This window comes from Massilia sp. DJPM01 (assembly GCF_030348125.1).
Classification (GTDB): domain Bacteria; phylum Pseudomonadota; class Gammaproteobacteria; order Burkholderiales; family Burkholderiaceae_D; genus Telluria_A; species Telluria_A frigida.
In genome coordinates, this window is record NZ_JAQOZV010000014.1 from 1 (window position 1) to 115,343 (window position 115,343).

The 115,343-nt window shown below is 64.0% G+C and carries 87 protein-coding genes, 1 tRNA gene and 5 pseudogenes; 49 read left to right on the top strand and 44 right to left on the bottom strand.

Features of this window, described 5'->3' with window-relative positions:
- Positions 1-104 precede the first annotated feature (104 nt).
- Positions 105-614, top strand: coding sequence for a hypothetical protein (locus PO883_RS11320; protein ID WP_289309852.1), 510 nt, complete (start codon positions 105-107; stop codon positions 612-614).
- Here the strand turns inward: PO883_RS11320 and PO883_RS11325 are convergent.
- Complete coding sequence (locus PO883_RS11325) at positions 592-2,022, bottom strand: ATP-binding protein (RefSeq protein ID WP_289309853.1); 1,431 nt, start codon at positions 2,020-2,022, stop codon at positions 592-594. The genes PO883_RS11320 and PO883_RS11325 overlap by 23 nt on opposite strands.
- Position 2,023: 1 nt before the next feature.
- A complete protein-coding gene (locus PO883_RS11330; protein WP_167090550.1) occupies positions 2,024-2,710 on the bottom strand; it encodes a response regulator transcription factor in 687 nt (228 codons plus the stop codon).
- 138 nt (positions 2,711-2,848) lie between these two features.
- Between PO883_RS11330 and PO883_RS11335 the strand changes: the two genes are divergently transcribed.
- Genes PO883_RS11335 through PO883_RS11350 form a run of 4 tightly spaced genes read left to right on the top strand, consistent with a single transcriptional unit; the run spans position 2,849 to position 5,645 of the window.
- Positions 2,849-3,304 carry a Spy/CpxP family protein refolding chaperone gene (locus tag PO883_RS11335; RefSeq protein WP_289309854.1) on the top strand — a complete coding sequence of 152 codons (456 nt, stop codon included), beginning with the start codon at positions 2,849-2,851 and terminating at the stop codon, positions 3,302-3,304.
- Positions 3,305-3,321: 17 nt separating this feature from the next.
- Positions 3,322-3,915: a hypothetical protein gene (locus PO883_RS11340; RefSeq protein WP_289309855.1), complete on the top strand. Its 594-nt coding sequence runs from the start codon at positions 3,322-3,324 to the stop codon at positions 3,913-3,915.
- A gap of 22 nt (positions 3,916-3,937) precedes the next feature.
- A complete protein-coding gene (locus PO883_RS11345; RefSeq protein ID WP_289309856.1) occupies positions 3,938-4,795 on the top strand; it encodes an intradiol ring-cleavage dioxygenase in 858 nt (285 codons plus the stop codon).
- Positions 4,796-4,835: 40 nt separating this feature from the next.
- Positions 4,836-5,645: an alpha/beta fold hydrolase gene (locus tag PO883_RS11350; RefSeq protein ID WP_289309857.1), complete on the top strand. Its 810-nt coding sequence runs from the start codon at positions 4,836-4,838 to the stop codon at positions 5,643-5,645.
- A 57-nt stretch (positions 5,646-5,702) separates the two neighbouring features.
- Here PO883_RS11350 and PO883_RS11355 read toward each other — a convergent pair whose 3' ends face one another.
- Positions 5,703-6,368, bottom strand: coding sequence for a TetR/AcrR family transcriptional regulator (locus tag PO883_RS11355; RefSeq protein WP_289309858.1), 666 nt, complete (start codon positions 6,366-6,368; stop codon positions 5,703-5,705).
- A 109-nt stretch (positions 6,369-6,477) separates the two neighbouring features.
- On the opposite strand from PO883_RS11355, the gene PO883_RS11360 reads away from it, so the two are divergent.
- From PO883_RS11360 to dcd, 3 genes are all read left to right on the top strand, one after another.
- The gene (locus tag PO883_RS11360; protein ID WP_289309859.1) at positions 6,478-7,506 is read left to right on the top strand and encodes an SDR family oxidoreductase; all 1,029 of its coding nucleotides are present in this window, start codon (positions 6,478-6,480) and stop codon (positions 7,504-7,506) included.
- A gap of 400 nt (positions 7,507-7,906) precedes the next feature.
- On the top strand, positions 7,907-10,183 hold the full coding sequence (locus tag PO883_RS11365) for a diguanylate cyclase domain-containing protein (protein WP_289309860.1): 2,277 nt from the start codon (positions 7,907-7,909) through the stop codon (positions 10,181-10,183).
- Positions 10,184-10,470: 287 nt separating this feature from the next.
- Positions 10,471-11,040 (top strand): dCTP deaminase, encoded by a 570-nt coding sequence (gene dcd, locus PO883_RS11370; RefSeq protein WP_054267910.1) that lies wholly within the window; start codon positions 10,471-10,473, stop codon positions 11,038-11,040.
- Between the two features lie 18 nt (positions 11,041-11,058).
- Here the strand turns inward: dcd and PO883_RS11375 are convergent, their stop codons facing one another.
- Positions 11,059-12,375, bottom strand: coding sequence for a hypothetical protein (locus PO883_RS11375; RefSeq protein ID WP_289309861.1), 1,317 nt, complete (start codon positions 12,373-12,375; stop codon positions 11,059-11,061).
- Positions 12,376-12,524: 149 nt separating this feature from the next.
- Positions 12,525-14,777 (bottom strand): arginine/lysine/ornithine decarboxylase, encoded by a 2,253-nt coding sequence (locus tag PO883_RS11380; RefSeq protein WP_289309862.1) that lies wholly within the window; start codon positions 14,775-14,777, stop codon positions 12,525-12,527.
- On the opposite strand from PO883_RS11380, the gene PO883_RS11385 reads away from it, so the two are divergent.
- Complete coding sequence (locus PO883_RS11385) at positions 14,776-14,907, top strand: hypothetical protein (protein WP_289309863.1); 132 nt, start codon at positions 14,776-14,778, stop codon at positions 14,905-14,907. The genes PO883_RS11380 and PO883_RS11385 overlap by 2 nt on opposite strands.
- 72 nt (positions 14,908-14,979) lie before the next feature.
- Here the strand turns inward: PO883_RS11385 and PO883_RS11390 are convergent, their stop codons facing one another.
- Complete coding sequence (locus PO883_RS11390) at positions 14,980-15,594, bottom strand: DUF4337 domain-containing protein (RefSeq protein ID WP_289309864.1); 615 nt, start codon at positions 15,592-15,594, stop codon at positions 14,980-14,982.
- Between the two features lie 5 nt (positions 15,595-15,599).
- Positions 15,600-16,103 carry a dihydrofolate reductase gene (locus PO883_RS11395; RefSeq protein ID WP_289309865.1) on the bottom strand — a complete coding sequence of 168 codons (504 nt, stop codon included), beginning with the start codon at positions 16,101-16,103 and terminating at the stop codon, positions 15,600-15,602.
- A 371-nt stretch (positions 16,104-16,474) separates the two neighbouring features.
- Here PO883_RS11395 and carA point away from each other — a divergent pair, with 371 nt between their 5' ends.
- From carA to PO883_RS11410, 3 genes are read left to right on the top strand one after another with little or no spacing between them, the layout of a single operon-like run.
- The gene (carA, locus tag PO883_RS11400) at positions 16,475-17,632 is read left to right on the top strand and encodes a glutamine-hydrolyzing carbamoyl-phosphate synthase small subunit (protein WP_289309866.1); all 1,158 of its coding nucleotides are present in this window, start codon (positions 16,475-16,477) and stop codon (positions 17,630-17,632) included.
- The gene (gene carB, locus PO883_RS11405; protein ID WP_308605871.1) at positions 17,625-21,461 is read left to right on the top strand and encodes a carbamoyl-phosphate synthase large subunit; all 3,837 of its coding nucleotides are present in this window, start codon (positions 17,625-17,627) and stop codon (positions 21,459-21,461) included. The genes carA and carB overlap by 8 nt, the downstream gene beginning before the upstream one ends.
- A gap of 18 nt (positions 21,462-21,479) precedes the next feature.
- Positions 21,480-23,222 (top strand): methyl-accepting chemotaxis protein, encoded by a 1,743-nt coding sequence (locus PO883_RS11410; protein ID WP_289309867.1) that lies wholly within the window; start codon positions 21,480-21,482, stop codon positions 23,220-23,222.
- Positions 23,223-23,551: 329 nt separating this feature from the next.
- On the opposite strand, the gene thyA is transcribed toward PO883_RS11410, so the two are convergent.
- The 9 genes from thyA to wrbA all read right to left on the bottom strand — a co-directional run bounded on the left by thyA (position 23,552) and on the right by wrbA (position 34,080).
- Entirely contained in the window at positions 23,552-24,346 is a 795-nt protein-coding gene (gene thyA, locus PO883_RS11415) for a thymidylate synthase (RefSeq protein WP_289309868.1), read from the bottom strand.
- A 22-nt stretch (positions 24,347-24,368) separates the two neighbouring features.
- Entirely contained in the window at positions 24,369-25,457 is a 1,089-nt protein-coding gene (locus tag PO883_RS11420; RefSeq protein ID WP_289309869.1) for a low specificity L-threonine aldolase, read from the bottom strand.
- A 248-nt stretch (positions 25,458-25,705) separates the two neighbouring features.
- On the bottom strand, positions 25,706-27,541 hold the full coding sequence (locus PO883_RS11425; protein ID WP_289309870.1) for an ABC transporter transmembrane domain-containing protein: 1,836 nt from the start codon (positions 27,539-27,541) through the stop codon (positions 25,706-25,708).
- 25 nt (positions 27,542-27,566) lie between these two features.
- Entirely contained in the window at positions 27,567-28,637 is a 1,071-nt protein-coding gene (locus PO883_RS11430; protein WP_289309871.1) for a lipocalin-like domain-containing protein, read from the bottom strand.
- Positions 28,634-31,174, bottom strand: coding sequence for an FtsX-like permease family protein (locus PO883_RS11435; RefSeq protein WP_289309872.1), 2,541 nt, complete (start codon positions 31,172-31,174; stop codon positions 28,634-28,636). Before PO883_RS11435 ends, PO883_RS11430 begins: the two co-directional genes overlap by 4 nt.
- Positions 31,171-31,617 (bottom strand): DUF4124 domain-containing protein, encoded by a 447-nt coding sequence (locus PO883_RS11440; protein ID WP_289309873.1) that lies wholly within the window; start codon positions 31,615-31,617, stop codon positions 31,171-31,173. The genes PO883_RS11435 and PO883_RS11440 overlap by 4 nt, the downstream gene beginning before the upstream one ends.
- Positions 31,618-31,634: 17 nt before the next feature.
- Positions 31,635-33,059: an FAD-binding oxidoreductase gene (locus tag PO883_RS11445; RefSeq protein WP_289309874.1), complete on the bottom strand. Its 1,425-nt coding sequence runs from the start codon at positions 33,057-33,059 to the stop codon at positions 31,635-31,637.
- Positions 33,060-33,064: 5 nt separating this feature from the next.
- A complete protein-coding gene (locus PO883_RS11450) occupies positions 33,065-33,469 on the bottom strand; it encodes a DUF2069 domain-containing protein (RefSeq protein ID WP_289309875.1) in 405 nt (134 codons plus the stop codon).
- Positions 33,469-34,080, bottom strand: coding sequence for an NAD(P)H:quinone oxidoreductase (gene wrbA, locus PO883_RS11455; protein WP_289309876.1), 612 nt, complete (start codon positions 34,078-34,080; stop codon positions 33,469-33,471). The genes PO883_RS11450 and wrbA overlap by 1 nt, the downstream gene beginning before the upstream one ends.
- A gap of 118 nt (positions 34,081-34,198) precedes the next feature.
- Between wrbA and PO883_RS11460 the strand changes: the two genes are divergently transcribed.
- Positions 34,199-35,554: a YihY family inner membrane protein gene (locus tag PO883_RS11460; RefSeq protein ID WP_289309877.1), complete on the top strand. Its 1,356-nt coding sequence runs from the start codon at positions 34,199-34,201 to the stop codon at positions 35,552-35,554.
- Between the two features lie 63 nt (positions 35,555-35,617).
- Here PO883_RS11460 and PO883_RS11465 read toward each other — a convergent pair whose 3' ends face one another.
- The 4 genes from PO883_RS11465 to PO883_RS11480 are packed head-to-tail and all read right to left on the bottom strand — an operon-like array spanning position 35,618 to position 38,787.
- Positions 35,618-36,334, bottom strand: a complete 717-nt coding sequence (locus PO883_RS11465) for a PEP-CTERM sorting domain-containing protein (RefSeq protein WP_289309878.1) — start codon at positions 36,332-36,334, stop codon at positions 35,618-35,620.
- Positions 36,335-36,341: 7 nt separating this feature from the next.
- The gene (locus tag PO883_RS11470; protein WP_289309879.1) at positions 36,342-36,647 is read right to left on the bottom strand and encodes a DUF962 domain-containing protein; all 306 of its coding nucleotides are present in this window, start codon (positions 36,645-36,647) and stop codon (positions 36,342-36,344) included.
- Positions 36,648-36,665: 18 nt separating this feature from the next.
- On the bottom strand, positions 36,666-37,475 hold the full coding sequence (locus PO883_RS11475) for an alpha/beta fold hydrolase (RefSeq protein ID WP_289309880.1): 810 nt from the start codon (positions 37,473-37,475) through the stop codon (positions 36,666-36,668).
- A gap of 1 nt (position 37,476) precedes the next feature.
- A complete protein-coding gene (locus tag PO883_RS11480) occupies positions 37,477-38,787 on the bottom strand; it encodes an O-acetylhomoserine aminocarboxypropyltransferase (RefSeq protein WP_289309881.1) in 1,311 nt (436 codons plus the stop codon).
- 221 nt (positions 38,788-39,008) lie between these two features.
- On the opposite strand from PO883_RS11480, the gene PO883_RS11485 reads away from it, so the two are divergent.
- The 5 genes and pseudogenes from PO883_RS11485 to PO883_RS35085 form a co-directional block, all read left to right on the top strand.
- Positions 39,009-39,461 carry a CBS domain-containing protein gene (locus tag PO883_RS11485; protein ID WP_054267929.1) on the top strand — a complete coding sequence of 151 codons (453 nt, stop codon included), beginning with the start codon at positions 39,009-39,011 and terminating at the stop codon, positions 39,459-39,461.
- Between the two features lies 1 nt (position 39,462).
- The gene (locus PO883_RS11490) at positions 39,463-40,353 is read left to right on the top strand and encodes a PhzF family phenazine biosynthesis protein (RefSeq protein WP_289309882.1); all 891 of its coding nucleotides are present in this window, start codon (positions 39,463-39,465) and stop codon (positions 40,351-40,353) included.
- Between the two features lie 330 nt (positions 40,354-40,683).
- Positions 40,684-41,559: a PEP-CTERM sorting domain-containing protein gene (locus tag PO883_RS11495; RefSeq protein WP_289309883.1), complete on the top strand. Its 876-nt coding sequence runs from the start codon at positions 40,684-40,686 to the stop codon at positions 41,557-41,559.
- Positions 41,560-41,672: 113 nt separating this feature from the next.
- The gene (locus tag PO883_RS11500; RefSeq protein WP_289309884.1) at positions 41,673-42,197 is read left to right on the top strand and encodes a hypothetical protein; all 525 of its coding nucleotides are present in this window, start codon (positions 41,673-41,675) and stop codon (positions 42,195-42,197) included.
- A gap of 240 nt (positions 42,198-42,437) precedes the next feature.
- Positions 42,438-42,530, top strand: a pseudogene (locus PO883_RS35085) (PEPxxWA-CTERM sorting domain-containing protein); the annotation flags it as partial.
- 232 nt (positions 42,531-42,762) lie between these two features.
- Here PO883_RS35085 and PO883_RS11510 read toward each other — a convergent pair.
- From PO883_RS11510 to PO883_RS11520, 3 genes are all read right to left on the bottom strand, one after another.
- A complete protein-coding gene (locus PO883_RS11510) occupies positions 42,763-45,900 on the bottom strand; it encodes a ligand-binding sensor domain-containing diguanylate cyclase (protein WP_289309886.1) in 3,138 nt (1,045 codons plus the stop codon).
- 272 nt (positions 45,901-46,172) lie between these two features.
- The gene (locus tag PO883_RS11515) at positions 46,173-46,673 is read right to left on the bottom strand and encodes a YcxB family protein (protein WP_289309887.1); all 501 of its coding nucleotides are present in this window, start codon (positions 46,671-46,673) and stop codon (positions 46,173-46,175) included.
- The gene (locus PO883_RS11520; RefSeq protein WP_167090490.1) at positions 46,670-48,931 is read right to left on the bottom strand and encodes a bifunctional diguanylate cyclase/phosphodiesterase; all 2,262 of its coding nucleotides are present in this window, start codon (positions 48,929-48,931) and stop codon (positions 46,670-46,672) included. Before PO883_RS11520 ends, PO883_RS11515 begins: the two co-directional genes overlap by 4 nt.
- Before the next feature lie 307 nt (positions 48,932-49,238).
- On the opposite strand from PO883_RS11520, the gene aroC reads away from it, so the two are divergent.
- Both aroC and PO883_RS11530 read left to right on the top strand, forming a co-directional pair.
- Positions 49,239-50,333 (top strand): chorismate synthase, encoded by a 1,095-nt coding sequence (aroC, locus tag PO883_RS11525; RefSeq protein ID WP_289309888.1) that lies wholly within the window; start codon positions 49,239-49,241, stop codon positions 50,331-50,333.
- On the top strand, positions 50,326-51,504 hold the full coding sequence (locus PO883_RS11530; RefSeq protein ID WP_289309889.1) for an MFS transporter: 1,179 nt from the start codon (positions 50,326-50,328) through the stop codon (positions 51,502-51,504). The genes aroC and PO883_RS11530 overlap by 8 nt, the downstream gene beginning before the upstream one ends.
- Before the next feature lie 9 nt (positions 51,505-51,513).
- Here PO883_RS11530 and PO883_RS11535 read toward each other — a convergent pair whose 3' ends face one another.
- Both PO883_RS11535 and PO883_RS11540 read right to left on the bottom strand, forming a co-directional pair.
- Positions 51,514-53,034, bottom strand: a complete 1,521-nt coding sequence (locus tag PO883_RS11535; protein WP_289309890.1) for an HDOD domain-containing protein — start codon at positions 53,032-53,034, stop codon at positions 51,514-51,516.
- Complete coding sequence (locus PO883_RS11540; RefSeq protein WP_289309891.1) at positions 53,031-54,755, bottom strand: bifunctional diguanylate cyclase/phosphodiesterase; 1,725 nt, start codon at positions 54,753-54,755, stop codon at positions 53,031-53,033. The genes PO883_RS11535 and PO883_RS11540 overlap by 4 nt, the downstream gene beginning before the upstream one ends.
- Before the next feature lie 354 nt (positions 54,756-55,109).
- Between PO883_RS11540 and PO883_RS11545 the strand changes: the two genes are divergently transcribed.
- The 4 genes from PO883_RS11545 (at position 55,110) to PO883_RS11560 (ending at position 58,455) form a co-directional block, all read left to right on the top strand.
- Positions 55,110-56,789 carry an isovaleryl-CoA dehydrogenase gene (locus tag PO883_RS11545; protein ID WP_289309892.1) on the top strand — a complete coding sequence of 560 codons (1,680 nt, stop codon included), beginning with the start codon at positions 55,110-55,112 and terminating at the stop codon, positions 56,787-56,789.
- 88 nt (positions 56,790-56,877) lie between these two features.
- Positions 56,878-57,528 (top strand): uracil phosphoribosyltransferase, encoded by a 651-nt coding sequence (gene upp, locus PO883_RS11550; protein WP_167090484.1) that lies wholly within the window; start codon positions 56,878-56,880, stop codon positions 57,526-57,528.
- A 10-nt stretch (positions 57,529-57,538) separates the two neighbouring features.
- Positions 57,539-57,910, top strand: coding sequence for an Hpt domain-containing protein (locus PO883_RS11555; RefSeq protein ID WP_289309893.1), 372 nt, complete (start codon positions 57,539-57,541; stop codon positions 57,908-57,910).
- 341 nt (positions 57,911-58,251) lie between these two features.
- Positions 58,252-58,455 carry a cold-shock protein gene (locus PO883_RS11560; protein WP_010398811.1) on the top strand — a complete coding sequence of 68 codons (204 nt, stop codon included), beginning with the start codon at positions 58,252-58,254 and terminating at the stop codon, positions 58,453-58,455.
- Positions 58,456-58,546: 91 nt separating this feature from the next.
- Here PO883_RS11560 and PO883_RS11565 read toward each other — a convergent pair whose 3' ends face one another.
- Positions 58,547-59,449: a LysR family transcriptional regulator gene (locus PO883_RS11565; RefSeq protein ID WP_289309894.1), complete on the bottom strand. Its 903-nt coding sequence runs from the start codon at positions 59,447-59,449 to the stop codon at positions 58,547-58,549.
- A gap of 131 nt (positions 59,450-59,580) precedes the next feature.
- Here PO883_RS11565 and aceB point away from each other — a divergent pair, with 131 nt between their 5' ends.
- A complete protein-coding gene (gene aceB / locus PO883_RS11570; RefSeq protein ID WP_289309895.1) occupies positions 59,581-61,170 on the top strand; it encodes a malate synthase A in 1,590 nt (529 codons plus the stop codon).
- Between the two features lie 37 nt (positions 61,171-61,207).
- Here the strand turns inward: aceB and PO883_RS11575 are convergent, their stop codons facing one another.
- From PO883_RS11575 to gloB, 4 genes are all read right to left on the bottom strand, one after another.
- A complete protein-coding gene (locus tag PO883_RS11575) occupies positions 61,208-65,644 on the bottom strand; it encodes an EAL domain-containing protein (protein ID WP_289309896.1) in 4,437 nt (1,478 codons plus the stop codon).
- A gap of 4 nt (positions 65,645-65,648) precedes the next feature.
- Positions 65,649-66,755, bottom strand: a complete 1,107-nt coding sequence (locus PO883_RS11580) for an ABC transporter substrate-binding protein (RefSeq protein WP_289309897.1) — start codon at positions 66,753-66,755, stop codon at positions 65,649-65,651.
- A gap of 131 nt (positions 66,756-66,886) precedes the next feature.
- A complete protein-coding gene (locus tag PO883_RS11585; RefSeq protein WP_289309898.1) occupies positions 66,887-67,894 on the bottom strand; it encodes an ABC transporter substrate binding protein in 1,008 nt (335 codons plus the stop codon).
- A gap of 184 nt (positions 67,895-68,078) precedes the next feature.
- Entirely contained in the window at positions 68,079-68,879 is an 801-nt protein-coding gene (gene gloB, locus PO883_RS11590; protein ID WP_289309899.1) for a hydroxyacylglutathione hydrolase, read from the bottom strand.
- Between the two features lie 27 nt (positions 68,880-68,906).
- Here gloB and PO883_RS11595 point away from each other — a divergent pair, with 27 nt between their 5' ends.
- The 6 genes and pseudogenes from PO883_RS11595 to PO883_RS11620 all read left to right on the top strand — a co-directional run bounded on the left by PO883_RS11595 (position 68,907) and on the right by PO883_RS11620 (position 73,222).
- Entirely contained in the window at positions 68,907-69,680 is a 774-nt protein-coding gene (locus PO883_RS11595) for a class I SAM-dependent methyltransferase (protein ID WP_289309900.1), read from the top strand.
- 26 nt (positions 69,681-69,706) lie between these two features.
- Positions 69,707-70,144 (top strand): ribonuclease HI, encoded by a 438-nt coding sequence (gene rnhA, locus PO883_RS11600; protein WP_167090466.1) that lies wholly within the window; start codon positions 69,707-69,709, stop codon positions 70,142-70,144.
- Positions 70,145-70,200: 56 nt separating this feature from the next.
- Positions 70,201-70,905, top strand: coding sequence for a DNA polymerase III subunit epsilon (gene dnaQ / locus PO883_RS11605; RefSeq protein ID WP_167090464.1), 705 nt, complete (start codon positions 70,201-70,203; stop codon positions 70,903-70,905).
- A gap of 37 nt (positions 70,906-70,942) precedes the next feature.
- A tRNA-Val gene (locus tag PO883_RS11610) sits at positions 70,943-71,017 on the top strand.
- 626 nt (positions 71,018-71,643) lie between these two features.
- Positions 71,644-71,877: an AlpA family transcriptional regulator gene (locus PO883_RS11615; RefSeq protein WP_289309901.1), complete on the top strand. Its 234-nt coding sequence runs from the start codon at positions 71,644-71,646 to the stop codon at positions 71,875-71,877.
- A 189-nt stretch (positions 71,878-72,066) separates the two neighbouring features.
- Positions 72,067-73,222: pseudogene (locus PO883_RS11620) on the top strand (IS3 family transposase).
- A gap of 42 nt (positions 73,223-73,264) precedes the next feature.
- Here the strand turns inward: PO883_RS11620 and PO883_RS11625 are convergent.
- From PO883_RS11625 to PO883_RS11645, 5 genes are read right to left on the bottom strand one after another with little or no spacing between them, the layout of a single operon-like run.
- Positions 73,265-74,542 (bottom strand): phenylacetate--CoA ligase family protein, encoded by a 1,278-nt coding sequence (locus tag PO883_RS11625; RefSeq protein WP_289309902.1) that lies wholly within the window; start codon positions 74,540-74,542, stop codon positions 73,265-73,267.
- Positions 74,542-77,073 (bottom strand): acyl-CoA reductase, encoded by a 2,532-nt coding sequence (locus PO883_RS11630; protein ID WP_289309903.1) that lies wholly within the window; start codon positions 77,071-77,073, stop codon positions 74,542-74,544. Before PO883_RS11630 ends, PO883_RS11625 begins: the two co-directional genes overlap by 1 nt.
- Positions 77,074-77,075: 2 nt before the next feature.
- Positions 77,076-78,236 (bottom strand): acyl-protein synthase, encoded by a 1,161-nt coding sequence (locus PO883_RS11635; RefSeq protein ID WP_289309904.1) that lies wholly within the window; start codon positions 78,234-78,236, stop codon positions 77,076-77,078.
- A complete protein-coding gene (locus PO883_RS11640; RefSeq protein ID WP_289309905.1) occupies positions 78,233-79,447 on the bottom strand; it encodes an MFS transporter in 1,215 nt (404 codons plus the stop codon). The genes PO883_RS11635 and PO883_RS11640 overlap by 4 nt, the downstream gene beginning before the upstream one ends.
- Before the next feature lie 10 nt (positions 79,448-79,457).
- Positions 79,458-80,618, bottom strand: a complete 1,161-nt coding sequence (locus PO883_RS11645) for a GNAT family N-acetyltransferase (RefSeq protein ID WP_289309906.1) — start codon at positions 80,616-80,618, stop codon at positions 79,458-79,460.
- Positions 80,619-81,172: 554 nt separating this feature from the next.
- Between PO883_RS11645 and PO883_RS11650 the strand changes: the two are divergent.
- A pseudogene (locus PO883_RS11650) lies at positions 81,173-81,416 on the top strand (hypothetical protein); the annotation flags it as partial.
- Positions 81,417-82,289: 873 nt separating this feature from the next.
- Here PO883_RS11650 and PO883_RS11655 read toward each other — a convergent pair.
- Complete coding sequence (locus tag PO883_RS11655; protein WP_289309907.1) at positions 82,290-82,847, bottom strand: hypothetical protein; 558 nt, start codon at positions 82,845-82,847, stop codon at positions 82,290-82,292.
- 233 nt (positions 82,848-83,080) lie between these two features.
- Between PO883_RS11655 and PO883_RS11660 the strand changes: the two genes are divergently transcribed.
- The 4 genes from PO883_RS11660 (at position 83,081) to PO883_RS11675 (ending at position 88,009) form a co-directional block, all read left to right on the top strand.
- A complete protein-coding gene (locus tag PO883_RS11660; protein ID WP_289309908.1) occupies positions 83,081-86,113 on the top strand; it encodes a beta-propeller domain-containing protein in 3,033 nt (1,010 codons plus the stop codon).
- A gap of 121 nt (positions 86,114-86,234) precedes the next feature.
- Positions 86,235-86,495 (top strand): hypothetical protein, encoded by a 261-nt coding sequence (locus PO883_RS11665; protein WP_289309909.1) that lies wholly within the window; start codon positions 86,235-86,237, stop codon positions 86,493-86,495.
- A 355-nt stretch (positions 86,496-86,850) separates the two neighbouring features.
- Complete coding sequence (locus PO883_RS11670) at positions 86,851-87,426, top strand: SMI1/KNR4 family protein (RefSeq protein ID WP_289309910.1); 576 nt, start codon at positions 86,851-86,853, stop codon at positions 87,424-87,426.
- 82 nt (positions 87,427-87,508) lie between these two features.
- Positions 87,509-88,009: a hypothetical protein gene (locus tag PO883_RS11675; RefSeq protein WP_289309911.1), complete on the top strand. Its 501-nt coding sequence runs from the start codon at positions 87,509-87,511 to the stop codon at positions 88,007-88,009.
- 119 nt (positions 88,010-88,128) lie between these two features.
- On the opposite strand, the gene PO883_RS11680 is transcribed toward PO883_RS11675, so the two are convergent.
- Together PO883_RS11680 and PO883_RS11685 are read right to left on the bottom strand one after the other, a co-directional pair.
- The gene (locus tag PO883_RS11680) at positions 88,129-88,599 is read right to left on the bottom strand and encodes a hypothetical protein (RefSeq protein ID WP_289309912.1); all 471 of its coding nucleotides are present in this window, start codon (positions 88,597-88,599) and stop codon (positions 88,129-88,131) included.
- A 92-nt stretch (positions 88,600-88,691) separates the two neighbouring features.
- Entirely contained in the window at positions 88,692-89,954 is a 1,263-nt protein-coding gene (locus tag PO883_RS11685; RefSeq protein WP_289309913.1) for a phosphatidylserine decarboxylase family protein, read from the bottom strand.
- 512 nt (positions 89,955-90,466) lie between these two features.
- Here PO883_RS11685 and PO883_RS11690 point away from each other — a divergent pair.
- From PO883_RS11690 to PO883_RS11715, 6 genes are read left to right on the top strand one after another with little or no spacing between them, the layout of a single operon-like run.
- On the top strand, positions 90,467-95,992 hold the full coding sequence (locus PO883_RS11690) for a hypothetical protein (RefSeq protein ID WP_289309914.1): 5,526 nt from the start codon (positions 90,467-90,469) through the stop codon (positions 95,990-95,992).
- The gene (locus PO883_RS11695) at positions 95,992-97,818 is read left to right on the top strand and encodes a YncE family protein (protein WP_289309915.1); all 1,827 of its coding nucleotides are present in this window, start codon (positions 95,992-95,994) and stop codon (positions 97,816-97,818) included. The genes PO883_RS11690 and PO883_RS11695 overlap by 1 nt, the downstream gene beginning before the upstream one ends.
- 37 nt (positions 97,819-97,855) lie before the next feature.
- Positions 97,856-101,575: a LodA/GoxA family CTQ-dependent oxidase gene (locus PO883_RS11700; RefSeq protein WP_289309916.1), complete on the top strand. Its 3,720-nt coding sequence runs from the start codon at positions 97,856-97,858 to the stop codon at positions 101,573-101,575.
- The gene (locus PO883_RS11705; RefSeq protein ID WP_289309948.1) at positions 101,575-102,660 is read left to right on the top strand and encodes an NAD(P)/FAD-dependent oxidoreductase; all 1,086 of its coding nucleotides are present in this window, start codon (positions 101,575-101,577) and stop codon (positions 102,658-102,660) included. Before PO883_RS11700 ends, PO883_RS11705 begins: the two co-directional genes overlap by 1 nt.
- Positions 102,657-103,697: an SCO family protein gene (locus PO883_RS11710; RefSeq protein ID WP_289309917.1), complete on the top strand. Its 1,041-nt coding sequence runs from the start codon at positions 102,657-102,659 to the stop codon at positions 103,695-103,697. Before PO883_RS11705 ends, PO883_RS11710 begins: the two co-directional genes overlap by 4 nt.
- Positions 103,694-104,923 carry a hypothetical protein gene (locus PO883_RS11715; protein WP_289309918.1) on the top strand — a complete coding sequence of 410 codons (1,230 nt, stop codon included), beginning with the start codon at positions 103,694-103,696 and terminating at the stop codon, positions 104,921-104,923. The genes PO883_RS11710 and PO883_RS11715 overlap by 4 nt, the downstream gene beginning before the upstream one ends.
- Positions 104,924-105,154: 231 nt before the next feature.
- On the opposite strand, the gene PO883_RS11720 is transcribed toward PO883_RS11715, so the two are convergent.
- The 4 genes from PO883_RS11720 to PO883_RS11735 form a co-directional block, all read right to left on the bottom strand.
- A complete protein-coding gene (locus PO883_RS11720; RefSeq protein ID WP_289309919.1) occupies positions 105,155-105,973 on the bottom strand; it encodes a TatD family hydrolase in 819 nt (272 codons plus the stop codon).
- A gap of 62 nt (positions 105,974-106,035) precedes the next feature.
- On the bottom strand, positions 106,036-106,854 hold the full coding sequence (locus tag PO883_RS11725) for an SDR family oxidoreductase (RefSeq protein WP_289309920.1): 819 nt from the start codon (positions 106,852-106,854) through the stop codon (positions 106,036-106,038).
- A 40-nt stretch (positions 106,855-106,894) separates the two neighbouring features.
- The gene (locus PO883_RS11730; RefSeq protein WP_289309921.1) at positions 106,895-107,467 is read right to left on the bottom strand and encodes a TetR/AcrR family transcriptional regulator; all 573 of its coding nucleotides are present in this window, start codon (positions 107,465-107,467) and stop codon (positions 106,895-106,897) included.
- 113 nt (positions 107,468-107,580) lie between these two features.
- The gene (locus tag PO883_RS11735) at positions 107,581-107,802 is read right to left on the bottom strand and encodes a hypothetical protein (protein ID WP_289309922.1); all 222 of its coding nucleotides are present in this window, start codon (positions 107,800-107,802) and stop codon (positions 107,581-107,583) included.
- A 28-nt stretch (positions 107,803-107,830) separates the two neighbouring features.
- On the opposite strand from PO883_RS11735, the gene PO883_RS11740 reads away from it, so the two are divergent.
- From PO883_RS11740 to PO883_RS11760, 5 genes are all read left to right on the top strand, one after another.
- Entirely contained in the window at positions 107,831-109,243 is a 1,413-nt protein-coding gene (locus PO883_RS11740; RefSeq protein ID WP_289309923.1) for a hypothetical protein, read from the top strand.
- A 102-nt stretch (positions 109,244-109,345) separates the two neighbouring features.
- Entirely contained in the window at positions 109,346-109,582 is a 237-nt protein-coding gene (locus PO883_RS11745; protein WP_289309924.1) for a hypothetical protein, read from the top strand.
- A 130-nt stretch (positions 109,583-109,712) separates the two neighbouring features.
- The gene (gene eat, locus PO883_RS11750; protein ID WP_289309925.1) at positions 109,713-111,086 is read left to right on the top strand and encodes an ethanolamine permease; all 1,374 of its coding nucleotides are present in this window, start codon (positions 109,713-109,715) and stop codon (positions 111,084-111,086) included.
- Between the two features lie 63 nt (positions 111,087-111,149).
- Entirely contained in the window at positions 111,150-111,737 is a 588-nt protein-coding gene (locus tag PO883_RS11755) for a hypothetical protein (protein WP_289309926.1), read from the top strand.
- Positions 111,727-112,743 carry a nucleotidyl transferase AbiEii/AbiGii toxin family protein gene (locus tag PO883_RS11760; protein WP_289309927.1) on the top strand — a complete coding sequence of 339 codons (1,017 nt, stop codon included), beginning with the start codon at positions 111,727-111,729 and terminating at the stop codon, positions 112,741-112,743. Before PO883_RS11755 ends, PO883_RS11760 begins: the two co-directional genes overlap by 11 nt.
- Positions 112,744-113,224: 481 nt before the next feature.
- Here the strand turns inward: PO883_RS11760 and PO883_RS35090 are convergent.
- Together PO883_RS35090 and PO883_RS35095 are read right to left on the bottom strand one after the other, a co-directional pair.
- Positions 113,225-113,626: pseudogene (locus PO883_RS35090) on the bottom strand (hypothetical protein); the annotation flags it as partial.
- Positions 113,569-113,856, bottom strand: a pseudogene (locus PO883_RS35095) (TonB-dependent receptor domain-containing protein); the annotation flags it as partial. The pseudogenes PO883_RS35090 and PO883_RS35095, both read right to left, overlap by 58 nt.
- Before the next feature lie 2 nt (positions 113,857-113,858).
- On the opposite strand from PO883_RS35095, the gene PO883_RS11770 reads away from it, so the two are divergent.
- Together PO883_RS11770 and PO883_RS11775 are read left to right on the top strand one after the other, a co-directional pair.
- Positions 113,859-114,281: a hypothetical protein gene (locus PO883_RS11770; RefSeq protein WP_289309929.1), complete on the top strand. Its 423-nt coding sequence runs from the start codon at positions 113,859-113,861 to the stop codon at positions 114,279-114,281.
- 63 nt (positions 114,282-114,344) lie between these two features.
- The gene (locus tag PO883_RS11775) at positions 114,345-115,163 is read left to right on the top strand and encodes an alpha/beta hydrolase (protein ID WP_289309930.1); all 819 of its coding nucleotides are present in this window, start codon (positions 114,345-114,347) and stop codon (positions 115,161-115,163) included.
- Positions 115,164-115,343 lie beyond the last annotated feature (180 nt).

A 115,343-nucleotide genomic window follows, 5' to 3' on the forward strand; every position in this document is an offset into this window, starting at 1 on the left:
CGCTAAAATGGTGCACGTCATCCTTTGGCAGGAAGAGTGGAGAATGTTACAGCATTGTTTTCATCCGGATGACATCAGTAGCGGCGAGTCATGAAAGGGAGTCAATGAATACGGTCGATCTGTATGCGGACATCGTACCTGGTGAGCGTGCTGCAGGCTTTCTACTGGGAGCGCACCTGACGCACGTGCGCTCCATCTTTGCGCGTGTACTCCGTTGGAACGGCACGCTCGGCCCGCTGCGCGAGGCGGTTGCGCGATGCGACGATTGGCTGCAGGCGCCAGCCCTGTCCGGCAACGGCGAACGTTCGGGCCAGTCGTTCTATTACCAGCGCGGCGCGGTGGAACTCCATTTCGACGGGCACGGCACGCTGGTGACCATCGCCATGTTTGGTGGCTATCGTGGCACCCTGTTCGGAAAAATTCGCGTCGGTGATGAACTGTCCAACGTAACCGACTTCTGCGACCTGTTCTTCGACGAAGACGAAGACATGCACTACCCGACAGGCAGCGCCATGACGGGATTGGCCTTCGGCGCCGAATTTGAGCCGCTGGAAAAGGCGCCATCGCAGCGCATCTTCGGAATCTACATTTTCAGCCAGCCAGCGGCAGCATGATCTCAACGCGCAGTCCGCCGCCTTCGCGGTTGCTGGCCCTGATCGTGCCGCGATGGGCGTCGATCACGCGCTGCGCAATCGCCAGCCCCAGTCCATGGCCATCGACGTTGTTGCTGGCCGCATGCGAGCGGAAGAAGGGCTGGAAGATCGCCGTCAGGTCTTGCTGCGCCACGCCCGGCCCGCGGTCGCACACCGATAAGTGCAGGCGGTCGGCGTCGGCACCGATGCCGATCTCGATCAGGCCACCTTCGCTACTGTGCTTGATGGCGTTGCGGATGACGTTCTCGATCGCGCTCCACAGCAGGTCCGGCGCGCCCCGCACGGTCACGATCGCCTGCCCCGACAGCACGATGCGGCGGCCGCACTGCTCGGCCTCGAAGCGCGCATCGGCCACGATGTCGTCGAGCAGGTCCATGAACGAAATATCTTCGTAGCGCGGCAGTGCGCTCGACACTTCCAGGCGCGATAAGGTCAGCAGCTCGCCGACCAGCTTATCCATCCGCACGCTCTCGCGCTCGATGCGTTCGAGCGAGGAGGCGATCTTGTCGGGCTGCTGGTGCGCCAGGCCGATGGCCGCCTGCAAGCGCGCCAGCGGCGAGCGCAGTTCGTGCGAGACATCGTGCAGCAGGCGGCGCTGGCCATCCATCAGGGTGCGCAGCTGGGCGCTCATGCGGTCGAAATCGCGTCCCAGGTCGTTCAACTCGTCGCCGCGCACGCCCGTGACTTCCGCAAAACGGGGCGACAGGTCGCCGGCGGCGGCCGCCTCGAACGCGCCGCGCAGGGCCCGGATCTGGCGCGAAAAATACCACGCCAGCAGGGCCGCGAACAACAGGCTGGCCAGCGTCGCGCCGGCCATCGTGATGTAGGGCAGCAGGTGGCGGTTCGGTGGCGGGCCACCCTGGTCGCCCGGCGCTCCGGGACGCGGGCCGGCGCCGAAACCGTCCGGCGGAACCCGGCGGCCGTCAGGCGGCCCGCCGCCCGGACCGCGCTGATCGAGCCAGCGCACGAACACCAGGAAGCGCGCTCCGTCCGGCGCGGTCAGGGTACGCACCACATTGTGGCGTGCCGGGTGCGCCAGCATGCGTTCGGCCTGGGCGCGCAATGCGGGCGTGACGGTCCGGCCCAGCATCTCGTGGCCGTTCGCGTCGATGACAAACATGCTGTGGCGCGTGCTGCCGCCCACCAGTTCGCGCAGCGCCGCGCTGCCGCCGAATTTGAGCGTGGCGGCCGCGCTGTCGATCATGAATTCGGCCGATGGCGCGGTATCGATGCCGGTCGCGCGCGGCGAGTCGATGGCCGCCTGCGCGCGCGCCTGGTCGCGCAGCCAGAACACGGTGCCAATGCCGACGGTGGCCGCCAGCTGCGCCAGCAGGATCGACAAGAAGAACTTCCAGAACAGGCGGCCCATGCTAGTCGCGAATGAGCTGGTAACCGAGGCGGTACACGGTTTGCAGGCAGGAGCGGCCGTCGGCCAGGGTGCCCAGCTTGTGCCGCAGGCTGCTCAGGTGGACGTCGATATTGCGGTCGAAGCGCGCCATCGGCCGGCCCAGGCCCTGTTCCGACAGGTCGTTCTTGCTGACCGGCCGGCCCGCGTTGCGCGCCAGGACTTCGAGCAGGTTGAATTCGGTGCTGGTCAGTTCGAGCGCCGCGCCATCCCAGCTGGCGCGGCGCTGCGCCGGCTGCATCGACAGCTTGCCGACGCTGATGGTGATGCCTTCGCCATCGCCGCGCGGCGCGTTGGTGCGGCGCAGGATGGCGCGGATGCGGGCGGTCAGCTCGCGCGGGGTGCAGGGTTTGGTCACGTAGTCGTCCGCGCCCAGTTCCAGCCCGAGAATGCGGTCGGTATCGTCGCCGCGGCCGGTCAGCATGAGGACCGGCAGCTGACTGTGCGCGCGGATGCGGCGCAGCGTTTCCAGGCCGTTCATATGCGGCATCATCACGTCAAGCACCGCGATGGCGCTGCGTCCGGACAGCGCCTCGCGCGCGCCGGCCTCGCCGTCATGCGCGCAGCTGACGCGAAATCCTTCCTGCTCCAGGTATTCGCGGAACATGCCGACCAGTTCAACGTCGTCATCGATGAGTAGCACTTGGTTCATGCATCCATCATAGCAAATCGGACCACCCTGGTTGGGCGCCGGGCCGGTGCCTTTACGCGCTTTTACATGTCCCTAACACCGCTTTACATCTCACCCTCGCACAATGGAGTCCTTCGTAACGCACTGACAGGAACCGCCATGAAAAACATACAACAACGCGTACTCGCCATCTTGTTAAGCAGCGCCTGCCTTGGCGCCGTTGCCGCGCCGGGGGAGGGCGGCATGCCGCCGCCGGGACCGAGGCCGGATATGGGCGCGCACGGCCCACACGCACGCGGTCCGGCGTTCGGACACGGGGTCGACCTCACGGACGCCCAGGAAGACAAGGTCTTCGCCATCATGCATGCGCAGGAACCGAAGCGCCGCGAGCACACGCGCACCTTGCACAATTCCCAAGAGGCGCTGCGCGCTCTCGGTAATGCGGAGCAGTTCGACGACGCCAGGGCGAGCTCCCTGGCGCAGGCCGCCGGCAATGCGCTGGCCGCACTGGCCTTGCTCGAGGCCCGCACCGACGCCCAGGTGCGCGCCGTGCTCACGCCGGAGCAGCGCAAGCAGTCCGCCGACAATCGTCCGCGCCACCAGCCACGTCCCTGATCTTCCAGGAGAACAGCATGTCCACCAGCGCCATTGGGGCATTCAGCCCGACCGCCACTAGCCCGGCCAGCCAGTACCGCAGCACGCCCACCGGCGCCGCCGCCAAACCGGCGGCCGCTGCCCCGCCCGACGGCAAGGCCTTTGTCAGCGCCATCGCCAGCGCCTTGCAGGAGATCGGCGTGGCCGATGCCGATACGGCCGACAGCAGCGCGAGCGCCGGCCCGGCCAGCGCGCTGGGCGACTTCTTGACTGAATTGATGGAATCGCTGCAGTCGGCCGGCGGCAAGGGCGGCAAGGGCGGCAAAGGTCCGCAAGGGCCGCCTCCCGGTGGCGGCGGACCGCCGCCCGGAGGCGGAGGAGGGGGCATGCAGTCCGACCTGGCGTCGCTGGCCGGCAGCCTGACCACGCAGGCCGGCAGCGACACCGGCACCGACGACAGCCACACCACCGGCAGCACCGCCAGGCTGGAATCCTCGTTCGGCAAGCTGCTCGGCGCCCTTGGCCTGGACAGCGCGGACTCGTCGACCAAGCTGGGCCAGTTCCTGCAAACGCTGGCCACCAAACTCGATGCCACGGGACCCGCCGGCAACCTGATTAACACCACCGCCTGATTCGGCACACAAGGACAACACCATGGAACATCACGACCACAGCCTGGCCCAGGACATGCAAACCATGCTGGACATGACCATCAGCCGGCGCCAGTCGCTGCGCTGGATGTTCGCATCGGCGGCGGCCTTGCCGCTGGCTGCCTGCGGCGGCGGGGACGACGCCGAAGGCAGCACCGTGACCACCACCGCGGCCGCCGATACCGGCACCACGCCCGCCACCGGCAGCAGCGCTTCCTGCGCCGTGATCCCGGACGAGACGGGCGGCCCGTATCCCGGCGACGGCACCAACAGCAGCGTCGGCGGCGTGGCCAATGCGCTGATCCTGGCCGGCATCGTGCGGCCCGATATCCGCGCCAGCATCGCCGGCGCCAGCGGTGTCGCCGCCGGCGTGCCGCTGACGATCAAGCTGCAAATGGTGAACGTGAAATCAAGCTGCGCCTCGCTGGCCGGGGCCACCGTCTACCTGTGGCACTGCGACCGCGAAGGGCGCTATTCGATGTACACCAGCGGCGTCACCGCCGAAAACTACCTGCGCGGCGTGCAGGAAGCCGACGCCAGCGGCATGGTCATCTTCACCACCATCTTCCCGGGCTGCTACGCGGGCCGCATGCCGCACGTGCACTTCGAGGTCTATCCGAGCCTGGCCAAGAGCACCAGCGCGGCCAACCGCATCAAGACTTCGCAGTTCGGCTTTCCCACTTCGATGCTGGCCGACACCTACGCCGCCACCGGCTACAGCGCCAGCGTGCGCAACCTGGCCAACATCAGCTACGCCACCGACAACGTATTTAGCGACGGCAGCGCGCTGCAAATCGCCAGCGTGAGCGGCAGCGCGAGCCTGGGCTACGTCGCCACGCTGACAGTAGGGGTTTCCCTCTAATCCTGCATAAGCGGCCCCGGAATCGTCTTACAATCGAAAAATGACAACACCGATCCTGCATTTTTCACACGGCAACAGCTTCCCGGCCGGTAGCTACCGCAAGTTCTTCGACCAGCTGCGCCCGGACTACGACATCCGCGCGGTCGACATGTACGGCCACGATCCGGACTACCCGGTCAGCGATGGCTGGCCCAAGCTGGTCGAGCACCTGATCGCCACGCTGGAGAGCTACGGCACGCCGGCCATTTTGGTCGGTCATTCGCTGGGCGGGATGCTGAGCATGATGGCGGCCAAGGAGCGCCCGGACCTGGTGCGCTGCGTGGTCATGCTCGATTCGCCCGTGGTGGCGGGCTGGCGCGCCATGCTCTGGCGGCTGGTGAAAGTGAACCAGAACTGGAGCGACTATCTGTCGCCGGCCCGCCTGTCGCGCCGGCGCCGCACGGTGTGGCCCAGCGTGCAGGCGGCCTACGAGCACTTTGTCTCCAAGCCGGTGTTCGCGGCCTGGGCGCCCGGCGTGCTGCACGATTATCTGGAACATGGCCTCGAACCGCATCCGGACGGCGTACAGCTGCGCTTCTCGCGCGACGTGGAAACCGATATTTACCGCGGCTTGCCGCACCACCTGGGCAGCGTGATGGGCAAGGCTTACCCGGTGCCGATCGGCTTCATCGCCGGCACCGAATCGGTGGAGCTGCGCCAGGCCGGCCTGGACGCCACGCGCAAGCTGGTGGGCGATAATTTCGTCGACATCCCCGGCGGCGGGCATCTGTTTCCGATGGAGTCGCCCGAGCTGGCGGGGCGCCTGACGCGCGAGATGATCGCCAGGCTGCTCCCGCAGCGCCAGGTTTAGCGATTCCCCGGCGCGGCAACGCCGCGCTCAGAGCCTGTCCCGCTTGATCCCTTCGGCCTATGCCGGCAACGCCGGCTGCGGATCAGCGCCAGGCGCCGTATCCAGCAAGCCGGCGCTGGCGATCAGTCCGCGCAGAAACACCAGGATCAAGCGTCCTGACGGATCGGGCCGCCCCGCCACTCTTTGCAGTGCCAGGCCATGTGTCAGCGCAATGAAGGCCGCCGCGAGCTCCTCCGGTTCGGCCGGCGGCGTGCGTCCGAGTGTGGCGAATAGTTTGCCGACCACGCGGCCCAGCCCGGCCCGGTGCGCATCCCACACCGTCTGGTACTCGAGCGCGAAGGTCGGGCTACGATTGGCATGCAGCTGCAGTTCGATCGACAGCGTGCACCAGTCGGCATCGTTGTTGAGCGTGGCGGCCCAGGACTCCAGCCCGCCCAATATCTGTTCCGGCGTCCGTCCGCCGCTGTCGACGGCGTTGGAAAGTTGCGCGGCTTCGGCCTCCATATGCCCCCGCAGCAACTCCAAAAGAACCTCCTCCTTGCTGGCAAAGTTCGAGTAGAAGGCCCCCTGCGAATACCCCGCCCAATCCGCAATATCGCGGATCGACGTGCCTCCATAGCCGTTCGTGACAAATAGCTGCTGCGCGGTGTCGATCAGACGCGCGCGTGTCTGGGCCTGGCTTTCCTCGCGGGACAGGCGTTTTCGTGGTGTGGTTTGACTCATGCCCATTAAGATATCACACGAACTCTGGATAGGGGCTGAGATATTCCTTGACACCCCTGGGGTGGCTCCGGCAAACTAAATATCAATCGAACTTTGAAATTCATATGATATGAAAATAGACCCGCAACTGAAGTCCGCGTTCGTCACCGGCGCGACTGGCCTCCTCGGCAACAATCTCGTGCGCGAGCTGATCGGGCGCGGCTTTGCCGTCAAGGCGCTGGTTCGCTCGCTGTACAAGGGCCGGCAACAATTCGGGGGACTGGAAGGCGTCGAGCTGGTGTTGGGCGACATGGCGGACGTGTCCGCCTTCGCCGATCAGCTGCGAGGATGCGATGTCGTGTTTCACACGGCAGCCTTCTTCCGCGACAACTACAAGGGCGGCAGCCACTGGAAGGAACTCAAGCGCATCAATGTCGATGGGACCCGGTCGCTCATCGAACAGGCTTACGGCGCCGGCATCCGGCGCTTTGTCCAAACCTCATCGATTGCCGTGCTCAATGGCGAACCAGGCGCACCCATCGACGAATCCTGCCTGCGCGAGCTGGACGATGCGGACGACTATTACCGCAGCAAGATATTGGCCGATCAAGCCGTGCTGCACTTTCTGGCAGGCCACCCGGACATGCACGCCAGCATGGTTCTGCCCGGATGGATGTGGGGACCGGCGGACATCGGTCCCACCTCGTCGGGACAATTTGTCAACGATGTGGTTCTCGGCAAATTGCCGGGGCTGGTGCCAGGCAGTTTTTCCGTGGTCGACGCGCGCGACGTGGCGCAGGCACATATCGCGGCGGCGCTGCACGGGCAACGCGGAGAACGTTACCTGGCGGCGGGCCGCCACATGACAATGCGGCAACTGGTGCCCTTGTTGGGCAAGATCGCCGGCGTCAAGACACCCATGCGCAATCTGCCTTTACCCCTCTTGTACGTCCTGGCGGCGGCGCAGGAACTCTACGCGCGCATCAGCGGCAAGCCCATCCTGCTCGGTCTGGCCACAGTGCGCTTGATGGTCAAGGAAGCCGGACGTACCCACTTCAACCACGCCAAGAGCGAGCGCGAACTCGCACTGAAGTTCAGGCCGCTTGAACAAACCATGACGGATACCGTCGCCTGGTATCGCAGCCATGGCTGGTTTTGACGCGAACGCTTCCCGCGCGACGGCCGTGATGCGATTGTGGCCGTGATGTCTGCCGGTTCACGCTTCACCTCGATGGCCGCCCTGGCCGTCTTCCCAGTCTGGCCAGCTTGAATGCGGTAAGTGCTGCCCGGCGTTCCTGGCCGCCATCGCGCACCAATGCAAGCTGAACGTGTTGTATTTGTGCTGACCCTGTCGGGAATATTCCTTGTGCATTGCCTCGATGAAAAAAGGAGGCTGCTAAGATCAGGACATCATCGCCCTCAAGCCGTATCGCCCGGCAAGGGCGGGCGCGGTCCCTCGCGCCGGATTCGCCAGCAAACTGGCAGGGGAAAGAATGGTTTTGCTCTTGGAACACATTAAAATGGCACTTGGCCGCCACGCGCTGCCGGCTGGTGTGTTCGTGATCGGCCTGGCGCTCTCCGCTTATGCCTACGTGGAGCGCGCGCAACGCAGTGAAGCGGAACAGCTCAGCGAATTGCAGGAAGTTGCAAAGAACTACGCCTCGCTGTTGCGGCACCGGCTTGACCTGTACGTGAGCGCAAGCCGGGCGCTGGCGGCCTTTCTCAGCGCCTCGAACGATGTCCAGCCCGCAGAATTCGACCACTATATCAGTGCCAGCCGGATGTTTGAAAAGTTGCCGGGGATCAGTTCGTTCGGCTACCTGCCCAAGGTGCCTGCCGCACAGGCCGATCGCTTCGAGGCCGCGGCGAGCCTGCACTTTCCGCGCTACCGCATCCTCAATCGGCGCGCTGGTATCGATGCCTACTTTCCTCTGCTGTATGGCCAGCATGGCGGCGACCCGGCCCGTGCCGGCCGGCTGCGCGGCTTCGATTTTTCGGCGGTTCCCGAACGCCGCGCCGCAATGCGGGAGGCCGAGGCACGCGATGAACCGGTCGCCACCCGGCTCCACATGGCGCTGCGCGATGCGGGCAACCGTCCTGTGGTGCTGATATTCGCTCCGGTACGGGCATCCCGGCCAGGCGCCGCAACAGCCACGGCACAGCGCGACAATCTGAGCGGCTTCGTATTTTCAGCGCTGTATGTGAACCACTTGTTTCTGAACTTCGACGATGGGCACCTGGCCCGGCACTTCGACCTCGACGTGTTCCAGGATAGCGTTGCAGCCAACAATATTGTATTCGACGCCGACCAGCGGCCGCAGGCCCTGGCGGCGAAACCGGACCAACTGCTGGCGCACCGCGCCGAAGTGCAGTTCGCCTACCGCACATGGCTGGTCCATTTTTATGCGAAACAGGCCGACCTGGGACCCAAGTCCAGGCGCGCGGGAGCGCAGGTGTTCGCTATCGGACTCTTGCTTGCCTTGATCGCGGGCTATGCCACGGCGGCCTGGCCACGCTATCTGTCACGCAAGCGCGCGATTGTCGACTTCAGGGAACGGTTTGGCGGTTTTTTCGCCCACCATCCGTTCGCAGTCTATGCACTCGACCCTCAGCGCCGATTCATCCAGGTCAACCAGCAGATGGCCAAGGAACTCGGGGTGAGCGGCGCAGCGCTGATCGGCACCACGGACGACAGGTTTATCGCAGCCGGGCAGCGCGACGCGGCGGCGCGGCATTTCGACGAAGTCCTCGCCGGACATGCTGTTGCTTACACCTCCCAAATCACTGCCGCCAACGGGCGCAGCTCGGACCTCTCGATCGTCATGATACCGATGAACGTGGCCGATAAGCTCAGCCATGTGCTGGTGTTCGCCGAAAATATCACCGACCGCAAACAAGCCGAGATGGCGCTCTACGAATCCAGGCAAATGTTGCAGCTCATACTAGACAATATTCCGCAAAACGTCTTCTGGAAAAACATCGACAGTCAATATCAGGGAGGTAACCGCTCATTGCTGGAGGTGGCCGGCCTGCAAAGCATCGATCAGCTGCTCGGCAAGACGGATGCGGACTTGCGCTGGCGCGATCAGGCGGCGCATTTCCATCAGGTCGACCGCGAGGTGATGCGCTCAGGGGTGGCACGCATGCGCATGCAGGCCACCGACGTCCGCTCGGATGGCACGGAATGCTGGATCGAAACCAGCAAAATTCCCTTGAAAGACGGCCAAGGCAAGGTGGTCGGTGTTCTTGCTGTCACCGAGGACATTACAGCGCGCAAATACATGGAGCAGGAGCTGTTCCGGCGCGCGAACTTCGACAGTCTGACCGGACTGCCGAACCGGGGATACTTCCAGAGCCAGCTGGAGGAGGCGGTCAAGCGGGCACAGCGCCGCAATGGCCTGGCGCTGCTGTACTTCGACATCGACCGCTTCAAGCAGATCAACGATACCTACGGGCACGACGTGGGAGACCAGGTGATTCGCATGTATGCCCAGCGCGTCCGCGCGATGCTGCGCGAGTCCGATTTCATGGCGCGGCTCGGTGGCGACGAATTCGTCCTGATCGCGGAAGGAATGAATGAGGAGCAAGATGGCGCGGTACTTGCGCACAAACTGGTCGAGGCGATGGTGCCGGCTTTCGACATCGGCGGCATCACGCTGCAAGTGAGCAGCAGTATCGGGGTCGCCTGTTTTGAAGCCGGCATGACACCGGACCTGCTGCTCAAGGCGGCCGACCAGGCGATGTACGATGCCAAGCGTGCGGGCAGGAATTGCTTCCGGCTAGCTGCGGGCGGGCCGCCATCCGGACGCGCCGGCGCCGGCGGCCACCCCGCATGAAGGCGATGCCGCGCCGATCGGCTCATCGGCAGGCAGGAGGCGGCTCACTTCGGCGGCGTGCCGTCCCGGCAGGGCGGGCGGAAACGGCGGACGCCAGCGCAAAAACAGGCCGCCAATCGCCGCCGGCAAAGGCTTTTCGCGTAAAATCGCGGGAATTTCTTTTTTCGCCGCACCGGATCGGCAAGCCTCGCGCCGGTCGGCTCCGAAGCGAGCGCGGCCCAGGTGGCGGAGAGAGCGTCATTGACACGGCGTTCTATTGACCTATTCTCTATTTTGGAATCACACGCATGAGCATTAAATCCGACAAATGGATCCGCAAAATGGCCGCGGAAACGGGCATGATCGAGCCTTTCGAGCCGGGCCAGGTCAAGGAACGCGATGGCCAGCGCATCGTTTCATACGGCACGTCGAGCTACGGTTACGACATCCGCTGCGCCGATGAATTCAAGCTGTTCACCAACATCAATACCACCATCGTCGACCCGAAGAATTTTGACGAGAACAATTTCGTCGATGTCTCGGGCAAGGGCTTTTGCATCATTCCGCCCAATTCCTTCGCGCTGGCGCGCACCGTGGAGTACTTCCGCATCCCGCGCAATGTGCTGACCATCTGCCTGGGCAAATCGACCTACGCCCGCTGCGGCATTATCGTCAACGTCACCCCGTTCGAGCCGGAATGGGAAGGTTTCGTCACGCTGGAGTTTTCCAACACTACGCCGCTGCCGGCAAAGATCTATGCCAACGAAGGCGTGGCCCAGGTGCTGTTCTTCGAATCGGACGAAGTGTGCGAAGTGTCGTACAAGGACCGTGGCGGCAAGTATCAGGGGCAGGTCGGGGTCACGCTTCCCAAGGCCTGATGGGGCCACGGCCGGGTTTCAGTAGCCGGCCTTGAGTAATAGATGGATCAGGTAACTCACGCTGGCCTTGCTCAAGGCCAGCACCGGCGCCGAGCGGATGGTTTCTTCAACGCGCGATCCGGGGTCGTCCGACACCATGGCGAAGCTGCCGTTCTTCTGTGATTCGATGACCACCACGCCGGCCGGGTGCCGGTAGCGGGTGAGCGGGTGGGCCGCCGCGACCCAGAGCGTGCGCGCGTCGTCGAGCCCGAAAAAGGGCTTCAAGGTGGGCAGGTCCGCGCCGTAGTTACTCTGCGCGCCGTGATGCGGCACCATCTTCGTACACGACAGCGCAAGCTCCGAGCGGTAGTACAATGCCAGCTCGTCGAGCAATGCCTGATTGCGAAAACCGATGTCGCCCAGCCCCAGCCAACCGGCGCGGCGGGTCCCGTCGCGGGCCGGATAGTCGGCATGATGTCCTATGGTGCACCCCACGTTGAATCGGCTGTCGGCGTTCTGGCCCGAGGTACGCGGGCCGGAGTACAGGCACAGCGATACCTCGTTATAGTCTACGAATACGCGCCCGCCATCCTTGGACAGGGTTGCATAGGCTATCCCCAGGAGCTTTTTGACCGGAGGTCCGCTCGCGGCGGCGCCATCGCCGGCCTGCGCCGGCTTTCCGAGTATCGAAAACAGTTTGCTCAGGATCTTTGCCGTATCGCGAGTATTTACTGTCTTTCCGCTGACCGTTTTTGCTACGCGTTCCATGATCTCCCTGAGCTCCGCAAATTCGACCTTATCGAACAGGGCGTTGACAAGCTTTGCATGGTTCGTTTCGCGCGAGTAGAAGCGAAACATCCAGTCCGCCTCCTTGACGTGGTAGGTGGCGTTGAGCGCGTTCGGATCCGGCGTGAACCGTTCGAGCAAATTATCCGGTCCGTCGCCGTCGCCGTCGGATTGATCGGACAGAGTGCGCAGTACGCGCAGCGATGCGAGTGCATCTGTTATCTCCGCCTGACTGCGCCCGTCCAGCACGTAGCAGCACAACAGCCAGACCAGTAGCTCGTTGTCCAGACGGTGCGGCAGGAACACGCGCTTGAACGTGTAGCGCTCGGCGACCAGCAGTGCCACGCCATTGCAGTGGTCCATGTCGAAACTTGAAATGACAAGCCAGTCGAATTTTTTTTTGTCGTCGCTTCGATGCAGGCCCGCCAGCACGGCGCGAATCGCGTCCAGATTGTTCGATCCGCAATCGTAGATGTAGCGGAACGGCTTGCCCGCCACCCGCATATCCGCCATATGAAAGCCGCCCTGGCCGACCGGGTGCTGGACGCGCCTGACGAGGATCTCGTGCATGAAAACTCTCCCATGGATGGACTTGCGATGGCTGCCAGCTTGCCACGGCGCGCCCCTGCGAATACTCCTCAATTGTCACGCGGGCGGCCGTGCGCCCCAAAAAAAAGGAACCCGAAGGTTCCTTTCATGCGTAGCGCATGGATTGGCGATTACTGGCGTACGCAATCGACGAAATAGCCGCGCTTGCCATCGACTTCGCGCTTGACCAGGCCGTGCACGTCGGTCTCGAAGCCGGGGAAGCGCTCGTTGAAGTCGCGCGCGAAGCGCAGGTAGTCGACGATGGTCTTGTTGAAGCGCTCGCCCGGGATCAGCAGCGGAATGCCCGGCGGGTAAGGCGTCAGCAAGATCGCCGTGATGCGGCCTTCCAGCTCCTCGATGGCCACGCGCTCGATCTCGCGGTGCGCCATCTTGGCAAAGGCGTCGGACGGCTTCATCGCCGGGATCATGTCGGACAGGTACATCTCGGTGGTCAGGCGCGCCACGTCGTAAGTCTTGTAGAAGTCGTGGATCTGCCGGCACAGGTCGCGCAGGCCCATCGCTTCGTAGCGCGGGTTGGCCGCCGCGAACTCCGGCAGGATGCGCCACATCGGCTGGTTCTTGTCGTAGTCGTCCTTGAACTGCTGCAGCGCCGTGACCAGCGTATTCCAGCGGCCCTTGGTGATCCCGATGGTGAACATGATGAAGAACGAGTACAGCCCGCACTTCTCGATGATCACGCCGTGTTCGGCCAGGTACTTGGTGACGATCGAGGCCGGAATGCCGGACTCGCCGAACACGCCGTCGAGCGTCAGGCCCGGGGTGACCACGGTGGCCTTGATCGGATCGAGCATGTTGAAGCCCGGGGCCAGATTGCCGAAACCGTGCCAGTCGTCCTCGGCGCGGATCATCCAGTCGTCCTGGGTGCCGATGCCTTCTTCCGAGAAGGTGTCCGGGCCCCACACCTGGAACCACCAGTCGCTGCCGAATTCGGCGTCGACCTTTTTCATGGCGCGGCGGAAGTCGAGCGCTTCGAAAATGGATTCCTCGACCAGCGCGGTGCCGCCCGGCGCTTCCATCATGGCCGCGGCCACGTCGCACGAGGCGATGATCGAATACTGCGGCGAGGTCGAGGTGTGCATCAGGTAAGCCTCGTTGAAGGCATCCTGGTCCAGCTTGACCGTTTCCGATTCGCGCACCAGCACTTGCGAGGCCTGCGACAGGCCGGCCAGCAATTTGTGGGTCGACTGGGTCGAGAAGATCATCGACTCCTTGGCGCGCGGACGGTCCTTGCCGATCGCGTGCATGTTCTTGTAGAAGTCGTGGAAGGTCGCATGCGGCAGCCACGCTTCGTCGAAGTGCAGGGTGTCGATCTTGCCGTCCAACATTTCGCGCAGGGTCTCGACGTTGTACACCACGCCGTCGTAGGTCGACTGGGTGATGGTCAGGATGCGCGGCTTCTTGTTGACGGCTTCGCGCGCGAACGGATTGGCTTCGATCTTGCGGGCGATCGATTCGGGCGTGAACTCTTCGAGCGGGATCGGGCCGATGATGCCGAGGTGGTTCCGGGTCGGCATCAGGAACACGGGAATCGCACCGCACATGATGATCGAGTGCAGGATCGACTTGTGGCAGTTACGGTCCACCACGACGATGTCGCCGGGGGCGACCGTGGAGTGCCACACCATCTTGTTCGAGGTCGAGGTGCCGTTGGTGACGAAGTAGCAGTGGTCGGCATTGAAGATGCGCGCCGCGTTGCGTTCCGACTTGGCGACCGGGCCGGTGTGGTCGAGCAGCTGGCCGAGTTCTTCGACGGCGTTGCAGACGTCGGCGCGCAGCATGTTCTCGCCGAAGAACTGGTGGAACATCTGGCCGATCGGCGACTTCAGGAAGGCCACGCCGCCCGAGTGGCCGGGGCAGTGCCAGGAGTACGAACCGTCGTTGGCGTAGTTGACCAGCGCGCGGAAAAACGGCGGCGCCAGGCCGTCCAGGTAGGACTTGGCTTCGCGGATGATGTGGCGCGCCACGAATTCGGGCGTGTCCTCGAACATGTGGATGAAGCCGTGCAGCTCGCGCAGGATATCGTTCGGGATGTGGCGCGAGGTGCGCGTTTCGCCGTAGATGTAGATCGGGATGTCCGAGTTCTTGTGGCGGATTTCCTTGACGAACGCGCGCAGCGCGATCAGGGCCGAATCGGTGTCTTCGATCGAGCCGGAGCCGAATTCTTCGTCATCGATCGACAGCACGAAGGCCGACGCGCGCGACTGCTGCTGCGCGAACTGCGACAGGTCGCCGTAGCTGGTGACGCCGAGTACCTCCATGCCCTCTTTTTCCATCGCCTCGGCGAGCGCGCGGATGCCGAGGCCGGAAGTGTTCTCGGAACGAAAATCCTCGTCGATGATGACGATTGGGAAACGAAATTTCATGGACAGCTCCAAAGCGAAGCGCCGTGAGGATGTCCACGCCTGTGCGGGACGCCGCTCACGGCACCGGTCAAAAAAAGAAGAAGCGGATTTTCGCAGAAATGGCGGCAATCCGGTGAAAAACTTTTGCTAGATTAACTACAAGCGGACCGTAGTGTCGCACAACAGGCGCGCGCGTGCGGCGCGCGCGCCAAACACTGTCTTTTTAGTGGGCCGCGACCGCGCCGGCGCCCATCAGCGCACCGATCGGATCGACGTGCAGCCAGGCGAACACGCCGAGCAAAATGCCGACCGCCGCGACCGCGTAGGCGCCGATCATCAGCCACTTCTTACGCGTCAGCAGGGTGATCGCCGCCAGCGAAATGGCGATCTGTTCGGCCGTGGTGGCCAGCGCCCACTGGTGGTGCTGGTGCATCTTGGCGTCGGACTGGTGGTTCCAGTCGTCGGCCTTGGCGTCGAGCGCTTCGGCATCCTTGCGGATGTCGTCTTTTTCAAGCTTGTAGCGCGCCACGTCGGCCTTGTATTTTTCCGGGTCGACGCCGGGCAATACCATCGCCAGTTCGGCCAGGTTCTGCTTGTTCGACTTGGCCTGGTAGTAGTTCCAGCTGTTGGCGGCCTTGGTCTTTTCGATCGCGGCGTTATTCTTGAACAGCGCCGCATCGTTCTGGGTGGCGCCGCCCTGGTAGCCGAACATGGCGCCGACCGTGGCCAGCACCGCCGTCATCACCGCGATATTGTTGGAGAAGGTGTCGCTGCCGTGGGCGGCGTGTTCGAGCGCGTGGTCGTGCGGTCCGTGTACGTGAAAACCGTGTCCTGACATGGGAATTAACTCGCTTTACTATAAGTGACGAAGGCGTAATCGAAGCCATTGCTGGCCGAATGGTGTGGTTCGCGCGCGGTCTCGGTCCATGCGGCCGGGTCGAGCGGTGGGAAAAAGGCATCGCAGGCGAAGCTGTGCGCGATCTCGGTGACGATCACCTGCTGCGCCAGCTCCAGCGTCTGTGCATAAATCTGGGCCCCGCCGATGACGAAGGCCGAAGCGTCTCCAGCGCCATCGCCGCCTTGCACCAGCGCCAGCGCCTGCGGCACCGAAGCTGCCCGTTCCACGCCCGCGTGGCACCAGTCCGGATTGCTGGTAATGACGATATTGCGCCGGTTCGGCAGGGGGCGGCCGATCGACTCGAAGGTCTTGCGGCCCATGATGACCGGGTGGCCGGTGGTCAGGCGCTTGAAGTGCGCCAGGTCTTCCGGCAGGCGCCAGGGCAGGGTGTTGTCGATGCCGATGCCGCGCGCGGCGTCCATCGCAACAATGAGTGAGAGTGTTGTCATAAGGCCTCGGTGTTTCCAAACAAATCAGAAGGTGCTCATTATCATGCAAATCGGCGACTTCGCGAGATTTTGATCTGTCGAAAGCCCTGTTGAGCCGTTGCTTCGCCCCGATGTTTCAAAGTGAAAAGTCACAAACTCTCACACCCTCGTTTTGTTGTAAAGCATTAATTACAAAGGGGAAATTGGCAAATTAAAAATTAAGTGTTGGGATAAAACGTCACACACTAATTTCTGTATGGCAACTGCGTTCCTGTGCTGTATCGTATTCCAACACTCGCCGCAACATGGATGGATAGCGCAGGTTTTTCTTGTCAGATTGCAAGACGATGACTGCCGGGACCGGGCAGCGGGTGCCCTATTTTGGAGATCAGATGAAGCACCCACTCAGTAACAGCAACGGGGCCCGCCCGCGCGCCACGCTGGCATTACAGGACGGCACGCTATTCGAAGGCAGCGCCATCGGCACCACCGGCCACACCAGCGGTGAAGTCGTATTCAATACCGCCATGACCGGCTACCAGGAAGTGCTGACCGATCCGAGCTACACGCGCCAGATCGTCACGCTCACCTATCCCCATATCGGCAACACCGGCATCAACAGCGAAGACGGCGAATCGGCGCGCGTGCAGGCCGCCGGCCTGATTATCCGCGACCTGCCTTTGCTGGCCTCGAATTTCCGCTCCACCCAAAGCCTGTCCGACTACCTGGTGCAGCAGGGCGTGGTGGCGATTGCCGACATCGATACCCGCAAGCTGACCCGCCTGCTGCGCGAAAAAGGGGCGCAGAACGGCGCCATCGTGGTCGGCGGCGAGCCGGGCCAGGCGCTGGCCCTGGCGCGCGCCTTCCCCGGCCTGGAAGGCATGGACCTGGCGCGCGTCGTCTCGACCAGCGCCCCCTACGAATGGACCGAAGGCCTGTGGCAGCTGGGCGCCGGCTGCGCCCCGCATCCGGCCCCGCAGCTGCACGTGGTGGCCTACGATTACGGCGTCAAGACCAATATCCTGCGCATGCTGGCCGGACGCGGCTGCCGCGTCACCGTGCTGCCCGCGCAATCGAGCGCGCAAGAGGCGCTGGCGCTGGCCCCGGACGGCATCTTCCTGTCCAACGGCCCGGGCGATCCGCAAGCCTGCGACTACGCCATCGAGGCCGCGCGCACCCTGATCGACAGCGGCACGCCCGTCTTCGGCATCTGCCTCGGGCACCAGATCATGGCGCTCGCCTCGGGCGCGCACACGGTCAAGATGAAGTTCGGCCACCGCGGCGCCAACCACCCGGTGCAGGACCTGGCCAGCGGCAAGGTCGCCATCACCTCCCAGAACCACGGTTTCGCGGTCGATGCGGCCAGCTTGCCGGCCAACTGCCGCGTCACCCATGTGTCGCTGTTCGACGGCACGCTGCAAGGCTTCGAGCGCCTCGACAAGCCCGCTTTCTGCTTCCAGGGCCATCCCGAAGCCTCACCCGGCCCGCACGACCTGGCCGTACTGTTCGACAAATTCGTTACCATGATGGAAAGCCGTAAACATGCCTAAGCGTTCAGACATCCGTAGCATCCTGATTATCGGCGCCGGCCCGATCGTGATCGGCCAGGCTTGCGAATTCGATTATTCCGGGGCCCAGGCCTGCAAGGCGCTGCGCGAGGAAGGCTACAAGGTCATCCTCGTCAACAGCAACCCGGCCACCATCATGACCGACCCCGAAATGGCCGATGCCACTTACATCGAGCCGATCGCCTGGGAAGTGGTGGCGCGCATCATCGCCAAGGAGCGTCCCGACGCCATCCTGCCGACCATGGGCGGGCAGACCGCGCTCAATTGCGCGCTCGACCTGCACCGCCACGGCGTGCTGGCCGAATTCGGCGTCGAACTGATCGGCGCCACGCCGGAAGCGATCGACAAGGCCGAGGACCGCGCCAAGTTCAAGGCCGCCATGACCAGCATCGGCCTGGCCTCGGCCCGCTCGGGCGTGGCCCACAGCATGGCCGAAGCGTGGGAAGCGCAAGGTCCGCTCGGTTTTCCGGTGGTGATCCGGCCCTCGTTTACGATGGGCGGCAGCGGCGGCGGCATCGCCTACGACGCGGCGCAATTCCACACCATCTGCCAGCGCGGGCTGGAACTGTCGCCCACCAGCGAGCTGCTGATCGAAGAGTCGCTGCTCGGGTGGAAAGAGTTCGAGATGGAAGTCGTGCGCGACAAGCGCGATAACTGCATCATCGTCTGCTCCATCGAAAACCTCGACCCGATGGGCGTGCACACGGGCGACTCGATCACCGTGGCGCCGGCGCAAACGCTGACCGACAAGGAATACCAGATCATGCGCAACGCCTCGCTGGCGGTGCTGCGCGAAGTGGGCGTCGACACCGGCGGCTCGAACGTGCAGTTCGCGGTCAACCCGGCGGACGGACGCATGATCGTCATCGAAATGAACCCGCGCGTCTCGCGCTCGTCGGCGCTGGCCTCCAAGGCGACCGGCTTTCCGATTGCGCGCGTGGCCGCCAAGCTGGCGGTCGGCTTCACCCTCGACGAACTGCGCAACGAGATCACCGGCGGCGCCATGCCGGCCTCGTTCGAGCCGTCGATCGATTACGTGGTCACCAAGATCCCGCGCTTCGCCTTTGAAAAATTCGCCGGCGCGGACGAGCACCTGACCACCCAGATGAAATCGGTGGGCGAGGTGATGGCGATCGGACGCACCTTCCAGGAATCGTTCCAGAAAGCCTTGCGCGGGCTCGACATCGGCGTCGACGGCGTGCGCCGCGACGGCATGCGGACCGGGCGCGCCGTGATCGAAGAGGAGTTGAGCAAGCCGGGCCCGGACCGCATCTGGTACGTCGGCGAAGCCTTCGCCCAGGGCTTCACCCAGGATGAGGTGCACGCGTGCAGCGCCATCGATCCCTGGTTCCTGGCGCAGATCCACGACCTGGTCGAGGTCGAGCAGTGGCTCGAACAGCAATCCCTGGCCACGCTCGACAAGCCGCTCATGTACCGCCTCAAGCAGCAGGGTTTCGGCGACCGCCGCCTGGCGGCGCTGCTGGGCGCCACCGAACAGGCGGTGCGCACGGCGCGCCACGCGCTCGGCGTGCGCCCCGTGTACAAGCGGGTCGACACCTGCGCGGCCGAATTTTCGACCAGCACCGCCTACCTGTACTCCACCTACGATGAAGAATGCGAAGCGGCGCCTAGTACGCGCAGCAAAATGATGGTGCTCGGCGGCGGCCCGAACCGCATCGGCCAGGGCATCGAATTCGATTACTGCTGCGTGCACGCGGCGATGGCCCTGCGCGCCGATGGCTATGAAACCATCATGGTCAACTGCAATCCCGAAACCGTCTCGACCGACTTCGACACCTCCGACCGCCTGTATTTCGAGCCGGTGACGCTGGAAGACGTGCTCGAAATCGTCGCCCTCGAAAAGCCGGCCGGCGTGATCGTGCAGTATGGCGGCCAGACCCCGCTGAAGCTGGCGCTGGCGCTGGAAGCGGCCGGCGTGCCGATCATCGGCACCTCGCCCGACATGATCGACGCCGCCGAAGACCGCGAACGCTTCCAGCAATTCCTGCAAAAGCTGGACCTGCGCCAGCCGCAGAACCGCACCGCGCGCACCGAGGTCGACGCGGTGCGCCTGGCCGGCGAAATCGGCTACCCGCTGGTGGTGCGTCCCTCGTATGTACTGGGCGGGCGCGCCATGGAAATCGTGCACGAGCAGGCCGACCTGGAACGCTACATGCGCGAAGCGGTCACCGTCTCGCACGATTCGCCGGTGCTGCTGGACCGCTTCCTGAATGACGCCATCGAGATCGACGTCGACTGCGTGTGCGACGGCGTGCGCACCCTGATCGGCGGCGTGATGGAACATATCGAGCAGGCCGGCATCCACTCGGGCGACTCGGCCTGCTCGCTGCCGCCGCATTCGCTGAGCGCGGCCACGGTGGCCGAGATCAAGCGCCAGACCTCGCGCATGGCGCTGGAACTGAACGTGGTCGGCCTGATGAACGTGCAGTTCGCGGTCCAGCAAAAGCGGGTCGACGGGCGCGTGCACGACGTGGTCTACGTGCTCGAAGTGAACCCGCGCGCCTCGCGCACCGTGCCGTTCGTGTCCAAGGCCACCGGACTGCAACTGGCGAAAATCGCCGCGCGCTGCATGGCCGGCCAGTCTTTGGCGAGCCAGGGCATGCTTGAAGAAGCGGTGGCGCCGTGCTTCAGCGTCAAGGAAGCGGTGTTCCCGTTCGCGAAATTCCCCGGCGTGGACACCATACTCAGTCCGGAAATGCGCTCGACCGGCGAAGTGATGGGGGTTGGCCCGACCTTCGGCGAAGCCTTCTTCAAGGCCCAGCTGGGCGCCTCGGTCAAGGTGCCGCGCGCCGGCCTGGTATACCTGCGCGTCAAGCGCGGCGACCAGGCGCGCGCGGTGGTGCTGGCGCGCCAGCTGCTCGGCGCCGGCTTCACCCTGGGCGCCAGCCTGGTGACGGCCACCGTCATCCGCGCCGCCGACCTGGAGGTGGAGGATATCGACGATGCCGTCATCCTGGATCGCCTGGCCGCGCGCCAGATCGCCATGATGGTCCTGACGGTCGATGAAAAACGCAGCGCCGTGGTGGCCTCGCGGCCGCTGCGGGTGGCGGCGCTGGCGGCCGGCACAGTAGTGTGCACCACCATCGCCGGCGCCGAATGCATGTTCGAAGCGGCCCGCCACGCCGACAGCTACGGACTGGCGTCGCTGCAGGAACTGCACGCCAAGCACCCCGAGGCCGCACCGGCGCCGCCCGCGCGCGCGCTGCCCAGCGCCGCCGACCTGGCGGCGGCGTCCACCGTCCTGCCCGAGCGGCGCGCCCGTTCGCGCGAACGCACGGCCGGCGGCACGCCGCTCAAGCTGTTCATCCGCCAGCCGTTCACCGAGTCGGACGCCGAGCAGCAGCGCCTGATTGGCGACATCATGGACCTGATCGACAGCGCCAACGGCATGCCGCACCCGTTCGACTACCTGACCGGCACCCGCGCCGAAAGCGCGGACACCTTCAAGAAGTCGTTCGAGCGCGATTACCACCTGCCGTTCACGCCCAAGAACTTCCGCGACCACCGTCTCGGACTGCTCGACCATGCCGATGCGGTGGTCAACATCCGGGTCGGCATGAGCGAAAGCAGCGCCTTCGAGCTGGGCTACCACATCTTCAAGGGCCGCTGCACGCCGGTACTGTTCCTGGTATGGAAGCACGCACCGATCAAGACCACCCTGATCCGCGAGCTGCAAGACCTGTGCGACGTGACGTATCTCGAATTCGAGCACGTCGACGAACTGCGCAAGGGCATTCACGCATTTTTCAGCACCATCCGGCACGGCGCAAGCACGACCACCACTTCGTAGTCACACAAGGAGGAACGCATGTTCGATAACATGAAAATCAGGACCCTGGTGATGGGAGTCCTCGGCTTCCTGATCGTGCTGATGGTTACCATCGGCGCGATGGGGATCTACAGCGGACGACATTCGGTCGGGCTGGTACGCGACATCACCGTCGAAGACCAGCGCAACACCAATGTACAATCGGCCATCCGGCTCGAAATGGAACTCAATCGCAGCCAGATCCTGCAAGCGCTCCAGCACAATCCGGTGCTGAGCTGGGCGCAGCTGCACGACCACCCGCTGACGGTCCACTTCGACCAGATCGACGCGATCGCGGGGCGCACCGCCAAGCGCTGGGAAGAGTACATCGCCGGGGTCAGGTCGCCCGAGGAAAAGCGCCTGGCGCAGGAGTGGTATGCCAAGAGCGACGGACTGGGGATCGAGAACGTGCGCGCGGCGGCGGCCTTCATCAAGGCCGAGAAATGGGACGACGCCGAGATGGTCCTGATCAAGAAGATCAACCCGGGCTACCGCATCGGCGACGCCACCCTGGCCACGCTCAAGGAACTGGCCGACAAACGCGTCAAGGCCGATGACGAGATGGTCAATTCCAGCTTGGCGCGCATCGCGTACGGCATGATGGGCATCCTGGTGGTCGGCGTGGTGCTGGGCATGGCGGTGGGCTGGACCCTGGTCAAGGCCATTTCGGCGCCGCTGCAGGAAGCCATGCAGATCGCCGTGCGCGTCGCCGACGGCGACCTGACCGGACAGATTGTCTCGCACGGGCGCAACGAGATCGGCGCCTTGCTGGGCGCGATGGCCAAGATGAAATCGAACCTGGCCGACATCGTCTCGGAGGTACGCAGCAGCACCGACACCATTTCCAGCGCATCGAGCGAAATCGCGGCCGGCAATACCGACCTGTCGGACCGCACCAGCTCCCAGGCCAGTTCGCTGGAGCAGACCGCCGCCTCGATGGAAGAACTGACCTCCACCGTGCGCCAGAACGCCGACAATGCGCGCCAGGCCAACGTGCTGGCGATGTCGGCGTCGGAAGTGGCCAGCAAGGGCGGGCTGGTGGTGGCGCAGGTGGTCGAGACCATGGGCTCGATCAATGCCTCGTCGAAGAAGATCGTCGACATCATCGCCGTCATCGACGGCATTGCGTTCCAGACCAATATTTTGGCGCTCAACGCCGCCGTCGAAGCGGCGCGCGCCGGCGAACAGGGGCGCGGCTTTGCGGTGGTGGCATCCGAAGTACGCAACCTGGCGCAGCGTTCGGCCGGCGCCGCCAAGGAAATCAAGGAACTGATTGGCGATTCGGTCGAAAAAGTCGACAGCGGCGCCAAGCTGGTCGACCAGGCCGGCCTGACGATGCAGGAAATCGTCACCAGCATCCATCGCGTGACCGACATCATGGGCGAAATCACCACCGCCAGCGCCGAGCAGACGGCCGGCATCGACCAGATCAACGAAGCGGTCGGGCAGATGGACTCGATCACCCAGCAAAACGTGGCGCTGGTCGAGGAAGCGGCGGCCGCCGCCGGACTGCTGCAAGAGCAGGCTGGTACGCTGACCCAGGTGGTCAGCGTGTTCAAGCTCGATGGCAGCCGTGCAGCGGCAGCGCCAGCGCGCATGGCGCCGCCGCGCAGGGCCGCACCGGTAGCGCCGCGCCTGGCGGGCAAGAGCGCGCCGGTCGTCAAGAAAGCCGCCGCGCCCAAGCCGGCCCCGCAAAAGCGCGCCGCTACCACGGCCGCCGAATCGGATTGGGAAGAGTTCTGAGCGGACCCGCAGGGCCACGGCGGCGTCAGCGCCGCTGTGGCCCTGCGCGCCGGTATCATGATGCCGGCCATATTGTATGTGGACTATTGCACGAGCTTGTCGCGGTGCCTGGCATAAGCGACGGCAGCGTCCTGGCATTCGACTGTCCCCACGACCGCCTGTATGCGGGCGCGGCAAGCACTGTCCAGGTGCTGGAGCGGGCCAGCAAGCAGGGTGAGGATGGCCAGGCCGCGCCGCAGTCGGTCAACGCCGCTTACCTCGCGGTGATCAGCGCTTTCGCCTTCCGAGATAAAGGGCGGGGCTTGCGCAATGGCAGGCGCCGCCTCGATTCACACCGCGACCGGCGCCTTGATGGACGCGTGCGATTCGTAGCCGACCACCTCGAAGTCCTCGAACTTGTAGTCGAACAGCGAGTCCGGCTTGCGCTTGATGACCAGGCGCGGCAGCGCGAACGGCGCGCGCGACAGCTGCAGGTCGACCTGCTCCATGTGGTTCGAATACAGGTGGCAGTCGCCGCCGGTCCACACGAAGTCGCCCACTTCCAGGCCGGCTTGCTGCGCCAGCATGTGGGTCAGGATCGCGTACGAGGCGATATTGAACGGCACCCCCAGGAAGATATCGGCGCTGCGCTGGTACAGCTGGCACGACAGCTTGCCGTCGGCGACATAAAACTGGAACAGGGCATGGCACGGCGGCAGCTTCATGTTCGCAATGTCCGCCACGTTCCAGGCCGAGACGATCATGCGGCGCGAGTCGGGCGTGTTCCTGATCTGGTCGAGCACCTGGCTGATCTGGTCGATGTGCTCCCCGCTTGGGGTGGGCCAGCTGCGCCACTGATAGCCGTAGATGGGACCCAGGTCGCCATTGGCGTCGGCCCAGTCGTCCCAGATGCTCACGCCATTGTCCTTGAGGTAGCCGATGTTGGTGGACCCCGCGAGGAACCAGATCAGCTCATGGATAATGGATTTGAGGTGCACCTTCTTGGTCGTCACCAGCGGAAAACCGTCTTGCAGGTTGAAGCGCATCTGATGGCCGAAGACGGAGCGGGTACCGGTGCCGGTGCGGTCGGTTTTTTCGGTGCCATGGTCTTTCACATGGCGCATGAAGTCGAGGTATTGGCGCATCGCTAAAACTCCTGATTATAACTCACTGGCCGGCCAGGCCCCTGGCCAGCAGCTCGATGCTGTCGCGCACGCGCTGGTCGGGCAGGCCGGCCAGGTTCTCGCCCACGTACAGCTCCACGATGCTGGTATCGGCCAGGGCGCCCGGCGCGGCGCGGCCGAACAGCCACACCTGGTGGTCGTGCGCGACGCGGTTGCGGATCTCGATGGCGCGTTCGCGGCTCACCGGCAGGTGCAGATGCAGCATGTTGGCCTGCGGGCGGGCCGGATTGACGCGGATGGCCGGATAATCGCGCAGCACCTCGTACAGCCACTCGGTGCGGCGGAAATAGTGCGGCATGGCGGCGATGCGGGCGTCGAACTGCATCGCCGCCGACACCACGTAGGGCGAGCGGTGGATCACATTGCCGCCCTGGCGGCGGAACCACTCGGCCGCGCGCTCGACGAAGGAACGGCTGCCGGCCAGCATGGCGCCACCCAGGCCGCCGATGCCCTTGTAAAGCGACACGTAGACCGAATCGAAGCCGGCGGCGATCTCGCGCGGCGTGCGCTTGTAGCCGGCGGCGGCCTCCCACAGGCGGGCGCCATCCATGTGCAGGTGCGCATTGCGGGTGCGGCAATGGGCCTTGATCGCATCGAGCTGTTCCCAGCTTGGATTCTGGCCGCCGATCTCGCGCATCGGGACCTCGATGGCGACCGCGCCCAGTTTATCGGGTAGGGCGCGCAAGTCGGCTGCCGTCCACGGGCGATGGCGTTCACCCGCCACTAGTGCGTGGAAGTGGCCGAGCAGCTGGTAGTTCGATTTCTCGTGGACCAGGATGTGGGAGGTCGGATGGAGCGCCACGAGGGTGCTGGCGCGGTCCTCGCAAGCCAGGCGCAGCGCCGTGACCTGGGCCATGGTCCCGCTGATGCAGAACACGGCCGCCTCGAAGCCGAGCAGGGTGGCGATTTTCTCCTCGAACTGCTCGACCAGCGCGCCGTTGCCGTAGACATCATGCGCGACATGATTATCCTCGCACCACGCGGCCATGGCCCGGAACGTCTCGGCCGGCGTACGCGCCCGATGGCCCGGCAGCACCGTATGGCAGTGTTGAAACAACTCGGCATCCGTCAAAACACACTCCTTCGGCAACTAATTCCCCAACCGGGGTCTGACCTCTGACTCGAAATTTTGCAAAATCGCGAACAGGCCCGCTTTGCAAAGATGTTCTTTAAATACTGTTCAGTCCTCGCATGGCGTTCAAACCCCGTGTTTGGGCGCTTTTCTCCGTCAGAGTATTGCGTCGGTAAAAAGTTTCGAATCAGAGGTCAGACCCCGGTTAGGAAAAGTTTCGAATCAGAGGTCAGACCCCGGTTTGGGGGTCAGGCGGCTTCGTGGGCGATGTGGATGTTGTGGAACTGCAGGGCGGCGAGGTTGGCGTAGATGCCGCCCAGCGCCACCAGCGAGGCATGGGTGCCGGTTTCGACGATCCGCCCGTCTTCCATGACGATGATGCGGTCGGCCCGCTGCACCGTCGCCAGGCGGTGCGCGATGATGACCGTGGTGCGTCCGACCATCGCCGCTTCCAGCGCACTCTGGACCAGCCGCTCCGATTCGGCATCGAGGGCACTGGTCGCTTCGTCGAGCAGCAGCAGCGGCGGGTTTTTCAGCAGCGCGCGCGCAATCGCGATCCGTTGGCGCTGGCCGCCCGACAGCCTTACCCCACGCTCGCCCAGGAACGATTTGTACCCCTGCGGCAGGCGTTCGATGAATTCGTGCGCGGCCGCCATGCGCGCGGCCGCGATCACTTCGGCGTCGGTGGCGCCGGCACGCCCGTAGCGGATGTTTTCCATGGCGTCGGCCGAGAAAATCACCGTGTCCTGCGGGACGATGCCGATCGCGTCGCGCAGGGCGTGCAGGTCGAGCCGCTTGATGTCTACGCCGTCGAGCGTGATGGTGCCGCTTTGCGGGTCGTAAAAGCGCAGGAACAGCTGGAACAGGGTGGTCTTGCCGGCACCCGACGGGCCGACCACGGCCACCGTTTCACCCGGCGCGATCGATAGCGTCAGGTGCCCCAGCGCCGCCGTTTCTGGCCGCGACGGATACGAGAAGGTGACGTCGTTCAGGGCCAGCGCGGCGCCGGTGGCGGTGCGCGCAGGCAGGGCGACCGGCTTGGCCGGGTTCTGGATCGAGGATTGTACCGACAGCAGTTCGAGCAGGCGTTCGGTGGCGCCGGCGGCGCGCTGGGCTTCGCCCATCACTTCGGACAATGCACCGATCGAGCCGGCCACGATCGAGGCGTACAGAATGAACTGGCCAAGGTCGCCGCCCGTCATCGTCCCTTGCAGGACGGCGTGGGCGCCCAGCCACAGCACGAACACGATGGTGCCGAACACCAGCACGATGGCGATCAATGTGAGCAGCGCGCGCGCGCGGATGCGCCGCATCGCGGTCTGGAAGGCGCCTTCGACCGATTTGCCGAAGCGCGCCGCTTCGATTTTTTCGTGCGTGAAGGCTTGCACCGTCGGCATGGCGTTGAGGATTTCACCGGCCATGGCGGAGGCGTCGGCGATGCGGTCCTGCGAGTCGCGCGAGAGCTTGCGCACGCGCCGTCCGAACAGCACGATCGGCACCACCACCAGCACCAGCAGCCCCAGGATGATGGCGGAGAGCTTGACGCTGGTTACGAACAGCATCACCAGGCCGCCCAGGAACAGCAGTACGTTACGCAGCGCCATCGAGATGCTGGTGCCGACCACCGCCTGGATCAATGTGGTGTCGGTGGTGATGCGCGAGAGGACTTCGCCGGTCTGGGTGGTCTCGAAAAATTCGGGACTCTGCTCGACCACGTGCTTGTACACGGCACTGCGGATGTCGGCGGTGACGCGCTCGCCCAGCCACGATACGGTCAGAAAGCGCGCGGCGGTGGCCACGGCCAGCACCGAGGCCACGCCGAACAGGGCGAGGAAGGTGGCGTCGACATGGCGGATGCTCTTGGGGCCGGCCGAGGCGCCGAAGCCCAGGTCGATCATCTGCTTGAAGGCGGCCGGAATCGCCAGCGTGGCGCAGGCGGCGACCACCAGCGCGATGCCGGCCATCAGGAACTGGCGCCGGTAGGGGCGCAGGAACGGGAACAGGCCCTTGAATGCGGCGAGACTGCCTTTGCGGTTCGTGTCGGACGAGTTGCTGGGGGAACTGCTGGTGGAGCTGTTGGTCATCGTGTCAGTGCTTCAGTGTTCGTTTTTAAAGTTTCATCGCACGGTCGTAACCGGTCATTTCAAGGTAGCCCTGGCCGGCTTGCACCCCATCGCGCCTGACCGTGACCGCGCCTTCCCAATATACGGCGCCGGTCGAGCGCCGCGAGTCGAGCTCCTGGTCTTGCTGCAGGGGGGTGATCTGCCAGTTGGTGGCGCCCGTGGTTATTTGCGTCGCCACCGGGTAGACGGCATTCGTGCGCGGCGACCTCCAGTGGGCCTGCGGCGTAAATACCACGTCGCCGGGGGCATATTGCGTCACTTTGCCGGCCGCGTCGCGCAGTGTCGCGTGCGCCCATAGTTTACCACCTTGTTTGCTGCGGATCTGGAAAGCCATCAGCGCCGAGCCGTCAGCGAGATTGGCGCCGACCCAATCCCAGCCCTGGGTGTCGGGCGGCAGCGCTTCGGTGGACCATTCGTGATCGAGCCAGGCGCTCCCTTCGACCGCGCGCGCGGCGCCGCCGCCGGCAGCGGCCATGCCGCGTACCTTGAGCTGCGGTTCGCTGTAGTAGTAGCTGGCGTGCCGGCCTTGCGCACTCTTGGGCGAGTAGCCTTGCTCGCCCTGCGCCAGCACCGGCTGGGTCGGCGCCAGGGTCAGGTTCAGGGTCAGATGCGGCGAGACGATGCTCACCTGGTAGCTGCCGTCGGCCGCGCGCAGCATGCGCCAGTCGTCCAGCTTGAGGTCGGTGGTGCCGGTCTTGGCGTGCGCCAGGCCGAAGCCTTCGCGCACGGTGCGCTGGTCGTGCACCAGTTTGCCGAGCGCGGGGTCGGACAGGGCGGCGTGGCCGATCACCAGCTGCTTGGGTGCGAACGCGCTCGGATTGGCGCGGTCATGCCCGGTGGCGCTGCGGAAGAAGGTGACCTGGAACCCCAGCGGCTTGCCGTCGCCGGTCTTGAGCCAGCCGGTGACGTACCACCATTCGGTGCGGTAGTCGGGATGGGCGCCGTAGTCCGCCGGGAAGGCGAGCGCGCGCCCGGGCGCGACAAGCCCGAACACCGGCGGCGCCGCCTGGCAGGTGTGCGCCGCCGCCAGCAGCAGCGCGAAAATGAATCGTTTCACCAGTCCTCCCTGACTGCTCGAATAGGTCCGCCCGACAGGGCGAAGCGCCCCGACACCAGCGCGGTGACGACAGAGGCCACCAGCAGCACGGCAGCCACGCTGCCCACCAGCGTCCATGGCACATGCAGCTGCATCGACCAGTGGAACGATTGCGGGTTGACCACGTAGACCAGGATCGTGCTGATGATGAAGCCAAGACCGAAGCCGCAGGCCACGCCCAGCGCGGTCAGCGCCCCGCCTTCGAGGGCCAGGATGCGCAGCACCTGCCCGCGCGTGACGCCCACGTGGCGCAGCATGCCGAATTCCTTGGCGCGCGCCAAGGTCTGGGCCGAAAAAGTGGCGGCCACGCCGGCCAGGCCGATGGCGATGGCGATCGCTTCGAGCACGTAGGTGACGGCGAAGCTGCGGTCGAAAATGGTCATGCTGAGCGCGCGGATGTCGCCCGGCTTGGCGAAATCGAGGGTGCGCCCGAAGGGCAGGGCGCGGATCTGCTGTTCCAGGCGGTCGGCGGTGGCGCCTTTGGCGACCCACATCGCGACATCGTTGACGTGCATGTCGCCGGTCAGGGCGCGGTAGTCGGACAGGCGCATCTGCACCGAGCCGGCCTGGGTGGCGTAGTCGCGCCACACGCCGGCCACGAAAAAGTCGCGCAGCCGGCCGCCAAGGGGCATGCGCAGCACGCCGCCGGCCTTGACGCCATACAGGTCGACCATCGCTTCGGATACCCAGACCGGCACCGCGCCGTTGGGCAGCGGGGCCGTCGCGCCACGGATCAGGATCGTGCGCGACGGGTCGGCGGCGTCGATGGTGCGCGCCATCAGCAGCACGTCGGGCCGGGCCGGGTCGAGCGACACCTGGCGCGAACGCAGGAAATCGACGCGCGCGGCGCCCGGCAGCGCGCGCAGGGCGGCCTGTTCGGGCGGACCCAGCCCGCCGGCGCTACCGCCGCTGGCGATGCGCACATACAGGTCGGCCGGCAGCAGCTGCACCAGCCAGTCGTCGAGCGAGACGCGAAAGCTGGAGACCATGATCGCCATCGCCACCATCAGGCTGAAGCTCGATAGCACGCCGCCCAGGGCGATGGCGGCCTGGCCGGAGGCGTTGGCCAGGCGCGCCATGGTCAGGGCCAGCACCGGATGGCGCACATGGCGGCGCATCGCCACGCGGTTGACCAGGCCGAAAAGGGAGGCGGCCAGGCGCGGCATCAGGCCGATGCCGCCGATCAGCAGCAGGCCGATGGCGGCGTAACCGAACAGCGGCAGCTCGAACACGGGTGGCGCGAACGCCATGGCGCCGGCCAGCACGATGCACAGCACCGATGGCCAGATGCGCGCCAGGCGCGCCAGCGCGACTTCGTCGGTGCCCGATTTGAGGGCCACGGCGGGCGCCGCGCGCGCAGCTTCGAAGGCGGGCGCCATGCAGCCGAGCAGGGCGACGCCCAGGCCCAGGGCAAAGAAAACCACGGCGGCCACGGGGGTGAACTGCACCGCCGGACGCGCGCCGGTAAAGTAGCCGGCGCCCAGGTCGCCGCCAAAAAAGTGCAGGGCGGTGGCGGCCAGCGCGTAGCCGGCACCGATGCCGGCCAGCGCGCCGATGACACCCAGGCTGGCGCCTTCGAGCATCACCTGGCGCAGCAGCTGGCCGCGTTCGACGCCAAGCACGCGCAGCAGCGCGAACTGGCTGCGGCGCCGGATCACGGACAGTGCCTGGGTCGAAAACACCAGGAAGGCGCCGGTGAACAGGGCCACCAGGGCTAGTACCGTGAGGTTGACGCGGTAGGCGCGGCTCATGCCCTGGTTGCGGCTTTCGGCGTCGTCGTCGTTGGGCTGGCCGACATTGAAACGGCCGGGGAAATCGCGTTCGAGTTCGCGCGCCAGCGCGCGCTCGAAGTTGCCGCGGTCGATGCCGTCGCGCAGGCGCAGGTCGATGCGGGAAAGCGTGCCGACCTTGTCGAAGCGCCACTGGGCCGCGCCGATATCCATCACGCCGATGCGCTGGCCGGGGCGCGCCTGCTGCAGGCCGCCGGCCACGCGCAGGGTGAAGTCGCGCGTGCCAGAACGCAGCTGCACGCTGCCGCCGCGCTGCGTCTTGAGCCAGCTCATGGCCGCCGGCGACAGGAACACGGCGTCGTCGGCCAGCACGTCGGCCATGTTCTCGCCATCGGTGGCGCCGAGCAGGCCGGGCGAAACGAAACCGGCGCGAAAGGCGTCCAGGCCGATGATCTTGAGATTGCCCTGGGCGCCGGGCACGCCGGCGTTCAGGGTCAGGATGGGCGAGGCCACCGCCACCGAAGGGTGCCCGGCCAGGCGCGGATAAATCGTTTCGTCGAAACCGCCTTCACGTGCCGATACCTGGATGTCGGCCTGGCCCGACAGGCTCTTGACGGCCGCCGAGAATTCGTTGAAGGCGGAGGCGTTGATCAGGTGGATGGCAAACCCCATGGCCACGCCGACCGCAATCGCCGCCACCGCCAGCAGGGCCCGCACCGGGTGCGCGCGCCACTCGCCCAGCAGCAGCCAGCGTGACAGGGTCTTCATCGGCGGCACGCGGCGTCGCGCGCCCGGGCCGTGTTCAGTGCGCGCTGCTCGCGCTCGGCTTTGCCCATGCCGCCGGCCTTGGCGGCTTCGGCGGCCAGCCGCTGTTGTTCCTTCGACTGTTGCTGCTGCGCGCTGGCGCACGTCGCTTGCCGCGCGGCGGCGGCCCGGTTGGCGCGGGCGTCGGCGCGGGCCACCTGCGCCTGCCTGGCATCGCGCGTGGCGCGTTCTTTTTGCAAGCGGGCCAGCAAGTCCTTCTGGCGCTGCGCTTCGCGGGCCGCGTTTGGATCGGGCGCGGGCGCCGCGTCGAGCTGGGTGCTGTTGCCGCTGGCGCAGGGCTGGTCGGCGTAGATGACCTTGCCGCCAGTGCTGCATTTATAGATGGGGCCGGCATGCGCGGCGCCGCCCAGGGCGCACAGCGCCAGGATGTACAGGGGATGCAGCATGATTGCTCGCTCCGGATTCACAGGATTTTTCCAGGGTTCATAATGCCCAGCGGGTCGAGCGCCGCTTTGATGGCACGCATCATGTTCAGTTCCACATCCGATTTATATCGCTTGAGTTCGTCTCGTTTGAGGGCGCCAATGCCATGCTCGGCCGACATCGAGCCGGCGTACGCCGCCACGCTGTCGTGCACGATGCGGTTGAGCGCGTCCTGATGCGCCAGGAAATCCTCGTGCGGGGTGCCTGGCGGCGGCGCCACGTTGTAGTGCAGGTTGCCGTCGCCCACATGGCCGAAGCAGACCAGCTGGCAGCCGGGATAGGCCGCCAGCACTTTGGCGTCGGTGCTGTCGATGAAGTCGGCGATGCAGGACACCGGCAGGGCGATGTCGTGCTTGATGTTCTTGCCGGCCGCCGCCTGCGCCAGCGGAATATGTTCGCGCAGTTGCCACAGGGCCAGCGACTGGGCCACCGAGGTGGCGACCACGGCGTCGTCGGCGATGTCCTGGGCGATGGCGTCGGCAATGGTGTCTTCCAGCAGGCCAACGGCATGCTGTTCCGATTCGCTGCTCGACAGTTCCAGCAGCACGTACTGGGCGTGGCGCGTCACGAACGGCTGCGCCAGGCTGGGGAAATGGGTGGCCACCAGGCGCAGGCAAAAGTCGGACATCAGCTCGAAGCCGGTCAGGCTGGCGCCGCAGCGGTCCTGGGCCAGGCTCAACAGGTCGAGCGCCTGGCGCGGCGCGGCAATCGCGACCAGCGCCGTGATCGAGGCCTTCGGTTGCGGGAACAGGCGCAGCACGGCGCCGGTGATCACGCCCAAGGTACCTTCGGCGCCGATGAACAGGTCGCGCAGGTCGTAGCCGGTATTGTCCTTGCGCAGGGCGCGCAAGCCGTTCCAGAGTTCGCCCTGGGCGGTGACCACTTCCAGGCCCAGGCATAGCTCGCGCGTGTTGCCGTAGCGCAGCACGGCGGTGCCGCCGGCATTGGTCGACAGGTTGCCGCCGATGCTGCAACTACCTTCGGCCGCCAGCGACAGGGGAAACAGGCAGCCGGCGGCGGCCGCCGCTTCCTGGATGGTTTGCAGGATGCAGCCGGCGTCGACCGTGATGGTGCGGTTGACCGGGTCGAGCGCGCGCACCCGGTTCAGGCGCGCCAGCGAGAGCACCACGGCGCTGCCGCTGGCGTCGGGCACGCTGCCCAGCACCAAGCCGGTCTTGCCGCCCTGCGGCACCAGCGGCACGCGGTGCGCGGCGCAGGCTTGCACCAGTTGCGCCACCTGGCCCGGGTCGGCCGGACGCAGCACCGCCAGCGCGCGCCCGGTGAAGCGGGCGCGCCAGTCGGTCAGGAAGGGCGCCATGTCGGCCTCGCTGGTGAGCACGTGGGCCGCGCCGGCGATGGCGCGGCAGCGCTCCAGGAAGCCGCTGCCCGGCGCTGTACTGTTCAAGGGGTTCACTTCGTCGATTTGGTGCAGTTCACCTTCTCCAGCAATTCCTTGGCCATCTTTTTCGCGGCCTTTTTATAGGGGCGCAGGTACAGCAGCGCGCAGGCGAAATAGACGAACACGAGCACGATTTCGCCGAGCGCCATCATGCGCGATTCCGGCAGCTTGTCGCTCCAGGCGCGCACCACGCCTTCGGTGAAGTACAGCAAAATCACCATCGAAGACCATTGCAAGGTGTAAATATCGCGCTTGATCACGCCGCCCAGGGGAATCAGCAGGGGCAGGGCCTTGAGCGCCAGGATCCAGCTGCCCGGGCGCAGGGGCGCGACCACGATTTCCCAGGCCAGCAGCCAGGCGATCAGCACCGCCAGGCTGGCGATGGCGCCGATGTGAAAGTACTTGGGCGGCTGCATCAGGAAGCTCCGTGCAGGCGGGCGGCGGTTTCCGCCAGGCGGCGGCCCATGGCGATGGCGAGCCGTTTTTCATCCTCGCTGACCGCTTTGTTGCCGTCGACCCCGGCCCAATGCGTGGGGCCGTAGGGCGTGCCGCCGCTGGTGGTGGTCATCAATTCCGGATTGCTGTAAGGCAAGCCCATGATCATCATGCCGTGGTGCAAGAGCGGGATCATCATCGACAGCAGGGTCGATTCCTGGCCGCCGTGCAGGCTGCCGGTGGAGGTGAACACGACCGCCGGCTTGCCCGACAGGGTGCCGGCCAGCCATTCGGCGGCGGTACCGTCCAGAAAATATTTCAGGCTTGACGCCATGTTGCCGAAGCGCGTGGGCGAGCCCAGCGCGAGGCCGGCGCACTCGGCCAGGTCCTGCGCTTCCACATAGGGGGCGCCGGCCGGCGGGATGGCCGGTTCGGTGGCCTCGGCTACGGTGGAGATGGCGGGCACCGTGCGCAGGCGCGCATCGACCCCGGGGACGCTTTCGATACCTTGGGCAATCAGTTCGGCCAGCTTGCGCGTGGCGCCATGGCGCGAGTAGTACAAAACGAGAATAATCGGATTGGTTTGGTTCATCGTTGGTATTATAGGGCGCTTTACAGGGTTACATCGGCGCAGCCGGCGCGTTTTTCACGCGTTTTCACGATACATGCTTTCAAAAACCGTCCATTCGATTTCCCGATCCACCAGCGAAATGATCAATAGCAGCGTCGATATGGTGCGTGGCCTGACCTGGAGCGAAGCGCGCGACTTGCTGCGCTTCGCCCGGCGCCGCCTCAACGAAGAGAAATTGCCGCAGGTGGCAGGCAGCCTCACGTTCACCACCACGCTCGCGCTGGTGCCGCTGCTGACCATCGTGCTGGCCATTTTCACGACATTTCCCGTGTTCAGCAACTTCCGGGTGGCACTGGAAGCGTATTTCGTCCAGACTTTGATGCCGAAGGCCATCGCCAACACCATCAGCGGCAACCTGACCCAGTTCGCCAGCAAGGCCAAGAGCCTGTCGGCGGTCGGCGCGGTGGCGCTGGTGTTGACCTCGGCGGCGATGATGAACATGATCGAGCGCGCCTTCAACCAGATCTGGCGCGTGCGCGAAGTGCGTCCGATCGGCCAGCGCGTGACCATTTACTGGGCCCTGGTCACGCTCGGCCCGCTGCTGTTCGGGCTGTCGCTGACGGCGACCTCGCAACTGTTCATGGCCACCAGCGCGCTGGCCAGCAATCTGCCGTTTTTGAGTACCCTGTTCTACACGGCGGCCTCGGTCGGGCTGACCACCGGCGCCTACACGCTGCTGTACATGACGGTGCCGAACCGCTTCGTCGACTGGCGCGACGCGGTCTGGGGCGGGCTGGTGGCGGCGGTCGCCTTCGAGGTCGCCAAGCGCCTGTTCGCCATGTTCGTCAGCCGCTTTCCGACTTACGCCATCATTTACGGCGCGCTGGCGGCGCTGCCGCTGTTCTTGCTGTGGATTTACGTGTCGTGGATGATCACCCTGGTCGGCGCCTTGCTGACCGCGGCGCTGCCGATCGTCAAGTACGAACGCTGGTGGTATGAGCCGGTGCCGGGCGGCGCCTTCGTCGACGCCATGGCCATCCTCAAGGTGCTGCACGGCCGCGCCCAGGTGAGCGATACGGCGCTGGTGTCTTCCGCCGCGATCCGCGCGCATACGCGCATCGGCTACGATGAAATGACCACCTTGCTCGAACAGATGCTGGCGGTGGGCTGGGTCGGGCGGGTGCAGGCGAACGTGACCACCCGTTCGCGCTGGGGCAAGCGCGCCATCGAAAGCGCCGAGAACTGGGTCTTGCTGGTCAATGTGGACAAGCTGCGGCTGGCCGATGTGTACCGTTTGTTCGTGTTCGGGCGCACCGCGATCGACGCGGCCGTGGCCATCGACCTCGACAAGGATACCGAGCTCGACAAGAACTCGCCGATGACGCTCGACGGCAGCGCGCTGGCGCGCCAGGTGGAGTGCGCGGTGGAGGATGGTTTACATCAAACCCTGGCGCAGCATTTTGCCGCGCCGCTGGCGCCCGCGGCGCGCGCCTGAAAGACAGCGCCGGGCGCCAGACTTGCCGGCACGGTGCTGAACTTCAGGCGCCGTGTGCATCGATCAGATGGCGTTGGCAATGGCTGGCGTTGCCCGCTTTGCACGGCGGCGCATCGCGCCAACGGCCAGCAAGCCAATACCCAGCATCAGGTAGCTGTGCGGTTCGGGCACTGCCGTGATCGCGAACTTGGTGTCGGCGGTCATCGTATAGATGGTGTAAGAGCCCTCGCCAAGATCAAAGAAATGGCCCCAGAAGCCGTAGTCGGGTGTCACGGCAATACTATCGGAAATGCTGCCGCCATCGTACGGAGGGGAGCCATTTCCCATCTGTTGTCTGTAGCGGTACCAGAGAGTCAATGCGCCTTTGGGATCGTAATTGAACTCCGACAACGTACAGCTAATCGACGCATTTTCTCCACAGTGCTGTACCGCCGGAAATTTGTAGGTGAACGATTTCACTTCTGGCAAAGTGAATACGCCATCCCCGTTCAGATCATCGACGATAAACTTGCCTCCAGTGCTGGCGTTGGCATCCCAGACCCCGTACAAGCTTGCTCCGGTGTAGCTGAACTCGTAAGCCTGCTCAGCGGCCTGGCTGTTCAGTGCGCTTAGTGCAAGCAGGCAGGCGGCGATTCTCCTCAACATGGATATTTTCCTAAGTTTGTTACAATAATATTGTAGTCTACACAGCAAAAAACGCGGAATCAACCTACAAATTTTCAACTTTTTATCGCCGTGGCCGAACGGGAATTCACAGGTGGAGTGCTGGACGTTGACCATGCCCGCACTACCAGCTCAGCTTCCCCGCCAACATCTGCCAGTACATCACCCAATCGCCCATGAACGAATACAGCGGCCGTGCAAACGAGGCTGGCCGGTTCTTTTCATAGAAAAAATGCCCGATCCAGGCGCCGCCATAACCCGACACGAGCGCCGCCAGGATCCACCACGGATTCATGCTGTCCACATACTGCACCAGCGCCGCGAGCGCCGACGAGCTGCCGATAAAATGCGCCCGCCGGCACAGCACGGTCGCGTGCTGCGTCAGGTAGTAAGGATAAAACTCGGCGAAGCTGGCGTGGCGGGTCGGCATGCGGCTCTCCTGGCGGATTTACGCGGGCGTGGTGGCGAACTCGAACAGCGCGTCCAGCACCGCGTCGGGCTGCTCGGCCATCAGCTGGTGGCCGGCATCGACCTGGACGACTTTGCCGTGGGCGATGGCGCCCGTCAGCAGTTTTGTCGAGCGCGGCGGCGTCATCATGTCCTTGCTGCCGAAGATGAACAGGGTAGGGCAGCGCACCGTCTCCGCCGCGGCCTGGCCGTTGGCGTAGGCATTGCAGGCGTAAAAGTCGGTGTAGAACAGCTGGTCCGGATTGATGACCGACATGCGCTGCATCAGCCGCCGCGCGCCGCCCATGGTGTAAAACCCCGGTCCGGGACACGATGGCTTTTGCGCCATCGACGAGTGCGAGAAAATATTGACCATGTCGATCGCAGCCTGCTCGTTGTTCTTGGCCGTATCGAGCAGCGCGTCGGACACCTTCATCGGATAAGTGGTGCCGAGCAGCGCCAGATGGCTCACGCGCGCGGGCGCCTGGAACGCAGCCTCCAGCGCGATCAGGGAGCCCATGCTGTGGCCCGCCAATACGGCGCGTTCGACGCCCACGGCATCGAGCACCGCCAGCAGCCAGGCCGCCATTTCTTCCACGCTGTGCAGGGCCGCGCCCTTGCTGCGCCCGTGGCCGGGCAAGTCCACCGCCAGCACGTTGAAGCCGTGGTGCGCGAAATAGCGCGACTGCAAGGCCCATACCGAATGGTCGTTCTGGGCACCGTGGATGAAGACGATGGTCGGCTGGGCCGCGTTGTAGGCCTTGCCGCCGGTGTAGCAATAGGCGTCGAAACCGGGAAGGGTGCAGATCATGTCAGGCTCCCTTCTGCGACAGTTTCAGGCCGCGCGCCAGGTCTTCGATCAGGTCATCGACGTTCTCCAGCCCGATCGATAGGCGCATCGTGCCTTCCTTGATGCCGGACGCCGCCAGTTGTTCGGTCGGTACGCGGAAGTGGGTGGTCGATGCCGGATGGATCACCAGCGACTTGGCGTCGCCCACGTTGGCCAGGTGCGAGAAGATCTTGAGCGCGTCCACAAAGCGCCGCCCGGCGGCGCGGTCGCCTTTGAGGCTGAACGAGAACACCGCGCCGCAGCCCTTGGGCAGCAGGCGCTTGGCCAGTTCATGATCGGGATGCGATTCCAGTTCCGGATACGACACCGACTCCACCGCCGGATTGGACAGCAGGAATTCGACCACCTTGCGCGTGTTGGCCACGTGGCGGTCCATGCGCAGGCTGAGCGTCTCGATCCCTTGCAGCACGGCGAAGGCATTGTGGGGGCTCATCACCGCGCCGAAATCGCGCAAGCCCTCGCGCCGCGCGCGCAGCGAAAAAGGCGCCACGGTCGATTCCTCGGCGAACACCATGCCGTGAAAGCCCTCGTACGGCTCGCACAATTCGGCGAAGCGCCCGGTCTTGTCGTAGGCGGCTTGCCAGTCGAAGGTGCCGCCGTCGACCAGCAGGCCGCCGATGGCGGTGCCGTGCCCGCACAGGAACTTGGTGGCCGAGTGGAAGACCAGGTCGGCGCCATGGTCGAACGGGCGCAGCAGGTAAGGCGTGGTGAAGGTCGAATCCATCATCAGCGGCAGATGGTGGTCGTGCGCGATGGCCGAGACGGTGGCGATATCGAGCACGTCCAGCCCCGGATTGCCCAGCGTTTCGGCGAACAGCACCTTGGTGTTGGGACGGATCGCGGCGCGCCAGGCGTCGGCGTCGCGCGGGTCCACGAAGGTGGTCTCGATGCCGAAACGCTTGAGCGTGTAGGCCAGCAGGTTTTGCGAGCCGCCGTACAGCGCGCGCGAGGCGACGATATGCGAACCGGCGCCGGCGATCGTCACCAGCCCCAGATGCATGGCGGCCTGGCCGCTGGCGGTGGCGATGCCGGCCACGCCGCCTTCGAGCGCGGCGATGCGTTCTTCGAGCACCGCGTTGGTCGGGTTCGAGATGCGCGAGTACACGTGGCCGGCGCGTTCCATATTGAACAGCGACGCCGCGTGGTCCGAGTCCTTGAACGCGAACGAGGAAGTGAAATAGACAGGCGTGGCGCGGGCGCCGGTGGCCGGGTCGGGCGCAGCGCCGGCGTGCAGCGACAGGGTGTCGAAGCCGGGGTATTGAGGTCCGCTCATGGTGGGCTCATCAGTTAGAAAAAGGATGGGCCGAATCGTAGCACGCATGCGTTGCACAAAAGCGTGGTTTGCTCGCTAAAATGGTGCAATGAGCAATCGGGCGCTTTCTTCAGTGGCCTGATTATTCGCAATGCTGGATTTTTTGCCAAGCTTACGCTACAGTCGGAGCTAGGGCTTATAAAAGACATCCACTTATAACCTCACAAGACAAGGCGGCCACCATGAAAGTCTCAGAAATCCTTCAAGTGAAGGGTAACATCCTGTACACAGCAACGCCCGAGATGCTGCTCGTGGACGCGGTCAACACCATGGCCGAAAAGGACATCGGTTCGCTGGTGGTCATGGAGTTCGGCGACCTGGTCGGCATGCTGACCTTCCGCGAAGTCATCAAGGTGCTGCACAAGAACGGCGGCTCGGTCGGCGCGGGCACGGTGCGCAAGCACATGGACGATCATCCGATCACCGTCACCCCGGACACCGAGGTCAACGAAGTACGCCGCATGATGCTCGAAAAGCACGCGCGCTACCTGCCGGTGATGAACGCGAAAACCCTGCTCGGCGTCATTTCGTTCTACGACGTCGCGCGCGCCGTGCTCGAAGCGCAGAGCTTCGAGAACCGCATGCTCAAGGCCTACATCCGCGACTGGCCGGCCGAAGCCGTTCAGGAAGACTGATTTGGGCTTGGCCCCGGGCGCGGCGCGCCGCTTCAAGCAGGTGGACGTGTTCACCAAGGTCGCGTTCAAGGGCAATCCACTGGCCGTCGTGCTCGATGCCGACGGCCTGTCCGACGCCGACATGCAAGCCATGGCGCGCTGGACCAACCTGTCCGAAACCACCTTCGTACTGACCGCGCGCGATGCGCAGGCCGACTACCGCGTCCGCATCTTCTCTCCCGATACCGAGTTTCCCTTCGCCGGCCATCCCACTTTGGGCACGGCGCACGCCCTGCTCGAAGCGGGCCTGGTGCCGCGCCGCGCCGGCACCTTGGTGCAGGAGTGCGGGGTGGGCCTGGTGCCGATCGAGATCGGCGCCGATGGCACCTTGGCGTTTCGCGCGCCGGCGGCCACCCTGGCGCCGCTCGAGCATCAGCACCAGCCCTTGCTGGCGCGGGTCTTGCCAGGCGCCGTGCCCGATGCGGTGTGCACGCCGCTCGTCGTCACCATGGGCATCGCGTGGCTGGTCGTGCGTTTGGCGAGCGCGCAAGCCTGTCTCGATGCGCGCATCGACGGCGCCGCGTTGCAGGAAATGACCCGCCTGGGCGTGACCGGCGTGGCGATCTACGGCCCGCATGACGCCGACGGGCCGGCCGATTACGAGGTCAGGGCGCTGTTTACCAAGCACGGATCGCTGGTCGAAGACCCGGTTACCGGCAGTGCCAATGCCTGCATCGCGCGCGTGCTGCAGGCGCAGGGCTTTCCCGACGGCGGCGAGACCAGCCGCGCTTATAGTGCGCGCCAGGGCACCTGTTTGCAATGCGACGGCCGCATCGCGGTCACCTACGTCGATGGCGAACCGTGGATCGGCGGCCAGTCGATCACGGTGATCGATGGCGCCGTGCGCGCGTAAGTGATACGGAGTCGCTACCCCGCTTGTTCGTACGGCGGGCATGGCTGGCTCCGCGATGGCCTCTGCAATCGGCCCCATCGCCTGGTGTATGAACATCCTGCGCGGGGCGGCCGAACTCCTGATTTTCGCCGGACTGCCGGTATCTCGCCATCACCGCGAGCGACGACACCCGCCGGGACAGTGCCAGCGCTGCGGGCATCTTCCAGTCTGGCACCGCAACTAAGCCGGAAGTCGGGAAGTGTGAAAAATTTGTAACAGACCATCGCACGCGCGACAGGCACTGGTATATTCCGGTGTTCGATAATCTTGTCATTAATTTAAGGTTAATCCATGAACAAATTCGCCGCAGGTGTGGTGATAGCGGCCACGCTGGCGTCACCGCTATTGGCCCACGCACAGGTTCGCGCTGAAGGTAGCCTGACCAATTTCTCGTACACCTTGATCGACTTGCTGCCCAACGATGGCATTGCCCCGTCGCTCAGCATCGTCACGCCCCAGGGTAATGCCGGTCGCGCCTCGGTGTCCGGCTCGCTCAGGCAGTTCGACACCGTTGAGCCATGGTTTGACGACGACCGTAGCCAATCCACAGCGCTTTATAACCGCGGCCTCAACGTTAGCCTCGCCACGCCTGTCGGCACGGCAAGGGGGAGCTTGACGGGTACTGATTTTCATTCATTGCAATTGCACACCGTGGCGTCGACGACCAGCACCCCTGCTGCTAGCCGCATGGCGGCTGGCAAAATCGGTTTGAATATCACCGAGTTTGTGCTCTCGCCGGGTACGCGGGTGTCGTTTTTCGCAGACTTCACCGGAAGCGCCTCGGTCACGCTGCCAGAAGGCGAGGTACATCAGGCATATCAGGACTATGCAGAAATCAAGGCTCAGGGGTCTTTAAATGCCAATATACAAAACCGGCCGGGCGAGTATGTATATGTATCAAATTTCACCAACTTGGAAGCATGGAACGGCCTTCCAGGTGAAAGCCCTGCCAGTGAGCGCTTCTCGCTGACGCTCGACAACCAATCGGCGTTTTCAGCCGATCTGAGACTGCAGTACGACTTGCACGCGACTGTGCAGGCCATGAAGGCCAGGGAGGTGCCGCCAACCCCTGTGCCTGAGCCGGCCACCACGGCCATGCTGGTTGCCGGACTGGCCCTGGTCGCCGGTGCCGTCCGTCGCCGACGCAAGGTCCGGGGCAAAGACTGATTGCCATGCGGCGCCGCGATGGGCGCGTCCTGACGCTGGACGCGCCTGCCCGAGTCCTGCACTGGCTTGCCGCATTCCGTGTAAAACACGCTCATTATTCACCCAGGATTTTTATGAACACCATTGTTAACACGCTGGCATTGGCCGCAGCGCTCGCCGTCCCGTTGTCCGCCAGCGCGCAAGTGAGCGCACAAGGCACATTGACCAATTTTTCGTATGCGCTGGTCGACCTGCTGCCCAACGACGGCATCGCGCCTTCGCTCTCGATCGTCAAACCGCAGTTTACCAGCTACCCTGGCACGCGGGCGGACGGCGATATCATCGAGACCGGACTACGTGCCACGCGCAACATGAGCCGGGACAGGACGAGCGCGCTGTATAGCCGCGATCTCGATGCCAGCATGTCCGTCCCCCAGGGCAGCGTGGTCTCGACCATCAGCGGACGACATTTCCAGGACCTGGCCTTGCATGCGGCCGCATCGACCACGGGCAGTGTCGGCTATAACCGGTCGGCGACCGCGTCGAATTTCATGTACATCGAAGAATTCGTCCTCTCGCCTGGTACGCAGATCACGTTCTTTGCCGACGCGAGTGGCAGTGTGGCAACGTCACTGCCACGTACAAATGTGCTGAGGTAAAATTCAACCCTCAAGGCCAGCATGGGCTTTGAAAGCGCCTGGCCCGACTGGTACCCGACTACGACGACGCACTTCGAGTTGACTGCGCCGACCTGGAGTAGCGACCCGAATTTGCCGTTCTCGCAGTCGGCAAGCGAGCGTTTGTCGATCATGTTCGAGAACACCAAATCGACCACGCAGAACCTGAAGCTGTCGATCAGCTTGTGGGCCCAAGCCGAATCGCGCGATACGACGCCATCGACCAGCCCGGTGCCGGAACCGGCAACCTACGGGATGCTCCTTGGTGGTTTGGCGCTGGTCGCTGGCGCGGCGCGCCGCAAGCGGGTTCGCTGAGCCGATGTGGCATGCCGGCGCGTGCCTGCATCGTTCCATGGGCCGGCCGCCAAGGCCGGGCCCATGTCATGGCAGGTATTGCGCCGGCGCCGCGTGCAAGGGCGGTGCCGGCCCGGGCAGCGTTCAGTGCGCCGCCGTTGCCATTTTCTGCCTTGTGAAGTTCTGACAGAGCGCCAGCGCTGTGACGGTCCTCGCGGCCGCCGTCCCCTTGTGCAGGGGGATGTCGAGGTGCTCAGCCCGGGTCGTTCGACTCGGCCAGCGCCGCCTGCGCGGGTGTGAGCTGGTCGCTTGAACTGATCAGGGTCGCGCGGCTGGTATCGAGCATCGCCTGCGCGCCCAGGTGCAGTTTTTCGATCAGCTCCCGGTTGTCCGCATTGGGCTTGGGCCGCAGCGCGCTCCAGCCGTTGCGGCCATTTGCCTTGACCCAGTACAGCGCGGCGTCGGCCAGTTCCACCAGGTGTTCCCAGCTCACGCCCTTGGCGTCGTCCAGATACAGGCCGCTCTCGGCCAGCCCCACCGAACAGGTGAGCGATACCTCGATGCCGTCGCCCAGGTCGAACACATGGTTGGCGACCGCGCGCCGGATACGCTCGCCCAGCACCGGTACGAACTGGCGCGTGCTGGGCCGGCACACCAGCAGGAATTCTTCGCCGCCCCAGCGCACGATGTAGTCGCCCACCCGCACCTGGGCGCGCAGCACGTCCGACACCTGCTGCAGCACCCGGTCGCCCGCCTTGTGGCCGTAGGTGTCGTTGATGCGCTTGAAGTGGTCGATGTCGACCAGCGCGAACAGCAGCGTGTTCTCGCTCGACCCGGTGCGCTTGTTTTCGCGCTCGTAGAAGGCCAGGTCGGCCGGGATCTGGTTGCTCAGGTAGCGCCGGTTGTGCAGCCCCGTGAGCGGATCGGTCTGGCTGGCCAGTTCGAGCGCGCGGTTGGCCACGTGCAGCTGCTCGGTGCGCTCGGCCACCTGCTGCTCCAGCGCGGCGCGCTGTCTTTCATGCGCACTGCGCTGCAGGCGGAAACCGGCGTACACGGTGCCGCCCAAACAGGCCAGCAGCAGGCCGTAAAACCAGCTGGTCTCGTAGAAATGCGGCGCGATGATAAAGTCCAGGCGCGCCGGCAGCTTGCTCCAGACGTCGGCGTTGTTGCTGGCCTTGACCTCGAAACTGTAGGAGCCGGCCGGCAGGTTGGTGTAGTTGACCGCGCGCGGCGCGCCCGCCTGCAGTTCGCGCCAGTCCTTGTCGTAGCCATGCAGGCGGTAGCGCAGCACCACGCTGGCCGGGTCCTGGAAGCTCAGGGCGGTGAACTCGAAGGCCAGGTCGCGCGCATCTTCGCGGACGCGCAGGGCGCCGCCCTGGCCCTGGCGGATGTCGCGCCAGGTGTCGAGCACGCGCACCCGTTCGATCACGGCCGTCGGCGGCGTCATGTTCCTGGTCAGGCCCATGGTGTCGAGCGTGACCACGCCATCGCGGCTGGGCAGCCACAGCGTGCCCGCCGGGTCCATGAAGCCCTTGGAAGTGCCGGCGCCGTTGCAGCAGAAACCCTGTTCGCCGCTGCGCCGGTCGCCGCGCTCGTTGAGGATCATTTCGCCGGCGGCGGTCCTGGCCTGGCCGTTCTGGACCCGGCGCATGTCGGCCAGCGGGGCGCGCAGGATGCCGCGCAGGCCGGCCGACCACAGGTAGCCGGCCGCATCTTCCACGAGGAAGAAGGGCGCGTTCGGCGGAAAACCCTCGGCGGCGCCGAACTTGTGCCAGCGGCGGCCGTTGAACAGGTAGATTTCCTCGGTCAGCGTGCCGAGCACGAGCGCGCCGTCTTTCAGCTCGGTGATGGCGGTAATGTCCATTCCGGGCTGTAAGCCGCTGTCCTGGCCGATCTGCACCATGCGCTCGCCGCGCAGTTCGTACAAGCCGTCCTGGGTGGTCACCAGAATGCGCCCGTCCTTGAGTTCGCGCACCTGGCGCGCGCGCACGTCGCGCAGGCCCTCGTCCTTGCCGTATTTGGTCAGCGCGGCGCCGGCCAGGCGGAATACGCCCTCGCTGGTCGGAAACCAGATGACGCCGGCGTGATCGCGCACGATGCCGTTGATTTGCGCGGCGGCCATCGGCGCGAACAGGGCGGGCGTTTCGACTTTGCCGTCGCGCCACAGCGCCAGCCCGCGCCGCGTGCCGATCCAGATGCGGTCGGCGTCGGCCAGCAGGTTGTAGGCATGCGGATGCGGCAGCTGGCTGCCCGACAGCACCTGGCGGAAGCGCCCGTCGCTGTACACGCTCAAGCCGTCGCGGGTGCCGACCCAGGTGCGCCCGTCCGGCGCGCGCGCCAGCGACCAGACGATCGGTTCGGTCAAGCCTTCCGCCGCGGCCAGGCGCCGGGTCGAGCCGTTCCACAGGCGCACCAGGCCCTGCCACTGGCTGCCCAGCCACAGGTTGCGCTCGCGGTCTTCAAAGGCGCTCAGCACGCCCTTGAAGGCGGCCGGGTTCTGGTCGGAGATGATTTCGGTAGTCTTGCCGTCGCGGATGCGCGCCATGCCGGCGTTGCTGGCAACCCACAGGTTGCGGTCGCTGTCCTGATACAGCATGGTGGTCGGCGAATTTTGCAAGATGGGTTCGGTGCCCGCCGCTTCCAGCACGCCGCCGCTGCGCGCAAACAGGCCGACGCTGGTGCCGGCCCAGATTTTGCCTTGCGCCTCGGCCAGCCGCGTGACCACACCATGGCGCAGGCCGGCCGGCAGCGGAATCCGTTCGGTCTGTTTGCCGCTGCTGTGAAAGATGCCGCCGGTGCCGCCGATCCAGATCCCGTCGGCGCTCTTGAGCAGGGCGGTGGCCGGCGCCGGGCTGCCGGGACGATGTACCAGCTTGCCGCCCTCGTAATCGAACACGCCGCTGGTGGTGGCCACCAGCAGCCGGCCCTGGTCTTCGGCCATGGCGTAGATGTCGAGCATGGGAAACTGGGTCGCATCGGCCGCGGGGATGGCGCGGAACACGCCGTTTTCGTAGACGGTCAGGCCCTTGTAGGTGCCGATCCAGACGCGCCCGGCGCTGTCGGCCATCAGGCTGCGGATCCAGACACCGGCCATGCCAGGCTGGTTCTCGGGCGAATAGGTGGTGAAGCGCACGCCGTCGAAGCGCGCCAGGCCATTCTGGGTGGCGACCCAGATGTAACCCTGCTGATCCTGGGTGATGGCTTGCACGCTGATCTGCGGCAAGCCGTTCTGGATCGACCAGCTGGTGCGCACGAAGTGGTGGAAGGCTTTGTCGGGGTCAAGCGCCAACGCCGGCCCGCTCAGGGCGAGACAGGCCAGCCAGAGCAGCGCGCAGCAGCGCCAGGCGCGCCGCGCCAGGCTTGGGCTGCAGCGCGACGTGTCGATCCTCATGCATTCATTCAAGTTGGCGCCCCATCCAGTGCACAGCATGGGATCGATATTACGTGAACGCAGGCGCGCACGGGACGTTTACAGATGACGGAATGGGTGCTGTTGCCGACGTGCAACGATTGCTTGCTACTAGGATACTTCGGGGTGCTCGCGCACACCTTCACCGTCGCCCCCGCGCAGGCGGGGGCCCAAGTTCGTACCGAAGCCAGTGGCATATCTAAATACTTGGGCTCCCGCCTGCGCGGGGGCGACGGTCGGGGGAGCGTGTGCGCTCAGGCCGCCGTTTTCAGCGTCCTGGCCTGCTGCCAGAACGCCTGGAACGCCTCGCCACTGCTAAATGCGCGGCGCGGCAGCAAAAACACGGTATTTCCCTTCAGCCGGAACAGGATATATCCCGACAGCCGGCCCACCGAAGCGACCGCGGCCCACGGCTGCATGCTGTCCTGCTTGCCCGCGCGCAGCTCCAGCCCGGCGTCGGTAAGCGCATAGTGGTGCCGTCCCAGCATGGGGTGGCCGGCATCGAGCTTGAGCAGCATGGTCGCGATATTGATCGTCAGGGCCGACAGCCCCCCGCCCAGCGCGCCCCCGAGCGCCGCCACCGCCGCCACGCCCAGCGAGTACAGATTGCCCGGCGTGCGCGTGACCAGCACCAGCACAAAGATCGCCAGCGCCAGCACGCCCATGAAAATCCAGTTGCCCTTGAGGCGAGGAATCATCGCCAGCGACACCAGGAACACATCGCGTTTGGTGATATCGACCGTCACCTGCATCATGCAGGGCGCGGCAGGGCTTCGTCGTTGAGCCACTCGTACAGCGCCGTGGTGGCCATCGGACGGGCGAACAGGAAACCCTGCGCCAGCGGGCAGCCGAGCGACTGCAGGATTTCGGCCTGGCGCTCATCCTCGACCCCTTCGGCGATCACCGACAAGCCCAGGTTGCGCCCGAGCTGGATGACCATTTCGGCAATGCTGCTGCCGCGCGCCGAATGGGTGATTTCGGTGACGAAGGCGCGGTCGATCTTGAGCCGGTCCACCTGCAAGCGCTGCAAATACGAGAGCGATGAAAAACCGGTCCCGAAGTCGTCGATCGCGATCGATACGCCGGTGTGCTTGATCTGGGCCAGCATCTTGATCAGCAGGTCCGGCTCTTCCATCGCCATCGATTCGGTGATTTCGAGTTCGACAAATTCCGGCGGCGCCCCGGTTTCTTCCAGCGCCGAGCGCAGCATGTCGAGGAAGTAGGGATGGCGGAACTGCACCTGCGAGACGTTGACCGACATGGTGAACTGGCGGTGCCCCGCTTCGCGCAGGCGCACCAGTTCATGGCAGGCGCTGCGCAGCACCCATTCGCCGATATCGATGATCAGGCCCGAATACTCGGCGATCGGAATGAAGCGGTCCGGCGAAATATAGGTGCCGTCGGCAGTCTGCCAGCGCAGCAGCGCCTCGGCGCCCACCGGGCAGCGCGCCACCAGGTCCATCTGCGGCTGGTAGACGACGAACAGTTCGCCCTTGGCAAAGCCGGTGCGCAGCGCGTGCATCATGCGCACCCGTTCGCGGATTTCGACGCCCATGCTGCGCGAAAAATAGAAGTGGCCGGCGCGCTGCTGGCTCTTGGCGCGCTTCAAGGCGATGTCGGCATCCTTGAGCGCATCGGCGCCGCTGCCGTCGTGTTCCGACAGCCGCACCAGGCCCAGGGTGGCCGACAGCTGCACATCCTGGCCGTCGATCGAGAAGGGGGTCTCGAACAGCTCCAGGATGCGCACCGGATTGACCGCCTCGGCATCGCCCAGCACGCTGAAAATATCGCCGCCGATGCGCGCCACCGTCAATTGCTGGCCAAGGCGCTGCTGCAGGCGGGTGGCCACGGCGACCAGCAGCATGTCGCCGAACTGGTGGCCGAGCGCGTCGTTGGTTTCGGCGAAGTGGTCGAGATCGACCAGCGACAGGGTGGCGTCGTTGCGCGCCGGTCCGGCCATGGTGGCGTCCAGGATTTCGACCAGGCGGGTGCGGTTGGGCAGCTTGGACAGCTGGTCGTAGAAGGCGGCGTTGTGCAGATGCGTCACCAGTTCGACGTTATCGAGGCCGACGGCGACATTGCTGCAAAAGACTTCGAGCAGGCGCTGGTCGATCTCGCCGAGCACGCGGCCGGGGGCCAGGTAGGCGACGAAATCGCGGCTCGATTTGCCGGCGAAGAACAGGGTGACGATGCTTGGTTCGTAGATGTTGCGGCGCTGGGCCAGGGTGCGTTCCATGGCCGTGGCGACGGCGGCATCTTCGACTGCGGTCAGCTTGCCGGTGCCAAGCCGGCGGTAGGCGCCAGCGGTGGCGATGATGTGCAGCTCGCGGCAACGCCCGTCCGGGCACTCCTGCACGCACAGCACGCCGTTCGGCTCCACGTCCAGGATCTCGGCGATCTGGGCCAGCACGCCGGCGGCGAAGTTTTGCACGCCGTGCAGCGCCATCAGCTCGGTGCTGGCGCGTACCACCAGGTCCAGGCCGCGCCGGTTGGCGCTGATCGCGCGGATTTGCTGGTACGAGCGGATTGCCGCCGTCACCGTCGTAAACAGCTTGATGCGGGTCAGTTCGGACTTGGTCTTGTAGTCGTTGATATCGAAATCGCGGATGGCGTCGATTTCGGGCGCATAGCCGGGCTGCCCGGTGCGCAGGATGATGCGCACGTCGGCCAGCTTGAGCGTTTCGCGGATGTAGCGCACCAGGTGCAGGCCGGCGTCGTCCTGTTCCATCACCACGTCGAGCAGGATGACGGCGATGTCGTGCTCGTGCTTGAGCATTTCGCGCGCCTGGCCGGCCGAGTAGGCGTGCACGAATTCGAGCGGCCGCTGCTGCATGTCCAGGTTGCCGAGCGCGAAGGTGGTGGTCGAGTGCACGTCTTCGTCATCGTCGATGATCATCACGCGCCAAACGCCGTTCCCACCCCCGGCTGCCGGTAGCGCGGGATGTTCCTCCAAAAATACCAGATCGTCGTGGTCGTCCTCAAGGTCGTCCAAGGGCGTGCTCGATGGGGGCATGTGTCGCTTCTCCAGGCGTTTCTCGGTAAAGACGCGTCGCCAGTCTACGTCCAATAGTTACAGTAACGCATATTCATGCAGATAGGGCGACACAGATTGCGGAACTGCCACTGATTTCCAACAGCATGCCACGAATTCGGCCTCCTGTATGAATTAACCATGAGAAAAAGAAATTGCACAATGGATCGGGTGAATTGGCAGAATGTTCAGCCGCCTGGCAAGCTCGGCGTGGAGGCAACTGGGCGGCGGCACCAGCAAAAGCGCGCGGACTGGTAGAATTGGCTTTTCCGCCACTCACTTTCCTATCATGTCCGGCAATTCTTTTGGCAAGCTGTTTACCGTTACAACGTTTGGCGAATCGCACGGACCGGCCATCGGCTGCGTGATCGATGGCTGCCCGCCGGGCCTGGTGTTGTCCGAAGCCGACATCCAGCCCGACCTCGACCGCCGCAAACCGGGCACCTCGCGCCACGTCACCCAGCGCCAGGAAGCCGATACGGTCGAGATCCTGTCCGGCGTGTACGAAGGCAAGACCACCGGCACGCCGATCATGCTGATCATCCGCAACCAGGACCAGCGCAGCAAGGATTACGGCAATATCGTCGAGAGCTTCCGGCCCGGCCACGCCGACTACACCTATTGGCACAAGTACGGCATACGCGATCCGCGCGGCGGCGGACGCTCCTCGGCGCGCCTGACCGCCCCCGTGGTGGGCGCTGCGGCGATCGCCAAGAAATGGCTGCACGAGCAGTACGGCACCGTCTTCATGGGTTGCATGAGCCAGCTGGGCGACATTCCCGTGCCCTTCGAAGCCTGGGAACACGTGCCGAACAACCCCTTCTTTGCCGCCAGCGGCGACGCCGACCTGATCGCGCGCATGGAAACGGCCATGGATGCACTGCGGCGCGACGGCGACTCGATCGGCGCGCGCATCGACGTGGTGGCAAAAAACGTGCCGCTGGGCCTGGGCCAGCCGATCTACGACAAGCTCGATGCCGACATCGCCTACGCGATGATGGGCATTAACGCGGTCAAGGGCGTGGAAATCGGCGCCGGGTTCCGCTCGGTGGCCCAGCGCGGCTCGGAGCATGGCGATGAACTGACCCTGGAAGGCTTTGTCGGTAACAACGCCGGCGGCGTATTGGGCGGCATTTCGACCGGCCAGGATATTACGGTGTCGATTGCGATCAAGCCGACCTCGTCGATCCGCACGCCGCGCCGTTCGATCGACAAGGCCGGCAATCCTGTCATGGTCGAGACCTTCGGCCGGCACGACCCCTGCGTCGGCATCCGCGCCACGCCGATCGCCGAAGCCATGCTGGCCCTGGTGCTGATCGACCACGCGCTGATGCACCGCGCCCAGTGCGGCGATGTGCGGGTCGATACGCCGAAAATTGCCTGACGCCGTAGCGGGGCGCGCGTCCCCGCAACTTCTTCCGTACTCGCTGTTCCTGTTTGCGTATTACGCGCAGGTCGGCGCCTTCGCCATCTACGCGACGCTGTTCTTCGCCGCGCGCGGCATGAGCGCGCCCCAGATCGGCGTGCTGATGTCGCTGATCCAGGTCATGCGCATCATCGGCCCCAACCTGTGGGGCTGGCTGGCCGACCACAGTGGCCAGCGCGTGCGCGTGCTGCGCCTGACCACCGCCGGCGCGCTGCTGGCCTTTTGCGGCATGTTCTTCGCCCAATCCTATGCCCAGTTCATCGCCGTGATGGTGGTGTACAACCTGTTTTCGAGCGCGCAGGCACCGCTGGCCGAGGCCTTGCTGCTGGCGGCATTGCGCAGCGACGCCAGCAACTATGGGCGGGTGCGCATGTGGGGTTCGGTCGGTTTCATCGTGGCGGTGCTGGCCGCCGGCTGGCTGCTCGACTGGCTCGGCGTGAACGCCTTGCCGGCGATCGCGCTGTTCCTGCTGGCGTGCGTGGGCGCATCGGGCCTGCTGATCGTGCAGGCGCCCGCTGTGCCCCACGCGGAAGCGGCGCCGGGCTTGTGGAGCGTACTGCGGCGGCGCGAAGTGATCGCGTTCTTTGTGTCGGCCGCGCTGATGGCGGGCGTGCACATGTCGCTCAATGCCTTTTATTCCCTGTACCTGGAGCAGGCCGGCTACAGCAAGCCGGTGATCGGCGCCATGTGGGCGCTGGGGGTGGTGGCCGAGGTGGCCTTTTTCTATTTTCAGGCGCCGCTGCTGCGCCGCTTCGGTGCGCAGCGCGTCATGATGTGCGCCTTCGCGGTGGCGGCCGTGCGCTTTCCGCTGATCGGCGCGGCCGGCCAGCTGCTGGTGGTGCTGGCGCTGGCGCAGCTGCTGCACGCGGTGACCTTTGCCGCCCACCTTTCAAGCTCGGTGATGGTCATGCAGCGCTGGTTCGCAGGTCCGTTGCAGGCGCGCGGCCAGGCGCTGTACATGAGCCTTGCGTATGGCATCGGCGGCACCGGCGGGGGCTTGGCGATGTCGCTGTGCTGGGACCGCATCGGCCCGCCGGCGGTGTTTTATCTGGCCGGCGCGCTGGCGGTCGGGGCTGCGGCCAGCGCCGCGCTGTCGTTTCGCTGGCAGCGCGCGCAGCAGGTCAGCTGATGCGTGCGCTCAGCGCGGTTTGGCCGCGGCGGCGTCCAGTTCCACCTGCTGGCGGCGCGCCACGGTCTTGACGATCAGCGCGCGCAGGTCGTTGAGCAGCGCAAATTCGGTCTGGCTCAGGTGGATCGCCGGGAAGCTGTCGTCCCAGTCGCCGTAAATGAAGCCGACCGGCTGGCCGTTCGACGACAGCGGCAGGATCACGAAGCTGCGCCCGCCCGACAGCGCATCCTTCCACCACTGCGGCAGCTTGGCCGCGAACTTGGGGTCGTGCGCGTTTTCCACGAAAATCACGCGGTCGCTGCCGAGCGAGGCATGGAACACGTTGGCGCTGTAGGTGTCGTCGAAACCGAGGCCGCCGATCAGGTCCTTGACGCCATCGCCCAGCCCCATCTTGGCGATGTACTTGTTTTCGCGGCGGTTGCGCAAAAAGGCCACGGCGCGTGAAAAGGTCAGGCCCTGGTACACCGTCTCCAGCGCCATCGACATCATCTGGCCCGGATTGGCCGTGGCGACGACGTCGCGCATGTCGGATACGCCCGAGAGCAGCACCTTGTTGCCCTCGGCGCGCATGCGGCGCGTGGCCATGTCGGCTTCGCGTTTTTCGGCCGGCTTGGCCAGCGGTGCGATCGACAGGTCGGCCGCTGCCGTTTCCTTGGCTTTTTCGATGGCGCTGAGCAGGTGATCCGGCTCCACCCCCAGCATCGACGAAAAACTGCTGGCCAGCGCGCGCACGTTGGCGGCGCCCGCTTCGTCGTCGTTCCACAGGGAGCTGGCGCATTGCGACGACATGGTCGATACCGCGGCCAGCCAGTCTTCGTGCGTGAACGCGTCGCCGCGCTCGGCCGGCTCGATCCGGCGCATGCCGTTGATCAGGTTCTTGGGCAAACCCCAGTGTTCGGCGGCGGCGCGCCCGATGTCTTCCATCGTCAGTCCCAGCACCGGCGGCGCGGCGGCGTCTTCGCCACCGGTGCCGCCGACCGCCTGCAGCGCGGTCCAGCGTTCGGGCATATAAAAGGTGATCATCATCCGTCCCAGGGTGTGCAGCATCGAGCACACCACCGCTTCCTCGGAGTCGCGCGCGGCGGCGCTGGCGGCGACCTGCTGCGCCACCATCCCGGCCAGCACCGCTTTTTCCATCTCCACGTGGGCGATGGCCGAATCGGGCGAGGCGCGCGTGAGTTCCTCGATCAGTTTCAAGCCCAGCGCCAGGTGGCCGATGGCTTCGGTGCCGAGCACCAGCACCGCCTTGCTGACGGTGTTGATGCGCTGGCCGAAGGCCGAATACATGCCGCTGTTGGCCAGGCGCAGCACCTTCTGGGTCAGGACCGGGTCCGACAGCACCGTTTGCGTCATGCTGAACTGGTGCTCGTCCTCGCCGCGCATGGCGCCCAGAATGGAACTGATGGCCTTGGCGAAGCCGGGCATGTCGCCGCGCCGGCGCACCCGTTCCCACAACTGGTTCAGGGTGGCGTCGGCGTCGGCGCTGGCCGGGCCGGGCGGGGCGGGATGGAGCAGGGCGCCGGCAATCATCGTATCCCCGCCTGCGGTTCGATCGGCATCAGGGACGCGTACAGGTCTTCCTTGAGGGCGGCCATGGCCGCGTGGGCCGGCATCGGCTTGCCGGTCAGGTAACCCTGGATGTACTGGCAGCCGCGCTGGTCGAGGTAATCGAGCTGCGCTTCCGTTTCCACGCCTTCGGCCACCACCGACAGGCCGAGGTGCTTGGCCAGGTCGAGCACCGCGTTGCAGATCGCGCCATCCTTGGGCGCGTCGGGCAAGTCCTTGATGAAGGCACGGTCGATTTTCAGCACCGAGATCGGGAAACGCTTCAGGTACGCCAGCGAGGAATAGCCGGTGCCGAAATCATCGATGGCGATGCGTGCCTGCCGTTCGGCCATCTTGACGAGGATCGATTCTGCGTGCACGGGGTCGATCATCAGGGTTCCTTCGGTGATTTCGAGGACCAACTGGCTGCCGCTCATGCCGGAAAAGGCGAGCGCATGGTCCAGCACCTCGAGGAATTTATCGTTGCGAAACTGGCGCGGGCTGATGTTGACCGAGATGTACAGCGGGCGCTTGGCCACTTCCTCGAACTGCTTGAGCTGCACGCAGGCCGCCTTCAGGGCCCATGCGCCCAGCAGGTTGATCAGGCCATTGGTCTCGGCGATGGGGATGAAGCGCACCGGCGGCACCATGCCCAGGGTCGGGTGCTTCCAGCGCATCAGGGTCTCGAAGCCCTGGATGCGGCGCGTGGGGGCATCCACGATCGGCTGGTAGTACAGCAGGAACTCGCCTTCGCGCACGGCCTGGAACATGGCCGCTTCGAGCGAGATGTCGTGTTCCGGCGGGCCGCTGTCGCGCGGGCTGTAGACCAGGCAGCGCGCCTTGCCGGTTTCCTTGGCGCGCGACATGGCGGCGTCGGCCAGCGCGACCAGCTGCACTTCATCTTCGGCGTGCTCGGGGAACAGCGCCAGGCCGATCGAGGCGCCGATGTAGATCGTGTGCTTGTCGACCTCGAACGGCGCTTGCAGGGTCGCCAGCAGGCGTCCGGTGACCAGCTTGATCTGGGCCTCGCTGCAGGTGCCCGGCAGGACCGCGACAAACTCGTCGCCGCCGATGCGCGCCAGGGTGTCGCTGTCGCGCAGGGTCTTGCGCAGGCGCGCCGCGGCGATGCGCAGCACGGCGTCGCCGACCGGGTGGCCCAAGCCATCGTTGACCTTCTTGAAGCCATCGAGGCCGATGGTGGCAACCGAAAAATTCTGGCCGGAGCGGCGCGCGTGGGCGATCACCATGCGGATGCGGTCCGACAGCAGCAGGCGGTTGGGCAGTTCGGTCAGGGCGTCGTGGGTGGCCAGGTGGCGCAGGCGTTCCTCGGTATCGCGCCGGAGCGAGATGTCGCGCCCGACCACCAGCAGGGCCGCGCCGCCGGCGTGCTGCAGGCGGCCCAGGCGCAGCTCGAACCAGATATCCTTGCTGGCGGTATGCAGGCGCACGTCGAGCCGGGCCGGTTCGGCGGCGGCGCCGGCATCGAGCAGCGCCGCGCCCAGTGCGGCCTGGTCGGCCTCGGGCGCCAGCGATACCAGCGCCGCTCCCATCCCGCGCAGCGCGAACAGGGTCCGGGTGCGCTCGCTGGCCGCGATGATCCGGCCGGCCGGGTCGAGCCGGAACACGATGTCGCCGGCCGCTTCCATGAACTGGTCAAGCTCGGTGGCCGTATCGCCGTTGGGAACTGATGGGGCACTGGAGCGCATGGTGAAATCGTTACCTTCGTAGTGTGGCTTGGCGCGGGTGGCCGGCTGCCCGGCCTGGTCTAGTTTAACAAATCGCTATCCAATGTGGCACGGAAAGATTCTAGGATGCATCAAAAATCGCCGGGGTGGTGCCTCATTTAAAGTTGCTTGAGCGAACGCAAATAGCGGTGTGCCGGATGGGCGGGAAAGCAACTCTTGCCCCGTTTTCGGCTTTGGGCTAGGCTGTAGCGCGGCACGCCGCCGGTTTTCCGGCCCGGCTCGCTATTGTCGCTCACCCTGAGCTTTTCGGGGGTGCGCGCACTTGGATAATGCTGCTTTTGCGCAATATTTCCGGGACCCGCACCCGGCCAGACCATGAATCCATACGATACCCACGAAATTTTCAACCAGGCAAGCGCATTTGGGAATGTCAACCTGTATGCCTGCGATCCGGCGCTGCAGGAAGCGCTGGCGCGCGAAGGGGCGGGGTGGGCCAGCGACGCCCTGCACGCGCTGGGCGAACAGCTCGGACGCGCCGAGGTGCTGGACCTGGCGCGCCAGGCCAATGTGAACCAACCCGTGCTGCATAATGTCGACCGCGGCGGGCGGCGCGTCGACGAAGTCGAGTTCCATCCCTCCTGGCACCAGTTGATGGCGCTGATGATCGGGGCCGGCGTGCACGCCACGCCGTGGGAGGCGGCGCGGCCCGGCGCGCAGGTGGCGCGCGCGGCCCAGTACATGCTGTTCGGGCAGGTCGAAAACGGTTCCCAGTGCCCGGTCACGATGACCTATGCCTCGGTGCCGGCGCTGCGCCAGGCCGGGGCCATCGGCGCCAAATGGCTACCCAAGATCCTGTCGCGCCAGTACGATCCGCGCTCGCTGCCGATCGAACAAAAAAGCGGCGCCCTGATCGGCATGGGCATGACGGAAAAGCAGGGCGGCACCGACGTGCGCGCCAACACCACGCGCGCCACCGTACTCGACGCGCTTGATGCGCGCGCGCGCTTCGGGGACGAGGGCGTGGATGCCTGGCGCATCGTCGGCCATAAATGGTTCTTTTCGGCGCCGCAGTCGGACGCGCACCTGATCCTGGCCCAGACCGACGGCGCCGGCAGCGCCGGGCTGACCTGCTTTTTCGTGCCGCGCTACCTGCCCGACGGCAGCCGCAATGCGATCCGCGTGCAGCGCCTCAAGGATAAACTGGGCAACCGCTCGAACGCCTCGTCCGAGGTGGAGTTCTGCGACGCCGTCGGCTGGCCGGTGGGGAAGGTGGGACGCGGCATTCCGACCATCCTGGAGATGGGCGGCTACACCCGGCTCGATTGCGTGATCGGCAGCGCGGGCATCATGCGCGCGGCGCTGACCCACGCGCTGCACCACGCGCGCGAACGCGCCGCCTTCGGCCGCACGCTGGCCGGACAGCCGCTGATGCAAAACGTGCTGGCCGACCTGGCGCTCGAATCGGAGGCCGCCACCGCGTTCGCGCTGCGCCTGGCGCGCTGTTTCGACAACGCGGCCGATCCGGCCGAAGCGCTGCTGGGCCGCATCCTGACCCCGGCCGGCAAATACTGGCTGTGCAAGCGCGGTCCCGCCTTCGGCGCCGAAGCGATGGAAGTCATGGGCGGCAACGGCTACGTGGAAGATGGTCCGCTGGCGCGCCTGTACCGCGAGTTTCCCGTCAATTCGATCTGGGAGGGTTCCGGCAATGTGATGTGCCTGGACCTGTTGCGCGCCTTCGGCAAGACGCCGGCCGCGCGCGCGGCGCTGGCGGCGGAACTGGCGCTGGCCGGCGGCGCCAATCCGGCCTTCGATGCGTGCGCCGCAAGCCTGCTGGCCGACCTCGATGGGGCCCAGGGCGACGAATACGGCGCGCGCCGGCTGGCCGAGCGCATCGTGATCGCGGTGCAGGCCGCGCTGCTGCTGCGCCATGCGCCGGGCTTCGTGAGCGAGGCCTTCATCGCCTCGCGCGTGGCCATCGACGTGGGCGGGGCGTTCGGGCGCCTGCCGGCCGGCGTCGATTGCGCCGCGATCCTGGCGCGCGCGCTGCCGCCCTGAGGCGCGTACCGACAAAAAAGCGAACAAGCGCCCGGTTTGCGGGATAATACGGGTACAAGCCACAACAACGATAACTGAATCGAATTCCATGAAACAAGATCCGCGCTTCCCCAATCTCTTCATCCTCAACCACCCGCTGATCCAGCACAAGCTCAGTCACATGCGCGAGCGCGACACCTCCACCCGCACCTTCCGCGAGCTGCTCAAGGAAATCACGCTGCTGATGGGTTACGAAATCACGCGCGACCTGCCACTGACCACACGCCAGATCGAAACCCCGCTGGTGACCATCGACGCGCCCGTCATCGCCGGTAAAAAGCTGGCGATCGTGCCGATCCTGCGCGCCGGTATCGGCATGAGCGACGGCTTGCTGGAACTGGTGCCGTCGGCGCGCGTGGGCCACGTGGGCGTGTTCCGCGACCCGGAAACGCACAAGCCGGTCGAGTACCTGGTGCGCCTGCCCGACACCACCGACCGCATCTTCATCCTGTGCGACCCGATGGTCGCCACCGGCAATTCGGCGGTGCATGCGATCGACGTACTGAAAAAGCGCGGCGTGACCGACGAACAGATCATCTTCCTGGCCCTGGTGGCCGCGCCCGAAGGCGTGCAGGTGGTGCAGGACGCGCATCCGAAGGTGAAGCTGTATGTGGCCTCGCTCGATTCGCACCTGAACGAACACGCCTACATCGTGCCTGGCCTGGGCGACGCGGGCGACCGCATCTTCGGCACCAAGTAAGCCGCGCGCGATGGCCACGCTGATCGACCAGGAGTTTTTCGCGCGCCTGCACGCGCTCAACGAGAAGTTCGCGGCCAGCGTGCCGGCCACGCTGGCGCGCCTGGAAGAGCTGCGCGCCAGCTTCGACCCGGCCGCCGCCGACGCGGCCCTGGTCAAGGAGCTGCATCAGAGCCTGCATACCATCGCCGGTTCGGCCGCGACGTTCGGCTTTCGCGTGTTCGGAGCCCAGGCGCGCCAGCTGGAACAGCGCCTGCGGGTGCTGATGGCGTTCGAGCTGATCGCGCCCAAGGACTGGAACGACTGGCTGCACGCGCTCGACGTGTACGTGGCCTGGGCACGGCACGACCCCAGGGCGGCGACTTACCCCGGCCAGCACGACTGACACGCCAAGAAAACGACAGCGCACGTATTTTTTTACCAATTGTGCGCGCATGCAAGGTCAAGTGCGCGTATCGTTTGATTTAGCGCAAACTTCCGCAGTGTCGATGCCCCTATATTTATCGAACTGCCGCTGCAACCCGGTGCTGAAAAGTTGAAATTCTGAATTTTTATAGCTTCCGGGAAGTTTATTTTGCAGAGGACGTGTTTTTTGTGTTTTATTCGGTATAATGCGGGATCGTTGTGATTCGAGGTAGTTGTGCAGTCTGTCTGTCATTTCTTTCTTGCTTCGTCAAACGATCTAAAACGGGCGTAAGCCCAACTTAACTGAAATAGGAAATTGTAATGGCAACTGGCATCGTAAAATGGTTCAATGATTCGAAGGGTTTTGGCTTTATCACTCCTGATGAAGGCGGCGAAGATCTGTTCGCTCACTTCTCGGCGATTCAGTCGAACGGCTTCAAATCTTTGCAAGAGAACCAACGCGTCTCTTTCGAAGTAACCGCTGGCCCTAAAGGCAAGCAAGCTTCGAACATTCAGCCTATCTAATCGCTGAATCAACGACAAAAAATCCTCGGTTTCCGGGGATTTTTTTTGTCCGTCTTTTCGTCGGCCCGCCTCGCGCGGGCCGATGTTGTTTTCAGGCGCGCCAGTAGTCCGGCTGCGCGTAGGTGCGGCGCAGGAAGTCCACGAAGGCGCGGATGCGCAAGGGCAGGTGGCGGCGCTGCGCGAATACCGCGTGAATGTCGTTGCCGGGCGCCGCAAAGCGGTCCAGCACCGTGCGCAGGGTGCCCGCTTCGATCTCGGTTCCCACTTCCCACATCGAGCGCCACGCCAGGCCTTTGCCGGCCAGCGCCCAGTCGTGCAGCACTTCGCCGTCGTTGCAGACCATGTTCCCCGCCACTTTCAGGGTCACCAGCTTGCCGTTGTCGCGGAAGGTCCAGCCGCGCTGGCTGCCTTCGCTGCTGATCGCCAGGCAGTTGTGGCGCGCCAGGTCGGCCAGGGTTTCCGGTATGCCGTGGCGTTTCAGATAGGCGGGCGAGGCCACCAGCACGCGCTGGTTGTCGGCCAGCTTGACCCCGATCAGGCTCGAATCGGACAGGCTGGCGATGCGGATCGCCACGTCCACCCCTTCGCCGACGACGTCGACCACGCGGTCGTTCAGGTTCAGGTTGACCGTCACGTCGCGGTGCTCGGCCAGGAACGAGGGGAGCAGGGGCGCCACGTGCTGGCGCCCGAAGCCGGCCGGCGCCGATACCAGCAGGTGGCCGCTGGCGCGCGCGCTGCGTTCGGCGACCGCCGATTCGGCTTCTTCGAGTTCGCCCAGGATGCGCTGGCAGTCTTCCAGGAAGGCCGCGCCTTCGTCGGTGAGCGCCAGTTTGCGCGTGGTGCGCTGCAGGAGCTTGACGCCCAGGCGCGCTTCGAGGGCGTCGAGGCGGCGCCCGATCATGGCCGGCGCGATGCCCTCGGCGCGCGCCGCCGCCGACAGGCTGCCGCGCGCGACGACTTCGACGAAGGTGGAAATCTGACGGAACTGCCCCACGTGTACTCCTTTTATCTGTGACAAAAACGCACAGATGAATGTATTTTTTGTCTCGTTTAGCTACCAGTTAGTGAATATACTAGATGACAGATGAAACGCCAATTTTGCATTTACCTTCGACAGGAGCACGCATGACTATCAATATCCCCGCCGGCATGGAAATCACCGCCGAGATCAAGCCTGGCTACGAACAGATTCTCACTTCCGAGGCGCTGGCCCTGGTGGCGCGCCTGACGCGCGCGTTCGAGCCGCGCCGCCAGGAACTGCTGGCCGCGCGCGTGGCGCGTGCCAAGCGCCTCGACGCCGGCGAGCGTCCCGACTTTTTGCCGGAAACTGCGCAGATTCGCGCCGGCGACTGGAAAATCGCCCCGATTCCGCCGGCGCTCGAATGCCGCCGCGTCGAAATCACCGGTCCGGTCGAGCGCAAGATGGTCATCAACGCCTTCAACTCGGGCGCCGACAGCTACATGACCGACTTCGAAGACTCGAACACGCCGAACTGGGACAACCAGATCACGGGCCAGATCAATATGCGTGACGCCGTGCGCCGCACCATTTCGCTCGAACAGAACGGCAAGGTGTACAAGCTCAATGACAAGATCGCGACCCTGGTGGTGCGTCCGCGCGGCTGGCACCTCGATGAAAAACACGTGCTGGTCGACGGCAAGCGCGTCTCCGGCGGCATTTTCGACTTCGCTCTGTTCATGATCCACAACGCCAAAGAGCAGCTGGCGCGCGGCGCCGGTCCGTATTTCTACCTGCCGAAGATGGAATCGCACCTCGAAGCACGCCTGTGGAACGATATTTTCGTGATGACGCAGCAGGAACTGGGCCTGCCGCAAGGGACCATCAAGGCGACCGTGCTGATCGAAACGATCCTGGCCGCGTTCGAGATGGATGAAATCCTGTACGAACTGCGCGAACACAGCGCCGGCCTGAATGCGGGCCGCTGGGATTACATCTTCTCGTGCATCAAAAAATTCAAGCTCGATAAGGACTTCTGCCTGGCCGACCGTCCGAAAGTGACGATGACGTCGCCGTTCATGCGCGCGTATGCCTTGCTGCTGCTGAAGACTTGCCACAAGCGCGGCGCACCGGCGATCGGTGGCATGGCGGCGCTGATCCCGATCAAGAACGATCCGGAGAAAAACGAGATCGCCATGGGTGGCGTACGCAACGACAAGGCGCGCGATGCGACCGACGGCTACGACGGCGGCTGGGTTGCGCATCCGGGCCTGGTGGATCTGGCGATGGGCGAATTCAAGAAAGTCCTGGGCGACAAGCCGAACCAGATCGACAAGCAGCGTCCCGATATCGACGTGACGGCGGCCGAACTGCTGGACTTCAAGCCGGAAGCGCCGATCACGGAAGCAGGCCTGCGTTATAACATCAACGTCGGTATTCATTACCTGGGCAGTTGGCTGGCGGGCAATGGCTGCGTGCCGATCCATAATCTGATGGAAGACGCGGCGACGGCGGAGATCAGCCGCTCGCAGGTGTGGCAGTGGATCCGGTCGACCAAGGGTGTGCTGGACGACGGCCGCAAGGTCACCGCCGACATGGTGCGCGCGATGATTCCGCAGGAACTGGCCAAGGTCAAGGAAGTCGCGCCGAATGGCGACAACCCGACCTATGTGCGCGCGGCGGTGATTTTTGAAGAGATGTCGACGTCGGAATCGTTTGCGGAGTTCTTGACGTTGCCGCTGTACGAAGAGATCTAAGCGCCGTCGTTCCTGGCATTGCCGGGAACGACGTGGGTCAAGCGCGCAGCGCCATCGCTTCGCGCTTGATGATCAACTCCGCAAACTGCTCCGCCGGCATCGCCGGCGCCAAATACCACCCTTGCAGCAGATCGCAACGCTGCGCGCGCAGGTAGTCGAGCTGCGCTTCCGTTTCCACCCCTTCCGCCACCACTTCCAGCCTCAGGCTGTGCGCCAGCGCGATAATGCCCGCGATGATGGCCGCGTCGTCGGCGTCGTGCGGCACATCGGCCACGAACGAACGGTCGATCTTGATGATGTCGACCGGGAAGCGCTTCAGGTACGACAGCGATGAATAGCCCGTGCCGAAATCGTCGATCGACAGCCGCACGCCCAATCCGCGCAGGCGGTGCAGGGCCTTGAGCGTATCCTGCGCGTGTTCCATCAGGGTGCTTTCGGTGATCTCCAGCTCCAGCAAATCGGGCGGCAAGCCCGATGCCACCAGCACCGCTTCCACCGTATCGGCAAAATTCTTTTGCAGCAGCTGGCGCACCGACAGGTTGACCGCCACCCGCATCGGCGGCAAGCCCTGGTCGATCCAGGCCTTGAGCTGGGCGCACGCGGTGCGCAGCACGAATTCGCCGAGCGGATTGATCAAGCCCGTTTCTTCCGCCAGCGGGATGAATTCGACCGGCGGCACCATGCCGCGCGTCGGGTGCTTCCAGCGCACCAGCGCTTCCATGCCGACGATGCGCTGGTTGTCGAAGCGCGCCTGCGGCTGGTAAAACACTTCAAGCTCGTTGCGTTCCAGCGCGCGCCGCAAGTCGCTTTCCAGGCGCACGTGTTCCGAAATGGCCTGTTCCATCGACGCTTCGTAGAACTGGAAGCCGGTATTGGTCTTCTTGGCGCGGTACATGGCGCTGTCGGCGCGCTTGACCAGGGTCGGCACATCGAGGCCGTCGAACGGATACATGGCGATGCCGACGCTGCTGGTGACGAAAATATCGTGGCCATCGATCTGGAACGGCGCGGCCAGCACGCGGCAGATGGTCTGCGCCGCAGCCGCCGCCGGCGCCGGGCCGTCGACATCGCCCAGGACGATGGTGAATTCGTCGCCGCCCAGGCGCGCCACCATGTCGATGCTGCGCACCGCGCGCCGCACCCGCTGCGCCACCGCCACCAGCAGGCGGTCGCCAATGTCGTGCCCGAGGTTGTCGTTGACGTACTTGAAGCGGTCCAGGTCGAGGAACAGCACCGCCAGCGAGGTCTTGTTCACGCGCGCCTGGTCGACCGCCTGCCCGAGCAGGTCGAAGAACAGGGTGCGGTTCGGCAGTCCAGTCAGCAGGTCGTTGAAGGCCAGGTGGCGGATGCGCTTCTCGGCGCGGTTCGCTTCGATGATGCGGCGCACGCGCTGCGACAGCACTGCGTAGTGAATCGGCTTCGGGATATAGTCGCTGGCGCCGGCCGCGAAGGCCCGCTCGACCGACGAATTGTCCTCCAGCGCGGTGATCATCAGCACCGGAATGCTGCTGCCGCCGGGCAGTTCCTGCATGCGCGCGCAGGCCGTGAAGCCATCCATCACGGGCATGACCGCGTCCATCAGCACCACGTCGGGCTGGAAGCGCTTGAGCATCATCAGGGCCTGGGCGCCGTCGGCCGCTTCTTCGACCTTGAAGCCGTCGCGCTGCAGGGTGTAGCGCAAGGTGCTGCGGGTGCTGCGGTCGTCGTCGACGATGAGCACCTGCGGCACGTCGTCGCCGCCGCCCTGGCCGGCCATGCCGTCGCCGGTCACTTCCTGCGCCAGCGCGCTGGCCACCGCGTTGTAGGCCACGCGCAGGCGTGGCAGCAGCGGCACGATCAGTTCGGGATGGCCGCCGATGCCGTGGTCTTCGGCTTCCTTGGCCAGTTGCGCCAGGTGGGTCGCGCCCAGGTTGCCGGCCGAACCCTTGATCGCATGCGCCTTGGCGCGCGCGGTATCAAAGTCGCCGCCGTGGGCCGCCGCTTCCAGGTCGAGCAGGTATTGCGGCGTGTCTTCGAGGAAGGGGCTGATGGCCTGGGCCAGCGATGCGCCCATGATTTCGCGCAGCTTGACGAACATGGCCTGGTTGATCGGGCTCTCGCTGTCGCCCCCGTGTTCTCCCGGCGCGGGCACGCTGCGCGGCTCGTCGCCGGGCGCCGCATCGCCGCGCGGCAGCCAGCGGTCGAGCTTCTGGCGCAGCTCGAACAGGGTGATCGGCTTGGCCAGGTAGTCGTCCATGCCGGCCGCCAGGCATTTTTCGGCGTCGCCGCGCTGGGTGTTGGCGGTCATCGCGACCAGCGGCGTGCGCCGTCCGCTGCCCTGTTCAAGCGCGCGGATATGCGCGGTCGCTTCGTAGCCATCCATCTCCGGCATGCTGCAATCCATCAGGATCAGGTCGAAGCTGCCATTGCGCACCGCTTCCAGCGCTTCGCGCCCGTTGGCGGCGAATTCGCAGGCGCAGCCGTTCATGGCCAGCATGCCGGCGGCGACCATCTGGTTGGTGCGGTTATCTTCGGCCACCAGGATGCGGAACGAGGTGCGCGGCGGCGCGGCCAGCTGGCTGGCCATGGCCAGCGCGGGCGCCTTGGCGCCGGCCAGCAAGTCCTTGAGGGCTTGCAGCAGGCGGTCTTCGCGCAATGGTTTACCGAGCGAGGGATGGCCGTCGACCAGGGTGCCGCCCGAGGGCGTGCCGAAACGGTCGAGGATCAGCACCAGCGTGCCGGGCGAGTCGAGCGCGATGCGTCCCGCCAGGTCGTTGCCGTCGTCGTCGAGGGCGCCGATGTCCATCATGACGATGGCGTACGGGCGCGCCTCCATGGCGCCGACCTTGAGCTGCAGCAGCGCTTCGCCGCCCCAGCGCGTGACGTGGCAGTCGATGCCGTGGCGCTGCATGGTCTGGGCCACGAAGCTGCGCACGATCTGGCTGTCGTCGACCACGATCGTGCGCAGGCCGGCCAGCTCCGTGTGGGCCGGTTCCGGCAATTCCTGCAGCGCGGCCTTGCAGACGATGTTGAAGGTGAAGGCGGTACCTCCGCCGAGCGCGCTGTCGACCGTGATGGCGCCTCCCATCAGTTCCACCAGTTGCTTGCAGATCGCCAGGCCAAGGCCGGTGCCGCCGTATTTGCGGGTGGTCGACGGGTCGGCCTGGGCGAAGGATTGGAACAGGTGCTGCTGCTGGTCGGCGCTCATGCCGATGCCGGTGTCGCGCACTTCGAAGCGCAGCCCGAACTGCGGGCCGTCGGCCAGCGCGATTGCCACTGCCACTTCGCCATGCTCGGTGAACTTGACGGCGTTGCCGAGCAGGTTGATGAGCACCTGGCGCAGGCGCAGCGAGTCGCCATTGACGCATTGCGGCACGCCCGCGCCGAGCAGGTAGCCCAGTTCGACGTCACGCACCTGCGCCTGCTTGGCCACCAGTTCGATGACTTCTTCGAGCAGCTTGCGCAGGTCGAAATCGACTTCTTCGAGCGAGAGCTTGCCCGCTTCCATCTTGGAGAAGTCGAGGATATTGTTAATCAGCTCGATCAGGGTGCGCGAGGAATTCCAGGCCACGTCCACGCATTCGGCCTGGCGCTTGTTCAGGCTCATTTCCTTGAGCATGTCGAGCATGCCGACCACGCCGTTGAGCGGGGTGCGCACTTCATGGCTGACGGTGGCGGCAAACTGCGCCTTGACCAGCGCCATGCTGACGGCGGCGTCGCGCGAGTCTTTCAGTTCCGCTTCGCGCTGTTCCAGCACGTTCATCATCTTGTTGAAGGCGAGCGCCATGTCGATCAGGTCGCGCGGGCCGGCCGGGGCGGCGCGCATGCCCGACTCGCCCGCCTCGGCGCGCTGCATCAGGCGCGAAAGCGCGTGCAGCGGGTTGATCATGTGGCGCGTGAGCAGGCGCACGATGGCCAGCAGGATGATGGCGAACGACAGCGTGACCACCAGGTTCCCCACCAGGAGCGACAGCGTGAGGCGGTTCAGCGTCACTTTGGCGACGGTCACGTGGACATGGCCGAGCAGCTGTTTGGGCGGCTCTTGCAGGTCGAACGGCGAGGCCAGTCCCTGGCCGCCGAAGACCGGTGCCGTGAAGTGCCAGGCCTGCGAGGTTTCGCTGGCCAGCCGGGCGAGCGGCGTGGGCGACACGGGCGCCGGCGCTGCGGCCGGCGCGGCGCCGGCCTGGCTTTTCGAGAGCAGGACCCGGCCGCGCGTGTCGCTGATCTGCACGCTGAGCACATCGGGGAAGGTGAGGGTGGTGGCGACCACGTCCTGGGCGTTTTCGGGCGAGTGGTAGAGCAGCGCCAGGGTGCTCTGGCGCGCCAGGTTGTCGGCGATGCGCTCGCCCTGTTCGAGGAAGTAGTCGCGCATGCGGGTGCGCGCTTCCCAGGAATTCATCAGCGAGGAAAACAGCGCCAGGCCAAGAATGGCGGCCGAGACGATCACTGTCAGCTGGCGGCGAAACCCGGTGCGGCGAAGGAAGTCGTGGAACATCTACTCAGGGCTCCGGATAAATAAGGTCGAAGGTACGTTGCTGCTGGTAGCCGATGTTCAGGCCCATATGGCTGGCGGTACGCAGGTTGATGGCGGCGTGCAGTTCGCGCAGCGGCTGTACGCCTTTCCTGCGCTCGCCGGCGATGGCGCCTTCGGCGGAACTGGCTAGCGAGCGGCCCAGTTCCACGTTGTTGGGACTCATGGCGAACAGCGCGCCTTTTTTCACGTGCAGCACATTGCTGGAGAAAATAGGCACGCCGCTGTTCCAGGCTTGCTTGAGGATCAGCGGCAGCAGGGTGCCTTCTTCGACGGTGGTGGTGTCGTGCGGCAGCCAGACGGCGTCGCGGCGGCTGTCGGCGCCGGCGAACAGGGTGGCGTACAGCTGGGCGGCCTGGGACAGGTCGCGCGCTTCGTACGACGCCAGTTCGAGGCCCTGCTCGCGCGCCGCTTCGCGCGCCAGGCGCAGCAGCCATTCGGTTTTCCTGGGGTCGTACACCACGATCACGCGCCGGGTGTCGGGCAGCAGCGTGCGCAGGCGCGCAAACAGCAGCGCCGGATCGGGCGTGAGGCTGATGCCGTTCAGGTTGACGATTTCGGCGTCCGACAGCAGCAGGGCGCCGCCCACCAGCACCTCGATATCGCGGTCCAGCGCGGCGGCCACGTTCAGGCCCTGGCGCCCGAGCGCGATGACGACCTTGGTGCCGGTGCGCCTGAGCTGCGCATTCAGGTCGGCCGCGTCGAAGCGCGTATCGACCGCGTAGCTGCGCACGCGCAGGCGGGTGCGTTCTTCGATCCCCTGGATCATGCCGATGAAGGCGCTGCGAAACGGTTCCGACACGTTCGGATAGAGCACCGCGATGCCGCCCTGGCCGACCGCGGCTTGCAGCTCGGGGCGGCGCAGCTGGTCTTCGAGCTGGGAGACGGTGAGCGGCTGCAGGCCGTACTGGCCGCCGCTGTCGTAGCGTTCGAGCAGGCCGGCCGACTCCGCCGTCGCAGGCGCGAGATCGTCAGCCATGGCGTGCGGCGCCGGGCCGGCCAGCAGCAGCAACGACAGCAGCGCGGACGCGCCACGCGGCGCGCGCGGCCGTGCGTTGAAAAAAAGTGTAGTCATTGCGTACAGCGGGGACGCGTGGTCCGGTTAATTTGCAAGCAGCCACGCATGTGGGCACACACCAGGCTGCAGTATACGTCACCGAAGTAGCCCGAAAGAAAGAATTTTGAAAATCTAACAAAAAACCACGGTCACGGTTCGGGATACAGGAACTGGAAGCTGCGCTGGACCGCCGGGCCGGCCGCGATGCCCAGGTGGCTGGCGGTGCGCAGGTTGAGGGCGGCGTAGACTTCGCGCAGGGGCAGCAGGCCGCGCGGCGGCGGTTCGGCCGTCATCATGGCTGTGGCAAGATTGCCAAGATTGCGACCGAGTTCGGTGTTGTTCGGGTAGAGCGCGAACAGGGCGCCTTTGCGCACGTGCAGGAAGCTGCTGGAAAAGACCGGCACGGCGCGGTTCCACGCTTCGCGCAGCACCAGCGGCAGGATGGTGGTTTCGTCGACGGTGGTGGGGTCGGTGGGCAGCCAGAGCGCGTCGCGCCGGTTGTCGGCGGCGGCGAAGGCGCTCTGGTAGAGGCGCGCGGCGGCGCCCAGGTCGAGCGCTTCGAGCGCCGCCAGTTCCAGCCCGTGCAGGCGGGCCGCCTCGCGCGCCAGCCGCAGCAGCCAGTCGTTGTGCTGCGGGTTGTAGACGACGATCACGCGGCGCACGCCGGGCGCGAGGCTGCGCAGGCGGGTAAACAGCAGGGCCGGGTCGGGACTGAGGCAGATGGCGGTGTGGCGGTCGCCGTCGGGCAGCGAGGAAATGCCGCTGACCACCAGGCCGAGTGCGGGATCGAGCGCTTCGGCCACCTTGAGGCCCTGGCGCCCGAGGGCAATGATCACGCGCACGCCCTGGCGCCGCAGCGCCGCGCCCAGTTCGGCCGGGTCCAGCGCGGCAGCGAGCGGCCAGGCTTGCACGCGCTGGTGCAACTGCTCTTCGATGCCGCCGATGATGTCGGTGAAGACTTTGCGCACCGGCTCGGGAAGGTCGGGAAACAGGACCGCGACCGGACGCGGCGCGGCAAGTTCGCCCGTGAAGATCGTTTGCGCATGCAGCGGCGCGTGCGGCACGAGTGGCGCGGCCAGCGCGGCGCACAGGCGCAGCAATGCACGCCTGTGCGGGGAGGGCGGCGCCAGCTTATCGATGGCGCGGCGCCCGGCCATGAAGGCAGCGGCGCGCTTGCGCCATTGCTGGATCGGGCTGGTGGGCCGCGCTTGGGTGTCGTCTCGTCATGTGATTATTCACACTGTTTCTTTGTGGAATATCTTAGCTGAGTTATGCCGCCTTGGGTGTGCTGTCTTTACATCAACTGTGCTGGCGTGGCATTTAACAGACGTTTGATGTTGATCAAAACGTGTTTTTCCAGGTGCGCAGTGCGGCGAAGGAAGCTTGCGGCGGCGCTGCCGGGTCCAGTTTGCCCAGGGCAATCAGGTTGGCGACGATACCGGGCTGGCGGTCGCGCAGGAAGGGGTTGGTGGCTTTTTCCAGGCCGATGCTCGAGGGCAGGGTCGGGATGCCGCGCTCGCGCTTGGCGGTTTCGGCCACGATGCGCTGCGCGATCAGCGCGTTGGCCGGTTCGGCCGCGGCGGCGAAGCGCAGGTTGGACAGGGTGTATTCGTGGGCGCAGTAGACGGCTGTGTCGTCCGGCAAGGCCAGATAGCGCGCGAGGGAGGCGCGCATCTGCTCGGGGGTGCCTTTGAACAGGCGTCCGCAGCCGCCGGCAAAGAGCGTGTCGCCGCAAAACAGCCAGCGCTCGCCGGAGCGCTCGCGCAGGTAGGCGATGTGGCCCAGGGTGTGGCCGGGCACTTCCAGCACGCGCAGGGCGAGCGCCAGGCCGGGCACTTCGACCAGGTCGCCCTCGGCGAGCGGCACGCCGACCGTGGCGATGGCTTCGGCGCGCGGGCCGTACACCGGTACGGGCGCATGCGCGAGCAGTTCCGGTACGCCGCCAATGTGGTCAGCATGATGATGGGTGAGTAAAATGGCGGTGAGCGTGAGATGATGCGCGGCCAGGGCCGCGATGACGGGCGCGGCGTCGCCGGGGTCGACCACGGCGGCGTGCACGCCATCGTGGATCAGCCACAGGTAATTGTCCTTGAACGCGGGGACGGCGAGCACGCTCAAGGGGCGGGGCGTCGGATACGTCATAGTGAAGGTGTCGGCAAAGGGGTAGGCATGGATAGCGCGGCATCCGAAAAATCCATTATAGCGCTCGATGACTGGCTGCAGACGCCGGCCGGCGCTTACGTGCGCGCGTGGGAACAGGCTTGCCTGGACGAGCTGACGGCCGATATCTTCGGCTACAACGCGGTGCAGATCGGCTTGCCGCAGATCGATGCGCTGGCCGCCAGCCGCATGCCCAACAAGTGGCAGGCGGCCACCCGCACCTCCTCGCGCGAGCAGGTGGCGCTGGGCGCGGGCAAGCGCCAGATTGCGGTGGCGCTCGATTTCGCCGAGCTGCCGTTCGCGTCGCAAAGCCTGGACCTGGTGGTGATGCCGCATGTGCTGGAATTTGCGGCCGAGCCGCACCAGGTGCTGCGCGAGGTCGAGCGGGTGCTCATTCCGGAGGGGCAATTGATCATCTGCGGCTTCAATCCGGCCAGTTTGTGGGGCTTGCGCCAGGGCTTGCGGCGCGTGACGCGCTCGGCCTACCTGCCGGCGGCGGGTGAATTCATCTCTATGCCGCGTATGAAAGACTGGTTAAAATTGCTCAATCTGGGCGTGAGCCGCAGCCATTTCGGCTGCTATGCGCCGCCTTGCCGCACGGCGCAGTGGATCGAGCGCTATGCCTTCATGGAGCCGGCCGGGCAGCGCTGGTGGCCGTATCTGGGCGCGGTGTACATGGTGCATGCGATCAAGCGGGTCAAGGGCATGACCATGATCGGTCCTGCCTGGAATAAAAAATCGGCGACGGCGCCGCAAGCGGTGCCGGCCACCAATCGGAAGTAAAGACAGCGAAAGTAGAGAAAGCCAGGATGAGCAAAGTAGAGATTTTTACCGACGGTGCGTGCAAGGGCAATCCCGGCACCGGCGGCTGGGGTGCCTTGCTGGTGGCCGACGGCCACGAGAAGGAAATCTGTGGCGGCGAACTCAATACCACCAACAACCGCATGGAGCTGCGCGCCGTGATCGAGGCGCTCTGCATCCTCACGCGCCCGTGCGAAGTGGTGCTGCATACCGACAGCCAGTATGTACAGAAGGGGATTTCGGAATGGATCCACGGCTGGAAGGCGCGCGGCTGGAAAACCGCGGCCAGGGAGCCGGTCAAGAATGAAGACTTGTGGAAGGCACTCGATCTGGCGCAGGCGCAGCACGCGGTGGAATGGAAATGGGTGCGCGGACACAATGGCCACCCCGGCAACGAACGGGCCGACGTGCTCGCCAACCGCGGGGTCGAGACCGTCCGCCGCTGAGCGCGCCCGCGCTTTGTTATACTGCGCGCCTCGTTTCACTCTTCACCCAGACTGCCATGCGCCAAATTGTCCTCGATACCGAAACCACCGGCCTCAATCCCCGCACGGGCGACCGCGTCATTGAGGTTGGCTGCGTCGAACTGCACAACCGTATGCTGACGGGGAATAATTTCCACCGTTACATCAATCCGGACCGCGATTCGGAAGAGGGCGCGCTGGCGGTGCACGGCCTGACCACGGAATTTTTGCGCGACAAACCCCGGTTTGCCGAGATTGCGCAGGAGTTGCGCGAGTATATACAGGGCGCCGAAGTCATCATTCATAACGCGCCGTTCGATCTGGGCTTTTTGAACAATGAATTCAAGCTGCTCGGGCTGCCGTCGTTTACCGAGCATTGCAGCGGGGTGATCGATACCCTGGTCAATGCCAAGGAAATGCATCCGGGCAAGCGCAACTCGCTCGATGCGCTGTGTGACCGCTATGGCGTGTCCAACGCCCACCGCAAGCTGCACGGCGCGCTGCTCGATGCGGAGTTGCTGGCCGATGTGTATCTGTCGATGACGCGCGGGCAGAACAGCCTGTCGATGGATGTGGAGGACGAGTCGGCCGGCGGCGGCGGTACCTTGGAAGCGGTGGCGCTGGCCGAAGTCATCGTGCTGGCCGCCAGCGCGGACGAGCTGGCCGAGCATGAAGGCGTGCTGGGCGGGCTGGACAAGGCGGTCAAGGGAAACTGTATTTGGAGAAATTACGCGGAAGCGTGACGTTTTGCGAAACCTGTGTCATAATACGCCCCGCTTCGGGAGGTTAGCTCAGGGGTAGAGCACTGCATTCACACTGCAGGGGTCGCAAGTTCGAAACTTGCACTTCCCACCAAGAATACTAATGAAATCAAAGGCTTGCACCGATCGGTTGCAGGCCTTTTTTCTTGGGTACGGAAAAAGTACGGAAAACACTCTTGGACGACTCTGGATGAGGCTGGACAATAACGCCAGTAAGCAGTGATCGCCATTGCTATTGAGTAAGTTTACGATGTTGCGCAATTGTTCCCATCGGGAAGGCAAAGTTAGTGGAAATTTCTTTCCAGCATTATACGATGCCGTATATTTTCGTTAGACGTCGTGCCGAAACTGGTACTTTTCAGTTCGACCCTAAAACTACCCCGCTAAAGTAATGATTCTCTTGGCGTGGACGAGCCCCTAAGTGCTAGCTCCCCACTATCCGCTGTTCCACCCATTTCGGAGCCGAAGGGCCATACGGTACTCCTATGGGTATCAGCGTCAGCTCATCGAATACAGCACGACGGTGCAAAGTACATGTCGCGAGTAGACGTTCCGTTTGGTGCGGGCAACGGCCGCTCACCCATCTTAACGCAAAGTTGCTTAATTTACCCGGGAAGTGCTGGCTGATGTGAAATTCCACCCAAATCGGCCCAAGTTCCGACTTGAGACCTATACCTCAGAACGGTAATGTTATTGCATGCCGCAAATGAGGACAGCACCATGAAACACTTACCCGAAGTGCCCGAGGCTTACTTTGTCAAAATTCATGAGGTTCTTGTGATCTCTGCCTTGTCGAAAGCGAGCATTTACGATGCAGTCAAAAAGGGAACGTTCCCGGCCCCGGTAAAAGTAGGGGTCCGCGCCGTCGCTTGGGTAAGGAGTGAAGTTTTAGAATGGGCGGCAATGAAAGTCAGAAAAAGTCGCGAGATGGCGGCTGAGGATTGCAAAAAATAAATCGTGCGCTTGGCAAGGAGCATCGCGCCAGGGTTTGGCGCCATCTTTGTGCCGGAGGAGGGATGAAGGCAGAGCGGTCACGCCCGGCTCAACCGCTCCCGCCCGGATTCAGCGGTGTAGGCAACAGTGAGGTAACCTGACTTTTTCGGACACTCTGGTTTGGTAAACTTCACCAACTGGAGAAATTTTATGACACGCTCAAAAACATACACCCCCGAACTTCGGGAAGAGGCAGTAAAGCTGGTCCTGACGCAGGGTCTTACGTTGGAAGACGCCGCACTGCGCCTGACGATTCCCAAAGGCACGCTGGCCAACTGGGTGGCGGCAGCAAGACACGGCACGTCGCCCAAAGTGGCCCCTGGCAGCCGCTCGGTCCCTGAGCTTGAGGCCGAGGTAAGCAAACTGCGCAAAGAGCTCGCAGAGGCCCGCATGGAACGCGATATCGTAAAAAATGCGGCAGCGTACTTTGCGCGGGAGTCGCTGCCAAGTACGCGCTCATGAAACAATTACGACTCGAATATCCCATCACCGTTCTGTGCCGCGTCTTTAACGTTTCGCGCAGCGGGTTCTATGCGTGGGCGGACGGCAAGCTGTCGCAGCGCGCGCAGGACGATGCGCGCCTGAAGGTCGCCATCGAGGCCGTCCATGCGCAGAGCCGCCAGACATATGGCCCGCTACGCATGCAGCCGGAACCGGAAGCGCAGGGCTTTCCAGCGGGCCGGGACCGCATTGTCCGACTGCGCCGCGAGCTCGCCTTACGCTGCAAGCAGAAACGCAAATTCAAGGCCACCACCAATTCGAGCCATGACCTGCCGGTGGCCGACAATTTACTGAACCAGACCTTCGCACCGATCCGACCGAACGAAGCCTGGGTGACGGATATCACCTATGTAGCGACGGGCGAGGGCTGGCTCTACCTGGCCGGTGTCAAGGACGTCTTCACCTGCGAGCTGGTGGGCTACGCGATGGACGAACGCATGACGCAAACGCTGACGGCAACGGCGCTATGGAAGGCCATGCGCAACAAGCGCTGATTCATCATTCCGGCCGTGGCGGCCAGTACTGCGCTTATGACTATCAAAAACTGGTGAAGCAATTCGGCATGCAGGCGTCCATGTCGCGCAGAGGAAATTGCTACGACAACGCTCCGATGGAAAGTTTCTGGGGCAGCCTAAAAAACGAGCTGGTGCATCATCAGCGCTACGCGACAAGGGCCGATGCACGGGCGGCGATACAGGAATATATCGAAAGCTTCTATAACCGCCAGCGGCGCCACTCGCGCCTCGGCAATGTTCCGCCCGCGCTGTTTACCGAAAAATTCAGCAAACAGCAACAGGCGGCTTGAAACAAGAGTGTCCGCTATTGACAGTACACCTCATACGTGAACTCAGGCAAAGCGACGATCGATCACGCGCTTGAGCTTTCCCGAGCGGGGATTGATTTCCAGCGCCGTCGCATCCACCCATTCTATGTCGATGGGCAGGATCTTGCCTTGCGCCAGCAATTGACCATACATGGGGCGATGCTCGTAGATCGCAGCGATGATCTGCGCGCTGAGCGCCCGATCGGCATTGCGATTGCCGATCCGCAGTATCAACCCATCCTTTCCGTCACGATGGATGGTCAGCAATTGAAAATCGCAGGCGCCCTGGCAAGCCGGAAACGACGCCAGTACCGACCTTACATCTTCCGGATACAGCGTGACCGGGCCGACCCTGGCCGATTCATCGGAACGCCCCCGTAACAGAAACTTGCGATGCGCCGTACCATGGGCATCGACCCACCTGGCCCTGTCACCGACCGGATAGCGCAGGATCGGCATCAAATGGCGCCGCAGGGCCGTGACCACGGCCAGCCCTTCGATGCCCGGCGCGACGATGGGCGAGCCCGTTTCTTCATCGATAATTTCGAACAGCGCATCATCATCGTAGCAGCGAAATTCATTGGGGCCGCATGAAAGATCGGCGAATCCCAGCAATCCGGCATCCGTGCTTGCATAACCGATGGAACGGATCTCGACGCCTGGAAAGCATGCTTCCAACCTGGCGCGCTGATCGGGATACATGGCTTCGCCGGCAAACAGGATCAATCTGACCGTCGACGCGGCTGGATCGCCCCCCACCTTGTCAATGTGATCTACCAGGCTCATCATTGTGGTCGGCACGCCGGCCAAGACCGTGGCCTTGAATTCCGTGATAAAGCGATAGACATCGTCGGGTGTCGTGGCGCCCGCAATCGGGAGTTGCATGACCCGCTTGGGGCACTCTTCGAGCGCCTTGTGGGTAAACAAGAACGATCCATACAACTCGCCGACATAAAACAGATTGGCGACCCGGTCGCCATCCTGCAGACCTCCCAGCGCCAGTCCGCGGGAAAAGGCTGTGACAAACACATTCCAGTCAGTCCGGCTGAACACCGAGAACTTGGGGTTGCCGGTGGTTCCGCCACTCTTCAAGACGATGCCATCGTGCATCGCCCCCGTCAGCAATTGCCCATCCTCCAGACGGTTGGCTTCCCAAAACGCTTGCTGGCTCAACACGGGCAACTGTTCGATCGCGTGTATCGTTTCCGGCAATGCGCGGTAAAGGTCGCCATAAAATGGCGAATTTTTCCGGGCAAACGCGATCAGTGAGGGAAGTATTTCCCGGCTAATTTCCATGCTCATCAACGCGCTCTCCGGTCCAGCACACGAATCAATTTTCCGCTTCCCGCAGTCCTGTGGAATTCATCGATTCCCACCGCTTGCACTTCAAACAGCAGCGTTTCATCGGTCAGCACGGCTTCCTGCAAATCCAGGTAGTTTTCCAGGAAAATCTCTCGGCAACGCAGCGCTGGCAAGCGCTCCGAATCGGAAATCACCAAGATGACCTTTTCCTTGATCTCGGCTTGCGCCAGGATCAGCTGCGCTTCGCCCGCATAGGCGAAGTGCGTCGCCAGGATACGGATGAATTCCTGATAATTGAGGAAAGTGGAACCAATCCGACAAATATCCCCCGTCCGTCCCAGCAGTCGAAAGCGCGGCGCGGCCCTGCCGCAGGCGCAAATGCCATCCGGATCGGCGATCCAGTGGCCGACGTCGCCGATTTCGTAGCGCAATGGCTTATTGACCGACAACATGCGCGGCGTGAAAACCAAGCGGCCGACTTCCTCGCCTTGCACCGCTCGATCTTCATCCATTTTCAATATTTCGAGGTATTGAAGCTGTTGCTGAAGATGGTGGACGCCGCCATCGCTATGTTCGCACTGGAACCCGATCGGACCGATATCGACGCTGCCATAGGCGGCCGAGCGTATCACATCGACCTGGAAGGACTGGTGCAGATAATGTCGCTGGGCGGGACTGAAATGTTCTCCGCCATAATAGATCTTCTTGACTCCCCGATAGGCGGAGAGAATGTCAGCTTCCTTTTCAAACAGTTGCAGAATATACGATGGCATGCCGAGCAAGACATTCACCTTGTTCTTGACGATTTCCTGGGCGACCATGCGGGTATCGCCATGGGCCGCCATGGGGAACTGGATGGCGCCCAGCTGTTCGAGTGCCGAAAAAAAGCTGATGAAGCCACCGTAGAGTCCCCCGCCAAAGAACAGATTCATCGCCCGGTCGCCGAGCGGATCAAAGCCCGCCGCGTACAAACCCTCGGCACCGAGCCGGATATGCTCATGGTATTGCTGGTAGCTGAACGTCGACAGTTTTGGTTCGCCCGTGCTACCGCCCGACTTGAAGAAAAGATGGGCTTGGGCAGGATCGGCCGGCACCGACTGGAACTGCTCCTTGGCGGTCATGGCCGGAACGGGGTCCCACTGCAGCGGAGGGAATTTTCTCAACTCATCGAAATTGGAAATCCCCTGCGCTTCATGGGCCAACTGCAAGCTCACTCTGCGGCAATAGCGTTGCAACGCATAGACACCGTCATGCGGCTCGCCGGGGTATCCTCCCGTCATCTCGCCAATACGCCGGATACGGATCGCACCCGCACGCAAAAAAGAGCGCGACAGCGGATGCATTTCCGAGAGTTTGCAACAGATCGCCACTGTTTGCAGATAGTTGCGCATGGGCCGCAAGACCCGGATGATGTCGGTGCGCGGCAAGGGCTTGACCCAGATGCTGCGGTACAGCGGCGATGCCGCCAGCGCCGCATGGTCGTCGATGTAAATGCGCCACCCGCCATCTGGTGCTTCGATGAGGCGAGCATTGCCGAGGCACGATTCGAGCCTGTGACACTCGCTGACCAAAGCAATTTCGCCGGCACTGGCGGTATCGGGCAACTGGCGTGGCAGTTCGTGCGCCACCAGCGTCAAGGCATCGGCAAGCCGCTCGCCAAACCGCTGCAATTCATTCCAGTCCGACGTGTCGAGATAGACACATTGCGGACTGGAACAGGCTTGCTGTTCCATCAGGCAGCATTCCATGGCGAGTTGTTTCAGCGTATGGGGATCCTGGGCAGCTTCCATGGAAAGAAATGCCAACGATATCTTGTGTCCCCACTCGACGATGCGCACGCTGGCAGGGGCCATGGCGCGTATCGATTGAATCGACTCCTCACCGCCCCAGGCGGCAATGCCATCGGCCCCGGCAAATACCGGCTCCAACAGATCTTTTCGCTTCGACGAAATTTTCGCCACGATGATGAATTTCTCAAGCTGGGCGCTCGGATCGCACTTGCCCAAGGCATGTAACAAGATCTGGGGGAAGGAACTCTCTTGCGGACTCGTCTTGAGAAAGTTAAAATTTCCAGAAAGCAATCCTTCGAGCACGCTCATCGGCCCGACCGTGAAGGCATTTTGCGGTGAAATGTGGACCAGGAAACCCAACGGCGCCCAAGCTTCGAAGATCGCATCGTCGAATTGGGTGCGGCAAGCGAGCAAGGGATTGCTGGAACCGAGTTCACGGATCAGCTTCTTTTCCAGATTCTCACGGCGCAAGACATCGGCTATTTCAAGCAAGGCCAGACCGATTTCGTCCGACGTAAATTGATCGGTGCCAGACAAGCAGTTCTTCAATTCGGTAAAAATAGCCGATTTTTCCCTGATATTTTTCCCGAGTAAATCCCCGGCCGCCAGCACCGTCTCGATATCGAGTTCGCACGCCATTTGCCGGGCCACCAGCGATTGTATATCGCCGATCCTGCTGGCCAGTTCTTGATCGCCGATCCACTCGCCTTGCCAGAGGTGTTGCTTGTTCATATTTTCCATGATTACCGCCTCAACAGTTCAGCCGCCGCAATGGCGCAGCTTTTATTTTTACTTGTTCCAGCCCGTCCGTGAATGACGAAATACGGCCGCTCATTTCCGCAAGCACAGGATTCGCCGGGATACAGTGTCGCCATGTCGCCCATCAAGACACTCTGGGCAGGCACTGAGGTGATGTAGGGCGTGAGAAATTGCAGAAAGCCCGCTTCACCGAATTTCCTTGGTTTCAGGGTACGCACATCGCGGATGATCACCTGCGACCAGACGGGAACATGAAATTGGTGGTGTGCGCACTCCGCGTACGGGACGGCATGCTCGACCGAGCCGAAGCTGTCGCGGATACGCAGGTCGGGAATGCCAAGCTGCTCGTGAATGCGGGCGTACAGATCGTGTTTGGCGATCGCCTGGTCGGCATTGCCTTTCCATCCACCGCCGAGGAATACCAGCGAATCGGCGCAGAGTTTGAGCGGCGGCAAGCCCAGCTCGCGCATCCGCTTCAGTGTAAAAAACAGAAATGCCGGGAAACCGAAAATGCGTACTGGAAGACCTTCTGCGGCGTAGTGTTGCAGCTTTTCGATGCAACCAAAAACATCGAACTCGTGCGACGCGCCGCCCGTCGCCGTGGTTGGCGCGCCGGTCCTGCGCAAAGCATAAAATGCCGATGCAACGGGTGCATACTTGCACAGGAAATTGTCGGTGTGGGCCGTTCCCAGTTGCGAATCCGATGCGGTTTCATACGAATACAGCAGATAGTTGGTCTTGACATCCGGCGTGTTCCAGCCAAAGTGCTCGAAGACCGCGTCGATCATCTTTTGCCCGGCGCTCAATGACCATGCATCAAACGAGACTTGCGACTTTTGACCGGTGGTTCCGGAAGAAGTCAGGTGCAGCTTGATGTCATCGCGCGCAACCGAAAGAAGTTCGTGCGACTTGAAAAACGTCGCCGGAACAAAGGGGATGCTCGCCAGGTCATCGATCGAGGTCAGCGTGGCGGCATCAAATTGTTTCATTTCCAGCAATTTCCGATAAAATGGCGATTGCTCTTGGTGCCAGTTGATATTTTCCTTCATGGCATCGACAAACATCGATTCCTGCGCGGCGGAGGAAGCGAAGGGATGGCGTTGTTCGCAAACGCCCTGGACCGCGTGCATAGTCTTGATATTCATATTTCCCTAAATTCCCGATAAAATGCGGTGGCCAGTGATATCGTCAACAACCCGAGCGCGAGACATATCGTCATTTTTGTCAAATCGATTTTTTCAATCAAGCTTCCCACCATCAACATCGATATCGGCAAGGCGCCAATACTGATCGTATTGACCCAGCTCATGACCACGGGGACATCGGCTGGCGCGGGCCGCGATTGAAACAGCGTCAATAGCGACACATTGACGACGGCCAGTGCCAGCCCCAAGCCAGCCAGTGCCAGGCAAGCCAATACGGGATTGTGGTTCAAGCCAAAGAAAAGGTAGAGCAGGGACACGGCGCTCAAGCCGACGATCGCCCGCTTGCCCCTTTTGAGCGGAAATTCCGCGACCGAAAGCAACAAACTTCCCGCCACCATCCCCATGCCGATCGATACCTCGAAGGCGGCCAGCATGGCAAGATTGCCGGCGAATCGGGTCTGGACAAACAAGGGGAGCAAGGCCATCAAGGGTGTCAGCGCAAGATTCATCAGGAAAAATGCCGACAACATGAAGCGTATCAAGGGATCGGCAAACATCGACCGCCCGGGTATCGCTGGCGCCATGTCGGCATTCGCCGGCTCCGGGTCGACCGTTTCCGGATCAGCAGGATCGAGCCGGATTCCCCCTTCCAGCCCTGCCGCCAGCAAATAGCTAAGCCCATTCAATACAAGCAGACCCGACAAACCAAGCCAAGGATAGAGCAGGGCGGAAATCGCTGGCCCAACTACCGTCCCCAGGGAAAAGCAGGAATCGACCATGGCGGTCAACTGTGGGACCAATTCCTTTTTTGGCATGAGCCCGGGCAGCGTAAAGACAGCGATATTGAACAGCGCGCCAAGCAAATTTGAAACAAACGTCAGGATAAATAGCGTGGTCAGCGAATGGTGCTTGAAATAGGCGAGCCACAACAGTCCGACCAGCAAGAAGATGATGCCCCTTAATACGTCGGTGTGTATCAGTGTCCTCAGGACGCCGATTCTTTGCACCAGCTTGCCCCCACTGCTGGCCAGCAACAGATGGGGAAGCGCGCCTATCGCCAGGAACCACGGTATCATTTGTATGGATTGCTCCTGCGAAATAACCCAGACCAGGCCGAGGGTCATCATCTTGTCGCAGATTTGTGAAATGAATTGCCCGACGAAAAGCCGGGATGAATTCTGGTCCTTGAATACTGCCATTGAAAATTTCATGATAATCCTGTCACGCTGCGCACGCCGGTTCCGGCTCCAGCGAATTTTTTTTCCAGAGTTGCAGATACTGGTTCAAATATTCGTGATTAATGCCTTCCAGGCGGATATTTCTGAAATTCAGTATTTCATAAGATCGGCTGAATATGACGAAATCATAGCGCTGCGCGCCAATCAAATGCATGGCGGGGAAATAGGCGCAGGGAATGAAACCGGCTTGCATTGCGATTTCTATTTTCTCCGACTCATCGGCGCGAATAATGAATTCGATATAGCGCACACCCAGGTCTTGCAAGATTACCGATGCCTTTTCCACGATATCGGCGAATCCTGCATTGCACAAATCGTGAATGGCGATCAACACGCAATGTTTGTCCGTCTCTGAAAAATAACAGAAAACCTCCACGTCCTGATCGGCCGAGCTGATCAGCAGATTGGGTTCTTGAAACGGGAAAAAAGTATGGTGCTCTTGCGCCACCAGCGTGTTCTTGCCCTCGTCAAAACGGCGCTTGGTCAGGCGCGGTGCATGGATCAATTCGAGTTCCAGCGCGGAGCGTGCGCGCGAGAAATTTTCGGCGCTGGTATGGGGAATCCAATCGTCGGGAATCGCGGGCAAGCCGCATTCGCGCCGGACTATTTCAAAAAGGGGACGCAGGCGTGGATGCAGGGCAAAATCGGTAAAGCGCGAAGCGAACGCGCTTTTCGTAAATAATGCAGTAAGGCAATGCGTTTCATACCCACTGGTCTTGTGAACATTTGGGAAAATTCCCAGTTTTCGGTAGCCCAGATTCGCCGTCAATTTTTGCGGTGCCGAAGAAACCGTTCTGGTTGTGGCGTAGACGACTTCGACATGTGCGATGGCGCGCAATTGCGCATAGCCGAATTCCATCATCCTTTCCGTCAAATTCTGTCCGCGACAGTCATTTTCAATGACTGCGCCAAAGACTTTGGCAAACCCAGTGAGCGTGTGCTGATAGACAACGGAACCAACAATTCGGTCATCGATGGACGCCACAATCCAGTAATAGTCATCCCGCCCGAGCGCAGCGCGCAGTCGCGCCGTCTCCGACATCATTGGATCACTGTAATCACCTTGGTAGACGCTCTGGTAGAGGTCGACGATCTGAGCGGCATCTCGTGGAATGGCTTTTCTTAAGGTAATATCTTTTTTCATAATTGCTTTTTTTGACAGTGTATTATCTTATTGGAATGGCGCCGTTTTGTCGGCGTGCAAGTTAATCATGGCGCCGAATTCTATATAAGGCAATATTGAAAGTCAAGCAGGGAAATATAAAAGCTTGGTGACGACGAAGAAAATATGAGGCCGCTGCCAAATGATTAGTCGAGGTGGACAACGAGATCAAGCGGAAAATTGTCATCAATTTGTAACGCAAATGCAATAAGCATTAATTTTCCTCGGATCTGGTTTTTCTTGAAACAGCGAGAGCGACGCGTCGCCTCGCTCTGGCAAACCATTTGATACCTTGCCACCCGATAAACGCGGCGCTCTCGACATAATGTGACGCTTTCATGACCGACATGCAGCGCTTTGGGCGGCATGCTTTGGAGGCGAAGCGTTCAGCTGACAAGGCTCCTGCTGGCGTCGTCGCCGTCGTGTCAATGTTTTTACGTCGCGCAGGCGTCTTCGGCACGTCAAATAAATTTGCGAACGGCCGTACTAAATTGTGCCATTCTCGTATCGATCCACCCGGCGGCGGGCCAACGCCGCTGGGCACAGACCATTCATCCCATACCAGGAGAGACACATGCCAGACCGCCCGCACGGGCTTGGCCAAATCGTGGAAGGGCGCCTTCAACATGATCCCACGGCGCCACGCTGGGCGGCCATGTGCTGCGGGCGGCCATCGCGCGCGCCAACATCGAGCCGGGTGAAGTTGAGGATGTGCTGATCGGCTGCGCCAACCCGGAGGGCGCGACCGGCGCCAACATCGCGCGTCAGATCGCGCTGCGGCCAGCGCGTCACCTTCATCCCCGAAGTGAAGGCGGAAGATAGGCGATTCAAGCGCATGAACCACCGTATCGCGGCTGCCATTTTGCCGTCGCGCCACGAAACCGGCTCATGGCATGTCGCTGCGAACTGAAAACTTTCCGATGGCACAGAGACATCATGCGGCCGTGCTTGGACAACGTGTCAACACGTCAACCATATGGTCGCAACCCGGCCCTTGGTGGCGCACGTGTCCCGCATGAGCGCCGCTGACGGGTCTTGGCCCACGTCTTGCTGGCCCCACAACGGCGGCCCGCGGGGCCCAATGCCGTTTCGAGTGGAACTTGACGTCGGCTACTATGTGGCCTACTGCTGTGAATGCCTGATTCCCCCTGATTGTATGATGCAACGGGCCCGGAGCAGGGTCACGGGCGGGCGCAGCCCGGCGAAGCGAACCCTTGACGCTGTGCAGGGCCAAATCCGGAAGGGAGCTTGCGGCGGATAGTGCGGCCGGGCTGGCACTTTATCGAACAAGCTGCGTGGCCGGAGACAAGGTAGCCTGTCGCGACCTCGGGATGGTGTATGTGTCTGGCAAGAGCGTAGCCGCAAATCCGGCGCTGGGCGCGACATGACTCAAAAAGGCCTGCGACGAGGGCTCCGCGCAAGCATGCGGCGACCTCGCGCACCTGTACCACCGTGGGGCCGGCGTGTCCCAGGACAGTGCTGCCGCATGGACGCTCGACCAGGCCTCTTGCGATGGAGGGTACAAACAGGCATGCCAGATGGTCCGCTAGCCTGCGTGGTGTTTGCGCGCCGCGCGTTCCCGTCAGAAAAGCACTGTAATCGCCGCGTGCGGTAGGGCGATCGCGCGTTCGTCGCGAGATCGCCCTTGTCGCCTTACGCTAAATTCCACTCACTTCCCGTATTGCGCCGCCGAATCAGGCCGGCGTCTTGCGCAGGAATTTTGTAATTGAAATTGTATTTGTTTCTCGCGTAGACGGACCATTCCCAAGGCCAGCGGCCCTTGTTGCATGTCAGGCCCATATTGGTATAGCCCGATTTGCATTCCTTAAGGCAGGTATCGAAGGCTTGACCGTCGCCAGCGAGGCATTCAGACTGATAGCAGCCGGCATTGGCAACCCCGAACATGGCGCTCCCCGTGCAAGACGCCGCATGCTCGGCATCGACCGGCGAGCGCTGGGTTGGATGGGTGCTGATACCGTCCGGTCCCCAGGCCCAGCTCGCTGTCCGATCATCGTTGATCCAGGGCTCCTGATTGCCGTCAAGATCAACCAGATTGCGCCAGCTCTGCAAATAGTCGGCGGACGATGCCGGATTGCGGTAATCGCCAAATTGTGCGCACTCGGTCGGGCCCGGCGGACCAAAGGAATTGCTGTCGTGGTAGGAACCACGCGCGTATTTTCCTGAATAGACAACGGGGTGCGTGCCATTCATGGGGAAACCGCGCGGGCCGGAACAACGCCCGACGCCATCTGGGGTGCAGGGCGCGGCACGCGGGCCGGCAATCCGTGTGTAGTGGCCCCCATGCTGGTAGTAGCTGACAGCGGCAACTGCGCTGCGGTCCTCCGCGATTGAACTTGTACAATTCCACGACAGATTGATTGTATTTATTCGCCATAATGTCCTGCCAGTATTTATTTTCTCCAAATACCCAACAGGACAATGCCATGCAACGACTATCCAGTAAGCACCTGTCTGCCGGACTGACACTCTGCCTCGCGCTGTTCTTGAGCGCGTGCGGCGGCAGCAGCGCTCCCCAGCCAACGCCGGAACCGGTCCCGCCTCCTTCCGCAGTGTTGAGCGGGCGCACCAGTTTCGTTTCGGCCGACAGCGGCGCCAACCAGTCCACCCTCGGCCTGGACGGCACGCTCAAGCCGACCGTCGCCGACTCCGCTGTCCCGCCCGCCGCCACGCCCGTCGCCGCTGCGCCCACCCGCACCGTGCAGGAGGGCGACATTTTCCGCATGCTGGAGAACGGCAAATCCATTCTTAGCCTGAACCGCTTCCGAGGCCTGCAGATCATCGATATCAGCAACACGGCGAGTCCGCGCGTTGTGGGCCGTGCCGCCATCAATGGCGAGCCGGTGGAAATGTACCGGGTGGGCAACCGCGTGTACATCTTGCTCAATAACTGGACCGAGTACAAGCGCATCGCCAAGGGCGGTGCCGAATCGCTCGATCAGTTCAGCGGCGGCGCCGTGATCACGGTCGATATTGCCGATCTGGCGGCTCCGAAAATTATGGCCACGGCGCGCGTGCCTGGCAACATTGACACCTCGCGCCTGACCAGCGGCGCCGGCAAGAATGCCTTGTACGTCACTGCCAGCGACTACACCGCCTCGGTGATGCCGATGGATGTCATGCCTGCTACGTCATCCTTGTATTACCCGGCAGTGAGCAAGACCCACGTCCTGAGCTACCGCATCAACGAACAGGGTCAGCTGATCAGCAAATCGACCCTGCAGCTGGGCGGCAATGTGCAGGCGGTCCAAGCCTCGGGCGATCGCCTGATGGTGGCGCGCGCGGCCGACGACCTGGGGCGCCAGAGCGGCTCGCGGGTGGCGCTGATCGATATCTCCAGCCCGGATGGCGTGATGGTCCAGGGCGCCGATGTGGGCGTCAGCGGCCTGGTGCAGAAGAAGACCAATATGCACATGCACGGCGACGTGCTGCGCGTCGTGTCCGGCAACTGGTGGTCCTCCGGCGCCAATGTGAATCATGTCGAAACCTTCAATATGGCCGACATCGGGCGCCCGAAGCCCATCGACCACGACACCTTCGGCGCCGGCCAGCAGTTGTTCGGCACCTCCTTCTTCGCCGACAAGGCGTTCTTCGTGACCTATTTGCGCAAAGACCCGTTCCACGCGTTTTCGATCACGCCTGACGGTACCATGAAGGAAGAGAGCGAGTTTATCGTCTCTGGCTGGAACGATTTCTTCATGCCGGTGCACAACCAGACGCGCTTGATCGGGGTGGGCCACAACGACGAGAATGACCGGCGCAGCCTGGCCATCAGCCTGTACGACGTGACCGACCTGAAGAACACCAAGCCGCTGCTGATGCGCGCCGACGTCGATCTGGCCAACAGCTGGTCCCAGGCCAACTGGGATGACCGCGCATTCACCGTGCTGGAAAACGCCGCGAACGCCATCGCTCCCGATGGCAAGACGCGCGAAACCGGTCTGATTTTGCTGCCCTTTGCCGGCTTCAATGCCAACACCCGGGAAAACAGCGCCGGCGTACAGATCTTCACCTTCTCCGCCAGCACCGTCACCCGGCGCGGCATCATGAAACAGGACACGGAAGTGCGGCGCAGTTTCATGGGCGATACGGCCAATGACCTGGCGGCCAACCTGTCCGACAGCGAGCTGTCCCTGTTCAGCATCGTCAATGCCGACTCGCCGCAAGTCAAGGGCCGCCTGCCCCTGGCGCCGAACTATGGTCAGTTCGTGCTGTTCAAGAATGTCAACGTGCGTTATCACGTCAACGACAATCAGTGGTGGTCAAGCACTGCGGCCCGCACCGATCAGGTGGAACTGGTACCGCTGGCCGATCCGGATGGCGCCGCGCCCTTGTCCAGCATCACGGTACCGAGCAACGCCAAGCTCTACAACGTGGCCGAGAAGCTGGTCGTCGTGTCCAGCGCCGGCGGAAACGATGGCACCGTGAACACCACCATCACCACCTATGACCTGGCCGATGCCGCCAAACCGGTGCGGCTCGGTTCGCTCACCACCACAGAGCTGGCGCAGACCAACATCTATCCGATGATGGGTAACACCATCTGCCCCATGATCGGGCCGTGCGGTGGCTGGTACGGCACGCCCGATGCCACCGTGGTGGGCAATGCCCTGGTATTTGCCACCCAGGTAACACCGATCCTGTTGCGCGGACCGCAGCCTGCTGCCGCTCTGGCCATGAGTTCGCTGCCTTACGGATATTATTCCTCCAGCTACACGCTGCACGTGCTCGACTTGAGCAAGCCTGCGCAACCTGTGCTGCTGCCAAAAATCGCCATGGCCGAGAATGAACAGGCCGTCGGCCTGGTCAAGAGCGGCAACGCGGTGTGGGTCAATTACAAGCAAGCCGAGGCAGTTACGAGCAGCGGCCAGGCGCAGGCGAAATACTTCGTCAAGGCGCTCGACGTATCGAACGCCAGCGCCCCCAAACTGGGCAGTGCCATCAACGTGCCGGGTCGGGTGATGGCCGTCGTTGGCGACGTCATGTATACAGTGGACGAGTCCTGGGGCGACAAGACCGTGACAAACTCGGTCAATATGCTGATTGTGCGTGCCAATCTGGCATATCTGCAAGCATCCCTGGCGCTGGGAGGGCAGTACGCGCGCGACCTGAGCATCGAGGGCAAGAACCTGGTGCTGGCCCTTGCCGAGAATGGGACCGGCAAGAACGCGCTGGCGGTCATCGAGGTGGGCAGCCAGTCGCTGACCCGCAAAGCCACGCTCGATGTGCCCTTCTACCCGATGCTGCATGATGCCGGTCCGGGCAAGGTGCTGGTACAGGCCGGCTATGGTTTCCTGCTGTATGACGTGAGTACCGCGGCCCCGTTCGCCCAGGCATTTTTCCCGACCGCCAACTGGGGCGGTCAGGTCAGCGTACTCGGCAAAGACATGTATGTGCCCGCGAACGCCTACGGCATCTATCAGTTCAACCTCGATACGGTCAATTTGAGCAAGCCGTAAGGCAAGCAGGCGGCGCCCACGCACCGCGTCAAGCAGCACCCTTCACGGTTCTGTCGCATTGTTGGACGAACGACGGAATTTCCCGGCGTCCCGCATCCTGCCGCTGCCGAGGAGGAAAGACATGATGAGCCAAGAAAATAAATTGCATCGTGCTGCGGCGTGGTTCGACAAAGCGGTCGCCTCATTGCCGCCAGCATACAAGGGACTGCTGGCCGGCGCTGCGTTCTCGGCGCTAAACGATCACGGGGCCCGCGAAAGCCCTTTTTTCGCGCTTGGGGATGAAATCAAACGTGTCACCACGCAGAGCAAAGATGTTCGGAAACCCTTCAAGGGCTCTTTGGATAAATTCGCCTCAATTCCGCGAGTATCCATTTCCCGGTAGCGAATTTTTGCGAGGCTGCGTCATGTGGAAGAGTAACGCCATTCCTTGTCACTCGCGCCATCGATTACTTGAATGGGGGCGAAAGGGAAGGGTAGGTACAGCGCCGGGGGCGATCTTGCCAATGTAGCTGAGCCCCGCTGGCCACATCAAATTCCCCCGGACAGGAGCAGCGCGCTTGTCAGTTCATCGCCATGCCCGGTGCGGCAATGTGTCACGCGAGCGTGCATGTTTTCTATCGTTGACAAGCTTGTTCGGGCTGGACCGAGACGGATTCCACCGCGTTTGGGCAGCATGGTAAAATTTCCAGCAGAATCGGTATGATGCCGATAGAAGGTTCGCACCCAGGAGATAGAACATGGCAAGTGTAGAGCATGCGTTCGGAGAAGCGCGGAGTGCTGTAGAAGCGCTGCATCCCGACTTGTCGAAGCGATTGAGCGAGCCGGCAAGCGAGGCGCAAATAGATTCATTTGAGCAGGAAACTGGCATTCGGCTTCCCGATCCCGTTCGTCTGCTGTATCGCCAAGCGAATGGTTGCAACCAAGGCGACGGAATTTTTGGTGGTTGGGAATGGATAGCAATCGAGTTCGTCGGCGACCATGTGGCAGAACTACAGACTTCTCTCGAATCGGACCGCCCCGACGAAGCCGAAGCAATGACACTCCTTCCCTTGTTCCACTCCAACGGAGACTATCTCTGCATTCGCCACAACGAAGACGCCGGCAAGCTTTACTATGTTCCTCACGACGAACCGACGGTCGAGCCTGTTTTCGAGACTCTTGCGGAGTTCTTCGTGCAATTCGTCGCTCGTATCGCTACTGGCGAATTGGTTTTTAAGCAATTTTCCACGCGCCATGGCAACTATTTTTCGGTGAGTCCACCCAACCGGGAGTATCGGCCACCCGACTTCGAGCTCCTTGCTTCTGCGGGATAACGATACGCTCAAGCGGACCGTGCATTGTTAACCTGTTTGTCACGCCGGCTTATGCTGACTTTCTTTCGTCCCGGATACTTCCTTGACCTCGCCTTACCGTGCTCCAGCTTCCACGTTCACCAACGAGGCGATAACCCCGGGTACCCTGCGTTGGCGCGGCGCGCTCTATTTTGCTTTCATCCCGACCTTGCTCATGATTTTCATGCAAGGCAGTGTTCTGTATAGCGAGAGCCGCTACGGCACGATCTTCTGGCACCTGAAAATGGCTGAACCTTTGCTGTTTTGCGCGCCATTTTGCTTGCTTGTGGCCGCGACCGGGTATGCCGTCGCGATCAGATGTTTAAGCGGAACCATCGGACGCGCCCTGGTGGTCGGAAGCGTTGCGGGCGTGGGCTGGGCGCTTGTTACGATCAGCGTCGGAAATACGATCGCACAGTTGAATGGCGCCACGCCAATGACGTTTGACCGGAGCATTAAAATGCTGATCGTGATTCCCGCCATCTTCGTACCGCTGGCAGTGGTACTGTGTATGTTCACGCGCTGGCGGGGAGTGCGGCTCGGGTTCGCCAGGTCGCAAGGTTGATCCGAAGCGCATTCCTTAATTTTGCGTTTTGTGATTAACGATATAAATGGTTTGCATCGTTAATTGATCTGATGGTTTTTCTCGTCACCTGGAGCTGTTGATTCGGTCAGCTACACCACTCATTGCGATCCTTTTGTCAGATCAGCCATGTAACCTTCAAACTCAGGCTGGTCGGCCGAAACGTAGAGCGATCCATAACGCGGCAATGCATAGGTAGAGCCGCTGCCGTTTAGCATCAACAGATAAGTCTTCCCCTCCTCCAATGAAATTGGGCAGCGCGCATAGGCTTCCTCGTTGGAGGTGGTCGCCCCGCGAATGACTTCCCCAGCCCGCCTGGGTCCCTTGATCGTGCGCATGACCATTCCTTCAAAGCTGAAAGGGGTGGCGTATTGGCTTTGTCCGGATGTCCCTGCATTGGTCAGTCGACTCACTCGAACGACATAGGCGTGCGCATAGCCATGCAGCTCTGCGACGGGGAATGTCGCCGGATACATTCTATCTTTGCATGCTCGTGCAATTGAAGGAAATAGAAATGCCGCCACCAATGACAGCGAAATGAGCGAGAGGAATGGACGTGGTCCAGTAGGCATGTTCTCTCCACAGGTCAAGCCATCGATTGGCGCGCGGTCGTTTGCTAGCGGGACCAACATGCGCCGGACCCGCCGCCGATTGCTATCGGCCGCTATTTGACGCGTGCAATCTGGGAATTGATCGGAATACTTGTCGAATTCAGGCCGGGGCGGTTGCCGTCCAGGTTGAAGTCGAGCTCAACGCCGGGACGGAAAATCAGGCAATGGGTCGAGCCGCCGAAGTGGAACATGCCCAGTTGCTGGCCCTTGCGCACCTGCTGCCCTTCGTACACGGTGATCTGGCAGGTTGATACCTCGGCCATGCCGACCGCCATGAAGCACATCAGGCCGATGGCCGGGTTGTCCGCTTCGATGAACACCAGTGCCCGCGTGGCCACTTCGGTAATGTAGGCCTGCGAATCGTTCGGGCCCGAGTCATCCTCGCCCTCGGCCGGCGTTTCCGAATAATAGGTGCCGTTGACCACGACCGCCTTGACGATGCGCCCATTCACCGGGCTGTGCCAGCGGTGGTAGCTCAGTGCGTCCAGGAAGGCCTGGTAGACCGTGCCGCCGTCGAACTGGGCGACCCGGCTATCGCCATCGAGCATATGGGTCAGCGAATACGGCTGGGCCTTGATCCAGAAGCGGTCGATCTGCCTGACGCCGCAGGCAAGCCGGTACGGCGCCGATTCGCAGGCGTTGCTGATGACGCTATCGTCGTCGGGCGCGGCGACCGGGCGCTGGCCCTCGCGAAATTGACGGGTGAAGAAGTCATCCCAGGACGTGAAGCCATAATACGGCGCGCTCGGATCGCACACGAAGTGCTCGGCGAAATCGGGCATCGCGGCCATCGCGGCGGTGCCGAGCCAGCCGGTGCACGGATCGTCATTGAGGATGTAGCGCGAATCGGCCGAGCCCAGGAAGCGCGCCCATTCGTTGAGGACGCGCTTGAATTGCCGGTTGACCTTCTCGTTCAGGAAGGCGGCAAAGCCGCCCGGCGTGTCCATCGACCAGTCCAGGATGGCGTTGATCGGAAAGCCCACCAGGCCGCTCGTGTTGAATTCCGGGGCCTCGGTGAGGATCGCATTGATCATCTGCAACATCACATGGTAGGAGCGCACTTGCGGGCCACCGGCCGGGTTGTGGCGAAAGCGCTTGGAGTGCGGCACCTCACTGAGCATCTGGTGAAACAGCATGTAGATGGTGGCGTCGCCTTCGATCAGCTGCTTGAATTCTTCCATGATGGGCAACAGCGGGACCGGATTGGCCGTGGCCTGCGCCAGGCGCTTGCCGATCCAGGCGTCGAGAATGCGCTGGTCCGAAGGCAGCCATTGGCCGACACGGTAGGGATGGGATGGTGCGGTTGATGCGGACATCTTCATTCTCCTCAAGTGGTCGAACGAGCGGCGCCGGCGCTACCGGGAAGCCGGTTTCGCTGCGCAACCGGGACGGTGGAGCCAAGACGGGATCGATGCGAGACGCGCATCGCGGGGGTGAAAACGTGTGAGATGCAGCTAGCAATATATACCCAAAAAACGCGGTTGAAATCACAAATGGCCGGCTCTCTCTTATTTTTTTGATAGCGTTGTTTTGCGCACTCTGTTGTCAAGAATGACTTGCCACGGCCGCGGAACTGCCGCATTCTCGATTTCGCCATTTGTAAATTATCTTGCATAAATCAACAAAATCGCCTTGATCGGAAGCAAGTTTTTTCCTTCGGTTGCCGTGTGCGCGCCCGCGCATCCGGGGGTAGTTGTCCGGGCTGGACGGTTGTTGATGTTGTCTGATAGGTAGCAAAAACATCGTTGCCGGCCTGCCTGGGCGCCATCTCGCCAAGTAGCGCTGCGCAACGTTCGCGCTGGGATGACATCGCCAAAAGGAGCGTCTCGTGGGCAAATTGAGCAACTTCGGCACTATCTGGGCAGTCGGTCTGTCGGTGGCGTGCGCGGCCCAGGCGGCGCCCGCTTCCTGTCCCCGCACCGTGACGGCAGCGGTCGTGGCGATCGATCAGCCGATGATGATCAACCGCTTGGGTGCCGCCCGCCCCGGCGGCATGATCTACGCCTTGCGCAGCGATGTCGTCGTCAAGGATGCCAGCGCCGGGCTGGTTCCCGGCAACGTGATGTTGCGTAAAGACAAGCGTCCACGGCCGATTGTATTGCGCGTCAATGCAGGCGATTGCCTCACCATCGAATTTGACAATTTGCTGATGGGTGCGGCGCACGATCTGCAGCCATCGACCCGCGCGGCCTCGATCCACGTTGCTGGCTTACAAGCCGTCAAGGGCATCGGCGATGACGGAATCAATGCCGGCCAAAATCCGAACCCGGCGGATGGCGGCGCGCTGGTCGCACCGGGACATCGCACGACTTACCATCTGTACGCGCCGGAAGAGGGCTCGTTCCTGCTCTACAGCACTGCCGGGGATTTCAACGGTTTCGGCACCGACCAGCTGACCATGGGCTTGTTCGGGGCGGTCAATGTCCAACCGAAGAACGCCGAATGGTACCGCAGCCAGGTCAGCGAAGAGGATATGCGCCTGGCCACCAAGGGCCACGCGCCCAACAGCAAGCTGCCGATCATCAATTACGACGCGCTGTATCCGGCCGGCCATCCACGCGCCGGCACGCCCGTGCTGAAGATGCTCGACAGTAAAAACCGGCTCGTGCACAGCGACTTGACGGCGGTGATCACCGGACCGAAGCACGGGCGCTTCTTCCCGCCGCCGGCCGGCGCGCCGGCTAATCCGGCCCTGCCGGACCAGGGCGCGCCCTACCGCGAAGTGACGGTCCATTACCACGAGTCGCAAGATGTGGTGCAGGCCTTCCCCTGGTTCTCGCAAACGAAGAACCTCTCGAGCACGACGCTCAACGCCGGCGCCGACAGTTTCGCGATCAACTACGGCGCGGCCGGCATTGCGGCCGAAATCCTGGCCAACCGCATGAAGCTCGGCCCGGGCGCCGATTGCGACGAATGCAAATTCGAGGAGTTCTTCCTCTCGTCGTGGGTGGGCGGCGATCCCTCGATGGTGGTCGATGTGCCGGCCAACAGTCCGTGCACCACCGGGCAGCTGGAAGAGTACGCAAAAACCTTGCCCAACTCGTTGAAGCCGCCGTGCGAGCCAGGCAAACCGGCCGCAGCCCGTGCCAGCAAAGCCTATTTCCCGGACGATCCGTCGAACGTGTATCACAGCTACCTGGGCGACCGCGCGCGCTTTCGCATCCTGCACGCGGGCGCCGCCGTGCACCACGTGCACCATCACCACGCCCACCAGTGGCTGCAAAGCGCGGGCAGCGACGTCAGCGCCTACCTGGACAGCCAGGCCATCGGACCGGGGGCGTCGTTCACACTGGACCTGGTCTACGACGGCAGCGGCAACCGCAACCTGACTGCCGGCGACTCGATCTTCCATTGCCACTTCTATCCCCATTTCGCCTCCGGCATGTGGGCCTTGTTCCGGGTCCACGACGTGTTCGAGGCGGGCACGCCGCTGAGCGACGGGCGCCCGACCCCGGGGGCGCGCGCCTTGCCGGACCCGGAAATCCTGCGCGGCACCCCGATTCCGGCCGTGCTGCCCTTGCCAACCCGGCCGATGGCGCCGTGGCCGGCCCCGGTCGAGATCCGCAATGGCCAGGTGAAACTGGGTGAAGGCGGCGGCAACCCCGGCTACCCGTTTTTCGTGCCCGGCCGCGCGGGCCACCGCCCACCCCATCCGCCAATGGACTTCGCGGTCGACGGCAAGGAAGTGCTCGACGGCGGCTTGCCGCGCCACCTGATTACCCAGGCCAAGGTGAAGCATGAAGCGCACACCACCCTCGATTTCAGCAAGGACCTGGGCTGGACCCAGGCCGTCGAGTTGCCCGAGGATGGTACGCCGGCGGAGCAGGCCGCGATGGCGGCCCATGCGCAAAAAACCATCGCCACCTTCCTGCCGGACGGCACGGCCGGGCGCTTCAAGATGAATGGCTTGCCGCCGGCGCCGGGCGCGCCGTTCGCCAACCCCGGCCTCGGCGTGGATGGCAAGGTTCGCCACTACCGCGGCGCCAGCTTGCAGGTCGATGCCGTGTTCAACAAGAAGGGCTGGCACTACCCGCAACAGCGCATGATGGCCTTGTGGGGCGACGTGAAGGATATCCTGAGCGGCGAAAAACCGCCCGAGCCGCTGTTCTTCCGCGCCCACAGCGACGACGTCGTCGAATACTGGCACACCAATCTGGTGCCGGCCTACTACGAGCTGGACGATTTCCAGGTGCGCACCCCGACCGACATCATCGGCCAGCATATCCACCTGGTCAAATTCGACGTGCTGGCCTCCGATGGCGCGGCCAACGGCTTTAACTATGAAGACGGCACCTTCAGCCCGGAAGAGGTGCGCGACAGGATCGATGGCATCAACACGGCCGGCGGACTGCTGCCGTACGGCGGCGGCAAACCGCGCTTGCTGCGCTCCAAGGCGATCGCCGCGCTGGGCTGCGGTCCGCGCGCCGCCGCCGACGCCAGGCCCGACTGCGGCAATGTGCCGCCAGCCCAGCGTCAATGGCTGGGAGCCCAGGCCACCGTGCAACGCTGGTGGGTCGATCCCTTGCTCGACCGCAGCGGCAACGACCGCACCTTCATGACCGTCTTCACGCACGACCATTTCGGACCGTCGACCCACCAGATGACCGGCCTGTACGGCGGCCTGCTGATCGAACCGGCCGGCTCGACCTGGACCATGCTGGACGGCAGTCCGATGAATAGCGCACCCGGCGGACCGGGCCGGCGCGCCGACGGCGGACCAACCAGCTATGCGGCCAACATCCTGCCCAAGGGCGGGCAGCGCGCCTACCGCGAATTCGCGCTGGCCTGGGGCGACTTGCAACTGGCGTACGGGCCGGGCAGCCGCGCCCAGCCCGATTGCTACCCGGGTCAGCTTGCGGCATTTTCCCAATGCAAGCCCTTGGCGCCAGGCGCCGAATACCGCGGCTGGGCCGACACGGTGCATGCGATAAATTGTCCGGGCTGCCCGCCCGCCGGCCAGCCCGCCAGCCCGCCAGCGAGCCCGAAGCCGTTTCTGATCAGCGACTTCGGCCCTGGCATCGTGTCGATGAATTACCGGGGCGAGCCGCTGCCGCACCGCGTGGCCCCGTCGCCCGTCACGCCCATCACGGGTGGGGTGGAAACCGATCTGGCCCATGTGTTCCGCTCGATCCCGCGCAGTGATGCCGCGATGAGCAGCCAACCGGTTGGCGGCGCCAGGATCGATCCCGCGTGCACGGGCGACTGCTTGAGATTCCCGCGCCGGCCGATCAGTGCCGGCATGAACCCGGCCGATCCGTATACGCCGTTGTTGCGCGCCTACGAGGACGACCCGGTCCAGATCCGCATGCTGGTCGGGTCGCACACGTCGATGCACGACTTCACCATGCATGGCCTGAAATGGCAGCATGCGCCGTTCGATCCGAATTCCGGGTTTCGCAACAGCCAGTTCATGATCTTGTCCGAGCACTTCGAAGCCTTGTTCACCGTGCCGCGCACTGCGGGCGAGCATGGCGCCGATTATTTGTACAATCCGAGTGCCTCCTATGAAGGCTTGACCAACGGCGCCTGGGGCTTGTTGCGCGCCTACCGCAAGGCGACGCCGGACCTGGCGCCATTGCCGGGCAACTTGATCCCGCCGCCGGCGCTGGCCACCACGCTGCCGCGCGATCTCAAGGACGATTGCAGCCTGGGCCTGCCTTGCCTGCGCCAGTTCAATGTCTCGGCGCTGACGGTCAAGCAGCTGCTCGGCGAGAAGGGCACGCTTGCCTACAACGAGCGCGGCATCAATGTCGGACCAAACACCTACGATAGCAGCCATCCGCTGAACGATCCCAACGCCATCGTCTATGTGCGCGACGAGGATCTTGTCGACGGCGGGCGCCTGCGCCCGGGCGTGGCGCTCGAACCGCTGGTGTTGCGCGCTGCCGCCGGCGACTGGATCAAGGTCCGCCTGAGCAATCGCGTCAATGGCGATGACAGTGTGTTTAAAAAGAAAGAATCGGCGAGCCGGCCGGACGGCACCACCGCCTATTCGGCTGGCTATGCCGACATTATGATGAGCACCTCCTCCAGCGTGGGCCTGCATCCGCAACTGCTGGCCTTTGACGTTACCTCGTCGAACGGCGCCAACGTGGGCAACAACCCGGTGCAGACGGTGCCGCCGCGGGACCCGGCGTGCAGCGGTTGCGCCGTGCCTTTCCGCGACTATCTTTGGTACGCCGGCACCCTCGAACGCGGTGCCGACGGCGATCTGCGCGCAACGCCGGTCGAATTTGGCGCCGTCAATCTGCAGCCGGCCGACCCCTTGATGCAGGCCTACCGCGGCCTGTTCGGCGCGATCGTCATCGAGCCGAAGGGCGCGACCTGGGTGGAAGACCCTGGCACGCGCACCTCGGCCACCGTGTTCGCCGCCGACGGTGGCGTGTTCCGCGATTTCACGCTGATGTTCCAGAACGATATCTCGATGGAACTCAATGGTAATCCGCTGTACGACGCGGGCATGCCGATGTCGGCCTTCAATTACCGCAGCGAACCGTTTTTCTATCGCTACGGGGTGAATGCCGCAGCCGGGTTAAAAGCCGGCACGGCGCCACCCGCTTCGTGGTATGCCTTGCTAGCGAGCGATTTGGGAAATCTGAGCAGCATCTCGTATTCGGCATTCGACACCAGCGGCGCCATCTCGAACGCGCTGACGGGAGGCGATCCGGTGACACCGGTATTCCGGGCTCCGGCCGGCATGCCGGTCCGTTTTCGGGTGTTGCACGCGCCCGGGATCGGCGACAACCAGCAAGTGTTCGAGTTGAGCGGACACCAGTGGCAGGAGCAGCCGTATCTCGACCGCTCGACCAGGATCGGCCACAACCCGCAGTCGGCCGTGACCGGTGCCACGACCGGGGTTGGTCCGACCTCGCACTTCGATATCGTCATTCCCCAGGCCGGCGGGCACTTCAAGACGGCGGGCGATTATGTGTACCGCAGCGCCACCGCCGCCCAGTACCAGGCGGGATTGTGGGGCTTGTTCCGGGTCGCGCCGGGCGCCGCCGGCGCCATCCTGCCCGACACCATCGCGATCGATGCCGTCCGGCCGAGCGGGGCCGGCTACCAGATCAGCGGAACGGTCACGGTGCGCCCGGCTGCCGCGCCGGGCGAACGGGTACGCACCAGCAGCCTGACCTTGAGCGACACGAACGGCTGGCAGGCCAGCGTGCCGGTCGATTCTCAAGGGCGCTGGACTTACAGCGCCAGCGCCGCGCTGCCCGACACCGTGCTGGTGGCCTCGCCTTTCGGCGGCCAGGCCCGTTATGGGGCCGCGCCAGTCGCATCCACCCCGCCGTTGACGCGGGCCGCGGCCGCGTTGCGCTCGTCGCCGCGCCGTCGCGGCGCGCTGAAATAATGGGACGCCGCGCAATGCTGCTGGCGGCCGGCTGCCTGCTGTCGGGCGCACTGCTGGCCCAGCCGGTGCCGCTGGGCCAGATCGAGCACGAGGGCGTGCGTGTGCAACTGAGCGCGTCGGGCGCCTTGCGCGACGGCGCCGATGTCGGCTTCACCTTGCGCCTGCTCGATAGCCAGGGAGCGCCGCTGCGCGGTGCGCGGCCGGCCGCGTGGCTGGACCGGCAGCGCCCGGGCAGCGCCGGCGACGTCGGCGAGTGCCGGCGCAAAGCTTCGCACTTCGTCGGCGGCAACTGGTTCGACACCCCGGCGCTCGACCTGAACGCCTATTACGTGCTGGCCCTGAATGCGGAGCCATCGATTTCGGTGATCAATCCGCTCAACGGCTTTGGCGGCTCGAAGTTGCTGGCACTGGTCGAGTTGAAGGCGCCCGGGGCCGACTGGCTGCAAGAGGGCGAGCGCGTACTGGTCTCGATGCCGGAAGCTGGCGCGGTGGCGCTGGTCGATACGCGCAGCTGGATAGTGCTCGCCAACACGCAGGTCGGCGCGCAGCCGGCGCGCCTGGCGCGCCAGCCCGGCCGCAGGGGCCGTGTCTGGGTCGCCACTGCCAGCGGCGTCGCCGTGCTGGGCAGCGCCGACGGCACGCTGGCCGCGCGCATCGACACCGGGGCAGGGCCGCACGAGATTGCCTTCAGCGACGATGGCGCGGTCGCCTTCGTCAGCAATCGGGGCGCCGGCAGCGTGACCGTGATCGATGCCTTGGCGCTGCGCCAGCGCGCCGTGGTCGCGACCGGACCGGCGCCGGTGGCGCTGGCCTGGTCGGGCGCTGCGCGGCTGGTCTATGTGGCCGATAGCGGCGACGGCAGCATCGTCGCCATCGACAGCGGCGGGCGCGTGGCGGCACGCCTGGCCGGCGCGCCCGGCGTGAACGAACTCGGTTTCGTTCCCGGGGGCCGGCTGGGACTGGTTCTCAACGGCCTTACCGGCGAACTGCAAGTGCTCGACACCGCCAGCAACCAGATCGTCCAGAGCGCCCAGATCGGCAAGGGCCCGGACCAGCTGGCTTTTTCCGGGCGCATGGCATACATCCACCGCCAGGGCGGGCCCGAGGTTCACATGGTCGCGCTCGACGGCCTGGGGCGCAGCGGCGAAGCGATCAAGGTAGCCAGTTTCGCCGGCGGCCAGCTGGCGCCCGGCCAGCGCAGCAGCCTGGCCGGCGTGATGGCGGCGGCGCCCAACGGCGACGCCATGTTGCTGGCCAATCCGGCCGACCGCAGCATCTACTATTACAAGGAAGGCATGGCCGCGCCGCTCGGCGCGTTCCGCAATTACGGCCGCACGCCGCGCGCGCTGATGGTGGTCGATCGCAGCCTGCAAGAGCGCGACCCCGGACAGTACCGGGTCGACACCCGGCTGCCGCCAGCCGGCGCCTACCAGCTGGTGATGTACCTGGACCAGCCGCGCGTGCTGCACTGTTTCGCGCTCGATATCGCCGCTGCGGACGGGGTCCGGCCGGCGCGCCAGCTGGCGGTGGCGCTCGAACCAGGGCAGGGCGCGCTGACCGCGGGCCGCGCGCAGCGCCTGCGGCTGCGCGTGCATGGCGCAGGCGAGCCGGCCAGGCTGGCGCCGGCGGGCGACCTCGAGGTGCTCATTTTCGATGCGTCCGGCATCTCGCAAACACGTTTGCTGGCCAGCGCCCAGGGCAACGGCGCCTACAGCGTCGACTTCGCCGCGCCCGCGCCGGGCCTGTACTTCATGCATTTCCAGGCCCCCTCGCTGGGCCTGCGCTGGGCCGATCCGGCCCGGCTGGTCTTGACTGCCATCGAATGAACCAACCACCACAACCGAGTCGCAACAGGAGAGCCGCGTGAGCGCACATCGAGATCCCAGGAGCACCAGCGGCGCCGCAGCCGGGCCGGCGATTGCCTATTGCCGCATCCACCCCGGCCTGGGCATCGCCCGCGTCGGCAACAGCCCGGACGCCTACTATTGCGGCCCGGAGTCGCCCGGCGAGGTGGTCGATCCGCCCGGCGGCTACAAGGATGCCGATGGACGCATCAAGCGCCAGGCCGCGCGCTTTCGCATTTACGCCTATGACGCCAACGACCAGCCGATCCGCGAATTGACGGCGGCCGACGCCAGCATCACCTGGACCGTGCACCTGGCCAACCGCAAGGCGGTCAACACTATGTTCCTGGGACGCTACTGGCAGAGCCAGTATCCTGATTTTTATGAAAAGGACCCGGACGCTGCGCCGCTGCGCAACCAGCAAATCCCGGCCGGTTCGCCCGAGCGCGAACGGCTGGTGATCGACCCGGGTCCGCGTTCGATCGGCGGCACCGATCCCGCCGTGCGGGTCAGGTTCGACGGCGGCACCATCGGGCCGTTGCCTTACACGGTGTTGATGCCGGCCCCGGGCGGCGCCGATCCGGACTGGGTGCGAGGCAGCCGCGACGGCTACATGAACATCAAGGCATCGGACGTGCTGCACAATCAAGCGCCGCCGCTGCAAACGCAGTATTGGACGCCGGGCGAAGTGATCAAGCCGGTGGCGCAGTCGCCCAAGGTCGAGGTGCCGCTGGGCGAATTGCGCACCGATAGCGATGGCCGCTTGCTGGTATTGGGCGGCGCCGGCAAATCGGGCTCGCTGATTCCGAACAATCCGATCGGCTTGCTGAACGTGGGCAGCGCCTTTGCCAATAACGATTACTGGTTTGACGATGTCTCCGATGGCCCGGTCAGCGCCACCGTGGTGCTGCACGACGGCACCAGCGTGACGCTGAAGGATCAGGCCTGGGTGCTGTGCGCCGTGCCCAAGTTCGTGCCAGCGGCCGAAACCCTGACCACGCTGTACGATATTGCGCGCGAAGCGGTGGGCGACGCCTCGCAGAGCGACGCGGTGTCATTCATGCGGGACGTGTATCCGATCCTGAAGCGGCTCGACACCTTCACCTGGCTGAACAAGACCGCAAATCGGGGTCACGGCAGCGACACGGCCCAGGGTTCGTTCATGGGCGCGTGCAATCCGGTGTTCCTGGCGCTGGCGTCGAACAGCAACGAGGAGCCGTTCCGCGATGCGCGCGGCCATGTGTTCGGCCGCCTGCGTCCGCCCAACCTGGTCGCCGCCAATGTGGATGCACAAGATACGCCGGAAACCCTGCGCTACGCGAACGACAGGTTCATGCCCCAGATGTCGGGCGATGGCGGCGAGGCGACCATGCTGGCCGACGCGTCGCTGAACACGCCGCTGCCGCTCAGCGGCGTGTATGTCACCTGGCTCACGCTCAGCCCGGTGCAATACGCCAAGATGAAACGCTGGGCCGAAGGCGACTTCATCGCCGACTGGCAGGGCGAGCCAGCCGCGGCGCCGCCGCTGTCGTCCTTGCCCGTGGCGCAACAACCGGCCGCGCTCGACCGCGCCGCGCTCGAACCGTGCGTCGGCGGCGCCTTCTATCCCGGCATTGAAATGACGTATTTTTCGCGTGAGGCGAGTACCTGGGCTGGCCTGTGCCGCATTAACCCGGCCACGCCGCCGGGCGGCCTGACCATGCACATGGCCTTGCCATGGCAGGCCGACTTCTCGGAGTGCAACACCTATTGGTGGCCGGCCCAGCGTCCTGACGATGTGGTGCCGGTCGGGACGCTGGATGCCGGAGTGGCATCGGACGACGGGATCAACAAGGAACCCTTGTCGTCAGTGCTGGCCAAGCGCGTGCCGTGGGCGCGCGGCTTGCCGACCGCGCCGCCCGACATCGACAATGCCATGGTCGAACATTGGAAAGACCTGGGTTTCGTCGTGCAAAAGCAGGTCGACGGACAACGCGTGATGATCGAGACGGAGCGCTCGCCTTACTTTGGCAGCACGATGCGCGACTTCTTCTACTACCTGATGAATATCGCGTCGTACGGCGATTTCCTGCCGCGCGCGCACAGCCTGGTGGGCGAATTTCTCGAGAAAGCCTGGCAAAATCAGGAACTGGCAGATCATGACGAAGTCTGGAAGTTCTTTCCTTTCACGAAGGATAGCTTCGACGCGCGCCTCGACCTGATCTACGACAATTTCGTGCGCGACGCCAGCCTCAGTTCGGCCCGGCAGCAGTACCTGGTCGCGCAGAGCGGCACCGCGCACCAGAGTTACCTGAGCAACAGCCGCGCAAGCGTCATCAACAGCATCTTCCAGATGGCGCCATTCAACCAGCTCGATGGCGCCTGGCTGCGCGGCATCACGCCGGACGGCCCGATCGGCTCGATCGATTCCATGATGTTCAGCATCCGCATGGATGAGATGGGCGACGGCAACGTGGAACAGAACCACGCCAACGTCTACACCGACTTGCTCAAGAGCTTGAACATCTACCTGCCGGACTTGCATACGCGCGAGTATGCGGACAATCCTGACCTGTACGATTCGGCTTTTACGCAGCCCGTGTTCCTGCTGGCGATCTCGCAGTTCGGCGATGAATTCATGCCGGAACTGCTGGGCATGACCTTGTACCTGGAATGGAGTGCGATCGGCCTGCTCAGCTCTGTCGACCAGATGAAAGCGCTGGGCATCAATCCGCTGTATTACGCGCTGCATCTGGGGATCGACAATGCCAGTGCCGGCCACGGGGCCATCGCCAAGGCCTGCGTCGAGATGTACCTCGACCAGGTGCGCGAGTCGGAAGGCGAAGCGGCCATGCAGCTGGTCTGGAAACGCATCTGGACCGGGTATGTGGCGTTCGGCACGCTGGGAACGCTGGGTGACGACATGGCCAACGCCAGCACCAGCCCGCCAACGCCGGAAGATCGCGTGGTGGCGATGATCCAGGCCAAGGCGCCGTATGCCAGCCGCGCCCACCGCGAGAAAATGCTCGGGCCGAACCTGATCAACGACTGGATGCTCGACCCGTTCGGCCTGCTGCAAGAAATGCAGAAGGCCGGCCTGGTCGTGCCGGGGGATCTGGAGCACAGCACCATCCTCCAGCTGATCAGTTTTAATGGGCCGATGTACCACGTGTTCTCGGCCGCGGAGCAAAAGCTGTGGCAGGACTATATCCTGTATCTCGGGCAGACGCCGCCTGTGGACACCGATATCGCGCATTGCATGCACTCGACCATCAATTTCATGCGTGAGCGCCAAATGGGCGTCAGCGGACACCGGGTCAAGCTGGAAGGCCCGGATCCGCTTGGCGCCGATCCCGCCGCCAAGGACGCGCCACTGGTATCGATGTCGATCCAGGAATGGTTCGCCCTGGAGGACAACGACGCCCTGATGCGCGCGCTGGCGTGCGAACGCAACGGCTGGGTGAGGCGTTTCGATCCGCTCAACAGTCCGCTGGTGACCAGCATGCTGGCCGGTAACGGCGCGATGGCGACCGCGTTCCAGGCGATCCCGGCAAATACCGGTGGCGCCAGCTACAAGAGCATCATCGTGCAGTGGATCGGGATGGGCTGTCCGGTGGGCGGGATGGCGCGCAGCGCGCGTCTGGCCGCCAAGGCGCAGCTACCGGTGGTGCCGAATGCGGGCAAGGTGTCGACCAACTACCTGTCCAAGGGCAAGGAGGGGCGGCCGCACCGCATCTGGGGCATGGGAACGCCGCATTGATGGCGCCCTGTGATGCCGATGTGGCGGTGATTGGCGCCGGGCCGGCCGGCGCGGCCGTGGCGCTGTTGCTGGCGCGCGCAGGGCATCGCGTGCTGCTGGCCGAGCGCGACACCGGGCCGCGGCTGGCGGTTGGCGAATCGGTCGGTCCGGGCATCCGGGTCGCGCTCGAGCGCCTGGGCGTGTTCGATGCGTTCCTCGCCGATGGCCATCTGGAATCGCTGGGCAATATGTCGGCCTGGGGCACACCGGAGGCGGCTGGACGCGACTTCCTGTTCAGCCCCTACGGCAATGGCTGGCATCTGGAGCGCGGCCGCTTCGACGCCACCCTGCGCAGGCAGGCGCAGTTGTGCGGCGCGATGCTGCATGGCGCGACCCGGCTGGAACAGCTTGCGCGCGCGGCTGGCGGCTGGCGTTTGCGGCTGGCGGGCCCCGACGGTCCGCTGGACTGGCACACGCGCTTCGTGGTCGACGCGACCGGGCGCCGCGCGACGGTGGCGCGGCGCTGCGGCAGCGCGCGCCGTCCGCTTGATCACCTGGTCGGGGTCGTCACCTATCATGGCGCCGGCAACAAGGTGCAATGCCGTACGCTGATCGAAGCCGAACGCGATGGCTGGTGGTACTCGGCGCCGCTGCCAGAGCGACGCCTGGTGCTGGCGTACATGACCGACGCGGGCCGGCACACGCGCCGCGCGCTGGCCGGGCCGCCCCGGCCGGACAGTGCGCCGCTGACGCATGCCCGCCTGGTACAGCACGGCGGCCAGGCCGAGGCAGCGGCTGCCATCGTGCCGGCCTACAGCGCCTGCCTGGCGCAAGCGGCCGGCGCCGGCTGGCTGGCCGTGGGCGACGCTGCCGCCAGTGTCGACCCGCTGTCGTCGCAGGGCATCATGAGCGCGCTCGAGCAGGGACTGGCCGCTGCCGGCGCGCTCGCTGCCGCCCTCGGCGGCGACGCCAGCGCCATGCCGGCCTACGCGGATCGGATCAGCAGCATGTATGCCGATTACCTGGTGCAGCGCGCTCACTATTACCGGCGCGAACAGCGCTGGCCGGATTCAGACTTTTGGAGGCAACGATGGGCAGACGCATGAACGCACAGTGGCTGTGCATGGGCGTGTTGTGGTGCTGTGCGCTGATGGCGCACGCGGCGCCGAAGGCGGTGCCGGAAGCGTCCTTGCTCGATCAGGATGGGCGCCAGGTGGCGTTCCAGCGCGACCTGGTCAAGGACAAGACCGTCATCGTCAATTTCATTTTCACCAGTTGCACCATGATTTGCCCGACCCAGGCAGCCACCCTGCGCGAGGTACAAAAGAGCCTGGGCGCGCGGGTCGGGAGCGATATTGCCCTCATTTCGATCAGTATCGACCCGGCGGTCGATGTGCCGGCCCGCCTGAAGGCGTTTGCCAAACGCTTCGACGCCGGGCCGGGCTGGCACTTTGTCACTGGCCGCAAGCCGGAAGTCGATTCGCTGCTGGCGGCGCTGGGTGCCGGCGGCGCGGCGCCGGCCGAGCACAGCGGCCTGGTACTGGTGATCAACGACAGCGTCGGCAGCTGGACCCGGCTCGAAGGCCTGGTGTCGGCGCCCGAGATTGTGCGCGCGGCGCAAAAGGCGGCCGGGCCGGTCAAGACGGGGCGCGATGTGGCGGGCACGTATTTCACCAATTTGCCGCTGCTGACGCAGGATGGGCGGGCGGTGCGCTTTTATGACGACATGTTGAAGGACAAGGTGGTGCTGATCAATTTCATGTTCACCACCTGCCCTGGCATTTGCACGCCGATGACAGCCAATCTGGCGCGGGTCCAGGCCTTGCTGGGAGAGCGCGCCGGACACGATGTGCACATGGTGTCGATCACGGTCGATCCCGGCACCGACACGCCCACCGTCTTGCGCGATTTCGCGCAACGTTTCCAGATCAAGCCGGGCTGGACTTTCCTGACTGGCAAGAAGGAGAACGTCGATTGGGTGCGCTACAAGCTCGGCGGCTACAACGGCGAACAGATCGATGATCACAGCACCATTCTGCTGGCCGGCAATTTGCGGACCGGTGAATGGAAAAAGCTGATGGCGCTGGGCGCGCCGGCCGAGATCGTGGCGGCGGTGGTGCCGATGCTGGGTGCGCAGCCGTGAAACCTGGCCGCGCCGTGCTGGCTGTCTGCCTGCTCGGCTTGAGTGGCTGGGCCGGGGCACAGGCGACGGTGGAACGCGGACGTTTGGCGTACCAGAGCGGTGCGGCCGCTTGCGCGCGCTGCCATGGCCGGCACGGCGAGGGGCGCCGCGAAGGGTCTGTCGCGGCGCCTGCCTTGCAGCGTTTTGCGGGGCAGAAGGCCGGCCTCGATGAACTGCGGCTGGCCGTCAACGACGGTCTTTCCGCAGGACGCGCACTGCATCCGCTGATGCCGCGCTACCGCTTCGATGCCGGTGCGCTGGCCGACCTGTCGGCCTATCTCGACGTGCTCGGCAGCGAGGCCGATGCCGATCCCGGCATCGGTTCCGATACGCTGATGATCGGCGTGCGGCTCGATGCCAGCGTGGTACCAGCCGTACAGGCGCGTTTCGCGCAAATCAATGGCGCTGGCGGCATCTACGGCCGCCGCCTGGTGCTGCAGCTTGATCCGGGTGCAGCCGTCTTCGCGATGCTGGGTTGGGGCAGGGACGTGCCGCCTGCCACGCCATCGATCGCGCCTGATGCGGGCACTGGCGCCGCCGCGTTCGGCTTGTTGCCGGGCAGCGCGGCGCAGGCGCGCTTCATGCTCGATCAGGCACTGGCCGCGGCGCCCAAAGGCGCAACGCTGGCATTGTCGGCCGCCGCCGACACCGAGCCCGATACCGTGCGGGCTTTACAGGCGCGGGCCGTGGCGCGTGGTTTCACATTGGTGCCGCTCGCCGCTGTACACGCGCGTGGCAATGGCGCAGTTGCCGTATTGTCCCTGGGTGACGGCGCCCATCTGGCAGGCGTTGCGCACAAGGTAGCGGCGGTGCCCATTCATGCGCTGGCGATGCAGGCCGGCCGCACGGTGTTCGTGTTGGCCCCGGACGCGGCGCGCCGCCTGCGCCTGGCCGCGCCGGCCGCCTTATCCTATCCCGGCGCCGCGCGGCCAGTGCAAGAACGCCTGGCGCTCGGCGCGGTCGCGATCCTGGTCGAGGCACTCAAACGCAGTGGGCGCAGGCTCGACCGCGAGACCTTCGTTCATGCCATCGAGCAGATGCGCGGCTTTGACGTTGATGGTTTGCCGGCCATGCGCTTTGGCCCGAACCGGCATGTGGGCGCGGCGGGCATGCTCATGGTGAAAGTGGATCCGGAGCGCCGCTCGTATCTTCCGTACACCGATGTGTCGGAGGAAAACGATAACTGATGCGCCCCCGGCAGCGTCCCGCATCAGCCAATGTGCAAGGGGCGCAGCTTGCTGCTGTGGGTGGAAAAGCGCCGCGTACGGCAGGAAAAGACGGGACGCATCAGCTATCGCGTCGTCAATGCCGTTGGCGGTTGCCGGTACCGATTTGGTGTTGCTTGCGACGGCGCTGGTGGCTGTATGCGCTGCGCGCCGCCTTGCCGCGCGGCCGGTGCCCGAGTGGCCTTGGAAACGTCACCCTTCGCCGTGGCGCAGGTCTCCGAGTCCGAAAAACGCCATGGTCGCCGCATAGGCATCCGCCCTGACTTGCTCGACCGGCACGCCGCGGCCGATGGCCAGCAGTTCAGCAACGCGCGGCAGCCCAGCCGGCTCGTTTCTGCCCGCAATGGCCGGGGCGTAGCCGGGCGGCGTCAGGTAGGGCGCGTCGGTCTCGAGCATCATGCGCTCGGGTGGGATGACTTGCAGAGCGCGCACAAGGTCTTGATTGCGGTTTTTCTGTCCGACCCAGCCGGTGATGCCGAGATAAAAACCCCGCTCGACATACTGCCGCGCGACCGCCTCGTTTCCGGTGAAGCAGTGCACGACGCAGTGTGGCAGGCGGTCCTTGAAGTTATCCAGGATGGCCAGCAGATCCGGTGCGGCCTCACGCTCATGCAGAAACAAGGGCTTGCCGGCCGTGCAGGCCAGCTCGACCTGTGCCTCGAGGGCGGCGCGCTGCACAGGGCGAGGCGACAGGTCGCGGTTGTAATCGAGACCCGTTTCGCCCACCGCCACGGCATGTGGATGCGATAGCAGCACGCGCAGCTGATCCAGTGCGTCGGCATCGAACCCGGAAGCATAATGGGGATGAACGCCAGCGGTGAAGTAAGCGCTGCCGGGGGCCATTTTTTCCGTCAGCAGCGCCACTTCATTGGACGTTTTCAACGATGTGCCGGTCAGGATGAAGCGCTCGACGCCGGCGTCATGCGCGCGCGCGATCACGTGTTCCCAGTCACGCGCGAAGCGGTGGCTGGACAGGTTCAGTCCAATATCAATCAGGGGAAATGTACGCATGGCCGGCATTGTCGCGGGGAGGTTAATGGTTTGTCAATGTAACGCCGAGCAGCTTAAGCAACTCACTTCAAGCCGAAACGCTGGTTCATCATGTCGATATAGGCTTCGGTACCCAGGCTGGCGCGCGCGGCCAGCAGCGCTTCGGCGTCCGGACCGGCCACGTACGTGACGCGGGCGCTGCCATCGGTGGCGGCGCTGAAGATCACCTCGGCGATTGCGCGCGGCTGGGAATAGCCGCCACGGTTGTTCTCGAACGTGCGCATGACGCTTGCTACCGAGTCCGCATAGGGGTGGGCGTCACCGCTGAAGGTCGTTGACAGCGAACGCCCGGCGAAGTCGGTGGCGACGCCGCCCGGCGCGACCGCCTTGGCCGCAATGCCGAACGGTGCCAGCTCGTAAGTGAGGCCTTCGGTAAAGCCGACGATGGCGTACTTGGTAGCGTGGTAAATCGCGTTGAGCGGCATCGTCGTCAGGCCGCCGACCGAGGCGACGTTGATGATCGTCCCTGCCCGCTGTTCGCGCATGGCCGGCAGCACCGCGCGCACCACGTCGAGAACGCCGGTGACGTTGGTCGCCAGCTGGCGTTCGACCAGTTGCGTCGATGCCGTCTCGAAGGGGCCGAAGGCGCCGAAGCCGGCGTTGTTGACGACCGCATCGATGCGGCCGAAGCTGGCCAGCGCGAGCGCGACGGCAGCGTCGATCGAGGCGCCGTCGGTTACGTCAAGCCGGGTGACCAGCACGTTCGGTGCGCCAGCGAGCGCGCCTGCCGCAGCCGGATCGCGCATGGTCGCCACCACATTCCAGCCGCGTTCGGCGAACAGTTCGGCGGTGGCGCGGCCAATGCCACTGGAACAGCCAGTGATCAGTATCGTTTTTTGCATGATAAGTGAATCTCCATTCGGTTAAAAGATAAAAAAACGCTCAAGCCTTCAGAGCGTCCCAACACAGTTGAAAGCCGGTGGTCCTGGTCGATTCGTCGTCTGGCAGGATGCCTGCGGCGATCAGGCGCGCGGTTTCGCGCACCGAGCCGAGGATGCAGGCCCCCAGGAAGGGAAGCGCGACGGCCTTGAGGATATCGTCGCGCCGGCCCGCTGCCAGGACTTCGTCGAACTCGCGCACGAAGCGCTTGCCCAGCTCGCGGTTCGACTCGCTCATGAAGCGGGAGCTGACGTACTGCTCCTGGAACACCATCTCGGCCGGGTGGTCGAGGCGGTTATTGAGCATGTTGAGCCAGATCTGGCGAATGCGCAGCTTGGGCGCCAGTTCCGTTCCCGCGCCGCGCGTGAGGCGCTCGAAGGTGGCGCTCTTGGCGCGCTCGTACAGCGCGTCGAGCAGCGCCTCCTTGGACGGGTAGTAAATATAGAGCGTGCTGGTGGCAATGCCGGCGGCGCGCGCGATAGCGGCCAGCGTCAGCGGCATCAGGCCGTTTTCCTGCACGAGCGCATAGGTGGCGCGTTCGATGGAGGCCAGTTTTTTGTCGTCCTTGGGTTTCATTTACGCATCTTAACCGAATACGGATTCGTTTTCACTGACTATTTCATTGTCGATGAGCTGGAGAGAAATGTTCGGCGCGCCCTCATGATTCTCCGCCTGCGGTCGTTATAAGCTTATGTCAATGTTGCTTCGGTTGTCAGGCCGTCGTGAAGTGTACGGTTGATAAAAAAACAATGCAAGATTCCAGCGTTATTTGACCATTTTCGACCAGCAGCCATGAGCGCAATTTCTTCCATTCCCAGTTCGAGCCTCATATCGACGCGGAGCGCGGCGAGCGCCCCCCAGCGCGCTGCAGCGCCGGCGCTGCAGCGATCGACGCCGTCCACTATCGTCAATCTCAGTCCGCGGGGCGTCGCGGCGTCAATGCATGCCACCTCCGCGCTGGCGTGGGAAGCGACCGCGCGCGATGGCGTGAGCGATCTGATCGCCGCCAATCTCGCTGCGCGCTCGAGCGCCGGCCGTTTCAGCGGACTGGGCGCGGCCCTGCTTACGCAATTCAGGGGCGACGTCAGCAATGTCTCGCAATCGGCGCACCTGTCGCCGGCGGCCCCGGCCTTGCATGGCCAGGGCGACGACCGGATGTCGCTCAGCATCACCACCAAAAGCGGCGTCGAGGTCCAGCTGGCCCTGGATAGCCGCGACGATGGCCTGGCGGTGCGGATGAGCACTAGCGGGGAATTGAGCGACGCGGAGCGCAACGCGCTGGCCGGCCTGGCCGGCGCTTTCCAGGACGCCATCGATGGCATGGCGGAGGAGCCGCCGTCCGTGAGGCTGGCGGGCCTCACGCAATTCGATCCGGCGGTGCTGGCGTCGGTCGACCTGCGCGCCGCGATCAAGCTCGATACCGATCCGGAAAGCACGCAGGCCCTGGATTTTCACGCCGACGGCGCGCAACGCAAGGTCAGCCTGAGCGGGCCGTCCGGCACGGCGTCGGTCAGCGTCGATACCGGCAATCTGTCGGGTCTCGGCAGTCCCGAACAGCAGGCCAGGGCGCTGGCCAGCCACCTCAAGCAGTTCGACCACGCCGCAAGCAGGGGCCGTGCCGACGCCGGGCTGATGACGATGTTCAAGGACGCCTTTTCCGGGCTCAACGCCAACGTCGGCAGCACCGCGCCGCGTGCCGGCACCCCCGCAGGCGGAAAATGGGAACTGGCGGCGGCGGACCATGCCGCGCTGAGCGGGCTGGCCGACTTCAGCGCTCAGGTCAGCCAGGCATCCACGTCGATCAATCCGATGCGTCCGAGCGAACAGGACAGCTTCGCCTACGAGCTGTCGCAAAGCACCAGCATTGGCGGACGCAGCCAGGGCGAGCGCTCCATTGCGCAGCAGCAGAAATCCGAGCTGAACGCCAGCTTTCATACGCCGGGCACGCCAGGCGGCCAACTGAAGCTGGACTACACCCAGCAATCGCAAAACTACAACTTCCATCAGATCAAGGATGCCGCCAGCAGCGATGTGAACCTGGCCTACAGCGACGGGCGCCTGGTCAAGGCCACGCTCAATCAATCCGCCAGCCAGTCGGCCCGGGTGATGAGCTATGTGATGGGCAATCTGGTGTCCGATACGGTCACGCCAGTGCGCCAAGCCTTCCAGCGTGATCTGCTGTCCGCGCTGGCACCGTATCTGACTGGCGATCCGCGCCGCTCGGAGCAGGAAAAGCAGAGCCAGCGCAAGCAATCGATGGATAGCCAGGGCGAGCAGGTATTGCTCAAGGCCTATCCGGACCCGGCCGATGGCATCTGGTCGCTCGACAAGGCCAGCGCAGCGTCCGTGTAAAATGAGGAGGTAACGGGGCCGCACTGGCGTCGTATGCACAGGCTTGCAGCGACGGTTGCAGGCCTTTTTTGATGTGATCGTGCGCATCCAGGGATGCGCAGCATGGCTAACAAGATCAGGATCGCCATCTATGCCGTGCTCATGGCTTGCGTTGTGTATGTCGTTTCCTATCTGTACGCGCAGCATGCGCCCGACTGGTATCCATCGCACAGAGCGAACGAGCAGCACTTCGTCGCCTTCTGGGGCAGTGGCTACCTGTTCAAGGGGAAGGCAAGGATGAGTATTACTGGGTTGGGTTTAACTGGTGATGCCTTGAATTTTCTTCGCCAAAACCGTTAATTTAACGGCATACTTAACTCGTCGGCACTGTTTATCCGCTTCGGATAGCACCTTCACGCTCGCGATTGGCCGGCCGCATCAAGCAATCTTCGTCTCAAGTTTCGCCACCTTACCCGGATTGGAGTCACTCATGAACGCGAACAACGCAGGCGCGCCCGCGCTCAAGCAGGCACTGAGCACCTTTCAATTGTGGGGCATCGCCGTCGGGCTGGTCATTTCTGGCGAGTATTTCGGCTGGAGTTACGGCTGGGCATCGGCCGGCACCCTCGGCTTTACCGTGACGGCAATCTTCATCGCCGCCATGTACACCACCTTCATCTTCAGCTTTACCGAACTGACCACGTCGATCCCGCATGCGGGCGGGCCGTTTGCCTACAGCAAGCGCGCCTTCGGCCCGCTGGGCGGCTACATCGCCGGCGCCGCCACCCTGATCGAGTTCGTATTCGCGCCGCCGGCCATCGCGCTGGCCATCGGTGCGTACATGAACGTGCAGTTTCCCGCGCTCGATCCCAAGCTGGTCGCCCTGCTTGCTTACCTTGTGTTCATGGCCATGAACGTCATCGGGGTGCAGGTGGCGGCCACGCTCGAACTGATGCTGGCCATCGTGGCGATTTTCGAGTTGCTGGTGTTCATGGGCGTGGTGGCCCCGGGCTTTTCGCTGGCCAACTTCACCAAGGGGGGATGGGCCGGCCAGGACAGCTTCAGCGCGGCGGCCATTCCCGGCATGTTCGCGGCGATTCCCTTCGCGATCTGGTTTTTCCTGGCCATCGAAGGGGTGGCGATGGCGGCGGAAGAGGCGAAGGACCCGCGCCGCTCGATTCCCATCGCCTATGTCAGCGGCATCCTGACGCTGGTGGCGCTGGCCCTGGGCGTGATGCTGTTCGCCGGCGGCGCGGGCGACTGGACCAAGCTGGCCAACATCAACGATCCGCTGCCGCAGGCGATGAAGATGATCGTCGGCGGCAGCAGCGGCTGGCTGCACATGCTCGTGTGGCTGGGCTTGTTCGGGCTGATCGCCTCCTTCCACGGCATTATCTTCGGCTATTCGCGCCAGATCTTCGCGCTGGCCCGCGAAGGCTATCTGCCGCATTATTTCGCGAAAATTCATCCGCGCTTCAAGACGCCGCACCGCGCCGTGCTGGCCGGCGGCGTGGTCGGGATTGCCGCGATCTACAGCGATGAGCTGATCAAGATCGGCGGGCAGACCCTGACGGCCAATATCGTCACCATGTCGGTGTTCGGGGCGATCACGATGTATATCGTCAGCATGCTGGCGCTGTTCAAGCTGCGCCGCAGCGAGCCGCAGATGGTGCGGCCGTTCAGTGCGCCGCTGTATCCCTTCTTCCCGCTGTTTGCCCTGCTCGGCGCGCTGGTATGCCTGGGGACCATGGTCTATTACAACTTTGTGATGGCGCTGGTGTTCGCCGGCTTGCTGCTGGCCGGCTACGCGGTGTTCCTGATGACGGCCGGCCACCGCGCGACCCTGGAGGCCTCGCAGGCCTAGCCGTGGCGGCGCGCTGTATCATAGTGTTTTTCGATATGTCGCGCCCCGCGCCGCCTGAAGCACATGTATGAGATTCACTTGACGACAGCGCCGCTCTCGGCTGCCCAGTGGCCGGCGTTCGACCGTTACGCCGCATCCATCGGCGCGCGGCCCATGGTCATCGAACTGGCGCGCGGCATCCACCCGGTGCAGCCGATGCTGACCCTGTGCCGCGACGGCGAACTCGATGCGGTGATCCGCTTCGCGCAAGCGCTCGCCGGCCAGGCAGCGCACGCCGGTTTCGGGGTGGTGCGCTGCAAGATCGAGCAGGATGCGCCGGCGGACGTGATGCCCGCAGCGGGCGGCCGGCACCACTATTTTGAATGGCATGGCCGCATGGCCGTGCCGGCAGCGATCCGCTTGCAGTTGGCGGCCGTCAGCGAGCAATACGGCGGCCATTTGTCCAACAACGCGATTCGCGGCGGCGACATCCGCTATGTGACCTTGCGCGAGACGGGCGAGCATGCCGCATTGCGCCGGCGCGTTGCGGCCCTGGCAGCCGCCATCGGCGCGCACGGATGGCTGATTGAAAAACAGCAGTGGGAACGCGTCGTCTTCGACAGCAATCTCACCCTCGATCATGGATGGCTGGAGCATAGCGATGACAATTGACCTGGCAACCATACGCGACTACGCGGCGCACAGCGGCTTGCCCGAATCGACCGCGCAGCGCATCGTGGTGGAAGAAGCGTTTTTCAGGCGCGCCGCGCTGGTGGACGGTCCCTTCATGCTCAAGGGGAGTTATGTCACGCGCCAGCAGATCGACCAGGGCTGGCGCCGCATTCCGGGCGACCTCGATTGGGTCGGGCTGGAACCAGTGGACGCCGGCGTGCTGACCGCCTGGGTCACGGCGGTCACGGAAACTGAGGTCGACGACGGCATTCGTTTCCGCAGCTTTGCCGAGAATGCGTTCTGGCGCATGATCGAGTACGCGATGGACGACGATTTCCCGACCGTCAATACCGATATCGTCGCGTGGATCGGTGAGCACCAGCTCGCATCGTGCAAGATCGATGTCAGTTTCGGCCTCAAGCTGCAACCGCCGCCACGCCCCCTGTTGTACCAGCCCCGCTTCGGCCCACCGTTCGTAATGCAGAAAAGCGTGGCCACCGAACTGCAAATGGCGTGGAAGCTGCATCAATGCCTGGTGCGCCCGCGCTTCAAGGACATGATGGACCTGATTCTGGTACTACGGGCGAACACGGTCGATGTGAAACTGGTGTGGACGGCGCTGGAAGACGAATGCCGCCACGATAACACGCCGCTCGAGAGCTTCAACCGGCTGCTCGACCGAACGATAGCGGAGCATCCGGCGTGGAAGCGCCTGACACACGGACGCTATAGCGCCGCGGAGTGCTTTTCGGTCTGGCGCAGCACCCGTGCCGCCGATTCGGGGCTGCAGTTGTTCGAACCCTCGCTGGAGCAGTTGTATGTTGGCGGACGCGAGCTGCTGTGGGAGGATTTCGAGCAGTGCGTCGCCGAACTGGCCATGCTGCTGCAACGCGCTGGCTTTGTGCGGGTAGCGCCCGCCGATACCGGCGGTGTGCAGCAGGCCGCCCCGGTGGCCTCCACAGGCGTGATCGACACCCTGGCGCGCTGGCTCGGACGGCGCGATTGAACGTGCCCCCGGATTTGCCAGGATGGTGCTGGTTCGCCTTGCGCCGGCACGCCTGGTTTTTCAGTCTGTCCCGCGCGTTCTTCGCCCCGGGATCGATGTCGAGCGCGCGCCGGTAGCTGGCAATGGCTTGCGCGACGCGGCCATTCTTTTCATACGCTTCGGCCACGCTGTCGTGCGCATTGCTGCTGGCGGGGTACAGCGATATATTGAGCTTGAAGATCGCGAGGCTTTGTTCCGGCTTGCCGTGCATGAGCATCTCATAGCCCCACTGGTTGACCAGCGCTTCATCGAGGCTGAACTGCGGATCGGCGGCGCGCAGTTCCTGATAAATCGCGCCGAGTTGATCGTAACCGCGTTTTGCCAGGGCCGCCATCAGCGCCGGGGGAGGGCTGTACACGCTCAGCGGAAAGGCGCGGTTGAGGGCGCGCCGGGCGATATCGTCCGAGCCGCTGTGCGAATTGGACATCTGGACCACGCCGCGCCGCGTGTCCGGATCGCAGCCGATGTACGTGCGGTAGCCGGCGGCGCCGCCGTTGTGCCACACGATGTGCGAGCCGTGCTTGTCCAGGAGATGCCAGCCCAGGGCGATCGATTCGCCCGGCCGCTGGTCGATGGCTGCTGCGGCTTGTGGGCGGCCTGCCTCGCGGGGTAGAGCGGCGAGGCGATGATGCCGGCATGGGCGCCGACAAATTGAAGCATGTCGGCGCTGCTCGAGCGCAAGGCGTCCATGCCGGCCAGCGCCGGCATGTCCCAAGTCTGGGCCGGCACGCCCGGCATGCCATAGCCGGTCGCGAGGCGTTTTTTCATGTCCGCGTTCAGGGTAATGGCGGTGCTGTCCATGCCCAGCGGCTTGCCAATCGCATAGCGCGCGCCGGCGTCCCACACGACCGGGGAGGGCACGCGGTAGCTGTTGCGCAGGGCGGCGAAGCGCTCGCCGACGTAGGTCGTCCCCAGCGACACGGTCAACGGCTGCCAGGCGCCGGCGAACCCATAGTCGCCCCACAGGCGCGCGCTGCGTCCCGGCGCGTTGCGCAGTTTGTTTCCGACCGCGAGCGTATTGTCCCGGGCGATGGTGGCGTCGAGGACGCTGACGGCGCCGTGCACCACGCGCATTCTTGAGACGATCGTGGCGCAGCCCGGCCATCAGCAGCCATGGCCCCCCATGCCGCCTGGTCCTGCAGATACAGGCCGCTGGCGCGTACCTCGCCGTGGTCGTCCTCCAGCCGCAGCTCGAACGGCGTTGTCCCATGCAGCCGGGGGTTGAACAGGTCGACCGGCGCGATGTCGATGCGCTGTCCATCCTGGTTGCGGATGGTGCGCGCGAGGTGGTCGACGCCGGCGAGCAGCTTGTGCCGGATGGCGCCGGTTTGCAGGCGCCCGCCCAGTTCCAGCCGCACGGTGCTCGAACGCTGGTCGAGGAAATAGGGCAGGGAGGTGCGCGTGACGGACTGGCCTTCGAGGCCCCAGCTGTCGAGCTGGTAGATGGCGCGTTCGAGCTTGCCGGTCAGTGGGCTAAGCGTGGCCGGCGTGGCCGCTGAAAACTATGTTGTATAGACAATGTTTTGGTGGCAGTATGTTGTTCTTTCCCCTTTGGATTTACCATGAAAAATGCTTTGTTTGCCCTGATGGTTGGCTGTGCCGCCTTGCCGTCGTTTGCCGCGCCGGTGGCGTCGCAGACGTTCACGATCGACTCGACAGTGCTGTCGGAGACCCGGCGGATCAATGTGTTCGTGCCGGGCGGCCACGGCGGAGAAACGGGAGCGCCCTTGCCAGTGCTCTACATGCCGGACGGTGGCAATGCCGAAGATTTCCCGCACGTGGCCGAGACCGTGCAGACGCTGGTGGCGGCGGGGCGCATGATGCCGGTGCTGTTGGTGGGCATTGAAAACACGGAGCGGCGGCGCGACCTCACCGGGCCAACCACGGTGGCGAACGACAAGAAAATCGCGATCCGCGTGGGTGGCTCGGCGGCATTTCGCCAATTCATCCGTACCGAGCTGATGCCGCATATCCGGTCGCACTACCGCACCACGGCCGACACCGGCATCGTGGGGGAGTCGCTGGCCGGCTTGTTCATTGTCGAGACCTTGCTGGCCGAGCCGGAACTGTTCGACCGCTACGTGGCCATCAGCCCGAGCGTCTGGTGGAACGATGAAGCGCTGGTGCGCGCTGCGGACGCGCGCATCAAGGCATTGCCGGCCAAGCCGAAGGCCATTTTCCTGACCTCGGCCGACGAAGAGAACATCGTGCCCGGCACGGCGCGCCTGGCGGAATCGCTGCGCGCGCATGCGCCGGCCACGGTGCGCTGGACGTATCGGCCGATGCCGAAAGAGCGCCACGATACGATTTACCGCGCAAGCGAAGCGCTGGCGCTGGAAACGGTTTACGGCACCGGCACGGCACCGGGCGCCGCGCCGTAAGCAGCACAGCGTTGGCCACACACGCGCTGTCGTAAGCAGGGCAGCGTTGGCCACGCACGTACGCGCTGCCGTAAGCAGCACAGCGTTGGCCACGCACGTACGCGCTGCCGTAAGCAGCACAGCGTTGGCCACGCACGCGCTGCCGTAAGCAGCACAGCGTTGGCCACGCACGCGCCGCCG

Coding starts and splice junctions, on each gene's coding strand:
- PO883_RS11670 (WP_289309910.1), top strand. CDS start 86,851: ATGGCAAGTGTAGAGCATGCGTTCGGAGAAGCGCGGAGTGCTGTAGAA.
- PO883_RS11340 (WP_289309855.1), top strand. CDS start 3,322: ATGTCCACCAGCGCCATTGGGGCATTCAGCCCGACCGCCACTAGCCCG.
- PO883_RS11435 (WP_289309872.1), bottom strand. CDS start 31,174: ATGAAGACCCTGTCACGCTGGCTGCTGCTGGGCGAGTGGCGCGCGCAC.
- PO883_RS11555 (WP_289309893.1), top strand. CDS start 57,539: ATGGCCACGCTGATCGACCAGGAGTTTTTCGCGCGCCTGCACGCGCTC.
- PO883_RS11615 (WP_289309901.1), top strand. CDS start 71,644: ATGAAACACTTACCCGAAGTGCCCGAGGCTTACTTTGTCAAAATTCAT.
- PO883_RS11695 (WP_289309915.1), top strand. CDS start 95,992: ATGGGACGCCGCGCAATGCTGCTGGCGGCCGGCTGCCTGCTGTCGGGC.
- PO883_RS11335 (WP_289309854.1), top strand. CDS start 2,849: ATGAAAAACATACAACAACGCGTACTCGCCATCTTGTTAAGCAGCGCC.
- PO883_RS11465 (WP_289309878.1), bottom strand. CDS start 36,334: ATGGTCAACGTCCAGCACTCCACCTGTGAATTCCCGTTCGGCCACGGC.
- PO883_RS11425 (WP_289309870.1), bottom strand. CDS start 27,541: ATGACCAACAGCTCCACCAGCAGTTCCCCCAGCAACTCGTCCGACACG.
- PO883_RS11755 (WP_289309926.1), top strand. CDS start 111,150: ATGTATGAGATTCACTTGACGACAGCGCCGCTCTCGGCTGCCCAGTGG.
- PO883_RS11655 (WP_289309907.1), bottom strand. CDS start 82,847: ATGAATGGCACGCACCCCGTTGTCTATTCAGGAAAATACGCGCGTGGT.
- PO883_RS11745 (WP_289309924.1), top strand. CDS start 109,346: ATGGCTAACAAGATCAGGATCGCCATCTATGCCGTGCTCATGGCTTGC.
- PO883_RS11325 (WP_289309853.1), bottom strand. CDS start 2,022: ATGGGCCGCCTGTTCTGGAAGTTCTTCTTGTCGATCCTGCTGGCGCAG.
- PO883_RS11515 (WP_289309887.1), bottom strand. CDS start 46,673: ATGATGCAGGTGACGGTCGATATCACCAAACGCGATGTGTTCCTGGTG.
- PO883_RS11730 (WP_289309921.1), bottom strand. CDS start 107,467: ATGAAACCCAAGGACGACAAAAAACTGGCCTCCATCGAACGCGCCACC.
- PO883_RS11495 (WP_289309883.1), top strand. CDS start 40,684: ATGAACAAATTCGCCGCAGGTGTGGTGATAGCGGCCACGCTGGCGTCA.
- PO883_RS11535 (WP_289309890.1), bottom strand. CDS start 53,034: ATGATTGCCGGCGCCCTGCTCCATCCCGCCCCGCCCGGCCCGGCCAGC.
- PO883_RS11595 (WP_289309900.1), top strand. CDS start 68,907: ATGGATAGCGCGGCATCCGAAAAATCCATTATAGCGCTCGATGACTGG.
- PO883_RS11680 (WP_289309912.1), bottom strand. CDS start 88,599: ATGCCTACTGGACCACGTCCATTCCTCTCGCTCATTTCGCTGTCATTG.
- aroC (WP_289309888.1), top strand. CDS start 49,239: ATGTCCGGCAATTCTTTTGGCAAGCTGTTTACCGTTACAACGTTTGGC.
- PO883_RS11665 (WP_289309909.1), top strand. CDS start 86,235: ATGATGAGCCAAGAAAATAAATTGCATCGTGCTGCGGCGTGGTTCGAC.
- PO883_RS11395 (WP_289309865.1), bottom strand. CDS start 16,103: ATGACAACACTCTCACTCATTGTTGCGATGGACGCCGCGCGCGGCATC.
- PO883_RS11380 (WP_289309862.1), bottom strand. CDS start 14,777: ATGAAATTTCGTTTCCCAATCGTCATCATCGACGAGGATTTTCGTTCC.
- PO883_RS11500 (WP_289309884.1), top strand. CDS start 41,673: ATGAACACCATTGTTAACACGCTGGCATTGGCCGCAGCGCTCGCCGTC.
- PO883_RS11390 (WP_289309864.1), bottom strand. CDS start 15,594: ATGTCAGGACACGGTTTTCACGTACACGGACCGCACGACCACGCGCTC.
- wrbA (WP_289309876.1), bottom strand. CDS start 34,080: ATGAACCAAACCAATCCGATTATTCTCGTTTTGTACTACTCGCGCCAT.
- PO883_RS11720 (WP_289309919.1), bottom strand. CDS start 105,973: ATGCGTACATTTCCCCTGATTGATATTGGACTGAACCTGTCCAGCCAC.
- PO883_RS11450 (WP_289309875.1), bottom strand. CDS start 33,469: ATGCAGCCGCCCAAGTACTTTCACATCGGCGCCATCGCCAGCCTGGCG.
- PO883_RS11625 (WP_289309902.1), bottom strand. CDS start 74,542: ATGAGCATGGAAATTAGCCGGGAAATACTTCCCTCACTGATCGCGTTT.
- PO883_RS11460 (WP_289309877.1), top strand. CDS start 34,199: ATGATCAATAGCAGCGTCGATATGGTGCGTGGCCTGACCTGGAGCGAA.
- PO883_RS11385 (WP_289309863.1), top strand. CDS start 14,776: ATGGACAGCTCCAAAGCGAAGCGCCGTGAGGATGTCCACGCCTGTGCG.
- PO883_RS11645 (WP_289309906.1), bottom strand. CDS start 80,618: ATGAAAAAAGATATTACCTTAAGAAAAGCCATTCCACGAGATGCCGCT.
- PO883_RS11475 (WP_289309880.1), bottom strand. CDS start 37,475: ATGATCTGCACCCTTCCCGGTTTCGACGCCTATTGCTACACCGGCGGC.
- aceB (WP_289309895.1), top strand. CDS start 59,581: ATGACTATCAATATCCCCGCCGGCATGGAAATCACCGCCGAGATCAAG.
- PO883_RS11740 (WP_289309923.1), top strand. CDS start 107,831: ATGCATGCCACCTCCGCGCTGGCGTGGGAAGCGACCGCGCGCGATGGC.
- PO883_RS11355 (WP_289309858.1), bottom strand. CDS start 6,368: ATGAGTCAAACCACACCACGAAAACGCCTGTCCCGCGAGGAAAGCCAG.
- PO883_RS11575 (WP_289309896.1), bottom strand. CDS start 65,644: ATGTTCCACGACTTCCTTCGCCGCACCGGGTTTCGCCGCCAGCTGACA.
- PO883_RS11725 (WP_289309920.1), bottom strand. CDS start 106,854: ATGCAAAAAACGATACTGATCACTGGCTGTTCCAGTGGCATTGGCCGC.
- PO883_RS11345 (WP_289309856.1), top strand. CDS start 3,938: ATGGAACATCACGACCACAGCCTGGCCCAGGACATGCAAACCATGCTG.
- PO883_RS11635 (WP_289309904.1), bottom strand. CDS start 78,236: ATGAATATCAAGACTATGCACGCGGTCCAGGGCGTTTGCGAACAACGC.
- PO883_RS11320 (WP_289309852.1), top strand. CDS start 105: ATGAATACGGTCGATCTGTATGCGGACATCGTACCTGGTGAGCGTGCT.
- PO883_RS11440 (WP_289309873.1), bottom strand. CDS start 31,617: ATGCTGCATCCCCTGTACATCCTGGCGCTGTGCGCCCTGGGCGGCGCC.
- PO883_RS11375 (WP_289309861.1), bottom strand. CDS start 12,375: ATGCACGAGATCCTCGTCAGGCGCGTCCAGCACCCGGTCGGCCAGGGC.
- upp (WP_167090484.1), top strand. CDS start 56,878: ATGAAACAAGATCCGCGCTTCCCCAATCTCTTCATCCTCAACCACCCG.
- PO883_RS11485 (WP_054267929.1), top strand. CDS start 39,009: ATGAAAGTCTCAGAAATCCTTCAAGTGAAGGGTAACATCCTGTACACA.
- rnhA (WP_167090466.1), top strand. CDS start 69,707: ATGAGCAAAGTAGAGATTTTTACCGACGGTGCGTGCAAGGGCAATCCC.
- PO883_RS11510 (WP_289309886.1), bottom strand. CDS start 45,900: ATGAGGATCGACACGTCGCGCTGCAGCCCAAGCCTGGCGCGGCGCGCC.
- PO883_RS11705 (WP_289309948.1), top strand. CDS start 101,575: ATGGCGCCCTGTGATGCCGATGTGGCGGTGATTGGCGCCGGGCCGGCC.
- PO883_RS11640 (WP_289309905.1), bottom strand. CDS start 79,447: ATGAAATTTTCAATGGCAGTATTCAAGGACCAGAATTCATCCCGGCTT.
- PO883_RS11685 (WP_289309913.1), bottom strand. CDS start 89,954: ATGTCCGCATCAACCGCACCATCCCATCCCTACCGTGTCGGCCAATGG.
- PO883_RS11710 (WP_289309917.1), top strand. CDS start 102,657: ATGAACGCACAGTGGCTGTGCATGGGCGTGTTGTGGTGCTGTGCGCTG.
- PO883_RS11410 (WP_289309867.1), top strand. CDS start 21,480: ATGTTCGATAACATGAAAATCAGGACCCTGGTGATGGGAGTCCTCGGC.
- PO883_RS11775 (WP_289309930.1), top strand. CDS start 114,345: ATGAAAAATGCTTTGTTTGCCCTGATGGTTGGCTGTGCCGCCTTGCCG.
- PO883_RS11520 (WP_167090490.1), bottom strand. CDS start 48,931: ATGCCCCCATCGAGCACGCCCTTGGACGACCTTGAGGACGACCACGAC.
- eat (WP_289309925.1), top strand. CDS start 109,713: ATGAACGCGAACAACGCAGGCGCGCCCGCGCTCAAGCAGGCACTGAGC.
- PO883_RS11630 (WP_289309903.1), bottom strand. CDS start 77,073: ATGGAAAATATGAACAAGCAACACCTCTGGCAAGGCGAGTGGATCGGC.
- PO883_RS11660 (WP_289309908.1), top strand. CDS start 83,081: ATGCAACGACTATCCAGTAAGCACCTGTCTGCCGGACTGACACTCTGC.
- dnaQ (WP_167090464.1), top strand. CDS start 70,201: ATGCGCCAAATTGTCCTCGATACCGAAACCACCGGCCTCAATCCCCGC.
- carB (WP_308605871.1), top strand. CDS start 17,625: ATGCCTAAGCGTTCAGACATCCGTAGCATCCTGATTATCGGCGCCGGC.
- thyA (WP_289309868.1), bottom strand. CDS start 24,346: ATGCGCCAATACCTCGACTTCATGCGCCATGTGAAAGACCATGGCACC.
- PO883_RS11330 (WP_167090550.1), bottom strand. CDS start 2,710: ATGAACCAAGTGCTACTCATCGATGACGACGTTGAACTGGTCGGCATG.
- gloB (WP_289309899.1), bottom strand. CDS start 68,879: ATGACGTATCCGACGCCCCGCCCCTTGAGCGTGCTCGCCGTCCCCGCG.
- PO883_RS11350 (WP_289309857.1), top strand. CDS start 4,836: ATGACAACACCGATCCTGCATTTTTCACACGGCAACAGCTTCCCGGCC.
- PO883_RS11580 (WP_289309897.1), bottom strand. CDS start 66,755: ATGACTACACTTTTTTTCAACGCACGGCCGCGCGCGCCGCGTGGCGCG.
- dcd (WP_054267910.1), top strand. CDS start 10,471: ATGAGCATTAAATCCGACAAATGGATCCGCAAAATGGCCGCGGAAACG.
- PO883_RS11760 (WP_289309927.1), top strand. CDS start 111,727: ATGACAATTGACCTGGCAACCATACGCGACTACGCGGCGCACAGCGGC.
- PO883_RS11545 (WP_289309892.1), top strand. CDS start 55,110: ATGAATCCATACGATACCCACGAAATTTTCAACCAGGCAAGCGCATTT.
- PO883_RS11560 (WP_010398811.1), top strand. CDS start 58,252: ATGGCAACTGGCATCGTAAAATGGTTCAATGATTCGAAGGGTTTTGGC.
- PO883_RS11585 (WP_289309898.1), bottom strand. CDS start 67,894: ATGGCCGGGCGCCGCGCCATCGATAAGCTGGCGCCGCCCTCCCCGCAC.
- PO883_RS11540 (WP_289309891.1), bottom strand. CDS start 54,755: ATGCGCTCCAGTGCCCCATCAGTTCCCAACGGCGATACGGCCACCGAG.
- PO883_RS11360 (WP_289309859.1), top strand. CDS start 6,478: ATGAAAATAGACCCGCAACTGAAGTCCGCGTTCGTCACCGGCGCGACT.
- PO883_RS11470 (WP_289309879.1), bottom strand. CDS start 36,647: ATGCCGACCCGCCACGCCAGCTTCGCCGAGTTTTATCCTTACTACCTG.
- PO883_RS11480 (WP_289309881.1), bottom strand. CDS start 38,787: ATGAGCGGACCTCAATACCCCGGCTTCGACACCCTGTCGCTGCACGCC.
- carA (WP_289309866.1), top strand. CDS start 16,475: ATGAAGCACCCACTCAGTAACAGCAACGGGGCCCGCCCGCGCGCCACG.